Source organism: Rhizobium sp. BK251, assembly GCF_004345245.1.
Lineage (GTDB): Bacteria > Pseudomonadota > Alphaproteobacteria > Rhizobiales > Rhizobiaceae > Rhizobium.
Genome location: NZ_SLUQ01000003.1, coordinates 457,148 through 569,047, shown reverse-complemented (window position 1 = coordinate 569,047; position 111,900 = coordinate 457,148). Strand labels below are relative to the sequence as shown.

The window sequence follows — 111,900 nt, the reverse complement described above, 5'->3', positions numbered from 1 at the left end:
GGACCGGATGCTCGAGCGCGTGGCTGAACTGCGCGCTGAGGGAAGGATATCGGCGCGCCGGCGCGGCGTGCTGGTGAAACTCTGCAAGCCGCAGCAGGATATCCGCGCCGATTTGCCGTCGATCGGCGTCTCAACCGTGCTGAATGCGAAGCGGGCGGGTCTGGCGGGCATTGCCGTCGAGGCCGGTCGCGCGCTCGTGCTGGAACGCAATGCCGCCATCGAGGCGGCAGACGCCGCAGGCCTGTTCATCGTCGGACTCGACCGCGCTTTGCCGGCTGGAGGTTTCGAATGAGCGAAGCCGCCCTGAAAATCGCCGTCATCGCGGGTGAGGTGTCCGGCGATCTTCTCGGAGCCGATCTCATCGCGTCGCTGCGGCGCCTTATTCCGGGCCGTTCGCTGGAGCTTGTCGGCGTCGGCGGAGAGGGGCTGGAGGCGCAGGGCCTGAGATCGCTCTTCGACTTCTCCGAACTGTCGATCATGGGGATCACGCAGGTCCTCGCACGCCTTCCGAAGTTGGCGGCAAGGATCGGCCAGACGACAGCTGCCATCATTGAGGCACGGCCGGACATCCTGATCATCGTGGACAGCCCCGACTTTACCCATCGCGTCGCGAGCCGCGTGCGGCGCGCTCTGCCTTCGGTTCCGGTGGTCGACTATGTCTGCCCAAGTGTCTGGGCCTGGAAGGAGTACCGCGCGCAGCAAATGCTCGGCTATGTCGATCACGTGCTCGCAGTGCTTCCGTTCGAGCCTGAAATCATGAAACGCCTTGGTGGGCCGGCGACGAGCTATGTCGGGCACAGACTGGCCGCCGACCCGTCGCTCGTCGCCACGCGTGGGCAGCGGGCCGCGAGGCTGCCGACCGGGCCGGATGAGGAAAAGACGATCCTGCTGCTTCCGGGGTCCCGGTCGTCCGAGATCAATGCGCTGCTGCCGACATTCGGAGAGGCCGCCGCCTTGTTGGCCGATCGCAATCCTCACATGCGGTTCGTGCTGCCGACCATGGCTCGGCAGGAAGCAACTGTGCGCAATCTGGTCCGGGACTGGGCGATCAAGCCGGATGTCGTCGTGGGTGGCGAGGCGAAGTGGCGGGCTTTCGCAGCGGCCGATGCCGCCATGGCGGCGTCCGGGACGGTCTTGCTGGAACTGGCGCTGGCCGGCGTGCCGGTCATCTCCGCCTACAGGACCGACTGGATCATCCGCTTGCTGCATCACCGCATCAAGACCTGGAGCGCGGCCCTGCCAAACCTGATTGCCGACTACACGGTGGTGCCGGAAACAATCAACGAGATGGTGAGACCCGGCAATATCGCCCGGTGCGTCGAGCGGCTGGCAAGCGACACGATCGAGCGCCGGGCAATGCTGGAAGGTTTCGATCTCGTATGGCAGCGGGTCCAGACGCCGGTCCCACCCGGCGAGCGGGCCGCGGAGATCGTGCTCGACATCCTGGAAACAAAAAAAACCGGTCGTTTCTGACCGGTTTCTTTTTGTGTTATCGCGCCCCGCATGTCGGGACGACCGAAGCTTAACGCTTCGAAACGGGAACGTAGTCCCGGCGCGTCTCGCCGACATAAAGCTGGCGCGGGCGGCCGATGCGCTGTTCCGGGTCCTCGATCATCTCGTTCCACTGCGCGATCCAGCCCACGGTGCGGGCAAGCGCGAAGAGAACGGTGAACATCGTGGTGGGGAAGCCGAGCGCCTTCAGCGTGATGCCCGAGTAGAAGTCGATGTTCGGATAGAGCTTCTTCTCGATGAAGTACTCGTCAGTGAGCGCGATGCGCTCGAGTTCCATCGCGACCTCGAGCAGCGGATCGTCCTTGATGCCGAGCTCGCCCAAAACCTCGTGCGTCGTCTTCTGCATGATCTTGGCGCGCGGGTCGTAGTTCTTGTAGACGCGGTGACCGAAGCCCATGAGGCGGAAGGGATCATTCTTGTCCTTGGCGCGGGCGATATATTCCGGAATGCGCTCGACCGAGCCGATTTCCGTCAGCATGTTGAGGGCCGCCTCGTTCGCGCCCCCGTGAGCCGGGCCCCAGAGGCAGGCAATGCCGGCGGCGATGCATGCGAAGGGGTTCGCACCGGAAGAGCCGGCCAGGCGCACCGTCGACGTAGAGGCGTTCTGCTCGTGGTCGGCATGCAGGATGAAGATGCGGTCCATGGCGCGGGCAAGCACCGGATTGACCACATATTCCTCGCAAGGAACAGCAAAGCACATGCGCAGGAAGTTCGCGGCGTAGTCGAGATCGTTCTTCGGGTAAACGAAGGGCTGGCCGATATGGTACTTGTAGGCCATGGCGGCAAGCGTAGGCATCTTGGCGATCATGCGCAGGCTTGCGACCATGCGCTGGTGCGGATCGGTGATGTCGGTCGAGTCGTGATAGAAGGCCGACAGGGCGCCGACGCAGCCGCACATGACGGCCATCGGATGCGCGTCACGGCGGAAGCCGGTGAAGAAGCGCGACATCTGCTCGTGAACCATTGTGTGGTGGGTCACGCGGTAGTCGAAATCCTTCTTCTGGGCCGATGTCGGCAGTTCACCATACAGCAGCAGGTAGCAGACTTCGAGGAAGTCGCCGTGCTCCGCAAGCTGTTCGATCGGATATCCGCGATGCAGCAGCACGCCTTCGTCGCCGTCGATATAGGTGATCTTGGATTCGCAGGAAGCCGTCGAGGTAAAGCCGGGATCGTAGGTGAAAGCCGCGGTGTTCTTGTAGAGGGCACCAATGTCCAGGACACTCGGGCCGATGGTGCCGTCCTTGACAAGCAAGTCCACCTTCTTTTCGCCGAATGTCAGTGTAGCGCTGTGTTCCGTCATGCTGATCCTCCGAACTGGCAGGATGGCGCCATAAAAGCGCCATAAGATTTAGCGTCCTCCGTCTTGCTATATGATCCCGACGCCAATGCCAAGTTACTCTGGCGCCGAATTGTGCATTGCGAAATCAACTTTTAGGCACACCAGAACGGACGTTTCTGCATACCAGAAAACGCTTATATTGCCGGTTGTTTGGCACGGTTGCAGGTCGATTTTACTTTAGTAATTTAAGGTTGCTGTAATTCGCAAAACGTTCCATGTTTGGCCAGGTTTGTCCAACTGGAGAGCGAGATTTATGGCGCAGCTCGACACCAACGAGCGGCCGCTTGCTGGAGGCGAGACGCCTCTTGGAGCAGCCGGCGCCGAGGGTGCCGTTGCGTCTTTTCGTCGTCGCTTACCGCAGTCTCTGCGCACGCAGGCAGGCGTGCGATTGGGCCGGCGCTTGCGTGGCCTGTTCGACGATATCGGCTCCGGCATTGGTCGAATGGCCGCAGAAGAGGCGGCGCACGGGCGGGCGATCCTGTTCGTTCCGATCTGCCTCGGCCTGGGTGCCATTCTCTGGTTCGAGGCGGCGGGCGATCCGATGCTCTTGTCGCTTTTTCTCGGTCTTCTTCTGCTCGCAGGCTGCTTCCATCTTGCGCGCGGAACCACAAGCACTCTGCGACCAATCCTTGCCGCGTGCGCGCTGATCGTTGCGGGGATGCTTCTTGCTCAGCTCGAGACATTCCGCGCCGCTACTGTCGTCCTCGATTCGGCCGTCACGACGACCATCACGGGAAAGGTTGAGCGGCGTGAGGCGGATGGGGCAGGGCGCTGGCGCTATCTTCTCGCGGTCAAGAGCACCGAGGATCCGCGCCTGGGACGACCGCCGGAGAGGATCTCGCTTACCGTGCGCAGCGGTGCTGCCTTTGAAATCGGGGAGACCATGACGGGCCGTGCCCGCCTGTCTCCGCCCTCCGGACCGGCCCTGCCGCGACTCAACGACTTTGCATTCTCGGCCTATTTCGACGGCATCGGCGCTGTCGGCTACCTCTATGGCGCGCCAAAGCGCGTTCAGCCGGCAGGTGTCTCGACCGATCCCGAAGAGCAATGGGAGGAGGCCGTCGCGGACTGGCTCTATCGCCTGAGGAGCGGAATAGGCGATCGCATTCGCTCGGTCCTGCCGGGCGATACCGGCGCCTTTGCCGCCGCACTCGTCACCGACGAGAGGCGGGCGATCTCCGATGAAACCACGGAGGCACTGCGTCTCTCCGGCCTTGCGCATATCATCGCAATCTCGGGACTGAACATGGCCCTCTCCGCCGGTATCTTTTTTGTCGGCTTTCGTTCGCTTCTCAGCCTTTCTCCCTATGCGGCAGAAGCTCTTCCCGGCAAGAAGATCGCCGCCGCAGGAGCGCTTCTCGCCGTGACCGCCTATTTCCTGATCTCGGGCTTTGCCGTCTCGGCCGAGCGGGCATTCATCATGATGGCGATAATGCTGGCGGCGGTCTTCTTCGACCGTCCATCCCTCAGCCTGCGCAACGTGGCCCTTTCGGCGATCGTCATTGTCGCACTTGCCCCCTCGGAGGTCCTGGGTCCCAGCTTCCAGATGTCCTACGCCGCGACGCTTGCTCTCGTTGCCGGCTATGCCATCTGGAAAGAGCGGCCCGCGAACGAAAACGCCGTTGCGAAGATGATGGTGCTGCGCCCCTTTGTGCTGGCAATGCGATTTTTCGCCGGCATCCTGCTGACTTCGGTCATCGGCGGGCTTTCGACCGCGATCTTCTCCATCGAGCATTTTCATCGCCTGGCCGCTTATGGCCTTGCCGCCAACCTGGCGGCCATGCCCATCATCTCCTTCATCGTGATGCCAGCAGGCCTCGTGGCCATGCTGCTAATGCCTTTCGGCCTTGATAGCCTGCCGTGGCAGGTGACGGGGTTCGGCCTCGATCTCGTCATCCTTGTCGCAAAGACAGTCGCCGGCTGGGGCGGTAATGTCGGCATCGGTCGCCAGCCTGCCTGGTTCTTTTCGGTCGCGGTCGCAGGTTTCCTTGTCCTTACTCTGCTTCGCACGCGCCTGCGCTGGGCCGGAGCATTTCTCATGGCTGCGGCGGTCCTCGGCGTGGCCCTCGCACCGTCAGCGCCGCGCCCTGATATCGTGATCTCGGAAGACGGTCGCCTGGTCGCCCTAGTGCGCGACGAAGCGCTCCATTCCAACCGGGAGCGCCCGCCAAGCTTCATCTTCAGCCAATGGCAGCGCGCGCTCGCTCTCAACGAACATCGCCCGCCGAAGATAGTGGCGGCGTCATTACCCGCAGAGGACAGCGAACCCACTGCTCGCCGCGTCCTCGCACCCGAAGAAGGCGACCACGCCCGAAGCGCGCTCCGTGCGGCGCAGGCGGAGAGCAAAAACGGCGGCTTTGTCTGCGAGAAGAAGGCCTGGTGTACAGCCAGGCTGCAGGACGGCCGCAGCCTCACGGTAATCGATGACGTTGCCTATCTAGGGCCCGCCTGCGACACGGCCGACATTGTCGTGACAGCGGCACGACTGAGGCTTGATCGCTGCCGTTCGGGCGCGCTGCTGTTCACCGCGCAAACATTGCGGAGAACGGGCGCCATCGAAATTCGTTTCGTGAATGGTGAGCCCGAGATCACCACAGCTCTGGGCTCCTTGGCTCGACCTTGGCAGCGCCATCGCACCTATGACTGGCGCTCCGGGCAATTCCTCGAAGCGTCAGAGGTGGAAAACGATCTCGGTCCTAGTGATAACGACGAATGAGACCCACCAGCTTGCCCTGCACCCTGACCCGATCCGGCCCGAAGATGCGGGTCTCGTAGGCAGGGTTTGCCGCTTCGAGCGCAATCGATGCGCCCTTGCGGCGGAACCGCTTCAGCGTGGCCTCCTCGTCGTCCACGAGGGCGACGACGATATCGCCCGGGTTGGCGGTCGTCATATTGCGGATAATGACCGTGTCGCCATCGAAAATGCCGGCCTCGATCATGGAATCGCCTTTGACTTCCAGCGCGTAGTGGTCGCCATTGCCGAGCATGTCTGCGGGAACGACGATGTCGTGCGTGTTGTTCTGTATCGCCGAGATCGGAACACCGGCTGCGATGCGTCCCATGACCGGCACGGAAACGGAGCCGCCGTTGTCATCGCTCGAAGACTTCGCAGCGACGCTCGCCGCCGGCTGAGGCTTGCCCAGGCTGCCTTCAATGACGCTCGGCGAAAATCCGCGGCGCGGCTGCGCGGCCGGGTTGTAGGCCTCCGGCAGCTTGATGACCTCGAGTGCGCGGGCGCGGTTCGGTAAGCGGCGGATGAAACCCCTTTCCTCCAGCGCCGTGATAAGCCGGTGAATGCCCGACTTGGATGCTAGGTCGAGGGCGTCCTTCATCTCATCGAAGGAAGGCGGTACACCCGATTCCTTCATCCGCTCATGAATGAAGAGAAGCAGTTCCTGTTGTTTGCGCGTCAGCATTTTACGGGACACCCTCGGAGTTGAAACAAATCCAGAACGGACACTATATGTTCCATATGTGTTCCGCAAGTGCCTAAATTTTCGTGAAGGTTTTGAATTTACGGGAAATGTCACGGATTTTTGATCGCGCTCGTTCCTTTTGAGCATCGTGCGCATCGCATTACCGCCGTTTCGGCGAGAAAAGCCGGATATTTCAGGCTTGGCCTGTCCGCCGCGCGTGCGATTCGCCCTGATGCGGCGGCGACGCAATAGGTTGCGCGATGCCGGATGTGGCTTGCGGTGGTCTGGCTCAACTGAAGTTGGCCCCTATTTTGCCGGGATGGCAGATGAAGCTGCAACTACGCGAATGCTCCGCTTCAATCCGCCTTCAAGAAGTGAGGACGCCATGCGACTATTCATTGCAGCGATAGTTCTGACCTTTGCCGGCGCTGCCTGGGGCCATGATGCGCCGTCAGGTTTTGCTTACGAACCTTATTGTTGCAATGGAGACGGACACACCGGCGATTGCCAGATGATCCCGTCGAAGACCGTACGGATCGTGACGCAGGGTTTCCAGGTGACGCTGCTGCCTGGCGACCACAGGCTCGCCACGCACAAACACATCTTTTTCGTTCCCCAGAAAGAGACGATGGAATCGCCGGATGGCGCCTATCACCTCTGCCTCTTTCCCAATGAGAATACGGTGCGCTGCTTCTACGCGCCGCCCGTCGGCTTCTAGGCGCACCGCGTCTTCGATGCAGAGCCAACCTCCCGGCCGAGGCGGTTGCGGCCGGGACAGGCGATTGAGGAGGCCCGGTGTCTATGCAACATGGTCCGCCCGCCGGGCCTCCTGCCACGGCACGTGCAGGACGGCAGCGGCACACTGGTCTTCCACCCAGGCGAGCAAGCGGTCCATGCCCAAGCTGCGCCAGCGGTAACAAAGCCTTAATATCCACATACCCCCGAGCCGCACACTTGCCCCGCATCTTTGCCGAGCTTCTTCGCGACCGGCTTTCGTCAGGCGCGCTCGTACTTGTCTCTGATCTCGCTCACATAGAAGCTGCCGGGGGAGGCGGCGAGTTCCAGTCCGAGGACAACGCCCTCGGGCACATGGAGGAACTGACCCACATGGCCGTCCATGAAATAGACTGTCAGCCGCCTGCTGTCCCTGTCATAGGCGATGGCTTCTATGAGCGTAGACTTGAGCGGCTTCAGTTCCAAGCGGCGGTTCTCCCCTGCGTCGGAGGCGACCATGCATGCTTTGCCGCTTCCTCGTCAACGTCAGCATGGTGGAGAAGAGGCTTGCATTATCTACTTTTCCGCTCGCATCACCGAAAGAAGCTCCGCTTCCTCCCTGATGCCCTGCTTGTAGAGATGGATGATGGTGGCGGCGAGAAGATCGCCTTCCGGATGGCCGGCGTCAATCCTGCGCTCGACGCGGATCATGTCAAAGACGCGTTGGAGAAGTGCCATGTCTCTCGAAAATAGAGGCAAATCCAATGGATGAACGTGATGCTCGAACATGCTGCAACCCTAGCGAGCCGAATTCTTTGGTCAACCGCGATTGCCAGCGGTGCGCGTTCACACTTTAGTTATCGTTAATTGACTGCGCATCTCCGCGCAGGAGGGGGAACTAGAGTAATCCTTGTTTATTACCAGTGCCTTGGCGCAAGAAAATTCTGCGTTTTGCACATCGCGGGAATTGCCGCCTCTCGTGATCGGCGCGCAACCGCGACTCTGGGTACCCACAGGGCCGGGTTGCCGTGAGGAGCATCACGGCGACGAGGACCGGTAATTCCAGCATTACCGTTCGTTAAGCCGAAGCAGTTTACTCATGCCGGCGTCACCAGTCGAATCGCCGGAGTTGTTTGATGATTGTTGAGTTTCCCGCCGACAGGCGCCTTGCCGATGTAAGGCGTTGCGCGGCAAAGCTGATGCACCTGCACGGCGAGAGCGCAAACGAATATTGGCGGGCGGAGATGAAGGAGCTTGTCGCCCGTCTACGGAGGAGCGGGCAATCCGAGGAGGAGATAGCGCGTCAGGCTGCGGCATTCATGGCGGCTGTGCAGATGGAGCTTCAGATACTCTTCGCCGAGCTTCCCGCCGCCGACGGCGACGCCGCCTGAATTTCATTCGTGCTATCTGTTTGAACGATGCGCCTTCGATGCAACGATGGCAATCGATGGTCTTCAGTGATCCGAGCGAAGATTTCTCGCGAGTGAAGCGTGAACAAACCATCGCGCCCCGCAGCGGTCAATTCCCGGCGGAGCGCAAGTGTGGCCTAGTGAAATCGAGGCTCGGGTGATCGAGGCTTTTTGTGCGCGCCGTTTCCCGATGGCGCGAGCGTCAGGCTTCAGACGAACATGATATCGGCTTCGATCATCGCAGCCACGAAGGGTAGGCGTGAGCCATCCGGCGGTATCGCGTCGGCAAGGCTCTCCCGGCAGCGGCTCTCTGCCATCTTGTAGAACAGGCCATGCTTCTCGGGCCAGTGCCGCCTCATGAACCTGAGCGCATCGCCAGGACCACGCAAAATTTCATGCGTTCCGTGACCACCGCCCACGGCGATGGGCACTTTCCATTCCATTTTGTGCATTTTTATCTCCTCCCGAACGCGCATTAGAACCTTCTTATGTGTCAACGAGAAGTCAAAATTTTTGATCGGGGCTATTTTTTTCAGTGATCTGCCGCTTTCTTCGGCAAGCTGCATGTTTTTGGTGGGGCCTTTTGAGACGCAACTGCGGGCAGATCAGTGATCGCCGAATACGAGAAATGGAAATAAAACCAGTAAGATAGATGCCTCGTTGATAATGCCTGCGCCTCGACGGCAGGAGAGGGCGGCGCGACAAATTCGCGCGCTGCGATGCGAACGCCCGGAAATGCTGGCACATTGCTATCGTCTGTTAGGCACGACGTCCGACGACAATTCGGATGGGTTCACCGCTTCGGCTGTCGGTGTGCTCGGTCGCAGCCACGCATTCAACTCCGGCAGATCGCCGGCGCGAGTATCGGTTGGCGAGGCGCGCTCCAGCGCTTTCTTTCGGGCGCGGGCAAGCACTGTCATCAGTCGTGCGAGGTTTGCATGGGGCGTATCCTGCTGGCTGCTGAAGAGTTCGGCCTGGAAGGCGTCCAGTGCTTCCCTGCCGTCTGCGTCTCCATAGGCATCGAGCCAGTTGGAGACGCTGCGAATGCCGGCACGGCGTGCCCATCGATCAAGCGCGATTGCAGCGGCCTTGCGATCGCCGGTGCTGCAGGCTTGCCGGAGGCGCCCGAAATAGGCTGCCTCCGATTCCTGTCTCTCGACCCGCCGGCGTCGCCAGCGCGCAAGGAGGAGCGGTAGGCCGGCAGCGATGAAGCCACCGAGCAGCAGCACCGCCACAATGGCGATGGCGACGGGTAACAGCCTTCGCCAGTCGACCGGTGATCGGGCGCTCGGTTCCTCCTGTGCAGGAGGTGCGATGCCTTCCCCCGCTGCGGCCTCTTGCACGACCACTACGATCGCCGGAACCGAAGCCTCTTCGGTTGAACCGCTTTGCGGATCAAACCACGGAACATTCACAGCGGGCAGGGTGAAATGCCCCGGCCTGTCGAACCGATAGGTGACCGTGTCTGTCCGCGTGGCACCGGGTTCCACGCCGCGCGATCCTGGCCGATCCTCAAGCTTGGGATCGTGTCGGTAGATCCGCACACCTTCGGGGGCCGAAAATTCCGGCTCGGGGATCGCCATGGCCGACAATCCTTGCGCCTCGATCAGGATTGTGCGCACGAGCGTATCGCCGACCCTGACGGACTCCGCAGGACTGCCCGTGGATTGGCTGATGGTGACGCTTGCAGCTGCCATCTGCCCGCCGCTTTGCCCGCCGCCGGGGACCGGGAGGACGGTGAAGGCGACCTGGGGCATTGCCACGCTCCCTTCCGTCGCCTGGCCCGGAACTGCGGCATAGCGAAAGGTGATCGCGACCGCCGGCAGCGTGAAGTCGCCCGGCGCCTGTGCCGTAACCCTATAGGTCCGCCGAATGCCCGCGAAGGAATCGGTGCCCTGTGTCTCGGCGAGATTCAGCGCACCGGTGTCCGGGAGCAGCACGACCGCGTTCGGCAGGTTGAAGAGCGGAAACTGCGGAGACGACATGAAGAAGTTGGGCACGAAGACGTCGACGTCTATGTCTATCTGCTGGCCGACATAGAGCGTGCCTTCGGTCGCGACTTCGGCCCGGGCGAAGGGCTCTGCTGCCCGGGCGGCCCCCGATACGGCAATCAGGCAAAGGAGGACGCCTGGGAGCCGAAGAAGGAGTGCGGCGCTCTTGCTCATTGCGGCCCTCCCTGTGCCTCGACGGCAAACTTGCGCCTCAGCAGATCGGTCGGCGTCACCTGGATATTGCGCATCCACATTTCGGCGGTCTGTGCCGTCGCGGCCTCTACCAGTCCTTCCTTGCCCTTCTTGCCTTTGTCGTCGAACTGGACCTGATCTGGCTTTTCGTTCGGGTCCTGCTCCTCCTGGTCCTCGTCCTTCTGCTTCTCCGCGGCGGCAAGGCTCTGAGCGAGGGCGAGATTGTTCTTGGCGTTCTGCCAGTCGGGTTTCTTTGCCAGCGCCTGTTGATAGGCCTGTACTGCGTCGCCGGGCCGATTGAGCTGCATGAGTGCATTGCCCTGGTTGTAGTCGCCTTCGGCCGTATCGAGACGTGCAAAGGCATCCAGCGCTTCGCTGAATTTTCGGGCTCGGTAAAACGCGATCCCCTGCCAGGCGGGATCACCGAATTTCGTTGCTGCTTGCTCGTACTGCCCTCGTTCGAAGAAGAGCCGCCCCTGCTGATCCGGCGTGAGCCAGAGCGAGAGGAAGTCCCGATCGGCGGCCTGCGCGCCGTCCGGGCCGGTGAAGACGAAGAGCAGGAAGAGGGCGCCGGCCCACCGCACACGCAGACCCTTGCGGAAGCTGAAGGCTCCGAGAAGCGCAATCGGAATGGTCAGCCACCAGCCCACGTCGCGCCAGCGCGTGTTGCCCTCGGCGCTCCTCTGTTCGAAGGCGGTTTGTATATGGCGGACGATCCACGAGACGTCGCCGTCATCGAGCGTTGCCGTCGCCACCTGCACGGAGGTCTCTGCCTGGAGCGCCTTCAACGCTTCGATATCGAGCTTGCTCGAGACCCGCCGTCCGGCGGAGTCCGTCAGGTAGGTCCCCTCCGCAACCTTTACCGGGCCGCCCCCGCTCGTCCCGATACCGAGCACTATGATGTCGTTGCGCCCATGATAATCCTTGAACGCTGCAAAGGCGGGCTGCTCCACGCCGTCGGTCAGAAACAGGATCGTGCCGGGCGACTGTTCGCGCTCCAACCCGGCCTCGGCCGCGGCAAGCGCCTTCGTCGTGTCTTTTCCGGGGGTGGGCATGATGTTGGTTGCAAGAGCCGCGACGTAGGTGTTGACGAGCGCCGCATCCTCCGTCAGCGGCAGCACCATGTGCGCCGAGCCGGCATAGGCGAATATCGCCGTGCGCGCACCTTTTCGTTGCTCCAGTATATCGTGGACCTTGAGCTTTGCCCGCTCGAGACGGGAGGGCGAGACGTCGATTGCGTCCATGGTCTGTGAGAGATCGATTGCGATCACTAGCGGGGCCGTGTCCGCGACGAAGGGCGGCTGCTCGCGTTCCCATGTCGGTCCGGCGGCGGCTAGCGCGGCAAGCACGATCCATGCCGCCACAAGGTGAACCGGCCGCAGCCTCCGCCCGGCCGAGCGATCGATCAGAAGATGGTCGAGGAGATGCGGGGCGATGCTGTCACGCCACCTTGCCTTGACGTCCGTCTGGCGCGCGACTGCCCACACGAGGAGCGCTGCCGTCAGGATTGCGAAGAGCCACCATGGGCGCAAGAAGTGAAAGTCCCCGGTCATCGGCCGGTGTCCGCCTGCTCGCTCACTGGACGGCGGCGCAGCATGGCAAGGCTGCCCGCAACCAGATGATAAGCGATCAGGATTAACAGCGCCGCGCCGAGCGGATAGTGGAACAGCTCGATGCGCGGCCGCCACGAGAGCGTCTTCTGGTTTGCCGGCGTTATCGCGTCGAGCGTCGCATAGATCTGCGAAAGCTGGGTCTGGTCCTGACCGAAGAAATAGCGCCCGCCAGTGCTACTCGCGATCTGCTGGAGGGCTGCCTGGTCCAGCTTGTCCTCGCCGGTAGCCTCCGGATCGCCGATGCCGACAGTATGGATCCTGATCTTGTTGTCGCGGGCGATCTCGGCGGCCTTGTCCGGCGGCATCTTGCTCGCGGTGTCGTTGCCGTCGGTCAGCACCACCAGGACCTTCTCCGGCGCCGAACTGTCTTCGAACATCTTGATCGCAAGGCCGATCGCGTCGCCAAGCGCCGTGCGCGGACCTGCCATACCGGGCACAGTATCGGCCAGGACCGCCTGAACGGTCGTATGGTCGAGGGTGAACGGCACGAGGGGATAGGGGGCATCTCCGAATGCGATCAGCCCCACACGATCGGCGGGGCGGTGTGCGACGAAGTCGGCGACAACTTCCTTGACGGCAGCGACCCTTTCCTCGATGGCGCCAGATGGATTTGCGAAATCGCGCGTTTCCATGGACTGGGAAAAGTCGAGCGCCAGCATCAGATCGCGCTGCGGTTCGATCTTTTCGAGCGGTGGCTCGACATATTGCGGGCGGGCGAGGGCAATGACGATCAACGTCCAGCAGATGGGCGCGATGAGCTTCTGCGCCCAGTCCGATCGCGGGATGACGGATCCTTCGGTCGGTACGACGCCTGCCGCTTGCGTGATCTCGCTGAAGAAAGGCAGTCGCACCGACGCCGATGCTTCCCGGTAGGGCGGGAGCAGCCACCATATGATAACGGGCAATGGCAGCAGTACCAGCATCCATGGAAGGTCAAGCTGGTACATGGTGTCGCTCGATCCATCGACGCGCCGATGCCGCGATCGCCCGATACTCGTTCTCCGGGAGGGCCATCAGTGCGGCGCGACCGCGATATTCGATATCTTGCAAGACATCGTGGATCCCCGTTGGGCGCCCGCCGAGGTCCCCGCTATGCTCCAGGAAGGCGCACCATTCCTGACCGCTCAGCGGCGCCACGGCCTCTCGTGGCCAGGCGGCAAGGGCGGTCCGTTTCAGGAGTGCCGGTATTTCGCAGAGTGCTTCCGGCCGCGTCTGCGGATCTGCGATGGCGGCCTCGAGCCTGGCGAGCTCGGCAAGCGCTTCACGACGGTATCGGTTGGCCCGGTAGCGTTTCAGCCACCGCCACCCCGCGTAGATAGCCATGAGCACAAGGATAAGCCCGACGAAGGCCCAGCCGATCGTCTGCGGCATCCAGGAGACAGGTGACGGAAGCGCGACATCGGCGAGCTGCTGCAGGATGGCACGGGCAGAGGGATCAAGGGCGGGTGCCGTCTCGTCCATGTCTACCGCCTCCTTCCGCGCCAGGCCAGCTGACCGAGCAGGCGGCGGAGTTGCGGGGCGACTTCCTCGGCAGCGGAAATCGGCAGCATCGGCAGCCCCATGTCTTGCTGCCAGGCGAGAAGCTCGCGTCCGCGTGTCCTCGCGAACTCCGAAATGCCGCTGCGCACGGGTGCTCGCCCGAAGGCAAGTTCAGCCTGCGAACTGCCGCCGCTCGCGACGATCTCGCCGGACTGCGGCAGTTGCAGCAGAAACGGGTCATAGACGAGAATGGCGATGACGTCGTTGGTGGCAGTCAGTCGCAGCAGCATGTCACGCGTCGACGTGCTGTAGCCATCGAAATCACTGACGACGATGACGAGATGATCATGGCGGGCGATCGTGGAAGCCATTGAGAGGACGCGGTCGAGCTGGCCCACCGTCCTTTCCTGCTGTGAGGTGGCGCTGAGTTCGCCGTTTTGCGTGGCGATTGCCGCGGCAAAAGCGATGACGGCTTCGCGGCTGCGATGGGGACGCAATTCGTCGACCCGGGCATCGTTGAAAACGAAGCCCCCAACGCGGTCTCCGAGGTTCAGGATCCGCCAGGCACAGAGCGCCGCCGCCTCCGCCGCCGCCACCGACTTCATCGACCTGCGGCTGCCGAAGAACATGTTGAGCCGCTGATCGACGAGGATCAGAGCAGGGCGGTCCTTCTCCTCGTCATAGACCCGGACGAACGGCTTGCCCGTCCGCGCCGTGACGCGCCAGTCGATCGTCCGGACGTCGTCGCCGGGGAAGTATTCGCGCAACTCTTCGAACGTCAGTCCGCGTCCGCGCATCCGGGACTCGTGGCGGCCCGAAAGCTGCCGGCTTACCGGCGATTTTCGCAGGAAACTGAAATCATGCGCGATGGCTTCCAGCGCTACGAGTTCCTCGATCGATGCGTAGGCACCGCCTGCGGACCCACTCGGCCCCGGAGGCTTGACTGAATTGCGCCTGGACCGCGCGAGCGCCGAAAATGAGCGAATCACCTCATCCTCCCTCACGCCACCGCGACGCGTTCGAGGATGCGGTCGATCGCCTGATCGGCAGTAACACCTGCTGCGTGCGCTTCGTAGGAAAGCATCAGCCGATGCCGGAAGACATCGTTGGCGATCGCCTTCACGTCGTCCGGCACGACATAGTCACGCCCCTTCATCCAGGCATAGGCCCTCGACACGCGGTCCAGACCGATGATGCCGCGAGGGCTCACGCCGACCTGGATCCATTTGCCGAGGTCGTCATCCAGCTTTGCGGGCGTGCGCGTAGCGAAGACCAATGCGACCATGTATTTCTCGACCGCGTCCGAGACGGTAACCTTCCCGACTTCGGTCCGTGCCTCGAAGATGGCCGACTGGGCAAGCTTCTCCTCCTGTTTTCCACCTTCGTGCGCTCTCGCTTCGTTCTCCTCCTCCCGATTCAGCCGCATGATCGCTCCTTCGGATGCCTCATCCGGGTAGCCGACCTGGACATGCATCAGGAAGCGGTCAAGCTGCGCTTCGGGGAGAGGATATGTACCCTCCTGCTCGACCGGATTCTGCGTCGCCATTACCAGGAAGAGATCGGGCAGCGGATAGGTCTTGCCGCCAACTGTCACCTGGCGTTCCTCCATCGCCTCCAGCAGCGCCGACTGTACCTTGGCCGGCGCACGGTTGATCTCGTCGGCCAGGATGAGATTGGCGAAGATCGGTCCCTGCTGGAATTTGAATTCACCCTTGCCGCCTTCGCTGAAATACATCTCCGACCCGGTGATATCCGCCGGAAGCAGGTCCGGCGTGAACTGGACGCGTGAAAGTTCGGAGTCAAGATTCTTCGCCAGGCTCTTGATTGCTCTGGTCTTTGCAAGCCCGGGCAGGCCCTCGACCAGCAGGTGGCCATTGGCAATCAGGCCCAACAGAAGGCGCTCCACCATCGCCTCCTGACCAATGATCGATTGGCCGATGCGCTTGCCCAGTTCGGCAATATCGTCAAGTGATGACATGTTGCTTCCCGTGTGGTGCCTAATGGGGATACGCCGGTGAGCGTATCCGATGTCCTGCTGAAGCGGTGCCCCTCGCGATCCTGCGCTGATTGCAGCTAGTTTGGCGCGCCGGGCGCGTTGTCCAAGGACTTCATCAATGCATCGACCATCTGGTCCACACTGAAGCTCGCGGGCCGCTGGCTTGGCGGATAGTCCTTGAACGTCTGGAGGAACGGCGCAACACGCCAGACACCGTACTGGATCAGGTAGGCGTTCTTGGCCAACCAGTCATAATATTGATCCGAGACGATGTCGGCGCGCTCATACGGATCCATCCGCAGATTGAACACTTTCGGCGCGCGCAGGCAGGTGAAGGGGTTCGCCCACACCTGGAACCCGCCGGGCTCGCGCTGTTCGCAGAATACGATTTTCCAGTTGCCATAGCGGTAAGCAACCAGTTCGCCGTCGTCATTGAAGTAGTAGAAATCTTCACGCGCCGACTTCGGCTGCGCACCTGTCAGGTACGGCAGCTGATTGTAGCCGTCGAGGTGCACCTTGAACGGCTTGCCATCGATGTCGCCTCCCTTGAGCAGGCGGTCCTTGATATCAGGGTCGCCCGCAGCCGCAAGCAGCGTCGGGAACCAGTCCAGGCCCGACACCATGTCGTTCGAAACTTCCCCTGCCTTGATCTTGCCCGGCCAGCGGATCATCGCCGGCGTGCGGAATGCGCCCTCCCAGTTGGTATCCTTTTCGCTCCGGAAGGACGTCGTGGCCGCATCCGGCCAGGACCACTGGTTTGGACCGTTGTCGGTCGTATAGACGACGATCGTGTTGTCGGCGATCTTGAGGTCGTCGAGAGCCTTGAGGAGCTTCCCGACGTCGCCGTCATGCTCGATCATGCCATCGGCATAGTCATTGCCCGGCATGCCGCTCTGGCCCTGCATGCTGGGGCGTACATGCGTGAATGCATGCATGCGCGTCGTGTTCATCCACGTAAAGAAGGGCTTTCCGGCCTGCGCCTGCTTCTGCATGAACGCGATCGCTGCATCCGTCGTTTCGTCGTCCACTGTCTCCATGCGCTTCACATTCAGCGGGCCGGTGTCCACGACCTTGCCGTCGGCATAGCTGTGCAATACGCCTCGCGGCGAGTTATCCTTCACGAAGGTCGCATCGTTCTTCGGATAGTAGGGCCGCTCTGGCTCCTCTTCGGCATTGAGGTGGTAAAGATTGCCGAAGAACTCGTCGAAGCCGTGCGCGGTCGGCAGGAATTCGTCGCGGTCGCCGAGATGGTTCTTGCCGAACTGGCCGGTCGCGTAGCCTAGCGGCTTGAGCGCCTGGGCGATCGTTATGTCACGTGGCTGCAGGCCAACGGTCGCGCCCGGAATGCCGACCTTGCAGAGCCCGGTCCGAAGGCAGACCTGACCGGTGATGAATGTGGAGCGTCCGGCGGTGCAGCTGTTCTCGGCATAGTAGTCCGTGAACATCATGCCTTCCTTGGCGATACGGTCGATATTCGGGGTCTTGTAGCCCATCACGCCGAAGGAGTAGGCGGAGATATTGGTCTGGCCGATGTCGTCGCCGAAGATGACGAGGATGTTCGGTTTGGCCGCGTCTTGGGCGTGTGCAGTGCCTGCACCCGACAGGGCACTCGTAGTGGCGAGTAGCAATCCGCCAAGCAATCCTCGCATTCGCATTGTCTGCCTCCCCGCATATGCGCCACGATGCTGTGCGCGTCGTCATGGCGTGGCCAGATGGTGCGGGAAGGATAGGTCGGCGGTTGCTGCATGGGTAAGTACGTTACGGTAACATCCGTAACCACTTAACGCATGGAGGGGCAGTCTGCGCCGCGGTCTCGCTTGGGTTCAACCGCCCTGGGTGGCAACGCGGATTTTCTCGGCGAAAGCCTTGACCGTGAAGCCGGCAGGCAGTTCGTCGATCAGGACGATGTCGGAGATGGCGTTGCGGGTGCGCAGCGGCAGGATCGCCTGATATTCGGCGGAGTTGTACCACGCCATGGCCGCTTCGCGATTGGGAAACTCCATAAGCACCACTGCACCGGGCCACGTGCCTTCCATGACGTCGGCAGGGCCTTGCGCCAGCCATTTCCCGCCGTGGGGAGCGACGGTCGCCTCGACGTTTTCCAGATAGGTCAGGCCCTCGGCGTTTGGAATGTCGCCGGGAACTCGCAGGTGATTGATGAGGTAGGTCTTCATTAAGAGCGCTCCTTGCTGGGATGTCTGATGCGATGAGGATCGAACTCGTCTCGAGCCCTTGGCGGCCATTGTCTTCCGGAAGGGGAGGCCGCCTTCCGGGAGGGAGAAGGCGGCCTTGGCGGATTGGGGTATCCGCGCGTTCGGTGGGAGGGGAGGACACCGAACGGAGTAACGTGGCAGGGGGGCCACGGGCCTCATTGGGGGATATGAGGCAACGCTAATAAGCTACCGCATGGCGGCCTTCGATAAAAGTATACTTAGGTTTGTGGTCATACGCACTGGAAGTATACGTTCGCTGACTTACCTTCTGCCATCGTCTCCCGAATTGCTGACCGGCGGGACCCTGGCGGTCGACCGCCTTGCTGACGCACAGCCTCAAGGAGAGAAACAATGGAAAAGCGCGCCGCCGCGGATCGGAAACTGCCGCTCGCCACGCCGACCGACCTCGGATCCAACGCAACAAGAGATATCGCCGCCGCGCTGACGGCGCTTCTTGCGGATGTCTTTGCCCTTTACCTGAAGACCAAGAACTTTCATTGGCATATGTCCGGTCCGCATTTTCGCGACTACCATCTGATGCTCGATGACCAGGGCGAGCAGCTCTTCGCGATGACGGATGACATTGCCGAGCGCGCCCGCAAGATCGGCGGAACGACCCTCCGCTCCATCGGCCACATATCGCGCCTCCAGCGCCTCCTCGACAACGACGCAGACTTTGTGACGCCTGATGACATGCTTGCCGAACTTCGCAACGACAACAAGCAACTCGTCGAGATTCTTCGGGAATTGCACAGTCTGACATCCGAATATGATGACCACGCCACGACGAGCCTGATCGAGAATTGGATTGACGAAACGGAGCGGCGCCACTGGTTCCTGTTCGAGACGACGCGTCGTACCTGATAGCGCCAGGCTCTTTGATACTCTGCGATGTGACGCGTCGAGGCTGGCGGGCGGAAGCTTGACGGCCTCAAATCCTTAGTTGCGATGTCGGAGCCATCGCAGGCGCGTCTCTGTTATGCCCAAACGCCTGAAGGGAGGCATCAATGTCCGAGGATCACACCGTCAAGCTGCAAGTTGCCAATACGCGGCCGCAGGATGCGGGCGGAAGCTTCGCGCGATTGAACGAGGCGGCGATGAGCGTGCTCGGAGTGAGGGAAGGTGCGATCGTCGAGATTATCGGCAAGCGCCACACGGCCGCGATCGCCATGCGGCCCTATCCCGACGACGAAGGATTGCAGATAGTTCGCCTCGACGGCCTCCAGCGTGTCAATGTCGGTGCCTCCAGCGGCGATCATGTCGAGGTCAGGAAGGCCGAAGTACGGGCCGCCACAAAGGTCGTACTTGCTCCGGCCCAGAAGAACCTGCGTTTGCAGGGTTCCGGCGAAGCGCTGCAGCGCACGTTCCTGCACCGGCCGATGGTCGCCGGCGACGTCATCTCGACCTCGGTTCATCAGAGGGTCAACCGCCCCGATCCCCGGATGTCCAACGAATCTTTCAGCGGTCTGTTCGATATGCCGGCCTATGGTCTGCAGGAGATCCGGCTGGTGGTCGTTTCGACCCAGCCCAGGGGCATCGTCCAGATGACGGAAAGTACCGTCGTCGAGCTCCGTCCACAGTTCGAAGAGCCGAAGGAAGCCCGCCGCGCCGATGTGACCTACGACGATATCGGTGGGCTGGGCTCGTCGGTCGACCAGGTCCGCGAGATGGTGGAATTGCCGCTGCGCCATCCTGAGCTGTTCCAGAGGCTTGGCATCGATCCGCCGAAGGGCGTCCTGCTCTACGGCCCACCCGGAACGGGCAAGACGCTTCTCGCACGGGCCGTCGCCAACGAGACAGAGGCGAATTTCTATCACATTGCCGGCCCGGAAATCATGGGGAGCCGCTACGGTGAGTCCGAGGAGCGGCTAAGGCAGGTCTTCCAGGAAGCCTCTCAAAATGCCCCCTCGATCATCTTCATCGACGAGATCGATTCCATCGCGCCGAAGCGCGAGCAGGTCACGGGCGAGGTCGAGCGCCGTATTGTCGCGCAGCTGCTCACGCTGATGGACGGCCTCGAGCCGAGGCAGAACATCGTCGTGATCGGCGCCACGAACCGGCGGGACGCCATCGACGAGGCACTGAGACGGCCCGGACGCTTCGACCGGGAGATCGTTATCGGCGTTCCGGACCAGGGCGGCAGGCGCGAGGTGCTCGCCATCCATACGCGCGGCATGCCCCTCGGCGAGGATGTCGATCTCGAGGAAATCGCCCGGACGACCTACGGCTTTGTAGGCGCGGACCTCGGTGCGCTCGTTCGCGAAGCGGCGATGGATGCCCTGCGGCGGGTCCTTCCGAACATAAACCTTCGTGATGGGATTCCCGCCGAAGTTCTTGAAAAGTTGATGGTTTGCCAGAATGATTTCATGTCCGCCCTGAAGCGTATCCAGCCCTCCGCGCTGCGCGAGATCATGATACAGGCCCCGAACGTCCGCTGGGACGATGTCGGCGGTCTGGACGAGGCGCAAAGCAAGTTGCGGGAAGGCGTCGAGCTTCCGCTGCGCTCTCCCCAGTCGTTCAAGCGGATGGGCATCAGGCCGGCGAAAGGGTTTCTGCTTTTCGGTCCGCCGGGCACGGGAAAGACCCTGCTTGCCAAGGCGGTCGCGCGGGAAGCCGAAGCGAATTTCGTCGCGACGAAGTCGTCCGATCTGCTTTCGAAGTGGTATGGCGAATCCGAGCAGCAAGTCTCGCGCCTGTTCGAGCGGGCGCGCCAGGTCGCGCCGACAGTCATCTTCATAGACGAGATCGATTCCCTTGCCCCGGCCAGGGGCGGCGGTCTCGGCGAGCCGGCTGTCACCGAGCGGGTGGTCAACACTTTGCTCGCCGAGATGGACGGCCTCGAGGAGATGCAGGGCGTCGTCGTGATGGCCGCAACCAACCGGCCGAACCTGCTCGATCCCGCGCTCCTGCGTCCCGGACGCTTCGACGAGCTCGTCTACGTGCCCGTGCCTGACACGAAGGGCCGCCGCAAGATCCTCGGCATCCACACCAAGAAGATGCCGCTTGCCGAAGACATCGATCTCGACGAGTTGGCCGAGCGGACGGAAAGGTTCACGGGTGCGGATCTGGAGGACCTGACGCGGCGCGCCGGTCTCGTGGCGCTTCGTGAATCGCTCGAGGCAAACGTCGTGAACAAGGAACACTTTGACAAGGCGCTGCAGGAAGTCCGCCCCTCCGTGACACCGGAGGTCGAGCGCGAATACGAGGATATGCTTCGCACGCTGAGACAGGAAGATCCCCAGCGCAAGAAGTTCGGCTTTACCGCGCTTTAGCCAAGGGTGGAGAAAGCGGGCGCCTGCGGCGAGCCTTCGGGCGCCATTGTTGTTGTCTATGCACATCTCGGGCGAGGGCGCTTGGCGTTCATCAGTGCGAGCCCGCCTTTGTGTAGACGGTCCGGCCTGGCTCGCCCCAGGCAGATGAGGGCCGGGCGCGGGGCCGCGCAATCTGTGGCGCCATCCTTTCCCTATGGGCCGCGCAGCATCCGTCCTCCACTTTTTCTCAAGGAGAGTCTCAGAAAAATGTCGGCACGTTGAGATCGCGTTCGTCCTCGGTCAGGAAGTCCTGTAAGACGAAGACATGAGGAGAAGCGAAAATGCGCGTTATGGTGATTGTAAAGGCGACAGGCGAAAGCGAAGCGGGGGTCATGCCATCGACTGAGCTGCTCCTAGCCATGGGAAAATACAATGAGGCACTGGTGGAGGCTGGCATCATGCTGGCCGGGGAAGGCCTTCATCCCTCGTCAAAGGGCAAGCGAATAGCGTTTGACGGCCCTAGCCGGCTCGTCATGGACGGCCCCTTTGCCGAGACCAAGGAGCTCATTGCCGGTTTCTGGCTGTGGCAGGTCAAGGACATGGAGGAAGCCATCGCATGGGTGAAGCGCTGCCCCAATCCGATGCCGGGTCCGAGTGAAATCGAAATCCGCCAGGTCTTCGAAGCCGCCGATTTTGGTGAGGCTCTCACCCCCGAAATCGCCGAAAGGGAAGAAAGGCTGCGCGACAAGATCGCAGGCGATCGCGTGGGAGGCTAGCCTTTCGGACAGAGGGTTGAGGCCGGTCGGCGCGTGCCTGAGTACGGCGTGACAATGCCCATTCTCCTGTTGTCAGGGCGCATCGCCCCGACAACATGATTGGGTGCGCAAAGACTGCCGGCGGCCTTCAGACGTTCTCGAGCTTGAGCACGGCGGCGGTTGCTGCGCGGACGTTTCGGCATGCATCGGCATCGGTCTTGAGATCGATCCCGTAGCTTGGAATGATCTGCTTCAGCTTCGGCAGCCAGGCGTCGTTGCCGAGTTCGCCGGCAAAGCATTTCTCCAGCACTTCCAGTGCGATGAAGGCCGCGGTTGAGGCGCCGGGGGAAGCGCCGAGCAGGGCAACGAGCGACTTGTCCTGTGCCGCGACGAGCTCGGTGCCGAATTCGAGCACGCCGCCCCGGTCCTTGTCGGGCTTGATGATTTGCACGCGCTGGCCGGCCACCGCCTCCGTCCAGTCGTGCCGCTTGGCGTTCGGGAAGAACTGCCGCAGTGTCTCCAACATGTGGCCGGAGGTCTGCAGGACCTGGCCGATCAGGTATTCGCTGAGCTGCCAATCATCGCGGGCAACGGCGAGCAGCGGCACGAGATTGCCAGGGCGGATCGACATGATGAGGTCGGCGAGCGAACCATGCTTGAGGAACCGGCTCGAGAAGCCGGCATAGGGACCGAATAGCAGGGAGCGCTTGCCGCCGATGATGCGGGTGTCGAGATGGGGCACCGACATGGGCGGCGAGCCGTGCGCGGCCTTGCCGTAGACCTTCGCATGCTGGCGCTCGCTGACCGCGTCGACATCGCAGCGCAGCCATATGCCGCTGACCGGGAAGCCGCCATAGCCGTGGCCTTCCGGTATGCCGGACTTCTGGAGCAGGGTGATCGCTCCGCCGCCGGCGCCGATGAACACGAACTTTGCCGTGGTGATCTCTATCTCGGAGGTCTCGGCATTCTCCACCTCGATCCGCCAGTGGCCCCTCTCGTCCCGGGCCAGGTCCCTGACGCGATATTTGTAGTGGACGGCAAAGCCCGGCTGATTGCACAACTGCGCGATCAGCAGGTGGGTCAGCGCGCCGTAGTCGACATCGGCGCCCGTCACGATGCGGGTTGCGGCAATCGGATCTCCCGGCTCGCGGCCCTCGATGATGAGCGGCGCCCATTTAGCGATCTGGGCGGGGTCTTCGCTGTATTCCATGCCGTGGTAGCAATGATGGGCGGACATTTCCTTGAAGCGGCGGCCCAGGAAGTCGACATTGTCCTTGCCCCAGACGAAGCTCATATGCGGGCAGGCATGGATGAAGGCGCCTGGATCGGGGATCGCCCCCTTGCCGACGAGATAGGCCCAGAGCTGGCGGGAGAGGTCGAACTCGGTGTTGACCTCGAGCGCCTTCGAGATGTCGACGCTTCCGTCCGGCCGCTGCGGCGTGTAGTTCAACTCGCAATTGGCGGCGTGGCCGGTGCCGGCATTGTTCCAAGCGCCCGAGCTCTCCTGGGCACAGTCCGCCAGAGTTTCGAACATGACGACATTGAGCGAGGGCTCGAGCTCCTTGAGAAGCGTGCCGAGCGTGGCGCTCATGATGCCGGCGCCGATAAGCGCGATGTCGGTCGTGGTGGTGATGGTCATGCTTTCTCCTCCTTCCTTGCGGGCTTGAAGCGGAGCTCCGTTCCGTTCTTGTAGACGACGTAGGCGCGCCGCCACGGCTCCTCGCCGATGAGCTTCCACTTGTGTCCGCTACCGCTGTTGTCCTGTGCGAGCAGGATGTCGCCGGGGCGGATCGTGAAGGTTGCCCCAGACTTGGTCTCGAACTCGAGCGTGCCCGAAAGCGTGATCACGAAACGAGGGACGGGGTCCTGGTGCCATTCGTAGGATCCGCCCGAGCGTGTCTCCTGGAACGAGAGTTCGGCGACCTGGATCGGCTCGCCGACGGAATCGCCGCGCATGCCCTCGGTGAGATCGACAGACCCTTCTTCGAACAGGGAGTTACCGTCCTCGCCTGTCCACATGCGTACACAGCGTATCATTGCAAGGTTCCTTTCAGTTCGATTGTGCCGGGGTGAAGTTCTTCAGCGGCGCGGCAAGCGCAACCGATAGGCCGATTGCGATCGCCGCGGTTACGAGAATGGCGGTGACGGCGAGCCCGATCGTGTTGCCGATGAGTGCCGGCGGCGCGTCGGCGCCGGCATGCATGATCGCCAGCCCGCCAATGCCCGCCCGGAATGCATAGGAACCGGGGATCATCGCCACGACGCCGGGAAAGGCGAAGGTGGAGGGCGGAACGCCGAAGTGGCGTGCCAGAAGGCGCGCGAGGAGTGCGGCGGCGAAGGCGCCGGCAAGTGAGCTCACCGTCAGGTCCAGGCCCAGATGCTCGAACGCGGTGCGCAGGCCGTGTCCTGTCATGGCGCATACGACACATGCCCAGGCAGCACGGGCCGGGACATTGAACAGCAAGGCGTAGCCTACTCCCGCCAATGCCGAGAAGGCAAAATCCTCGCCGATCGGGAGTAGGGGAACCGATCCCTCGACCGGCAGCATGGTACCGGCAAGGTCGGCAGCCAGAAAGAGACCCAGCGCGATTGACAGAACGGTCACCGTGCCCAGCAGAAGACGCGACACGCCTGTGCCGACGTGGCTGCCGAGCGTATCGCGCACGCCGTTGAGCAAAGGCACGCCGGGCACCAGGATCATGCCGGCCGCCACAAGGCACAGGGCAGGCGAGGCATCGGGAAAGGCCTTCATGACCAGGGCGCCGACAAGGCCGCCGCCAAAGGCCGCAAGAGCGGCCCCGGCGATCGGGTTCACCGAGGATCCCCCGAGGGACTGGCGAAGGAACTGGGTTGCGATACCGACAAGGAAGGACACGCTGACAACGGCCCAAACGCCGCCGAACAGGCGCGCCAGCGAAGCAGCGGTCACGCCCATGCCGAGCATGACGAGCCAGTGCGGGTAGCGATTTCCGGACCGCTCGACCGCATCCAGCTGCCGGTCGACCGCGAGGACGTCGGCCCCGGAGACCGCATCCTGCCGCAGAATATCCGCAAGTGCGGCAAGCGCGCCCATGTTCACAGCCATGCCGGCGATCGCCGGGCCAAGCTTGGTTCGGAAGCCCTGCTTGTTCTCGAGCGTCAGCAGCAGGCCCTCGGAGCAGACCGCCAGATGCGCGCCATAGCCGCGCCGTGCCGCAAACGCGCCGACAGCTTCCTGTACGTGTCCGGTGTCAGCCCCGTTGGCCAGCATGAGCCGGCCCAGCCGCAACGCGACATGGGCCACGTCGCTGGTTGCTGGATGGTCCATGAGCATCACGCGCCCGCCAGCCCCTTGCCGATCATGTCGAGCGGCTTGACGACGCTGTCGAACTGCTGCTGCGTGACCTTGCCGGAGGCAATCGCCGCCGCCTTCAGCGTCAGTCCCTCGGCGATCGCCTTTTCGGCAATATGGGCGGCGTTCTGGTAGCCGATGACCGGCGACAGTGCCGTCACCAGCATGACGCTGCCATCGACATATTGCTGGATCTTTTCCCGGTTGAGCTCCGTGCCCTCGACGGAGAAGACGCGGAACTTCTCGCAGCCGTCCGCCAGGATGCGGGCGGAATGCAGGAAGTTGCTGATGATCACCGGGCGCATCGCGTTCAGCTCGAAGTTGCCCTGGCTGCCGGCAAAGGCGACCGCCGTGTCGTTGCCCATCACCTGGATGGTGATCATCACCATCGCCTCGCACTGGGTCGGGTTGACCTTGCCAGGCATGATCGAGGAGCCGGGCTCGTTGGCCGGCAGCTGCAGCTCGGCAAACCCGCAGCGAGGGCCGGAGGCAAGCCAGCGCATGTCGTTGGCGATCTTCATCAGCGCAACGGCGAGCCCGCGAAAGGCCGCGTGCGCGCGCACCATCGCATCGAGCGAGCCCTGGGCGGCGAACTTGTTGGGCGCCGTGACGAAGGGCTTGCCGGTCATCTCGGCGATCTTGGCAGCGACGTCACTGGAAAAGCCCTTCGGCGCATTGAGGCCGGTGCCGACGGCGGTCCCCCCGACGGCGAGCTGGTATAGGCCGGCCCTGCTTGCCTCGATCTGCGCGATGGCATCGCGCATCTGCCCGGCCCATCCGTACCATTCCTGGCCGACCGTCAGCGGTACGGCATCCTCGAGATGGGTGCGGCCGATCTTGACGACATCCATCCAGCCGCCGGCCTTGCGCTCGATCGTGTCTGCGAGCTTCTTCACCTGCGGCAGCAGCTTCTCATCGATCGCCTCGACGGCGGCGATGTGCATCGCCGTCGGGAAGGTGTCGTTCGACGACTGGCCCATGTTGACATCGTCATTCGGCCCGACCGGCTGCTGCGAACCGAGCGTGCCTCCGAGAAGCTGGATCGCGCGGTTGGAGATCACCTCGTTGACGTTCATGTTGCTCTGGGTGCCCGATCCCGTCTGCCAGACGAAAAGCGGGAAGTGCTCGTCGAGCTTGCCTTCGATCGCTTCGGTGGCGGCGCGCACGATCGCCTCCTTCTTCCAGTCCGGCAGCCGGCCTGCCGCGTTGTTCACCAGGGCGCAGGCCTTCTTGACGACGCCATAGGCGTGGTAGACCTCTTTCGGCATGAGATCTCCGCCGATCGAGAAATGCTGCAGCGAGCGCTGCGTCTGGGCGCCCCAGTAGCGGTTGGCGGGCACCGCGACACGCCCCATGCTGTCGAACTCCTCGCGCTCGCCCGGCACGTCGAGGCCGATCGGGGTGGTCATCGAAGCGAGGTTGTAATCGGGGTTGGGCATGATTTGTCTCCGGAACTTTGGCCTGTCGCTCCCTTCGAACGACAGGGGAGGTGAAAGGGCATCCAGATGGGCGTTGCCGCCGAACTGCTCGTTATCTCATTGCATTGCCGGAATCGCCCCGGCGTCGGCCGGCCGGCAGCGCTGCGGCATGAAACGGGCAGCGCGCGGCCGTTTTTACAGATCAGTGGAACGCGTCGGCACGCACCATCTGGAAGAGATTGTGGTTGTCGCGATAATCCACGTGAACGCCGATGATGACGGGACCGGGTGTATCGAAGGCCTTCTTCAGTACAGGCGTAATCTCGCTTGCCTCTCGGATCATCATGCCCGTCGCACCGAATGCCTCGGCATATTTGACCGTATCGACCGGCCCGAAATCACAGCCGCTCGGCCGCCCGTATTTCAGGGTCTCCTGGACGGCGACCATGTCGTAGGTGCCGTCAATCCAGACCATGTGAACGATATTTGCCTTGAGACGCACTGCCGTCTCGAGCTCCATCGCCGAGAAGAGGAAGCCGCCGTCGCCGGAGATGGACAGGACCTTTTCGTGCGGCCTCACCACGCTTGCCGCAATTGCCCAGGGCAGCGCGACGCCGAGCGTCTGCTGGCCGTTCGATATCAGCACCTGCCGCGCGCGGAAGCTGTAGAGATGCCTGGCAAGCCACAGATGGAACGATCCCATGTCGAGGCACAGCGTCACGTCCGGTTCCAGGAATTTCTGCAGCTCGCAGACAAGGCGCATCGGATGGACCGGCGTGCCGTTGAGCTCTGCCGCCCTCTGGCTCAGCTGTGCCCGCTGTTCGGCAATCTCCTGGAGCATGTTCCTGGCCTCCGGCGATTTGCCTGAACGGTAAACCTGCCCGTTCAATGCGGCAAGCGTCTGCGCGATGTCGCCGATGAGCTCGACGGTCGGACAATAGTTGACGTCGAGGTCGGCTGCCTGGACGTCGACATGGATGATTGTCCGGTCCTTGCCGTTGTTCCAGATCGATGGATCATATTCCACCGGATCGTAGCCGACCGTGATGACGACGTCGGCGACTTCGAGAAGCTTGTCTCCCGGCTGGTTTGCGAGCTGGCCGACGCGGCCGCCGAAATTGTCGAAGAGGTGCGTGGCGACGGCGCCTGCCGCCTGGAACGTGCCGACCACGGGCGCGTCAAGCCGGGCGATGAAGTTCCCGAGTGCGCTGGCGTTGGCGGGCTTGCTGGCGAGCATTCCGAGAAGGATGACAGGGTTCTTGGCTGCGTTCACCAGCCGCGCGGCCTCCTTCAGGGCCGCCGCGTCGGCCTGTCCGTAGCCGGAGAAGGTCGGAAAGGGCAGGACTCTCGCCTGCGCCGGGGCGGCCATGATGTCCTTCGGCAGGCTCACGAAGGCGGCGCCCGCGCGTCCAGCTTCCGCTGCACGGAAGGCGTTCGAGAGCACTTCCGTCACCGCGTGTGGCGAGGCGGCCGTCGCGGCGAACTTTGTCACCGGCTTGCAGATGGAGACCGAGTCCATCGTCTGGTGGATCTGCTTCAGTTGCTCGTCGAGGGCAACGGCGCCGCCGAGCGCGACGACCGGGTCGCCTTCCGAGTTGGCGGTCGCAAGCCCGGTCACAAGGTTCGAAACGCCGGGGCCGGAGGTGGCGATCGCCACGCCGGCCTTGCCGGTCATCCGGCCGATGCCGCCGGCGATGAAGGCGGCATTCTGTTCGTGCCGGCAGACGACGGTCTGGATCTTGCTGTCGGCAAGCGCGTTGAAGACCGCGTCGATCTTCGCGCCGGGGATGCCGAAGACGTGGGTGACCCCTTGCGCTTCGAGCGTCTGGACAACCAGCTGTGCGCCGTTGAGTTGATCTGTATCCCGCATCTTTGTCATCGCGCGTCTCCTAGTGGGCTTGTTCGGCGTAGGCGAGTTCGCCGGCGGTGTTCTTCGAAAGGTCGGCCGCCAGGAAGTTCCTGCTTTCGGGTAGGGCGAGGTGGAAATCGGTGAGCGCTTCCATGCGCAGCCGCAGGCTGCTCGCGGCACAGTCGAGCAGATGGCCCCCGTGTTTGCGGTCGTCGGACAGGAAGTGGAAATGATAGCCGGGGACGCTGAAGGCGCTAGAGAAGCCGGGCGACCAGAGGCCGACGAGAGTGCCTCCAATGTCGCTAAAGTGGAATTCGCTCTGCGCCTTTGCGGCATCGATCAGCCGTGCTCCCGGCTGCTGCGGATTGACGGCGCGTGCCCGCACGCTGCTGAAATGGCCGTCGAGGCGGAAGGCATAGAATATGTTGCCGGATTTGCGCAGGGCGTCGCAGTGCGCTTCCAGTCCCTTCATGTCGCTGACGGCCTCGATGGAAGTATCGGACGTTGGACGCAGGCGCGTGACGACTGCAAAGGGCGCGCGCGCGTCGACGCCCGCGACCTCTACCCGCCCGTCGCCATGGACCTGGTGGGCCCGGCCGTCGAGAATGACCATCTCGCCGTCGAGGTTCGCGAAGGTTCCAAGCCCGAAATCGCCGTGGTCGAGGATCGAGCCGACGCTGAGGACGCCGTCATAGACACCAGCCACCAGTGCCCCCGAGGTCGATACCTGGAACAGCGTGTGGTAGCTCGTGCCGAGATATTGGGCCAGTGCCGCCGAGATGACGGAAGAGGTGTCGGTGCCGTCTCTTTCGGCTGTTTCTGTAAGCGTTGAAAGCAAGGATGCTGGGATATCGATGGACAATGTCGGCATGTCATTTTCCCATCTCTGAAAGTCATAGATTGCATTGGCTGACCGGCCGGCAGTCTGGCGGCGAGGGCCGCGGCACTTGCATCCATGTCGCTGCTCTGCCTCCGGCTTCGCTCGCGGACGGCACGTGCATTTCTTATCGTGAACACAACGGTGAATATTGTAGATTATCTGCTCGCTGCGGTGGAGCAGTCGTCAGTGCCGCAACAGCAGTCTATCAGGAAAGGGCGGGAGTGGGGATCTTGGACGACCGGCTTCCGCTGACGCGATGGTCTTTCGCGATCGGCGGCTTGAGCCTTTGTGGTCGGAAGCGTTCGGTGGGCGCCTATCTCGCTGAGATTTGCCCGCGCCGGATGTCAACTCGCCGCGTGTCGTGCCAATATCCCGGCGCGGCGGCCGATCACTCACGCTACCCTTGCCCACGATCTATCAACCGCGTCCCTTATAGGTTCTTGAAAACAGTGCAGGGCACGCCCGCGGCGCGTATCTCATCGCAAAGCTTCGTCGCGTCCAGGCGTGTTTCCTTGCCGATCCTTGCTGCGTAGCGAGGTCGATAGCCGAAGTTTCCGCCGCGTTGTCGCACGATCAACGCGCGCTCTGCGTTCAACGGAGACGGAAGCTTTGCGACCGAAGACGAAAACAGCCGGCCGGCCACCGCCGGGTTGTAGTGAGCGGCAAGCTGGACACCCCACGGTGCCCAGTCTGCGGAGCCTGCAAGGACGGGATCGTTCAGTTGCCTCGTCTCGGCCAGCCTGATGCAAGCGTCCGTGAAGGGCTTTCCTTCCTGAAGTTCGGGCGCCGCGATCTCGGGAGGATTGTCGCGCCAGGTCTCGACGAGCTGCCCCGTTATTGCGAACACATAATCTCGTGTTTCGATCGGCAGGCTCCCGGCAGCGAGGAAACGGTCGAGACCGCTTTCGCCTGCGTTGTAAGCTGCTGCCGCAAGGCCAAGATTGCCGAAACGGAGCCGAAGCTCGTTCAGATAGGTCGATGAGGCATGAAGCGCGCTGATGACATCGAAACTGTTTGCCAACCCTCTCCGGCGAGCGGTGGCGGGCATGAATTGCGCGATACCTTCAGCGCCCTTCGGGCTCACCGCTTCCGGCCTGAACAGGCTTTCGCGCCAAATCAGCCGTGCGAAGAATGCAGAGGGGATATTGCGCGCCGTCGCGAATTGATCGATGACCTCGCAGAGGTCGGCGTTGAAGTGCTCTTTCCGGATGCAGAAGGTTCGTCCTTCATCGGCACCCTGGTAAAGGCAAGTGCTGTCGCCATCGGCCGAAGCCGCCAGCGTAGTCTTCGCGTTCGTAACGGTAGACACCAGGACGAGCAGCGCAGTGACCGTCCGAAGGCCGCGGTCTCTGATCGAAGTCCTGGATGGAAGACCGGACATCGGCTCTTGTCCTTCGCACGTCTTGGAGTCCGGAACATAACCTTTCCGTCCGGATCAGTTCAACGCCTGACGAAATCCCACCCTTATCCCGATTCCCGATGAGCAAGCATCTTGGCGGCGTCGGTCCGGCGTGTCGATGCAGTCCTTGATCGCGTCAGTAGTGCGGCAACCATTCGCATTACTGCTCCGCGTGCGGTGCGATTGCCGGTTCACGCGTCCAAAAAGACAGCACCTTTGCCGCATAGGTGGCGGCGAACTAGTGCTGCACTTTAAGGAACGCGACCAAGTCCTCGATGTCGGAATTCCACAGTCCCCAGAACCGCATTTTCGTCCCGGGTATCGCTTTGGCCGGACTGTACAGGAACTCGCCCAGCGTCTGTTCATCCCACGATTTGCCGTCGGCCCCGGCCACCTTCATCGCAGGCGAGTAGTTGTAGTCGGGTAGCGATCCGATTCGACGGCCAAAGACACCCTTCAAGTATGGCCCGAAGGTGCTCCGGTCACGATCCAGCACATGGCAGGAGGCGCATGTCTGGAATATACGGCGGCCACGATCGAGGTCTGCGGTCACCGCGTCTCGCCCCGAGATGAACAGGAGCGCTATCGCGAGGATGGCTTTCGCGCGAGCGGTCATTGCAATACTCCAATCTTCTTCAAGCACGTCGCCTGCCGGATGGCGACCAAGGCCCCGGACATGATTTTGTGTGGCACAATGGCGATGCATGAGCAACGATCATGGTCGGCGCCAAAAACAGCGGCTTCCTGAGGGAGCAGTTGACGGCGGCGTATGGCCTTCCTCGACCATGGGCTTCCGAGGGGTTCTACCGGCGACCGAACGCCGACAAAAGTTAAGGGCGCCACAGGCGACGCAGTCGCACCCAGGTCTTGAGCACGCGGGCCAGGAAAGGCGAGGGGGTCCTTCGGTGATCGCCCACCGTGCCCTTCCTCGTAACCGGCGCACACGGGTCGAGCAGGAATGCGACAATCAGGCTCGGACTCATGGCCTCGACTGTAAGTCTGTCACCGGATATCAGCAGCCCTTGCTCCCCTTCTGTGAAAGTCTGTCCGCCGACGGCAACCGAACCGTTGAAGACGTAGAAATAGAGGTCTCGCCCTTGCATGTGCGGGAATTCCGCGCGCACACCTGCCTCCAGCCGGATGTCGAACAGGTCGACAGCGTTTCGCACGTGGAAGGGCGCGCTGCCGTCATCCGGACCGACGAGGTGCCGCCACCTGTTCGGCGCCGCTCTCGGAATCGGGCCGTACTGGACCTCGGGTTCGAGATCGATCGCGCGCGGCCGCACAAGGATCTGCAGCATGCGCAGCGGCGGATCTGTCGGCAAGGTTTCCTCTGAATGCCAGAAGCCGCGCCCGGCATTCATCACCATGAGATGGCTGGCATCGATCACAAGCCGGCCCGCAGTCTTATCCTCGTGGCGCATGATGCCGTCGGGCACCCACGAGATGATCTCATCGTTCCGGTGCTCGTGCATCGCGATGAGCCGACCGGGATGAAGAATGGATTCCACGACCATGGCAAGGGGACCATGCCCATGATCGGTAGGCGTCCGCTTCAGCCATCCGGGCAGGTTGACGTGAGCGACGAAGCCTCCCATGTCCCGTATGATGAATGTTCGCTCGCCCTTGAACAGCACAGCATCCTCCTGGAGCAGGAGCATGTCTTACTTAATAGACGGCTAATGCAGCGATCTGTAGCCTTTTCTGCTTTGAAGTGGAGGTGAACATGATCTTGCGTTTGGATGTGGATGGCCGATCGCTGAACAGCCTTGAGGCAGGCCATTATTCAGCGGCAACGAAAGCAGCGGTGAAATGCGCGCTCGAAGCAGCCTCAGGGTTTGACAGCACGCAAATCGTGGTCTCGACGCTTGGCGATTTCGTTGTGCTTGAAGGGTTTGTGCGATGTCGCGGGGATGACGCGCTGGCAGTGGATATAGTCGCCTCCATCGTCGGACCGGCGCATGTTCACAATCGGCTCCTCTGCCGCGGCTTCCCGAGGGACTCCCAATAGGGATCGAGGCCAAGCCTGCGAAGCTATCCCGGTTCTGTCTTTATCGGGTATCGTGTATTCTATCGGCAGTGACGAGGGCTTCTTCTGTCATTCGCCGATAGCCAGTGCAGTCGTTTTCCGACTGTGGCTATCGTGCCTGCCATGGCTTCATGCGGTGCAGGAGCGCACCGCGTATAAACGGAGGTTTGAGATTTGAGCACTGCCTTTGTCAAAGAGGAAAGTGCCGAAACTGCTGCGGAAACAGTGCTACCTGACCGTCCGATTTCGGCGCATCCGAACCTTGTTACGGAAGCGGGATTGAAGGCCTTGGAATTGCAGCTTCAACAGGCGCGCGAGGCCCATGGTGCTGCAAGTGCCATCGAAGACGTGAACGAACGCCGCCGACAGACTGCAAATCCGTTGCGCGACATGCGCTACTATGCGGCAAGACTTCGTACCGCCCAGCTTATGCCGCAACCGACGTCATCCGACATCGTTGCCTTTGGCAGCACAGTCACCTTCAGCCGGGACGATGGGCGCGTGCAGAAATATCGCATCGTCGGAGAGGACGAAGCCGACCCCAAAGCCGGAACGATCTCCTTCGCATCGCCGGTGGCGAGGATCCTCATGGGCAAAGCCGTCGGAGAAGCCGTCAGCGTCGGCGATCAGGAAATCGAAATCATCGCCATCTCCTAGAATGCCCATCGGGGCCGCCCAGTAATGCCTGCTCCCGGACTAGATAAGTCGGATCATGCCGATTGGAGGCGGCAAAGCGTGAGCGCGCCGGGAGGCGCGAGCCTCCGCGAGCATCGGGACGACAATGTGCGTATCGGAGACGTCAGCATGCCGCCAAGGGCGGGATGTGGGATCGACTGCCTCCGTCGAGGCGTTCCGTTCCTCAGCTCTGTTCGGCTGGCCTGTGTTGCTCTTGGCGCAATGCCGCGATGGAGAGCAGCGCGATTATCGAAAGTCCACCCAAGGCAGCCGTGATCCCGAGAGATGACGGTATGCCGATGTTCTCCATCGAGAAGGCAAGCACGAATGGCGCAAGAGCTGACAGGATCAGACGCGCTGCCATCATCTTCCCCTGCAGCCTGCCATAGCCGTCGCTCCCAAAGAGATGCAGAGGCAGCGTTCCAGTCACGATGCTCAACAGGCCGTTGCCCATGCCGAAGATGATTGCGAAGGCCATGGCGCCCGGCACGGAAGGAGCGGAGAACAGAAGCACGAGGACGCCGCCGGGGATGAGCACTGCTGCGATCATCGCCAGATGGAGTGCAGGCAGGTTCTTCCCAAAGACCATGTTGATGAGGCGACTGCCGACCTGCGACGGGCCGAATAGCGTTCCGACAAGGGCGGCGGTCGCGCCAAGCCCAAGGCCGGACAGCAATGGGACCAGGTGCACCAGAACTGCCGAGCTAACGAGCGACATCAGGGAGAAGCCCGTGACCATGATCGCGAAGCCAATACGGCGTCGTGCGGGAGGAAGCATGCCCTCGACACGAGGCGCAGCGGCGGATGCCTTCACGCGGCTGGAAGTCCCTTCGTGAGATAGCCACGTATGGATCGGCATGCAGACGAATAGGTTGAGCGCTGCGAAGACCAGATAGACGTTCTGCCAGCTCAGATGCGCATGGAGCGCTGTTGTGATCGGCCAGAAGATTGTCGAGGCGAACCCGGCGATCAATGTCAGGTAGGTGATGCTCCGGGAGGCGACTTGCGGGCGGATTTGCACGAGGAGCGCGAAGGCCGCGCCGTACTGGACGAGATTGGCCGAAGCTTCGACAGCAATGAGTGCTGCGACATATGCTGCCTTGTTGGGCGCAAGGGCGCAGACAGTCAGAGCCGCAGCAGCCACGAAGGACCCGATCGTCATCACGCGGGCGGCACCGATCCTGTCGAACAGCATACCCAGCCATGGAGCAGTCAGCCCCCCGACTAGGAGCGCGATGGACAGCGCACCGAACACCCACTCGCTGGACCAAGACAACTGCGCGGCCATGTCCGGTGCAAGGATGCTGAAGGAGTAATAGAGCGTGCCGTAACCGATGATCTGCGTCAGACCGAGGGCAAGCACGGCAAGAACGGGCACCCGCTCAGACAAGACGCTTCCCATCAGCGTCGAGGACCTTTTCGCCGTCTTCCTTGCTGAAGGCTCCCTTGTGACTGTCAGGAAGGATGTCGAGAACGGCTTCCGAAGGCCGGGCAAGGCGGGTCCCCACGGGAGTGATGACGAGCGGCCTGTTGATCAGAATCGGATCCTTCATCATCGCATCCAAGAGCTGCGCGTCGGTCAGGTTGGCGTTGTCGAGACCGATCTCCACATAGGGCGTGCCCTTCTCGCGGATTGCTTCACGGACAGTCAATCCGGCGTCGGCAATCATCTTCACGAGCTGGGCGCGCGTCGGCGGGTTCTTCAGGTACTCGATGACGGTCGGCTCGATTCCGGCATTGCGAATCATGGCCAGCGTGTTGCGGGACGTGCCACAGTCCGGATTGCGGTAGATGGTGACGTTCATGATGCTGTCTCCACGATTGGGGTCGGCCGAAGAAGCCAAGTGACCAGAGGGAAGGCGCATAGCGCGCCGATGAACTCTGCCACGACGAACCCCGGAAGATCGGCAGGTCGAATTCCGGAGAAGGTGTTCGTGAACGCGCGCGCGACCGCAACGGCGGGATTGGCGAATGATGTCGAGGACGTGAACCAGTAGGCCGCCGTGATGTAGAGGCCGACCGACCAGGGAGTCGCCTTTCGATCAAAGCGGATACCGAGGAGAATGACCGACACCAGCCCAAAGGTGGCGATCCATTCCGCAAACCACTGGCTCTCTCCGGAGCGCTCTTTCATGGACCATTCGAGGATGGGGAGCGCGAGCATCGCATGAGCCGTCATCGTACCCAAGACGCCGCCAACGATCTGAACAAGAATATAGGCGGCGAGGTCACGGCTAGGCAGCGCGCGCGACATTGCGAACACCAGCGACACGGCGGGATTGAAGTGCGCTCCCGATATCGGGCCAAGCACCGTGACGAGCACCACTAGGATCGCGCCCGTCGCCAACGTATTACCAAGCAGGGCCAGCGCTGTGTCCTGGGTCAGGGAGGATGCCATGATGCCAGAACCGACGACGGTCGCGACTAGCAAGGCGGTTCCTATGGCTTCGGCAGCCAGCCGCCGATGAAGATCGAACTCTTGCATCAGTTCGCCTTCTTCGACGTCGACGTCGCCCCGTCCGTCGTTGGCGTGCAGCATGCGGCAACGGCAGCAGCCGGCGCACAGATTTCAGGATGTCCCGCGCAGCAGTCTTCCATCAGGAACCGCACGAGTCCGCCGAGGGCATCGTAGGCGGCCGAATAAATGATCGAGCGGGACTCCCGCTGCTGATTGATAAGACCTGCCCGCTCCAGCTCCTTGAGATGGAACGACACGTTCGATGGCGAGACCTCTGCCTTCTCCGCGATCGCCCCTGCGGACATACCATCGGGTCCGGCGACCACGAGCATCCGGATGATCTGCAGGCGGGTCTCCTGCGACAGAGCACCAAACGATACCAGGGCTTGACGTTGATCCATATTTCAATAATCCTTTAAGCATTGAAACAAGGATTACCGGAAATGAACGCCGTCGACAACGGCAAAATGCTGACGGACGACATCAGCCTCGGCGATCTCGTCGCGATCCTCTCCGGAGCGAAGGATTCCCCGCTGGTATTCCACTACGACGGACATCCGGTGAAGCCCGGCTATCACGTCACAGAGGTCAAGGCGGGACAGTTCTCGGCTCTCGATTGCGGAGCGAACCCGGAGGCCTGGTCGGAGATATTCATCCAGCTCTGGGACATCGACGAAGACGATCGGACGCACATGGCTGCGGGCAAGTTCCATTCGATCATCCGGAAAGTGACCGAGCACGTGCAGCTCGACGGATCGGCGAAGCTCACCTTCGAGGTCAGCGACGGCGTGCGACCGATGCAGCTCTACTGCGCCTCTTTGCCGACGCTCCGAGGTGGAGCTGTCCATGTCGAACTGTTGGCGCGTCCAGCCAGCTGCAAGCCACGTGACCGCTGGCTTGCCGAGAACACGAAGGAGGCTGCTGCCTGCTGCGGACCAGCCGCCTCCAAAAGCGGTTGCTGCGCATAGCCTCGGATAGGACGAAAATTGACATGCGTGGGGCGGATTCTGCCGCCTCTTGTCGAACTGTCCGCTGCAGCAAGAATCGGGCGCTCCTGCAACACGTATGCAGTTGCAGCATTGTTGCAGGTAATCGTTGACAATGCTGCAGATCGACGCCGATCATTTCAACGAAAATTGCCAAACACTATCATATGGTTGTGGCGGAAGAGGTGGGATTCGAACCCACGGTACGGTTTCCCGCACGCCGGTTTTCAAGACCGGTTCCTTAAACCACTCGGACACTCTTCCGCGATCAGGCCCGCGCCGGGTGCCGGTGGGGACTTCGCTGGCTTTACAGCCGTTCGCCCCCCATCGTCAACCGGAGAGCGCAGGCGCTGAAAAAATGGGGAATGGTGCGTCTCGCTTGATGGGCGATGTCATCCTGCCGAGGGCCTGAAGGATCGGGGAGCGTTCTTGCATTTGATTTGCTTGCGTTGACGCGCCATACGCCCCAGTCGAGGCAAGTCTTCAGCCTGCCTCGCCGTTCGAAAATCGGCGCGCGCAGTCTTTGTACTGCTCGCGCATTTCCGCAGGGCCGGATTCAGTACCTCTCATTGAGCAACCGGCTGGCCTGCAGAATTTGCATTCGCGGTAAATTGTTACCGCGACCAGGTTCCGAAGAACATGCCCGCGTTTTACTGCGGTGTCGTCCCAGTGGACGGCGCGGGCGTCGCGGGTGCTGCAGGCGTCGCGCTATCTGCCGGTGGCGCCGGCGTCGCTGGCGCGGGCTGCGTCATCGGAGCCGTCGAAGCCGTTGTTCCAGGATCGGTGACTCGCGATCCCCATTGCATCCAGGCAAACGCGCCGACGACAATGATTGCAGCAATTGCTACCCAAACCGTCCAGAACGACGATTGCCGCCTCGTAACCGGCGTTGGGCGCAGATTGGGCTCCTGATTCGGGTCATAGCTCATGGTGTGCCTCCTCTTGCTAACGAGACGAACACTTCAGAAGCGGATTTGTTCCAATCGGCGGCGAGACAAGGCAAGCAAGGCGCCGCGTTGAAGGGGATCAAGGGCGACTGCGAGGAGATCCTCATCGACTGGCGCGTGGTTGCTAGATCCTGCTCGAGATCATTTCGGCTTCACCGGAACCGGGAAAGGCCACGATCATCGATTTCCGCGAAGTTCGCGCCGTGCTGGCGACTCAGCTTCCCGACCCGGAGATTGCGAGCGAGGGCGACCTTGCACCGGTGAGAACCGCATGGGCCATAGCCTCGGGGGTCGCGGCCGGAAGGCTCCTTCCATCCAGAAGCGTGATCACCTGATCGACCAGCGTCAGGACTTCGGGATGATGCGTGATCACCAGCGTCGTCCTGCCACGCATCAACGGCTTCAGCGCGCGAAGGACGAGTTGCTCCGATTGGACATCCAGTCCCTCGGTCGGCTCGTCGAGAAGCAGGACCGGCGCATTCTTGAGGTAGACCCGGGCAATTGTGATGCGCCGTGCCTGTCCGCCCGAAAGCCGCGCGCCGGCCTCTCCGACGTAGGTATCGAGCCCCCGCGGAAAGGCCATGACTTCGTCAAGCACCGCCGCCTGCCGCAGTGCAGCCTTGAGATCTTCCTCGCTTGCGGACGGACGGGCGAGAAGCAGGTTTTCCCGGATGCTGGCATTGAAGAGATGACTTTGCTGGGCCACGACGGCAAAGAGGCTCCGTGCCTCATCGCCACCAAGCGCGTCAAGAGGAACGCCGCCGATGGTCGCCTTGCCGTCTTGATAGTCCCAGAAGCGCAGCAGCACGTTGAAGATGGTGCTCTTGCCGGAGCCCGACGGACCCACGATTCCGAGAGCGCTTCCTTCGGGCACTCTCAGGTTCACCCTGTCGAGCGCCCACGGCCCATGGTCGGAGTAGCGCATTCGCAACGCGTCTATGTCGATGTCGAAGCGCGTCGGCGATGGCCCCGGCTGTACCGGATCGACCACATTCGGTTCGGCATCCGCGATCTCGAAGATACGCCGCGCTGCTGCAAGCGTCTCGCCGAGCGACTGGAAGGCGGCCGGCAGGGAGGCAATCGTATCGAAACTCGACAGGACGAAGAACGCGATCAAGGCGAGATGCGCAGGCGGAAGTGCTCCGGCATGGATGACCGGAATGATCATGATGACGGCAACCAACATGCTGGCCTGGGCCGCAAGAGTCGAAAGCCCCGAAAACAGACCCTTGATGCGGACTAGCTGGCGTTGGTCCGCAATCAGCGCCTGGCCCAGTTCGTCCAGATGCGCGCCCTGGCGGCCGACGGCGCCATAGACGCGCAATTCGCCCGAGCCGCGACAGCTGTCGGTCACACCAGCCCTGAGCGCGGCACGCGCCGTCACCAGACGCTCGCCCGGTCGCCTTCCGCTTCGCTGTGCAATGAGCGGCAGGACAAGGCCGGCCAGCAGCAGTCCGATCCCGTTGATGAGCGCGACGTTTACGCTGATCATCGACATGGCGGCCAGAAGGGCGACGACGCAAATCGCGGCCGATACGACCGGAGCCAGGATACGAAGATAGAAATTGTCCAGGCTGTCGACGTCAGCGCGGATCCGGCTCAGAAGATCGCTGCCGCGGTAGGCCTGAAGGCCGGCGGGCGCCAGCGGTTCGAGCCGCCCGTAGAACCAGACGCGAAGCGCTGAAAGCAGACGCAATGTCGCCTCATGCGTGACGATGCGCTCCAGATAGCGCGCGACGGTCCGCAGGATCGCAAGTCCGCGTATGGCGGCTGCCGGTGTGAAGAAGTTGAACATCTGGTTGCCAAGGCCGCTCAGCGCCATGGATGCGATGAACCAGCCCGAAAGCGCCAGCAGGGCCACGTTCGAAAGCGCGACGACGACGCTAAGGCCGATGCCGGCGGCGATCCAGGCGCGATAGGGACGAAAGAGACGGAGGAGGCGCAGGATATCCTTCATGGCAGGCGGACCTCCCTGAGCGGCATCGCGCGGCCTGCCTCGTCGACGATCCGGCCACGCTCGATCGTGATGATCCTGTCCGCCGTTCGGGCCGCCTCAAGGTCGTGGGTGATGAAGAGAACGGCGCTTTTCGAAGTCATCTGCCTGACCGAACCCATCAAGCGGGTCGCCGTCTGCCGGTCAAGCGCGCCGGTGGCCTCGTCGAGAATGATCAGATCGGCGTCCTTCAGGAAGGCGCGGGCGAGGGCGACGCGGCGGATCTCGCCGCCCGAAAGTCCCTGGCCGCCATCCCCAAGCAATGTCTCGTAGCCTGCGGGCAGTCGCTCGATGAAGCCATCGGCCTGCGCTTGCACGGCAGCAGCGCGGACGGCTTCCACGGAAGCCTCGGGCGCGCCGAGACGGATATTGTCGCCGATGCTGCCGTAGAACAGGGTCGGCTTCTGCGGCACCCAGGAGACGCGGCTCAGCCATTCGTTCTCGTCGAGATCGTAGAGGTCGACACCGTTGACGCGGATCTGCCCGGATTGTGGCCGAAGGAAGCCCAGCAGAAGCTGACCGATCGTCGTCTTGCCGGCACCGCTCGGGCCGACGAGCGCAACGCATTCGCCCTGCGACAGTGCAAAGCTTATATTCTGCAGTCCCTGCCCATCATCGTCGTGGGAAAAACAGACGCCTTCAAAATCGATGCGCAGCTTGCGGCGAAGCGGCAAGGGTAGCGGATTTGCCGGACGCTCCAGCAAGGCGGTCTGCAGGCAGCGGATGATGCTTTCGGACGCGGCAATCGCGGCCATGCGGGCGTGGTACTGTGCGCCCATGTCCCTCAGCGGGCGATAGAATTCCGGCGCGAGCAGCAGGACGAAGAAACCCGACAGGAAGTCCAGCTCGCGATAGTAGAGCCGGAAGCCGATGAATACCGCCGCCAGCGCGATGCTGACCGTCGAGAAGAACTCCAGGACGAGGGAAGAGAGGAAGGCGACGCGCAGGACGGACATGGTGCTGCTGCGGTATTCGTCTGAAATTCTCGCGACCACTTCTGCCTCGCGCCTGCTTGCATTGAAGAGCTTCAGCGTCGTCAGCCCTTCGATCACGTCGAAGAAATGCGCGCTCATACGCGAGAGCCTGCCCCACTGACGCTGGTTGAGGCTTTCGGCGCCCTTGCCGATGATGATCATGAAAAGAGGTATGAGCGGCGCTGTCACGAGGAAGATCAGACCCGAGACCCAATCGGCGGGGAAGGCCGCAAACAGGACGGCGAGCGGCAGGAGTGCCGCCAATGCTGTTTGCGGCAGGTAGTTTGCGTAGTATTTTTCGATCTCCTCCACGCCGTCGACGAGCGTGTTGGCGACCTCGCCGCTGCGCTGGCGTTGCATCCAGGCCGGACCCAGCGCGCTGATGTGGTCATAGAGACGACGACGCAGCCCGTGCTTGACCGTTGCAGCGGCCGAGAATGCGGCGATATCGACAAAGCTGCCGACAATGGCGCGCGCCACGATGACGCCGAGGAGCGGGGTGAGCCAATGCCACACTTCAGCAAGCCCTTGGCCCTCGATCGTGACCGCGTTGACGACGCATGCCAGCAGCCAGGCCTGCGCTATCATCAGGATGCCTGAGAGCGTTCCAGCCCCGACTGCCAGCGAAAGCGGGAACCGGACGTTGCGAATATAGCTGCGCAGCCAGGTTTCTTGCTGCCGCGCAGCGGATCGGTTCAGCATCTGCCGTGGTCCAGCCATTATCCTTGCCCCCGCTTTTGTTCAGTTCTCTGCCTTTCTCGCCGCCTCAATCGTGATAGGCGACGAGTTTGCTGATGCGCGCGCGGAAGACCCAGATCTGGTACCAGTTGTACATGAGCATAACCGGGAGGAATCCGCCCATCGTCAGCGTGAAGGTGATCAGGGAGACCTGCGGGCTGGCGCCGCTGTAGATTGTCCAGGTGTTCGGCACGAGCCAGGGAAACATGGTGGCGGCCAAGGCGACCCCCACGATGGCGACCGTCAGGTTGAACCACAGGATGGCGGCCAGATCGCGGTCGGCGTGGATTGCCCGACGCATTCGCATCGTCGCGTAGATGACTGCGATGAGCACCAGCGCCCAGATCCAGAAGTTCGATCCGAACCATTTCTGGGCCGCCCAGGGAAAGATCGTGGCGCACCAGATGATCGTGATGCCGGCGCAGGCGATCGATGTAACGAAGGCGAAGTTTGTCCAGCGGGCAACATGCTGCCGCAGCGGCTCGCTCCGCTCGAAGCGTGCGCGAATGAAGAGCCCGCCTGCCAGCATGACGATGAGAACGGCCCCGAACCCGGTCCAGACGCTGAAAGCACTGATGAACCGCGTTACTCCGCCGACATAGGTCGGAACCCTGCCTGGATCATCCGTCAAGGGAAAGCCTTGAAGGACAGCGCCGATCGCCACGCCCCCGAAGAATGTCGTGGCAAGGCTCGACAGTCCGAACGCATAGTCCGAGAAGCGGCGCCATTTGGGCTCCGCGAGGTGCCGGAACTCCAGCGCAACGGCGCGCGTCATGATTCCCCAGAGTACGAGAGCCAGCGGCAGCAGGAGATAGCTGAAGGCCGAGCCGTATACGAAGGGGAACGTTCCGAACAGGATGCCGCCTGCGACGACCAGCCAGGTTTCATTGGCATCCCACGTGCCGGCCATGGCCGACATGATCGCACCGCGTTCGTGCTCGTCCGGGACGAAGAGGGAGATAATCCCAGCCCCAAGGTCGGCACCGTCGAGCATGACGTAGAGCAGGATGCTCACGCACAACGCCATCCACCACGCGAAGGCGAGAAGCTGCTGAAGTTCGGTTAGCGTATCCATTGCCTGTACTCCTTGACCTTCGTCATGTTCTCGCGCGGGTGTCAGACGGGCCGGACATATTCCGGCTCGTTGTCGGCGCTGGACGGGCTGTCGGCGAGGTGGCCCAGATATTCATGGCCTTCGCCGACCACGGGGCTTTCCATGTCGGGACCCTGGCGGACCACCTTGGCGAGGAAGTACCAGGTGCCGGCCCATACCGTCAGTTCGAAGACCATGAAGCCCACCAGCCAGAAGACGGCTGCCGTGACCGACATGTTGCTTACGCCATCCTCGGTGCGCAGCAGGCCGTAGACCACCCAGGGCTGGCGCGAGGTCTCGCGCGTCCACCAGCCGGTCCAGACGGCGAGGTAGGGCAGGAAGCCGCTGAAGATGATCGCGCGCAGGAACCAGCGGTTTTCGGTGACGCGGGCGACCGACAGGCTGCCCTTCCATGCTAACCATCCGCCCCAGAATGCGACGAGCATGAGGAAACCGCCGATCGCCGCCATGATGCGGAACGAGTAGAAGGGGATGACCACGGGCGGGCGGTCTTCCGGCGCAAACTGATCCAGTCCCGGCACCGCCTGGTCGAACGTGTGGGTCTCGAGCAAGCTCAGCATGTGCGGGATCTGGATGGACCACGCATTGCCGTCACCGGCGGCGTTAGGCCAGGCGATGACATTCCAGGAAGTGTTGGGGCTGCCGTCGGGATTGAGAGTGTGGAAGTGGCCTTCCATGGCAGCAAGCGCGGCGGGCTGCGCGTCCGCGGTGACACGGCCCAGCGCATCGCCGATATAGACCTGGAGAGGAGCAATCACCACGAGGGCAAGTACCGAATACTTCAGCGAGCGCTGGAACAGCGCAACATGCTCGTTCTTCAGGAGATACCAGGCAGAAATGGCCGCGACGAAGCAGAGCGACAGTTCGAAGCTGGCGATAAGCATGTGCGGGAAGGCGGCAATGACATCCGGATTGAAGATGGCGGCGATCCAGTCGACGATCCGGAAGACACCGTCCTTGTATTCTACTCCGGCCGGTGCCTGCATCCAGGAATTCGCATCCATGATCCAAAATGCCGAAAGCGAGGAGGCGAGTGCCACGTTGAAGGTCGCAAAAAGATGCATTCCCCGACTGATCTTGCCCCAGCCGAAGATCATCAGTCCGATGAAGCCGGCCTCATACATGAAGGCGGTGATCGTTTCGTAGCCGAGTACCTGGCCGAAGAAGGGGCCGGCGGCTTGCGAGAAAGGTCCGTAGAGAATGCCGAAGGCCATTTCCATCGTCACGCCCGTTGCCACGCCCGCGCCGAAATTGACGACGAACAGCTTTTCGAAGAAACGACAGAGCCTGTACCAAGTCTCGTCATCCGTCCGAAGCCAGCGCCATTCCGAAAAAAACAGCATGGCGGCAAGACCGATCGTCAGCGGCGGATAGATGATGTGGAAGGTTGTGATCCACGCAAAGTCGAGCCGAGAGATCAGGGTCGACAACTCAATATCGGACATATCTTTTGCCTTCACGTTGCAAGAGGCATCGCGCCTTGTTGTCATCGACCAACGACTAGACGTGGTCCCTGCACGGCACCCGGCGACAGCCGTGCCGGTGCCGCGTTCAGGCCGTCTATCTATTGCTGCCTCGCCAGCGCTCTACGGAGCGGAGGCATTCTTCCGCCCGCCGCAACCGCTGGCCGGACGAACCGCTGTAATCAATGGACAGCCCGTAAAGGCCTTGAGCGAATGGTTGCGAATGAACGGGACTGGCTGCCCGGCTCTCCGGCTGACGCCCTGCGGCTTTCACGCAACAGCATGTGGACCAGACTGCGCGCGCGGCAAGGAGCCGACGGCGCTGGCCTGCCTCATTGTGGCAGAACGTTGCAAAAACAGCAGCAGTATCCTTATGAGCTTGTCATTCCTCGGAAATCGGGAGGCTGCCGACGCACCGTTGGGCTTACTCGATCATGGCGGCCGGAAGATCTGACGTGCGCTCTTCGACTATGATCGGATCGCCATCCTCAGGCGACAAGCGCCCCTTCTCAGAGGGCAAACGCAAGGCGTAAAACGCTAAAATTCCGGCCGCGAAACAAGCACGTCATTTCGGGACGAAGCGTACCTTTGGCAGGAGGGCAGGCGTTTCATATCGCGCCGGTTTTCAACGGCTTTGCCCCGGCTTCGGCTCACGCCCGCCGCGGAGGTCGTAAACCCTTCGTTAACCATAACTGTTAGAATTGTTTCTATTGCCGCGGATTTATTCGTAAATTTGACACGTTATCCACATGATTAAAACCTCGTTAGGCGGTTGATCGTAGTCGTTTGCCGAGAGGGCGGATGTGGCGATGGTTGCTTCGACCCAAGGAAATTTGTGTAGCGGCGTGGGACAAATGAAATTTGAGATCCGTTCGGCAGCCCTTGCGACTGGTTTGCGATGGTGCGCGATATCCTTGATGTGCGCGACCGCTGCCGCGTGCGGTACAACTGGCAGTGTGAAGCAGACCAAACGCCCGAAGGAGTATTTCTCCGAGAAGGAATATGGCGTGAAGGCGAGCCCCCGTGTCGCCACCGGCAACAACATCCCGAAGGGCGGTGGCCGTTACCTGGTTGGCCAGCCCTATCAGGTTAGGGGCAAGTGGTACTATCCGCGCGAGGACTTCTCATACGACAAGGCGGGCATTGCTTCATGGTACGGCTCGGCCTTCCATGGCCGACTTACGGCCAATGGCGAGGTCTATGACCAGATGCACCTATCGGCCGCTCATCCGACTTTTCCGCTGCCGAGCTATGCGCGCGTCACCAATCTTGAAAACGGTTCCTCCGTCATCGTTCGCGTGAACGACCGCGGGCCCTATCATGAGGGTCGCATCATAGACCTTTCCAACAAGACCGCCGACATGCTCGACCTCCAGCACAGCGGCACGGGCAGGGTACGGGTGCAGTATGCCGGGCGCGCGCGCATGGACGGTCACGACATGCCATTTCTCATGGCGTCCTACGTCAAGAAGGGCGACCGCTTCCCGAGGCTCAACCCCGAGGGCCAGATCGCTACCGGCGTGATGGTGGCTTCGAACCAGTCCATGGGTGACCAGCTCCAGAGCCTTGGCGGCAGCATGGCGCCCATTCCGCAGAATGTTCCGGTTCCAGCGCCGGCGCCGATCGCCGTCAGCACGGCCTATGCGGGTAAGACGCCGAGCGCGTCCTACACGCTCGTCGCTCCTGCTCCGATTCCGGCCGGCATCCAGGCCTTCGGCGAATTCGTCGTGTTGCCTGATATTGGCCCGGTCCCCTATGAGCGACCCTACTATTCTCCCGGCGCAGTCCCGATGGCGAGCAAGATGAGCCCGCTTGTGGCCGGCTATCAGGAAGAGCCGGTGAAGACTGTCTTCGTCGATCTGGCGTTTGATGCCGTCATGGTGCGTAACGATGGACTGACGCAGGAATCGATCCTGGCTTCTGCAAAGCGTCGCCACGGGGCGGGGGCCCAATCGCGCTGAGAGGCGCATTGCGTCCCTCCGCCGCTCTCTCTACTCTCTCCCTCATCTTTCGATTGACGGGATTCGCGATGCTGAAGCATCTGCTTTGTTTCCTTGGCGTTCTTGCCTTTCTGATGCCCGGCCTTGCCATGGCCGCGGCCGCGCAGGCCGGTTTCGAGACCAAGGCGGCGCAGGCCTTCATGATCGAAGCCGAAACCGGTACCGTGCTTCTTGCCAAGGACGAGGACAAGGCCTTCTCGCCGGCCTCGCTCGCCAAGCTGATGACTTTAGAGGTCGTCTTCGACGCGCTTGAAAGGGGCGAGATCAGCCTCGATACCGAATATCCCGTATCGGAATATGCATGGCGCAGGGGCGGAGCGCCGTCGCGCACGTCGACGATGTTCGCCGCGCTGAAATCGCGCATCCGCGTCCAGGATCTCATCCAGGGCGTGGCGGTCCAGGCTGCCAACGATGGCTGCATCATCCTGGCCGAGGGACTTTCCGGTAGCGAGGCGAGTTTCGCTGAGAGGATGACGAAGAGGGCGCGGGAGATCGGCCTGCCGCGGGCGACCTTCGCAAATTCGACAGGCCTGCCTGACCCGGGCAACAAGATCTCCGCCAGGGAGCTCGTGACACTCGCCCGGCGGCTGGAGACGAGCAATCGCGACCTCTACAGAAACTTCGCGCAGCCGGATTTCGAGTGGAACAAGATATTCCAGCGCAACCGCAATCCTCTGCTCGGCATGGATATCGGCGCGGACGGACTGGCGATCGGATTTGCAGAGGGCGAGGGTTATTCCATCGTCGCCTCGGTGGAGAAGAACGGCAGGCGCCTGTTCCTTGCTCTCGGCGGCCTTGCCTCCGACAAGGAGCGCAGCGAGGAGGCGAAGCGCGTGCTCGAATGGGGTCTGACTGCCTTCGAAGATCGCCAGATCTTCGCCAACGGCGAGGTCATCGGGGCGGCGAGCGTCTATGGCGGCACGGCCTCGACGGTCGACCTCGTCGCCAAGATGCCCGTGAATGTCTATTTGCCCGTCAACAATCCCGAGAGGCTGGCGGCGCGCATCGTCTATCGCTGGCCCCTGACGGCACCGGTCGAACGGGATGTCCAGGTAGGCACACTGCGCATCTTCCTGGGAGACCGGCTGCTGCGCGAGGTCCCGCTCTATACGGTGCAGTCGGTGGGGCAGGGGTCTCTTGGCCGCCGTGCGGTCGATGCGATTTTCGAACTCGGGGAATCGGTTTTTTTCTCTTGGCTGTGGGATAAGCTCGAGGGCACCTGAGGCCGGCGATCGGCGATGCCCTGTTCGCCGCGAATTTGGCGGGGAATGCGCCTGGCCGCGGCGCTGGCATGGTTTCGCCGGCGCTTATCTTGCGCTAAACAGAGCCTGATATATGCAGGCACGGCAGATGCAGGAAATAATCATTGTCGATCGGTAAGGGATTGTTCGTCAGCTTCGAAGGTGGCGAGGGCGCCGGAAAGTCCACGCAGATCCGGCGTCTCGCCGAGGCGCTGCGCAGGCACGGCTACGATGTCCTCGTGACGCGCGAACCGGGCGGCTCGCCCGGTGCCGAGGCCGTGCGGCATGTCCTTCTCTCGGGTGCTGCCGAAATGTTCGGAACGCGCATGGAGGCGATCCTTTTTGCCGCCGCCCGCAGCGACCATGTCGAGGAGGTCATCCGTCCGGCGCTTGTGCGCGGCGCGGTGGTCCTCTGCGACCGTTTCATGGATTCCTCGCGCGTCTACCAGGGAGTAACGGGCAATCTTGAACCGGAATTTATCGAGGCGCTGCAGCGCGTCGCCGTCAATGGCGTCGTTCCGGATTGCACGCTGATCCTCGACATCCCGGCATCCCTCGGCCTGGAGCGCGCGCGCCGGCGCGGTGTTGCGGTTTCTCCCACCGCCGGGCCCGATCGTTTCGAGAAGGAGAGGATCGAGACGCACGAGAAGCGCCGTGAGGCCTATCTCGATATCGCCGCTGCCGATCCCGAGCGCTGCCGCGTCATAGACGCCCAGCAGACGGAGGACGCGATCGCAGCAGAGATTCTTTCGATCGTGGAACAGCGCCTGCCGCCCGTCACCGAAACCTCGTCCACTTATCCGGAAACGGCGCAATGAGCGAGGAAAGGCTCGGTCTGCTCGACGGCGCCATTCCGCCGTCGGAAAACACCCGTCTCTTCGGCCATGAGGCGGCCGAGCGTTTCCTGGCGCGGTCCTATGCCGGCGGCAAGGGGCATCATGCGATCCTGATCGAAGGGCCGGAAGGCATCGGCAAGGCGACGCTCGCCTTCCGCTTCGCCAATCACGTGCTTTCCAATCCTGACCCGCTGACGGCGCCGGGCGAAATACGGGACCCGGATCCAGGTTCCGGCGTCAGCCGGCAGATCGCGTCTGGTGCATCGCACAATCTCCTTCACCTCACCCGACCGGTCGATGAGAAGACGGGCAGAGTGAAGTCCGCGATCACCGTCGACGAGGTGCGCCGCGCCGGCCGTTTCTTTTCCCAGACATCGGGCACCGGAAATTGGCGGATCGTCATCATCGATCCCGCCGACGACATGAACCGCAATGCCGCCAACGCCATTTTGAAGATCCTTGAAGAGCCGCCGAAGAGGGCGCTCTTCCTCGTGCTTTCCCATGCTCCAGGCAGGCTGCTCCCGACGATCCGCTCGCGCTGCCTGCCGCTGCGCCTTTCGCCGCTCGGCGACGAGGCGATCCGCAACGCGCTCGCAAACCTCGGAACGGAGGTGGACGGACCGGAGGCGGCAGGGCTCCTCGCCGCGGCAAAGGGCAGCGTCAGCCAGGCGTTGAAACTCCTGAACTATGGCGGTGGCGAGATCGTCGCGGCCTATGATCAAGTGATGTCCAGCGAGGGACCGGCGGCCCGCAAGGCCATGCATCGCCTTGCCGATGCGCTTTCCGCAAAGGACAGCGACACGATCTTCGAATTCTTCGTCGGCCATGTCGGCGACGACATCATGTCCCGCGCACGAGCTTCGGCAGAGGCCGGCGAACTCGCTGCGGCAGAGCGCCTGGCCCGGCTCCATTCGGAGATCACCCAGCGCCTCGCTGTCTCCCAGGCCTACAATCTCGATCGCAAGCAGACGATCCTCACCGTGCTCGGCGAACTGAAGCAGGCCGGAGTCTAGGACATCGACGCGCCGGCCCGCCGGCAATTTCGGTGGCCACGGACGCATGTCGCGCAAAAGTGTGCCGCGGTTTTGTAGCCACGACATGCATGGAACGCTAGTCTGAACCCTGCCGCTTGAATCTCTCTTCGCGCGGCAGGCTTTAGTGTTTCGCTTGGCGAGAACATGCGATAAGAGCGTGCGGTGCAACTGCGAACAGGCAAAGCGGACAAGAACCTGTCATGACCGAAAGAACTCCCTTCTACATCACCACAGCGATCGCTTACCCCAACGGCAAGCCGCATATCGGCCATGCCTACGAGCTGATTGCGACGGATGCCATGGCGCGTTTCCAGCGCCTGGACGGAAAGGACGTGTTCTTCCTGACGGGAACCGACGAGCATGGCCAGAAGATGCAGCAGACTGCGCGCGCAGAAGGCCTGACGGCGCAGCGGCTGGCGGATCGCAACTCCGCCGAATTCCTGTCGATGGGGAAGCTGCTCAACGCCTCCAACGATGATTTCATCCGCACCACCGAGGCTCGCCATCACGAGGCATCGAGGGATATCTGGAACCTGATGGCCGCAAACGGTGACATCTACAAGGATTCCTATGCGGGATGGTATTCGGTCCGCGACGAGGCCTATTACCAGGAGAACGAGACGGAACTGCGCGCCGATGGCGTGCGCTACGGCCCGCAGGGCACGCCGGTCGAATGGGTGCAGGAGGAAAGCTATTTCTTCAAGCTGTCCGAATACCAGGACCGGCTCCTGAAGCACTACGAGGAAAATCCTGACTTCATCGGCCCCGCCGAGCGCCGCAACGAGGTAATCTCCTTCGTGAAATCGGGGCTCAAGGACCTGTCTATCTCCCGCACTACCTTCGACTGGGGCATCAAGGTGCCGAACGATCCGGCGCACGTGATGTATGTCTGGGTCGACGCCCTCACGAACTACATCACCGCGACCGGCTACATCGAGGACAGGAACGGCCCCCGTGCCAAGTACTGGCCGGCCGACGTGCATATCATCGGCAAGGACATCATCCGCTTTCACGCGGTCTACTGGCCGGCATTCCTGATGTCGGCAAAGCTGCCGCTGCCGAAACGCGTCTATGCCCACGGCTTCGTGCTGAACAAGGGTGAGAAGATGTCGAAGTCGCTCGGCAACGTTGTCGATCCCTTCGAACTGCTGCAGCAATTCGGCCTCGACTACGTCCGTTTCTATCTGCTGCGGGATATTTCCTTCGGCCAGGACGGCAACTGCAACGACGAACTCATCGCGACCCGCGTCAATGCCGACCTTGCGAACGGCATCGGGAACCTTGCCAGCCGGTCGCTGTCGATGATCGTCAAGAACTGCGACGGCAAGGTGCCGGAATGCGGTCCGCTGACGGAGGAGGACAAGGCGATGCTGGCCCAGGCCGACGCGCTGCTCGCCTCCACCCGCGAGGACATGGGCAAGCAGCTGATCCACCGTGCGCTTGCCTCGATCATCGCCGTCGTCTCGGAGACCGACCGCTATTTTGCGGGCCAGGCACCCTGGGCGTTGAAAAAGACGGATCCAAAGCGCATGGGCACCGTGCTCTATGTCACGGCTGAAGTCGTGCGCCAGATCGCGATCCTGCTCCAGCCCTTCGTGCCGGAATCGGCCGACAAGCTTCTCGATCTGGTCGGTGCCCCTGCCGACAAGCGTGATTTCGCTGCGCTCGGCGAGGTCGGCCGCCTCGTTTCCGGAACGACGCTGGAGGCGCCGCAGCCGGTCTTCCCGCGCTATGTGGCGCCGGAATCCCAAAAGGTCTGATCATGTTGATCGATACGCATTGCCATCTGGATTTTGCCGATTTCGCCGAGGAGCGCGATGACATTGTCGCGCGCGCCCATCAGGCAGGCGTCGGACAGATGGTGACGATCTCGACGCGCGTCAGGAAGCTCGACGAACTGCTCGCCATTACCGAGCGCTATCCGTCCGTCTTCTGCTCGGTCGGCACCCATCCGAACAATGCGGACGAGGAGCTCGACATTCAGGTCGAGGATCTCGTCAGGCTCTCGAAGCACGCGAAGGTCGTGGCGATCGGAGAAGCGGGGCTCGATTACTTCTACGACAGCGTGAAGCCGGAAGACCAGAAGACGGGCTTTATCCGGCATATCGCGGCCGCCCGCGAAACCGGCCTGCCGCTCGTCATCCATAGCCGCAGCGCCGACGAGGATATGGCCGCGATCCTGACGGAAGAGGCGGAGAAGGGGGCTTTCCCGTTCATCCTTCATTGTTTTTCCTCGGGCGCCGCCCTGGCGCAAACCGGGGTGGAGCTTGGCGGCTACGTGTCCTTCTCGGGAATACTGACGTTCCCGAAATCCGAGGACCTGCGCGAGATCGCGCGGACCATTCCGCATGACCGACTGCTGGTCGAGACGGACGCGCCATACCTCGCGCCGAAGCGGTGGCGCGGCAAGCGCAATGAACCTTCCTACGTGGTCAACACCGCCGAGGTCCTGGCCGAGGCGATTGGTGTCGGCCGTGAAGAGATCGATACACTCACGACGGAAAACGCCTTCCGCATATTCTCGAAGATGCCGAAGGTGTGAGGGCGTGAGGTACCTCCAGCGCTTCACCATCCTCGGCTGCTCGTCCTCGCCAGGCGTGCCGCGCATCACCGGGGACTGGGGCGCATGCGATCCTACCAATCCGAAGAACCGGCGCACGCGCGCTGCCTTCATGGTGCAACAGACCGCTCCGGGCGGCGGCACCACGACTGTTGTCATCGACACCGGCCCGGATTTCCGCGAACAGGTGATTGCCGCGAAGGTCGATCATGTCGATGCGGTGCTGTATACCCACGCCCACGCCGACCATATCCACGGTATCGACGACCTGCGCGGCTTCTTCCATAACTCGCACCATCGCATTCCGATCCATGCGACGCGCTTTACCATGGACCGTATCCGCGAGGCGTTCCGCTATTGCCTTGAGACGCCGCCCGGCAGCAACTATCCGCCGATTGTCGAAGCAAACCTTATCGAAGAGCTCGACCGTTCCTTCCTGATCGAAGGGCCGGGCGGACCCATCCGCTTCATGCCGCTGCTGCAGCGCCACGGCGACATCGATTCCTTGGGATTCAGGATCGGCGACGTCGCCTATTGCAGCGATATAAGCGACTTTCCCCCCGAAACGGTGGAGAAGCTCCAGGGCCTCGATGTCCTGATCATCGACGCCCTCCAGTATCGCCCGCATCCGAGCCACCTGTCGCTGGAACAGTCGCTTGGCTGGATCGAGCGGCTGCGGCCGCAGAATGCGGTGCTCACCCACATGCACACGCCGCTCGACTACGAGACGGTCATGGCCGAGACGCCGCCGCATGTCGTGCCTGCGTTCGACCAGATGAGCTTCGAACGGGAAGTCGATTTCTAAAGCGGCAATCCGGCTTGTCGCGCAGATCGCAAAAAAGACCGGACGCTGGGAACGTCCGGCCTTGAATTACCCGAGCGACGAGGGGAGGAGATCGCTCAAGGTCTGGGAAGCTCTCAAAATACGCTGTGCTCTCTCTTGAAGGCCTTCTGGTCTTCGCTTTCACGCCGCAGAGCAGAGATCGTGGAGGCGACGGACACGACGAACATTATGCTGATGAGGGCGGTAAGCATCGTTAGAATCGTGAACATCGTGAACTCCTTCTCTCGCTCGATGGGCGCTCAAATCGCTTAGTACTGGCTTGCGATAACCTGCCTTGCCGAAGCAAACGGGCCGTAGACCTTGGAATGATCGGCCTGCCTGTCGTAAAGAGCGACGGTGGCCGTCAGCATGCCCGTGATCATTGCCATCCAAATTACGTTTATTATGCTGATCTTATCGGGCATGTTCTTGTTCCTTCCTGCTTCTTCTTTGCATATTCGTGTCGTTCGAGCGATGAACGCGGCCAACCGGACAATGGTTCCGCCGGATGCTGACGATGCGTTTATCAATAGCCATCTGAAGCGCCCTTGAATGCGTCGTTCATCTGGCGTTCAGATTCGCAGCATTGGCTTGCTGCGCTGCGAAGTGGCGCAGATCACCGCAGCCGTGCCGCGATTGTTCCAGTCGATTTCATAATTGTCGGCGAAATGGTGGGCCACGATTTCGAAGAGAATCGAGGCTGCGGCGGCGGTGCAGACGAGAACGACGAGCATCTGTGTGTTTCCTGCGGACTTGCTGGGGAGCATTCGGTGCGGCTGGTGTGCAAGCAATCAAACACAACGCGTCTGAAACGGCCTTGAACGCCGTGTTCATCCGCCGTTCAACCGGCGGGCGGCGCCCCCCGGGGCTGCGGCCTCAAATGACTTGCGGCAGGATCGCATCCGTGACAAAAGGCGAAAAACCGATCGGCCCGACAGTATGACGACAGCTTTCTATCCAGGGTCATTCGACCCGATCACGAACGGCCATCTGGATGTGCTCGTCCAGACCCTCAACGTCGCTTCCACCGTGATCGTCGCGATCGGCATTCATCCCGGAAAGAAGCCGCTCTTTTCGTTCGAGGAAAGGGCAGAGCTTATAAAGCGGGCGCTCGCTGAAGCGCTGCCAGCAAAGGCCGATGCCATTTCGGTCGTTTCGTTCGACAATCTCGTGGTGGATGCGGCGCGTTCCCATGGTGCGGGCCTACTTGTGCGTGGCCTGCGCGATGGCACGGACCTCGACTACGAAATGCAGATGGCGGGTATGAACCGCCAGATGGCGCCGGACATTCAGACGATCTTTCTTCCCGCGGGCACCGCCTCGCGGCCTATAACCGCCACATTGGTCCGCCAAATCGCCGCCATGGGCGGAGACGTGAGCGCCTTCGTTCCGTCCGCAGTGCTTCAAGCCCTCAATTCAAAGTTCAAGAGCTAGGCGAGCCGATCGCCAAACGGAGCTACTATGAAGTTCTTCTATCTCGCATTTGCAGCCGTGCTTTATATCGCGTCCTTCGCCGGCGACGTCTTCGCCCAGGGTGGCGACTTTCTAACGATCCAGTTGAAGGATGGCCCCGTCGTCATCCAGCTCATGCCGGATGTCGCGCCGAAGCATGTCGCCCAGATCGAGGCGCTTGCGAAGAAGGGCGAGTACAATGGCGTGGCCTTTCACCGAGTGATCGACGGCTTCATGGCACAGACCGGCGACGTCAAGTTCGGAAACCTTGACAAGGGCTACGATGCCAGCCGTGCCGGCACCGGCAGCTCCGACCTTCCGGACCTCCCGGCTGAATTCTCCAAGGCGCCCTTCACGCGTGGCACGGTCGGCATGGCCCGGGCTCAGGACCCGAACTCGGCCAATTCGCAGTTCTTCATCATGTTCGGCGATGGCGATTTCCTCAACGGCCAGTACACGGTCGTCGGCAAGGTCGTGTCAGGCATGGAGTTCGTCGACAAGATCAAGCGCGGCGAAGGCCAGAATGGCGAAGTGACCGATCCGGACCGCATGGTCAAGGTCACCGTCGGCAAGCAGTAACAACGGGCAGGAGCCCCAAGCCAGGAGAAAGAAAATGGCCGAAATCAAGGATCCGGAAAACACCATCATCCTGGAAACCACCAAGGGCAAGGTTGTCATCCAGCTGCTGCCCGAAGTGGCTCCGGAACACGTCGCGCGCATCAAGGAACTCGCTCGCGAGAAGGCCTATGACGGCGTTGTCTTCCACCGCGTCATCAACGACTTCATGGCCCAGACGGGCGACGTGAAGTTCGGCAAGAAGGGAAGCGAAAGCTTCAACCCCGGTCGCGCCGGCATGGGCGGCTCTGAAAAGCCGGACCTGAAGGCCGAATTCTCGGCGCTTAGCCATGTTCGTGGCACGTGCTCGATGGCACGCTCGCAGAACCCGAACTCGGCAAATTCGCAGTTCTTCATCTGCTTCACGGATTCTCCTTGGCTGAACAAGCAATACTCCGTCTGGGGCCAGGTGATCGAAGGCATGGAAAACATCGACAAGATCAAGAAGGGCGAGCCGGTCGTCGATCCGGACTCGATCGTCTCCATGCGGGTTGCCGCTGACGTCTGATTGTGATTTCTGCTGAAACCCGCCCGGCGCGCGAGCGCGGGGCGGGTTTCGCTTTGCTTGAAAGTGCATCTATGCGCGTGGATCTTTTCGATTTCGAGCTCCCGGAGGAGCGGATTGCGCTTCGCCCGGCGAACCCGCGCGATGCGGCGCGCCTGCTTGTCGTCGATTCTGCGGCGGCGCAGACGCTCTCGGATCATCGTGTCTCTGATCTGCCCTCCTTCCTGAAGGCGGGCGACGCCCTGGTCTTCAACGATACGAAGGTCATTCCGGCGCAGCTGGAGGGCATCCGGCATCGCGAAGGGGCGGGCGGCCAGCAGGTATCCGCGACATTGCACATGCGCGTCGGCGCCAACCGCTGGAAGGCCTTCGCAAGACCCGGCAAGCGCATCAAGCTCGGCGACCGCATCGCCTTTGGCCATAGTGCTGAAAGCTGCCTCCTCGGCCAGCTCGATTGCACCGTCGTGGAGAAGGGCGAGGCTGGCGAGGTCACGCTTGCTTTCGATCTCTCCGGACCTGCGCTCGACGAGGCAATCGCCTCCGTTGGCCACATACCTCTGCCGCCCTACATCGCCGCCAAGCGTCCCGAGGACGAGCGCGACCGCGCGGACTACCAGACGATCTACGCCCGCGAGGAGGGTGCGGTTGCCGCGCCCACCGCTGGCCTGCATTTCACGCCGGCGCTCTTCGAGGCTCTCGATCGGGCCGGCATCGAGCGCCATTTCGTGACCCTGCATGTCGGCGCCGGGACCTTCCTTCCGGTCAAGGCCGACGATACCGACGATCACAAGATGCATCTCGAAAGCGGCTATGTGAGTGCCGAGACAGCCGCAAGGCTCAATGCCGTGAAGGCGAGGGGCGGGCGCATCGTTTGCGTCGGCACAACCTCGCTGCGGTTGATCGAGAGTTCGGCCGCCGCTGACGGCAGCATACAGCCCTGGGCCGGTGCGACGGGCATCTTCATCACGCCCGGCTACCGCTTCAAGGCCGTGGACATGCTGATGACCAATTTCCACCTGCCGCGCTCGACGCTGTTCATGCTGGTCTCGGCCTTTGCCGGCCTCGAGACCATGCGGGCCGCCTACGACCACGCGATCGAAACCGGCTACCGCTTCTATTCCTATGGCGATGCCAGCCTTCTTTTCCGGAAAGACCCATGAGCGAGAATTTTGAATTCAATCTGAAGGCGACGGATGACGGGGCACGCCTCGGCGAGATTTCGATGCCGCGCGGCACGATCCGCACGCCGGCCTTCATGCCGGTCGGCACGGTCGGCACCGTGAAGGCGATGTATCTCGACCAGGTGCGCGACACCGGCGCCGACATCATCCTCGGCAATACCTATCATCTGATGCTGCGCCCGACTGCGGAGCGCGTCGCGCGCCTCGGCGGACTGCACGATTTCATCCGCTGGCAGGGCCCGATCCTCACCGATTCCGGCGGCTTCCAGGTCATGTCTCTCTCCGGGTTGCGCAAGCTTGATGAGGAGGGTGTCACCTTCAAGTCCCATGTCGACGGCAGCCTGCATCACATGTCGCCGGAGCGCTCGATCGAGATCCAGGGACTGCTCGACAGCGATATCCAGATGCAACTCGACGAGTGTGTCGCGCTGCCGGCGGAACCCAAGGACATCGAGCGTGCGATGGAGCTTTCGCTCCGCTGGGCCGAGCGCTGCAAGGTCGCCTTCGGCAACCAGCCCGGCAAGGCGATGTTCGGCATCGTCCAGGGCGGCGATATTCCGAAGCTGCGTGTTCGTTCCGCCGAGGCGCTCGCCGGGCTCGACCTCAAGGGATATGCCGTCGGTGGCCTTGCCGTCGGCGAGCCGCAGGACGTCATGCTGCAGATGCTGGAAACGACGCTTCCCTGCCTTCCTTCCGAGAAGCCGCGCTACCTGATGGGCGTCGGCACGCCGGACGATATCCTGAAGTCCGTTGCGCGCGGCACCGACATGTTCGATTGCGTTATGCCGACGCGATCGGGTCGTCATGGGTTGGCCTTCACCCGTCGCGGCAAGGTCAACATTCGCAACGCTCGGCACGCCGAGGACAAGCGCCCGCTCGACGAGGAGTCGAACTGCCCGGCCTCACGCGACTATTCTCGTGCCTACCTGCACCACCTCGTGCGCTCCAACGAGGCCCTCGGCGGCATGCTGCTCTCCTGGCACAATCTCGCTTATTATCAGGAGCTGATGCAGGGCATCCGCAAGGCGATCGCCGAGGGGCGCTTCGCCGATTTCATGGCCGAGACGCAGGAGAACTGGGCGCGGGGCGACCTCGAGCCGGTGTGAGGCTCAGATTCCCTTGCTCTCGGTATTCGGGATCATCTGCACGCCGTTGATCTTGTAGCTGCCGTCCGGCTGGCGCACGACCTGGTAGATCGCGGTCCAGTCCTTGCCGTCGCGGCCCGTAATCAGAACCTCGTGGTAGATCATCGCGCCGTCGTCGATCGAGCGGCTGCGCCCGAAAGCGTAGTTGCCGGGGTGGTAAACCGGTTCGTAGCTCTTCTTCACCATGGCGAAGAAGCGCTCCTTGTCGGGATACATCGCCTTGATCGCCGGTGCGGCGAAGGAATAGGCCGTATCGGCATCGTCGCGCAGAAACGCGATGATCTGCTGCTCGATCATGCTGCGCGTCGCGTCCGTGGGATCCTCTGCCCCTGCGGGCAGCGGGGCGATGACGGACGCGACACACAGAAAGAGGACTGCGAAGAAGGCGCGCATGGATTTTCTCCGGGATATCCAGAGAGACTAGGGCGTTTTGCGCCGGAGAAAAGTGGTGGTCATCCCCAGCGGCGGAAAAGTGCGGTCGCATTCACTCCGCCGAAGCCGAAGCCGTTCGAGATTGCATATTCCATGGCAAGCGGACGGGCCGAGCCACCGACAATATCGATGCCCTCGGCAATTGGATCCGGGTCTTCGAGGTTGCGCGTCGGCGGCGCGATCTGGTCGCGGAGCGCCATGATCGTGAAGACCGCCTCGAGCCCGCCGGCGGCACCAAGCAGATGACCTGTTGCCGCCTTGGTGGCGCTGACGGCGATCCCGCCGTCGCGGCCGAATACGCTGGCAATCGCCGCCAGCTCACCCCTGTCGCCAACCGGCGTCGAGGTGGCATGCGCGTTCAGGTGCCGGATCTCCGAAGCTGGAATCTTTGCCTGCCTGAGGGCCGCCTCCATGGCACGCCGCGCGCCGTCGCCATCCTCGGGGCCTGCCGTCATGTGATAGGCATCCGCCGAAGTGCCATAGCCCACGAGTTCGGCCAGCGGGATGGCGCCGCGGGCGAGCGCATGCTCAAGGCTCTCGATGACGAGAATACCTGCGCCTTCACCCATGACGAAACCGTCGCGTGCCGCGTCGAAGGGGCGCGAGGCACGCTCGGGCGTGTCGCTGAAGCCGGTGGAGAGCGCGCGTGCGGCGGCGAAGCCGCCAAGGCTCACCTTGTCGATGCAGGCTTCGGCGCCGCCGCAGATCGCGATATCGGCCTCACCGGCGCGGATGAGCCGGGCCGCATCGCCGATCGCCTGGACGCTCGCGGCGCAGGCAGTGACCGGCGCCCCGAGCGGCCCCTTGAAGCCATAACGGATGCTCACCTGACCAGCCGCCAGGTTGACGAGGAAGGAGGGGATGATGAAGGGCGAGAGGCGGCGAACGCCCCGCGCCTCGGCGAGGCGCACCGAATCGGCAATCGCCGGAAATCCGCCGACACCTGAAGCGATGATCGTCGCGGTCCTGATGCGCGCGTCTTCGCTTTCGGGTCTCCATCCTGCCTGGTTGACGGCTTCCTCCGTCGCGGCCATGGCAAACTGGATGAAGCGGTCCATCTTCTTCTGGTCCTTCGGCGGAATGTATCGGTCCGGATCGAAGCCGGCTTCGGAATCCTCCGCTAGGCTCGGGGCCACGCCCGCGACCTTGGCGGCGAGGTCGCTGACCATTTCGTCCGGAAGCAGCCGAAGACCGGAGCCGGCATCGAGAAGCCTTTTCCAGGCATTCCCCACGCCGGTCCCGAGAGGTGAGACAACTCCCATTCCGGTGACGACGATCCGTTCCATTGCATCATTCCTTTCTAGGCATCGAAGCCGAGGTAGTGGGCGCGAATGCGGGCGATCCGCTCGCGCGCTGCATCATCCGCCGCCGGACCGGCAATCAGTGTGGTGTTTTCCGGTTTCAGTTCCTCGCCCGTCTCGGCATCAACGAGGATCGGCTCGCGCGGCTTGCTGGAGGCCGCATCGGCAAGCAGGAAGGCGAGATCCTCTTCGGGAGCATGCCGGCTGCCCCATGCAAATAGGGCCATCAGTACGGGAAAGAAATCCCGCCCCCTTTCCGTCAGCACGTATTCGTGGCGGGCAGGGCGCTCGCTGTAGCGGCGGCGCTCGAAAAGGCCCTGATCGGTCAGATGTTTCAGCCGGCGCGTGAGGATGTTGGGTGCGACACCGAGGCTCTTCTGGAATTCGTCGAAACGGGAAAGCCCCTGGAAGGCGTCCCGGAGGATCAGGATGCTCCACCAGTCGCCGACGCTCTCCAGAGCGCGGGCCGCGGGGCATTGGAATTTGGCGAAGCTTGTCCGTTGCATTGGCGACGCATTAACCTAGTTACTATCATGATGCAAGTAACTGCATCGCGGTGGCGCTTTCATGCGCTCAGATAAGGTCACGTTTGCGCAAGCGGCGCTTGTCCGCCCTGAAAACAGCTCTTTATACTGCAGCGGCAATGTGCCGTTGCGATAACAATCAGGAACTTATGGGAATGTCTAAGGTCAAGATCGCTATTATCATCGGAAGCACGCGCATCAGGCGCTTTGCGGAACATCCTGCAAAATGGTTTGCGGAAATCGCGCGCCAGCGCGACGACATGGAAATCGAGGTCCTCGACCTCCTGGACTATCCGATGCATTTCTTTGGCGAGCAGCGCGCCACGACAGCCGAAAGCGAAACCGCCGAGCGGTGGAAAAACAAGCTGCGCGAATTCGACGGCTACGTATTCACAGTCGCCGAATACAATCATGGGCCTACGGCGGTGCTGAAGAACGCGATCGACCTTGGCGAATTCGTCCGGAAGCCGGTTGCGTTCGTGGGCTACGGCAGCGTTGGCGGTGCACGGGCCATAGAGAACCTGCGGCTCGTCTTCGTCGAGATGGGCGCGGCATCGGTGAAAACCGGGATACACATCTCGTACCCAGAATATCTGAGTGTTGTCAAAGGCGAGAAGACGCTTTCCGACTATGCTCATCTCGGTGAAGCCGCAAAGAACCAGCTGGATCAACTTAGCTGGTGGGCGAAAGCGCTGAAGGCTGCTCGCGGCTGATTTGCGAAGGGGAGGCGGCCGGTCGCACCGGCCGCTTCACCGATAAGTGCGTGGTCCGTTGTTGCCATCGGCGCCCCTGGCTGGCAGATAGTCTCCGCCCGGCCGTTCAGCGGCCTTGCCTGCGTGCGCCGCAGGCGTCAATTTGCGCCTTCCCTCCACAGGATTCGCCCATGCCGCTTTCGCTAAGTCCCGCCGCCGTCTGGCCTGTCATCATGCTGCTTGCATCCAACGTCTTCATGACCTTTGCCTGGTACGGGCACCTGAAGCACAAGAGCAGCGCCATCTTCATCGCCATCCTCGCCAGCTGGGGCATCGCCTTCTTCGAGTATTGCCTGGCAGTGCCGGCAAACCGCATCGGCTCGGCCGTCTATACGACGGCGCAGCTGAAGACGATGCAGGAGGTCATCACCCTTCTCGTCTTTTCCGGCTTCTCCGTCTTCTTTCTGAAGGAAAGCCTCACCTGGAACCACGCCATCGGCTTCGCTCTGATCGCGGTCGGTGCGTCCTTTATTTTCCGGTCATAGGCATCTACAGTCCGCGCGACCCTTTCTGCAGACCTCGCGAGTTTCAATGAGCCTCCAGTCCGTCCGCGCCTTCTTTGCCACCCATGCTCCTGATGTCGCCGTCCTCGAGACGGAGGGGAGCTCATCGACCGTCGCACTTGCCGCCGAGGCCCATGGGGTGGAGCCGGCGCAGATCGCCAAGACGCTCTGCCTGCGGGCAGGCGACCAGGCAATGCTGATCGTCGCAAGCGGCATCGCACGGCTCGACAACCGAAAATTCCGTGACCACTTCGGCGCCAAGGCGAGGATGCTGGAGGCCGAGCAGGTGGTGGAACTCACCGGCCATCCGGTCGGCGGCGTGTGCCCGTTCGGCCTGCCGACGCCGCTTCCCGTTTATTGCGACCTCTCGCTGCGTGGCTTCGAAGAGGTCGTGCCGGCCGCCGGGGCCACCAATGCCGCCGTGCGCATATCGACCGAACGTCTCGTCAACCTCACGAACGCGGTCTGGGTGGACGTCTGCCAATAGCGGCCGCGCCGAGCGGTCCTAGGCGAGCACGTCGTAGGCGCGGAAGATAAAGCTCACCTGGTAGATCAGGCCCAGCGACACGAAGAGCGCGTGAAAGCGCCGGTTCGGCGTGTAGGCGGCAATCCCGCACAGGGCGATGTAGACGATGTTGCGCAGCGGATATTCCCAGCCGAGCGAGGCGATCCGGTCCTGGCCCTTGATGGCGGTATCGATGAGGTCGACCGCGTAGGTCAGCGCCAGGACGCCGAAGAACCACTTGCGGCGCGATATGAAGTATTCCTCGTAACCGCCGTATTCGTCGATGGAACTCGGAAACAGCAGCGCGCAAAGCAGGAAGAACAGGCAGCAGAAGCTGATGAGGAACAGATAGACGCCGAAATGGAGCGCCGGCAATGCATGCATCCAGTACTCCCACCACCAGATATGGATGATGAAGAGGAACAGCGACAGCGCCCAGCCGAGATGAACGAGATAGACTTTGCCCTTGCCGGGGTGCTGGATGATGCCGGCAATGCCGGTGAGCAGCCGGGCAAGGCTGAGGCTCAGCACCATGCCCATGACGACCTTGATATGCAGGAAGGCCTCGGCAGCGCTCGCCGGCTCCATTGCTATTCCTCGGTAGGTATCGGCTTGGGCGATCCATGCTCGTCGAGCGCGACCATGATGAAGGTTCCGGCCGTTACCTTCTCGAGCTTCTGGTAGCGGAAACGGTGCGCCCAGGCCTCGACGATCAGCGTCATCGAGGTGCGGCCCACGCGTTCGATCTCGGTATAGATGCTGAGCGTGTCGCCGATCTTGACCGGCAGCTGGAAAGCCATCTCCTTCACTGCAGCCGTGACGACACGCCCCTTGGCACGCTCAGCCGCACGGATGCCGCTCGCAAGGTCCATCTGCGCCATGACCCAGCCGCCGAAGATATCGCCTGCCGGATTGGCGTCGGAGGGCATGGCGAGCGTGCGAAGGGTCAGTTCGCCTTTCGGTTTGGCGGTGTCGTTCATCTCAGGCTCCAGCTTTTGCCGCGTCACGCGGTGTCGATTCCACCCGCTCCACCCTAAGGCAAACGTCCCCGGTTGGACAACGATTCGCAGTCTGCGAAATGGCGTCCAGGAATTCCGCATTGGGTGGGGGGAATGCACCGCCGGTAACGCGGAAAATCGTCTCTTCGCCTTTGGTATAATAACGCGTTCGAAAATTATTATAAATCAATTATATGAAGCATACTGAGGCATGCTCGCAAACATCATGACGTTACGTTATGTTAGTGCATGGTAATTGAGCTTCATGGACTGGTAACTGCTTTTCTCGACTATCGAAATGCAGTCAATTTTCCGGGGTCTCAGCCTTCCATGCAGAATGTGAAGATATCCACTCGTCTCTATTTCCTCGTCGCTCTCGCCCTTGGCATCCTTGTCGCGACGATGGTGTCTTTCCTCAACTACTCCTTTGCCGAGATAGAGGCGGAGCGCAAGGCAGGTCTTGCGCAGATGGACGCGACCGCCATCGCCATCTTCGAGAAATACCACAAGCTGGAAGAGGCGGGCACGCTAACCCGCGAGCAGGCACAGTCGGCTGCCAAGGAAGTCATCTCGGCCATGCGCTATGGAGACGCGGGCTACTTCTGGATCAACGACATGCATCCGACCATGGTGATGCATCCGATCAAGCCGGAACTGAACGGCACCGATCTTTCACAGAACAAGGATCCCAACGGCAAGTTCCTGTTCGTCGAATTCGTCAACACGGTGAAGGCGAACAAGCAGGGATTTGTCGACTATTACTGGCCGAAGCCGGGCGCCGCCCAGCCGGTGCTGAAGTATTCCCACGTCGTCGGTTTTGAGCCCTGGGGTTGGGTCGTCGGGACCGGTGTCTACGCCGACGATCTGGCCGCGCTCTATCGCCAGAACGCCATTTGGGCGGCTCTGTTCTGCCTCGCTGGTGCGGCGGTCATCATCGGTGTCGCCTGGGCAATCGTGCGCAGTGTCACGGCTCCCGTCGCGCGCCTGAGGGATGCGATGAGTGCGATCGCCGCGGAGCAGGGCTCTGTTGCGATCACCGACAGTGCGCGGCGTGATGAAATCGGCCAGATGGCCAAGGCCCTGATTGTCCTCCGTGACTCGGTGGACGAGCGGGTGCGCCTGCGTGAACGCGAGGATGAGCAGCAGCGGCTTCTGGAAGAAGAACGCCGCGGCAACGAGCGCCTCTCGCGCGCGGTTTCGGATCGGCAGGGCCATGCGATGCAGGCGCTCGGCGTCGGCCTGGAAAAGCTTGCTGCCGGCGACCTGACCGTATCGCTGGCCGATATCGGCGACGACTATGCCAAGCTGCGCAACGACTTCAACGCGGCCGTCGAAGCGCTGAACAGCGTCATCCATGCGATTGCGCTGTCGAGCCAGGTCGTCAACGACAGTGCCGCCAATATCAGCGACGCGACCGGCAACCTGTCGAAGCGCACGGAGCAACAGGCTGCAGCCCTGGAAGAAACGGCGGCGGCGCTTGACGAGATCACCGCGACCGTCAAGACCGCCTCCGAACGCGCAAACGAAGCCCGGGACATGGTGGCCGAGACAAAGGCGAGCGCCGGCAAGTCGGGAGACATCGTGCGCAACGCGGTGGCGGCGATGGGCCGGATCGAGGAATCCTCGAACCGTATCGGCCAGATCATCACGGTAATCGACGAGATTGCCTTCCAGACCAATCTGCTGGCGCTGAATGCCGGTGTCGAGGCGGCGCGCGCCGGCGAGGCGGGCAGGGGCTTTGCCGTCGTCGCCCAGGAGGTCCGCGAGCTTGCGCAGCGCTCCGCAAACGCTGCCAAGGAGATCAAGACGTTGATCAGCACGTCGGCTACCGAGGTCGATGGTGGCGTGGCACTGGTGCGCTCGACAGGCGACGCGCTGCTTGAGATCGAAAGCCTCGTGAACCGCGTCAACAGCCACGTCAATTCCATCGCTACCGCGGCGCGGGAGCAGGCGACGGGCCTTCACGAGATCAACACCTCCGTCAATCATATGGATCAGATGACCCAACAGAACGCCGCGATGGTCGAGGAGACGACCGCAGCAAGCCAGACGCTTGCCGAAGAGAGCGCACAGCTGCGCGCCCTGCTTTCCAATTTCCGTCTGGCGGCAGAGGCGAGCCGGGGCCGCGCTCCGTCGCGGGCCGCTGCCTAACGCAGCGGCAGGATAGAGCTGAAATCGAACCCGCCGACGTCATGCTCGGCGGGTTTTTCTTCTGGGGACTGACCCGCTTGATCGGGCGGGATCGCGCTTCCGGTAAGTTTTCGTTCACCGTTTTTATCTAAATTTGTCGGGAATTTCGCGACCCTTGCCGATGGCGGAAACGGATAGAAATATGGCGTTTGGTTCCTCTCTGCGGCGCTCGGCAATGCCCCTTCTCCTGTCAGTGTCGCTCGTCGCCTGCACGGCCGATGGCCTGGTTCCTCCGGTCGGAATCGACCGAGGCACGCGGGTGAGCGCCATTGCTCCGCAGCCCGCGCCGCCCCAGCCGGTGGGAATGGCGCCCGCGCAGGGCCAGCTTGCCTACCCGGCTGCGCCGGCTCCCGTCGGCAGCACGCAAGGGTCCGTCGATTACCTCGACACGCCGAACCTCGCCGGCACCGGTACTCCGCCCCAGACCCTTCGCGCGCCACCGGAAATGCAGCCCATGCCGGCCGCGACCAACGGCGCTCGCCGCCTGCCGATGATCGACAGCGACGAGGCGATGGGCGTCCAGCCGCTGACGATCCCCTCCGAAGGCGTCAACATGGACGCCGAGCTCGGGGCCGAGCCGATGCAGGGTGCTGCTGACGGCGGGCAGGGCATTGCAGAAGGCAATGCCAGCGAGCCGGTCGTCGATGGCATCGGCACCGACAATCCGATGCAGACGAACGAGCCGGCCCTGCCGCCGCCTGCTGCAGAGCGCGAGATCGCGCGCCAGTCGGTGTGGTCCGATGGCTCGCCGGTCAGGGCGCCGCAGCGCCTGCCGGAGGAGCAGGAAGTGGCGATGATCCCGCGCCCGGAGAACCCGATGGTCGACGCGCCACCGCCGGCCGCTCCGGATGTCATGCCGACCTCGGAACTTGCCTGCCGCCGCGAATTGAAGCGCATGGGCGTCATCTTCTCCGACAAGCCGCGCATCTCCAACGGCCCGTCCTGCGGCATTGACTACCCGATTTCGCTGCAGGGTCTCTCCGGCAATATCGGCGTCAGGCCCGCCGTGACGCTCAATTGCCAGGTGACGCTCGCTTTCGCGAAGTGGGTGAAGAACGAACTCGCGCCGTCCGCCCGTTACCGCTACTGGAGCGGCGTCCGCACCATCGTGCCCCTCGGCGGTTACTCCTGCCGGCGCATGAACAACAGCCGGCAGCGCTACAATCCCATGTCGGAGCACGCCCACGGCAATGCCATCGACGTCGGCAAGTTCGTGCTGAAGAACGGCCATGAGATCGACGTGCGCAAGAAGGGCCTTTTCTCCTTCCGCGAAGGCCGCCTGCTGAAGGCGGTTCGTTCGGACAGCTGCAGATATTTCAACACCGTGCTCGGCCCCGGCAGCAATCCGGAGCACTGGAATCACTTTCACTTCGACCTCCGCTCCCGCAAGTCCGGCCGGGCCTATTGTGGGTAGAGACACACCGGCGCATTCGACGCGGTTGATCTGGCCGCCTTGAATTCAAGAACGTTGTCGCCTATTTTGCGGCTCTTCGCAGTGCCAACAGGATGTGTGCATCAATGGATTTCATCTCGATCGCAAAGTCACCACGCCTTGCCAATCGGGATACCCATGTCCATGCCTGCCACCATCACTCTTTCCAGCCTTTCCTGGTCCACGCCTGACGGCCGGCCGCTTTTCTCCAACCTGGACCTGACCTTCGCTGCCGAGCGCATCGGGCTTGTTGGCCGTAACGGCGTCGGCAAGACGACCCTGCTGAAGCTTCTTTCCGGCGATCTCGCGGCTCAATCCGGCTCCATATCGCGAAGTGGCAGCGTCGGCGTCCTTCGCCAGCTCTTGCAGGTGGGGTCGGAGGAGACCATTTCCGATCTCTTCGGTGTATGCGAGGCGCTCGCCGTACTGCGACGGGCGGAAGCCGGCGAGGCGACGACCGAGGAACTTGCCTCTGCCGACTGGATGCTTGAGGCGCGCATGGCTGCCGCGCTCGATCGTGCCGGCCTCGATGCCGGCCCGGAGACGCGCCTTGCCACGCTTTCCGGCGGGCAGGGAACGCGCGCTGGCCTCGCAGCGCTCGTCTTCGCCGATCCCGATTTCCTGCTGATGGACGAGCCGACCAACAATCTCGATCGCGATGGCCGGCAGGCCGTGATCGAATTCCTCGCCGCCTGGCGGGGCGGGGCGATCATCGTCAGCCACGACCGCGAACTCCTGGAGACCGTCGACGCCATCGTCGAACTCACTTCGCTCGGCGCAACGCGCTATGGCGGCAACTGGAGCCAGTATCGCGAGCGCAAGGCCCTCGAGCTTGCCGCCGCCGAGCACGACCTTTCCGACGCGGAGCGCCGCGCCGCCGAGGCTGCCCGAAGCGCGCAGGCAAATGTCGAGCGCCAGGCGCGCCGCGATCGCGAAGGCCGCAAGAAGGCGGCGAGGGGAGACATGCCGCGTATCATCGCCGGCGGGCTCAAGGAACGCAGCGAGCTGACGAGCGGCGAGAATACGCGTCTCGCCGAGCGCCGTCGTGCGCAGGCGCTCGAGGACGTCACCGCCGCCCGGGAGAAGATCGAGGTCCTGCAGCCGCTTTCGGTCCGCCTGCCGCCGACCAGCCTGCCCGGAAGCAAGATCGTCCTGAGACTGGAAGGCGTTACCGCAGGCTATGCGCCCGGACGTGCCGTCATCCGGAACCTCTCCTTCGACATCATCGGCCCGGAGCGCATCGCCGTCACTGGCCCCAACGGCTCGGGCAAGACGACATTGCTCGCGCTGATCACCGGTGAACTGAAGCCCTGGGAGGGCAGCATCTCCGTCAGGACCGGCTTTGCCGTTCTCGACCAGCGCGTGAGCCTTCTCGACGCCTCCGCCTCGATCCGCGACAATTTCCGGCGCATCAACCCGCAATCGGATGAAAATGCCTGCCGGGCCGCGCTCGCCCGCTTCATGTTCAGGGCCGACGCGGCGCTGCAGCCGGTATCAACGCTGAGCGGCGGCCAGCTCCTGCGGGCGGGGCTTGCCTGCGCCCTCGGCGGTTCCGCCCCGCCGCCGCTGCTGATCCTCGATGAGCCGACTAATCATCTGGATATCGATTCCATCGCTACGGTGGAGGCGGGGCTGCGTGTCTATGACGGTGCACTGCTCGCCGTCAGCCATGACGAGACTTTCCTTGGGGGCATAGGCATCACGCGCAGGCTGGAAATGCTCCCGCTTCGGGCTGCGTCCGGGGGCGGCGAGGGCGGCCGCTGACGACAGCCGCCGATTATGACGTATGTCATCGAAGGCGCCGGGATTGGTAACCGTGCTGTCACCGAAAGACCTGAAATGATTGACTGATTGATCGACGCCTGACACTGCGCCGGTCGTGTTGTCGGATGCCCCGCCGAGATCGGGAAGCATCGTATGGTTTCAGGATTTGCCTCGACAGGCACGCGGCTGTGCGAGGCCCGCTGGGAGAATTATATTAATGAGCACTGGCTTTGATCGGCACGATGTGGAGACCTCGCACGGCCGCATCGCAGTAGAGGAAACACGCGGACGCGGGCTTCCCCTGCTTCTCATTCACGGCAATTCGTCCTGTCGCGAGGTCTTCCGCCACCAGCTTGATGCACCGCTTGCCGAGCGCCGGCGTGTGATCGCCTTCGACTTGCCGGGTCACGGCGAGTCGGGTGATGCACCGGATCCGATGCGCAGCTACACGCGCTCGGGTCTGGCCGACGCCGCCGTCGAGCTGCTGGAGCATCTGGGAGTCAGGGAAGCCGCCGTTTTCGGCTGGTCGCTCGGTGGCCATGTCGGCATCGACATGCTTTCCCGCTTCCCCGGCATGCGCGGCCTCATGATTTCCGGTTCGCCGCCGGTGCGCCGCAACAGGATGGCCGAAGGCTTCGTTGGCTCGCCTGGTTCGGGCCTCGCCGGAAAGGAGCACCTCACCGACGCCGAGGTCGAGGCCTTCGCGAAAGGCATGTTCGGCGAGCCCGTGGAACCGTTCCTCCGCGCTGCGATAGCGCGCACCGACGGCCGTTTCCGCAAGCGGCTCTTCGAGGTCGCCCGGACCGGCGAGGGTGAGGACCAGCGCGAGGCCGTCGAGGGCAGCCCGGTTCTTCTTGGCGTCGTGAACGGCGCGGCCGATCCAATGATCAATCTCGACTATATCGATAGCGTCGCCTACGCGCATCTGTGGGAGAGGCGTTGCCACCGCGTCGAGGGCGCCGGCCATGCCCCGCACTGGCGGGCGCCGGAGAAGTTCAACTCGCTCCTGGAGCGCTTCCTGCGCGATGTAGAGGACGGCGCATTCGGTTGATGGACATCTTGGGAACGTCAACCTGCCGTAAGATGATGCGCTTGAGGTAAATATTAGTAACGCCTTGGAAATGCGGCCCGTTCTAGCTTTGCGCGGGTAGGGCTCTTGTTGTCTGCGCGCAGCGTCAAAAAGAAAGGCCGGCTTCGCGCCGGCCGCAAGACTGGAGTGACGGATAAAGGGAAGCACCCGGCACTCCGCAGTAAAATTCCTGCAACGCAATAACAGACCGGCAATAATTCAAGGCAGCAGCAATATTCGTCAACAACGAGAGAAACCGGCGGTTGCCCAAGGGGTGGTCGCGGCGGTGAGGGCGAACCGTTGCTTGCCTCGGGTGGCATTTGAATGGAGGAAGGTCACGGTTTGATGACAGAATGACGGGCATCCTGTGGATTAGTGCTTCGGGTCGATCTTTCGGCGCTGCGGTTTTTCGGTTTTGAGCTTGGCCGAACACAGCGTTCGCCGTAGCGGGATGGCAAATCCTGCCCAACACGATATATAGCGGGCCGAATTCCAAGCGAAAGCCGAAGAACCCGCCAATGGCACCCATCATTTCCGTCCGCAATCTCACAAAGACCTATGCCAATGGCTTCCAGGCGCTGAAAGGTGTCGATCTCGACGTGGAGGAGGGGGAGATACTCGCCCTCCTCGGCCCGAATGGCGCCGGCAAGACCACGATGATCTCGATCATCTGCGGCATCGTGAACCCGAGCGGTGGCGAAGTGCTGGTCGATGGCCATGATATCGTCAAGGACTTCCGCGTGACTCGAGCGATGATCGGGCTCGTGCCGCAGGAACTGACGACCGACCAGTTCGAGACGGTCTGGAATACGGTCAGCTTCTCCCGCGGAGTACACGGAAAGAAGGCGAATCCAGCGCATATCGAGAAGGTGCTGCGCGATCTCTCATTGTGGGACAAACGCGACAACACGTTGCGCGAGCTTTCCGGTGGCATGAAACGGCGTGTCTTGATCGCCAAGGCGCTCTCGCACGAGCCGCGCATATTGTTTCTCGACGAGCCGACCGCCGGCGTCGACGTGACGCTGCGCCGGGACATGTGGAAGGTGGTCGAGAGCCTGCGGGCATCCGGCGTCACGATCATCCTGACGACGCACTACATCGAGGAAGCGGAAGAGATCGCCGACCGGGTCGGCGTGATCAACGGCGGCAGTCTGTTGCTTGTCGAGGAGAAGGACGAACTGATGGCGAAGCTCGGCCGCAAGCAGCTTATCCTCGATCTCGTCGAACCCCTCGCAAACCTGCCGCAGCGTTTCGCCGGCAATGGCCTGTCGCTGGAGCCCGACGGATTGCGTCTCGTCTATGATTTCGACAAGGACAGCGAGCAGGAAAGCATCGCGGGGCTGCTGACCCGGCTCGGGCAGGAGGGTATCCATTTCAAGGACCTCTCCACGCGCCAGACCTCGCTTGAGGATATCTTCGTTTCGCTTGTGGGAGGATCGAAATGAATTTCGAGGCGATCAGCTCGATCTACAGGTTCGAGATGGCGCGCATGCGCCGCACGCTGCTGCAGAGCGTCATTTCGCCGGTCATTTCGACCTCGCTCTACTTCATCGTCTTCGGGGCGGCCATCGGCACGCGCATCCAGGAGGTCGAGGGGGTTTCCTACGGTGCGTTCATCACACCGGGGCTGATCATGCTGACGCTGCTCGGCCAATGCATCGGCAATGGCTCCTTCGGCATCTATTTCCCGAAGTTCACCGGCACGATCTACGAGATTCTCTCTGCGCCCGTGGCGATGTCGGAAATCCTGATCGGATACGTCGGCGCGGCGGCGACGAAGGGCATCATCATCGGGCTCATCATTCTCCTGACGGCGAATTTCTTCGTCGACGTGCGCATCGAACATCCGTTCATGATGGCGTTGTTCTTCGTGCTGACGGCCGTCAGCTTCAGCCTTTTCGGCTTCATGATCGGCATTTGGGCGACCAATTTCGAACAGCTGAACCTGATCCCGATGCTCATCGTACCGCCGTTGACCTTCCTGGGCGGAAGCTTCTATTCGATCGGCATGCTGCCGCCGTTCTGGCAAGCCGTAAGTCATTTCAACCCGGTACTTTACCTGGTGAGCGGCTTCCGTTGGAGCTTCTACGGCATTGCCGACGTCGATCCGATGATAAGTCTGGCGATGATCGCATTGTTCCTGGTCGCGTGCCTTGCGACGCTCGGCTGGATATTCAAGACCGGATACCGGCTCCGCAACTGATTACACGGACGCCAGGTGCCGGCCGTGCCGACGGTCCTCGCGGCTCAGATGTCGTCCACGACATCGGCCGCGGGACGATCCTGGCCGGCGGCATGCTCGCTGTGCCATTCTCCGTCCGCTGTCTGGTATCTGATGGTCGTGTCCTGGCCCGCGAGCTGCTGGCGGCGAGCTGCGTTCCTGGCAGCGGCAAATGCTGCGTCGTGGCTGCGAAACGGCTCCGACCAGACGTCGTCCAGCCTGTAGGCGAAGCCTTCGTCATGAACACCGACGTGGTAGGTTATGTGCATCGTCACCGCTCCTCTATTTCCATGACGCCTCGCTTTCACCGGCCGCCGCCGGGTCGAGTGAGGTTTCGCCCTTGGCAGTCTGTTCTCTGTGAATGTCGGTTCCTGCCGTCATGCGCTGGTATGGAGGGAGAGCTCGGCGGGCCGCTAGCGACTGGCAACGATTGCCTCGGGCGCCGTCGGAACGAACACGCGGACCTGCTGCTTTGGCGGGTCGATCAGGCTCGCGGCCACGCCTAGGTAGACGACGATGAGAAGCATCGCGCCGCCGATGACGGTTAGCGGAAAGGCGGTCGAAAATTCGTCATTTCGGTGCTCGTCACGCTTCCGGCGCATCCTATGCTCCATCGCTTGGTATCTCGATGCGAACAGTTAAGCCGGCCGCAAGCCAGACGTATTGCGCATTCTGATCGGTCCTTGAATGTTCAGGCTCAGGACTTTTCAATCCGTCCAAAGCAGATAGCCTTGGTGATATTTTTGGCGCCGCGCGCGACATGCAATCGTACGCGCGGCGTGACGAAGATCGGGCATTGGCGGCGGATGGATGTTCGTCATCAGCTGCGCGCTCAGCAGCTTGTTTGAGCCGCGCTTCAATTGCGTATCGTTTGCAGCCCGGTATCTCGGTACCATCCCAGATGGTTCCATAATCTATCTTATGCGATATTTGTATGCCGAGGGGTGCATTCTATTTTCAAGTGCGACATGCCAATGATTTCAATGGCTTCACTTTGTCCGCCGGAACAGCCAGCCTTGTTCGCATCTTCGTCTGCAGCAAGGAAGATTATTGGTTTAGGCTCTTTAGCCGCGTCGTCGTACGCAGCACGCGACCACAGCTAGACCCGGCATCTAGTCCTCAAAAGGACCGTTGGGTGCGACCCCCGTTGTCGGATCGTAGTCGAATAACTCCAAGACCGTTCCGGACGTTGTTCCAAACTTGAATTGGTTCGAATCCACGGACCGCCTCTTTAGCTTGAGCAGTCTTTTGCCCGCCGACAAAATCCAGATGTCGCTGTACGCTGCATAGGGAAACAGATGCCACGTTGCCTTATACCGCTTTACCATTTTGCCGCGCTCTTTGAATTCGCCGAGGAACTCGCACGAACTGAATCTCGGACCGAAACGATCTAGTGTAGACCACTCAGTGCGGTCGAAGCGCCTCCATTTCGCTTTCCTCAGTTCTCGGTGGTATATCGTCTCGTCGTCAATACGCATTTCGGCAATCTGCTTGACAGAACCGTCCGACCGAAAATCGTAGAGCTTCTCGCTGTAGAACTTACTCGACCGAGTCGCGACATATGCGTAGTTGACATCGACACAGGAGGGATCCTCCTCGATGTCTAGAACAGCGAAAGCCGGCGCCGGGTTCACTAACGCAATCCACAGTCCAATGGAAATCGCAAGCTTAGGCAAATTCCCACTCCCGGCATTGCTATGGCTTTGGTTTGTTGTTTTGGCTACGTTATCGCGTATTTAAGCTAGATTCAACGAAAAGTAGAATTTTTGCCCGTGCCCGAGTCCGGAGATCTTCGAGCATTTCGTTTCCCTTTTGTACTCTTTGCCTCTTCCTTTTCGCACTGACTCTCTCCATATTCCGTCCATGGCCAGATCTCCGAAGAAATCCCCCGCCCCGAATGGCTTCGAGGAAGCCCCGCAATCGTCCTTTGAAGGCGCGCCGCTCGGCGGCTCCGTCGCCGATTGGGTGAAGCAGCTCGAGGCCGAGGCGGAAGCATCCGGCGTGGAGAGCCAGCGCGAAATCGCCTCCAAGGCGGGCCGGCATCGCAAGAAGGTGGAAAACGAGGCGCGCAAGCATACTGAGGCCGTCAGCGTCAACAAGAAGGCGACGGTCGGCAAGACCGCCCGAGGCGTTTCGATCGGCGGCTCGAGTGATCCGAAGACCCGCGCGGCGGCGGGCCTCAATCCGGTTGCCGGCCTCGACATTGCCCTGGAGGATGCCGCCAGCATTGCTCCTGGCGCCGTTACCGCCACGGTAGATGCCCTGGCGAAGCTCATCGAGAGCGGCAATCCGCTGCACAAGAACGGCAAGATCTGGACGCCGCATCGCCCTGCCCGCCCGGACAAATCCGAAGGCGGCATCGAGATCCGCATGGACAGCGAATATCAGCCGGCCGGCGACCAGCCGACGGCGATCCGCGACCTCGTCGATGGCCTGTCGAATGGCGACCGCTCGCAGGTCCTGCTCGGCGTCACCGGCTCCGGCAAGACCTTCACCATGGCGAAGGTGATAGAGGCTACCCAGCGTCCCGCGGTCATCCTCGCGCCGAACAAGACCCTGGCTGCACAGCTCTATTCCGAGTTCAAGAACTTCTTCCCGAACAACGCGGTCGAATATTTCGTTTCCTACTACGACTACTACCAGCCGGAAGCCTACGTGCCGCGCTCGGACACCTATATCGAGAAGGAATCCTCGATCAACGAGCAGATCGACCGCATGCGCCACTCCGCGACGCGCTCGCTGCTTGAGCGCGACGACTGCATCATCGTCGCCTCCGTCTCCTGCATCTACGGTATCGGCTCGGTCGAGACCTATACCGCCATGACCTTCCAGATGAATGTCGGCGACCGACTGGACCAGCGCCAGCTTTTGGCAGACCTCGTCGCCCAGCAATACAAGCGCCGCGACATGGACTTTACCCGCGGCTCCTTCCGCGTGCGCGGCGACACGATCGAGATCTTTCCGGCCCACCTTGAAGATGCCGCCTGGCGCGTCAGCATGTTCGGCGACGAGATCGACGCCATTACCGAATTCGACCCGCTCACCGGTCACAAGACTGGCGACCTGAAATCGGTGAAGATCTACGCCAACTCGCACTACGTTACCCCACGCCCGACGCTGAACGGCGCCATCAAGGCGATCAAGGAGGAGCTGAAGCTCCGCCTTGCCGAACTGGAAAAGGCCGGTCGCCTGCTGGAGGCGCAGCGCCTCGAGCAGCGCACCCGCTACGATGTCGAGATGCTGGAGGCGACCGGCTCCTGCCAGGGCATCGAGAACTATTCGCGCTATCTCACCGGCCGCGATCCCGGCGATCCGCCGCCGACGCTGTTCGAATACATCCCCGACAACGCCATCGTTTTCATCGACGAGAGCCACGTCACCGTGCCGCAGATCGGCGGCATGTACCGCGGCGACTTCCGCCGCAAGGCGACGCTTGCCGAATATGGCTTCCGCCTGCCCTCCTGCATGGACAACCGCCCACTCCGCTTCGAGGAATGGGATGCGATGCGCCCGGATACGATCGCCGTCTCCGCCACGCCCGGCAACTGGGAGATGGAGCAGTCCGGCGGCGTCTTCGCCGAACAGGTGATCCGCCCGACCGGCCTCATCGATCCGCCGGTCGAGGTCCGCTCCGCCCGCAGCCAGGTGGACGACGTCCTCGGCGAGATCCGCGAGACCGCCGCCGCCGGCTACCGCACCCTCGTCACCGTGCTCACCAAGCGCATGGCCGAGGACCTCACCGAATACCTGCATGAGCAGGGCGTGCGCGTCCGCTACATGCACAGTGACATCGACACGCTTGAACGTATCGAGATCATCCGCGACCTGCGCCTCGGCGCCTTCGACGTCCTCGTCGGCATCAACCTTTTGCGCGAAGGCCTCGACATTCCCGAATGCGGTTTCGTCGCCATCCTCGATGCCGACAAGGAAGGCTTCCTTCGCTCGGAGACCTCGCTCGTCCAGACCATCGGCCGTGCGGCGCGAAACGTCGACGGCAAGGTCATCCTCTACGCCGATACGATCACCGGCTCCATGCAGCGGGCGATGGACGAGACGAGCCGCCGCCGCGAGAAGCAGATGGCCTACAACCTGGAGAACGGGATCACGCCGGAGTCGGTCAAGGCGAAGATCTCCGACATCCTTGATTCGGTTTATGAGAAGGATCACGTAAGGGCCGATATCTCAGGCGTTTCCGGCAAGGGCTTCGCCGATGGCGGCCATCTCGTCGGCGGCAACCTGCAGGCGCATCTCAATGTGCTGGAAAAGCAGATGCGCGATGCCGCCGCCGACCTCGACTTCGAGAAGGCCGCCCGCCTGCGCGACGAGATCAAGCGCCTCAAGGCCGCCGAGCTCTCCGTCATGGACGATCCGCTGGCGCGTGAGGGTGAGAAGTGGTCTGCGGAGCAGACGAAACGATCCAGTGAATCGTTTCGAACGACGAACGCCCCGAGCCAAAGCGAAGGGCCGGTCTCGGCTGCGGCGAACGCAACCGCGGATCAATCGAAATCTCTTTTCCAACGCCCCAGTCTCGACGAAATGGGGCGCGACATCCAGGAACACGGTGGCCGTTCCCTCTTCCGCAAGAACGACCTGGACGAAATGACTGTCGGCCGCACGGAGAAGCCGGTCACGGGCAAGGTCCCGGACAAGCCGATCATCCGCGCCAAGCCCGGCGTCGGCTCCTACGAGGACCCGGTGGACGAGAAGCAGCGCAAGGGCCGCACCAAGGGCAAGACCGGCCGCCCCGGCCGCTAGCCGCCTCGACCTTTTCGGGATACCGGCGCCCCGCCTCCCCACCTCCGTCACCCCGGACCTGATCCGGGGTCCAGACACCGCGCGTCTGCGCGGTGAATGAATCGATTCCCGGCGGCTTAGGTTTTCCGCGCGATGGACATCGCGCCACTGGATGCCGGGTCAAGCCCGGCATGACGCAAAAATCCAAGCGACTGCAATCAGGAATTGCTCTGGCTCCGCATTTCCCGCATCATTCCTTCATGAAGGGCTACGTCTACATCCTTGCCTCGCAGCGCAACGGCACGCTCTATACCGGCGTGACGTCCGATTTGGCGCGCCGTCTCTACGAACATCAGAACGATCTCACTCCGGGCTTCACCAGCCGTTACGGCATCAAGACGCTCGTCTGGTTCGAGGAGCACGATCTCGTCACCGATGCGATCGCACGCGAAAAGACCATCAAGAACTGGCCGCGAAAGTGGAAGCTCGACCTCATCGAGGCGATGAACCCGGAATGGCAGGACATTGCCCATTTCCTGCACGGACTCTAACCCCGCACCTCCTCCACCTCCCCGTCACCCTTCCGCCTCTCCCGCCGTCACCGCCGCCAACCCGCGGTCTCGCCCTACCGTCCACGCTCCGCCTCTCCCTCCGTCACCCCGGACTTGATCCGGGGTCCAGTGCGCTCAAGTCCTTGAGCGCAAAAGACTCCCCTGCGCCGCGGACGCGGCGCGGCTGGATGCCGAATCAGGTCCGGCATGACGGGTGGCGGGAAGCCTCAGTCGAAGCGTTCGTCGATGTGCTGCACCTGCTCCGAAATCACGTTGTCGATCACCACATGCGACAACAGCACCGGCCCCACCGCCCATAGCTCGCGCATATGGTCGGTATCCTCGTGCCGGCGATGCGCCTCCTCGCTGGTGAATGCCTCCGCCAGCAGGATTCTGTCGGGATGGTCGGGCATCGGCACCAGTTCGATATAGAGGCAGTCCGGATCGAGCCGGCTCCTCTCCAGATGGTTCCGCGCCGCCGCGAGATATTCCTCCCGCTTCCCCGGCTTTGTCGTGAAATACCCGACGATCAGCTTCATGCATCCCTCCCCGCTGTGATCCGGGTCGAAGGTCACTCATGGTTGCGTGGAAGGCAAGAGGGCTCACATCTCTCTCCGTCACCCCGGACTTGATCCGCGGTGCAGCGCGCTCAAGTCCTTGAGCGCAAAAGACTCCCCTGCGCCGCAGACGCGGCGCCGCTGGATGCCGGATCTGGTCCGGCATGACGGGCGGCGGGAAGCCTCAGTCGAAGCTTTCGTCGATGTGCTGCACCTGCTCGGAAATTGCGTTGTCGATCACGACATGCGACGGCAGCCGCGGCCCTACCGCCCAGAGTTCACGCACATGGTCGGTATCCTCGTGCCGGCGATGCGCCTCCTCGCTGGTGAATGCCTCCGTGGCTGATTGAAGGGCAAGAGGGCTCAAGCCCGCCTCCGTCACCCCGGATTTGATCCGGGGTCCAGCGCGCTCAAGTCCTTGAGCGCCAAAGACTCCCTCGCGCCGCAGACGCGGCGCCGCTGGATGCCGGATCAGGTCCGGCATGACGGGTAGTGGGAAGCCTTCGGCAGAAGCATTCGTCGATGTGCTGCGCCTGCTTGGAGATGACGTTGTTGATCACGACATGCGACGGCAGTTGCGGCCCGACCGGGGGCGGAAAATAGCCTCCCTCCGCAGACGGCAACGCTACTCCGGCCTCTCCGCTTCCCCCTTGCCCCCCGCACCCCCTCTCCCCTAATCTCCGCCCCATGCGCCACCTCCTCCCCCTCGCCCTCCTCGCTCTCCCCACCCTCGCCCACGCCGCCGACTGGCAACCGGTCGAGCAAACCAAGACCTACCCCGTCACCGGCACCACCGGCATCGAGCTTTACCGCTCGATCGGCGAGCGCGGGCCGGCGGCGGGGACCGGCAGGGCGATCGCCCACACCACCTTCAAGCTCACCTGGACGCGTGACTACCGCCCGCAGCCGGACGGCGCCTGCGTGCTGGCCGTGGCGCGGCCGAAGCTCGTCATCACCTACACGCTGCCGAAAGCGCCGACGAACCTGCCGCCCGCCACGCGCGCCAAGTGGCAGAACTTTGTCGCCGGCATCGAGCGGCACGAGCGGGTGCATGGCGCGCACGTCATCGACATGGTGAAAGAGATCGAGGCCTTCAGCCTCGGCCTGTCGGCCCCCGCCGATCCGAAATGCCAGAAGGTCCGCGCCGTGCTGCAGGCCCGCCTCGGGGAGATCTCCAACGCAAAGGTCCGCCGCGACGCCGAGTTCGAGCGCAGCGAAATGGGCGCCGGCGGCAACGTCCAGCAACTGGTACTCGCCCTCGTCAACGGCTCCTAGCCTCCCGGCGCCGCCCGGTCGTCGCATTCCGCGCCGCTGTCCTCTGCGCCCCGCTGCGTTTCGTCATCCTCGCCCTTGAGGCGAGGTTTCAGGCGCAACCACTTGAAATCCGGATGCTCGGTGCGCAAGCATGACAGCGGGTGGAGGTGCGCGTCGCGGCATCTCCCGCACGGGGACGATCCCGCAACTCACACCCAGCAATCCCAATCGCTTGGGCGAATTCCCGTCCCCCTTCGTCCCCGCCCGGCAGACCCATGCCTACACTTGCCTCGTCCCGTCATCGGATACACCGGAAGGCGTTCCGGCGAGGCGGGGCCGGTGCCGCAGGTCGGGGACGGACGCAAGAGCCGGCCGGCGGGGTCCGCGGAACATGGTCTTCCCCTGGCGACACGGGGCGCAGGCGAAAGGGCGTCGGGCCGGCCCCTGCCTGCGGCTGCCCGTAACAGCGCGCCAGGCGCGCCTGTGTGGCGACGCAAGGTGGCAGGCCTCAAGGCTGCGTCGGATCGCATGTCCGACCGGATCTCGGGGTGCCGACGGCTATCAGCCGGACGGCCTGCCGCCGCAGAAGGACCGAAGTCGCGGGCACAAACAGCCGAAGCGGGGCACGTCAGGGTGTCACTCTTTATTCACTTGCCAGGCACTCGACGTGCTCCGGCCGAAACCTTTTCAAGCCACGGGCGGAGACGCCGCGTGAGAGCAAAGCCGTGCGTCGAGAGGAGAATCGCATGACCCAATCCGAAGACAATGAGCCCGACGAGGCGAAACACCGCCTGCTCATGGCGCGCACGGCCGACATGCTCGCGGTGCCGAGCCAAATCTGCCTGTGCCGCGCCTGCCACCGGGCCGGCAAGTGCTGCATGATCCTGGTGCGGAGCAGCGAGCCGGCCTGCCTCATTTTCCTGCTGCCGGAGGAGCGGCAGGCCTTCGACGAGTTGCTGGCGGAGGTCCGATCCGTCGAGGAGCGCATGGGGATACTGCCGCGCCAGCCGATGCCGGCCGATCCCGAGGCCTGCGCGCTGCAGGAGGCGGCGATCGAGATCATCGTCGCTGCGCTCGGCTCCCACCCGCTAAACCGCCCCCACCTCCGCCGCTGGCTTCGCCAGTTGCAGGCCCGCCCGACCGCCGGCATCGCGAAGGGCGAAGAGGTGGTCTCCGGCGATCGCATCGGACAAGGCACCGACGACCAAGGCCAGATCTCGCATCTTGCCTCGCCTCGCCCATGCCGCTAGCGTTCACCCCATGACACAGAAAACCGCGAACCCTGCCCCCGTCGTCGTCATCGACCTGCAGACGGGACTTCTTGATGGCGTCGCCGAGCCGGCGGTGCACGGCGCCGGCGGGCTCGTTGAGCGCGCCCGCGAAATCATTGGCTGGGCAAGGCAGGACGGCCGCAAGGTCGCCTTCGTTCGTCATGACGGGCCGGAGGGCGATACGCTGACGCCAGGAGCGCCAGGCTGGCCGGTTTCGCCGGCGCTCGGCCAGCGTGCCGACGAGCCAACATTTTCCAAGAGCGTCGGCGATGCCTTCAGCAACCCCGATTTCGCCGCCTGGGTGGCCGGTCAGGGCGCGGGCGAGGTCGTGCTGCTCGGCGCGCAGACGGACTTCTGCGTTGCCGCGACCGTCCGCGGCGCGATCGCTGCCGGGCTCGGCGTGACTGTTGTCTCCGATGCCCACAGCACCGTCGACGGTGAGCAGGAAACGGCGCCCGACATCATTGCCCGCCACAACGCAGAATTCGCCGCCGCCGGCGCAACGCTGAAGACGACCGGGGCGCTGACCGGAAAGTGACCGGATGCGCTCGATGGGCGCATCTAACCCTCCGGTGACGCAGCGAGCCTGCCGGAGGCAGTCTATTCCGCCGCCTCGCCTCGCGCCTCGATGAGTTCCAGCTCGTAGGAATAGCCTTCCAGCATCTTGTAGGCATGTTCGATCGCGTCGATCTGCCCCTCCGCCTTGCGGATCGCCTCGCCGATCGACTGGCTGCGGGCGCGCAGCATCGAGCCGAGCACGTCGGTCTCCGGCCGGCGGCCGAGCCGGTCGATGTGCTGGCGCACGCGGTTGCGGTGGCGCTCGAGCTCGAGGATGTGGAAGCGGTTCTTGACGATGTCGTCGGAAAGCTTGCGGCGCATGGCGGCGACGGGATCGAAGCTGCCGGGCTCCCGCTCGTCGAGGATGAACTCGTTGACGAGCGTCTCCAGCATCAGCGCCCCCTCGAGATCCTTCGGGTCGGCAAGCTGCGGGTCGTAGCCGGTGTCGTCATAGACCTTGCGGCGCACCGGATCCTGCAGCAGCTCGTAGGCGGTCTGCAGCCTTCCGAAATTCTCGGCATCCCCGCCGGAATCGGGATGGGCGGTCTTCACCGCCCTTCGCCAGGCGCGCCGGATGACTTCCCCGCCGGCGTCGCGCGCAATTCCAAGCATGACATAGGGATCGATCACACCGTCACCTGCCTTCCGCACTTCCCTCACGCTTCGACCTACCGCATTCGGCCGCGAATCGGAACTTCTTTTCGATTGGCCCACATGGCCCAGGCACCCGTCCATGGCACAATGTTTGACCGCAGTCGGGACGAAATTGTGGAGGGATCGGGTCCTCCCATGATTTCCACCGCATTGAAAACGGTCACCGCATGGTGACTTCAGGGTGCCGAAAACCCAAGATTCGCCACGAACGGCCCATCTCCGCGCCCCGATTCGAACGAATTCCGGCCTCGTAAACACATTAGTTACCATAACGCATCATCATTTGAGGGTGGTCGGCGGCGCGTCTGCGCAAGCCCACCGGTTTGCGTAGCGCGTTCAGAATGCGGGTATCATGACAGTTGCGATCGAGAGTTTGGGCGGCATCGGCCGCATGGGCCTGAATCTGCGGTTCGGGGGAACGCGCACCCTTCTCGCCGGTGCGGCGTTCATGACAGTCGCCCTGGCGGCTACCACGTGGCTGCTGGCAACCCTTGCGACGATGCAGACGGTCACCGTGCCGCTGGCACCCGGCGCGGCCGAGCTCCATGCCTTCCCGGAGCGGGAGCGCACACTGCGCCAGGTCACGCCGGCGCCGGAACGCCTCATCCACGTCTCGAAATTTTCCCGCCTTCCGCTGCCGGCGAGCATCGGCGAGCGCATGGCAGCGAAGGCGGCGCCTTCCCAAGGCAATGACAAGCTCGTCGCCATGCTTCGGGCAAAGGCAATGCCGGCTCCCGAGCCCGTTCAGGTCGCAGCCCTGCCGGCCGCGCCTCCCGGTTCCATTCATCCCGAAGCCGCCCCGGCGAAACCCGCTGCGAGCAGCCCGGTCGTTGCCATGGTCTCCCCGGCCCCGGTCGAGGCTCGCCCCTCGACTGCTGGCCCGCAGGTCGCAGCGACCGAAGCGGCCGCGCCCGCAAAGGCCGGCGACGGCGGCACGACGGCAAGCATCCCGGCCGGCAACAAGCCCGTGACGGTGGAAGTTGCCGAGGCAGTCACGAAGCCGGAGGCTTTCGACGATGCCTCACCCTTTGGCCTTGTGCTGGTCGAACCCTCCGAGGCGCCTGTCCCGACGACACGGCCGGCCATGCCGGCAAGGCCCGCCGCTACGCCGGCGTCTCGCCCGGCCGCTCCGGTGCTTGCCTATGCGCCGACGGTCGACGAGAACGATGACGACGAGGTTCCGCGCGCCGGCCGCTCGGGCGTGCCTGGCCTCGCCCGCGGCGTCGCTGTCTACGATATCGAAGCAGCAACGGTATACCTGCCGAGCGGCGAGCGGCTGGAGGCGCATTCCGGCCTTGGCAAGATGCGCGACCGGCCGAGCTATGCCAATCAGCGGATGCGCGGTCCGACACCGCCGCACACCTACGACCTCACCATGCGTGAAAGCCTGTTCCACGGCGTGGAGGCAATCAGGCTCACGCCGATCGGCGGCGAGGATGCGATCCACGGCCGCAACGGTCTGCTCGCACACACCTACATGCTCGGCAGGGGCGGCGATTCCAACGGCTGCGTCTCCTTCAGGGACTATCGCCGCTTTCTGGCCGCCTACAAGCGCGGCGAAGTACGCCGCCTGGTCGTCGTACCGCGCCTGCAAGCGACGCCTGCTTCGCGGTTCGCCTCCCTCTTTGGCCGGAGAAGCTAAGGATCGCCGCTCGGTTTCGGCACGGAATCCCGTTCCGATACAGTCTCGGCATGCCCTTGCTTACCATTTAGCAAGTCCCTGAATCTTTAAGGATTCCAGTATAGTGCCAGAATGTGCCACAATATTGTCGCTTGCCTTTTGCGCCGAAAGCTGTCACGAAGTGCGGTACTCGGGCATATGCATGCCGGTGACTGGACTGATGTGGTAATGTCTCCTTGGAGGAGACGGCGCGGGCGAATTCCGCGCGCGTAGACGTTCTTTCCCCGTACGTGACTTCTCGACTGGCCTGTCGCGCGAGCGAAGGCAAAGCCGTCCGCCTCCTCTCGAGGGTGCGGATACCTAACTGAACTAAGGGAAAAGGACTTCTCCCCATGGCCACCAAGGGCACCGTAAAATTCTTCAACCAGGACAAGGGTTTTGGTTTCATCACGCCGGACGGCGGCGCGAAGGACGTATTCGTTCACATCTCCGCGCTGCAGGCTTCGGGCATCCAGACGCTGCGCGAAGGCCAGATCGTCACGTTCGACACCGAGCCGGATCGCATGGGCAAGGGCCCGAAGGCTGTCAACATCCAGGCTGCCTGATAGAATTTCTGCGTAAGGCAGATGGACGGCGCTCCGCAAGGGGCGCCGTTTTCGTTTCAAGGCCTTGATGTCGTTGGGGTACCGGCGCCGATGGCGGACATTGGCTCGCTCAGGCGCTGACCGCCACATCGCCCTCGACGAATTCCACGGCGGCGAAGGCGGCAGCGATCACCTCTGGTCCCGCTCCGGGCCGGTTTGCGTCAGTGGACAGGATCTGTCGGTAGCGGCGGGAGCCCGGCAGGCCGGTAAACAGCCCCACCATGTGGCGGGTTACATGGCCGAGGCGACCGCCGGTGGCGATATGCTCGGCGGCATAGGCCATCATCCTGTCGCGGATATCGAACCAGTCGATCTCGATGGCCGGCGCGCCCGAGAAGCGGTGGTCGACATCGGCAAGGATGGACGCATTCTGGTAGGCCGCGCGCCCGAGCATGACGCCATCGACATGGTCGAGATGAGCTTCCGCCTCGTCCAGGGTCTTGATGCCGCCATTGATGCCGATGAAGACGTCCGGCCAGCGCTGCTTCATGCGATAGACGATCTCGTAGTCGAGCGGTGGGATCTCGCGGTTTTCCTTTGGTGACAGGCCCTTGAGCCAGGCCTTGCGCGCATGGACCCAGATCGCGTCGGCGCCACTGTCGAGCACCTGCGAAATCAGATCCGGCAGTGCCTGCTCGGGATCCTGCTCGTCGACACCGATGCGGCATTTGACCGTGACCGGCACGCGGGCGACCGCCTTCATCGCCGCGACGCTGCGCGCCACGGTCTCCGGCTCCAGCATCAGGCAGGCGCCGAACGTGCCTGATTGCACCCGGTCGGAGGGGCAGCCGACATTCAGGTTGATCTCGTCATAGCCAAAGGGTTCCGCGAGCCTGACGGCCTCGGCAAGCTTGCGCGGATCCGACCCGCCGAGCTGAAGCGCCACCGGATTCTCCGAAGCGTCGCGGGCAAGCAACCCGTCACGCGGGCCGTGGATGATCGCGTCCGCCACGACCATCTCGGTATAGAGCAGCGCCGTCCGGCTGATCTGGCGGTGAAAGAAACGGCAATGACGATCCGTCCAGTCGATCATCGGCGCGACGGCGAAAACCTTGTTTTTATGGTTATTTGGCAATTCTGCCCATCCAATCGTTCTGCTGCGGCTCTTGTTGCTCGTGAGTTCGCATTGCGCCTAGATAGTTTAGCGGCATCAAAATGAAAAGCCCGGGTGGGCGGCAACTGCGTCCCGGGCTGCTGGATCATACCTTGCCGACCTCTCTCGCGCGAGCGTCGCCTTGCGATCTACTGCCACTCGATCAACGGCGTGTCATATCCGAGCATCAGCGGATGCTTCGGATCTCCTGATCTGGTCTTGCCGAAGTGGAATAGCGGCTTGCCCGAGCGCATGAGCACCTGCAGCAGTTCGGCTGGTCGCTCGCGCTTTGACAGCGGCAGCTTTGAATTGCTGCCCCAGCAGGCAACCAGGATGTCAGCCTCGGCGATGATCTGCATGATGTGGCTCCAGTGGATGTCGTCGCAGTCCGGCACATCGCGGCCAAGCTCCCTGACATCCGTAGCCCGGTAGCTGAAGACGTTGCCGACTATGAATTTGCGCCCGCCGTTGCGGATCGTGAAGCCGCGCCATTTTCGGACAGTCGCGTCGTCCAGTTCATGGTCGGCCGTCGAAGGATTGATGCCGAAATAGGCAAACACCCTTCCCTCTCCCTGCACGTCGCGATCGAGGCGGTAACGGTATGCGCCGCAAGGCGAAAGGATTGCCTTCACCGCCTTCCCCTCGGTTGCGCATGTCTTTCGGGCCTTTCTCGAAACGAAAAGGAATGCAGCGGCAATGCTGTGCCGATCCGATCCGCATGCGTGTGGATATTAAGCTTCTGGAATGGGTGCATAGAGGTCAAGCTGGTGCGCATCGCAACGGGCTGTAGAGATTTGCCAGCCGTCTTGTGCGTGCCCTCGCGGGGGACGGCGGGAGAGATCCGGTCAGTGCCCAGCCCAGGAGGTCCGGATCTTCTCCAATTCCGATCAGGGACTCTACTTGGCCAGAGAAGGGCGGCCCGGGAAAGACATTTCCTCATGGCTCCAATTACGGCTAGGATTACTGGCGGAATCAAGACAACCGCCCAAAATCCCTAGCCTGGACAAGCCAAAAAAGATGCCCGAACCCATCGCTACCGTCATTCCCCTGCCGCAGCCAGCCCTCCTGCCCGTCGACGGCACAGCGGCGCTCTTTCCCGTGCGGCGCGTCTATTGCGTCGGCCGCAACTACGCCGACCACGCAATCGAAATGGGACATGATCCCAATCGCGAGCCGCCCTTCTTCTTCCAGAAAAACCCGGACAACCTGCTGTCGCAGGGCAATGACTTCCCCTACCCGCCGCTTTCGGCTGACGTTCACTATGAGGTCGAATGCGTGCTCGCGCTGAAGTCGGGAGGCGCCAACATACCGGCGGAAAAGGCGCTCGACTGCGTCTATGGATATGCCGTCGGCATCGATTTCACACGACGCGACCTGCAGGGCGAGGCCAAGAAGGCCGGGCGCCCCTGGGAAGTCGGCAAGGCCTTCGAATACTCGGCGCCGGTTTCGGTGATCGCGCCCGTCGAGCGCATCGGCCATGCCTCTTCCGGTGCGATCTGGCTCGATCTCAACGGCAAGCGCGTACAGGACGGCAATCTCGACCAGATGATCTGGAAAATTCCGGAGATCATAGCCGAGCTCTCGAAGCTCTTCGTCCTGGCACCGGGCGATGTCATCATGACCGGCACGCCGGCCGGCGTCGGCGCGGTCCGCAAGGGCGACAGCATTGCCTGTGGCGTGGAGGGCGTTGGCACGCTCTCGCTTTCGGTGGTCTGATCGAGGAGGACTAGGATGCCACTCTACTCATTGGGAGGCCTGCGGCCAAAGACGCCTGCGGCCGGTCTCTACTGGATCGCGCCGGATGTGCACATCATCGGCCAGGTGGTGATCGAGGAAGAGGTCGGCATCTGGTTTGGCGCGGTACTGCGTGGCGACAACGAGCCGATCACCATCGGCAGGGCCACGAACATACAGGAGGGCACGATGGTCCATACCGACCCCGGCTCCCCGGCAACGATCGGCGAAGGCTGCACGATCGGCCATCATGCGATCATCCATGGCTGCACCATCGGAGACAATTCCCTGATCGGCATGGGGGCGACGGTGCTGAACGGTGCGAGGATCGGCAACAACTGCCTTGTCGGCGCCAATGCGCTCGTTACCGAGGGCAAGGAGTTCCCGGATCGTTCGCTGATCGTAGGCTCACCGGCAAGGGTGATCCGCACGCTCGACGAGGAGGCAATCGAGGGGCTGCGCCGCTCCGCGAGGAGCTATGTCGCCAACTGGCACCGCTTCGCACGGGATTTAAGGGAGCTGTGACGCAGGGTCCCGCTCCCGCGAGTTCATCCGTCGATACGACGATATGGCCGTTCATGACAACGACGATCGCGCATGCCGAGACCGGCACCGGATCAGTTCGTTCCAAGGCAGCGGCTCACAAAAGCAAGGTGATCCCGGTGACGTTCCTGATGGCGCTCCTGAGCAACTGGAACACCGAGTTCAATATCTTCTGCGCAACTGTATAGGCCATGAAGGCGAACTCCCGTAGCGCGCTATTGAGATTGATCTCCAACAGATGAAGACTACCGTCCGCCTCTTTCCTGGTGATCTGCTTTTTGCTCAATTGCGCCATGACGGTCGCGGTCTTTTCAGCGATGAAGCTCAACTGATAGGTCATCTCGTTCCTAATCAGGTTCCATTGCCCTGCGGCGGTGTCTATCACCACCTGAAGAAGTCCGTTTCGCAGTTCGTCTACCGAAGTCGGCTTGAACGTCTCGAAGTTGATTGGCATGCATCTCCCCCTACTTGAGCATTCCTTCCATTGTTTTTGGAATTGCGCAGGTATTCCTGACGGTCGAGAGATCATCCAGCGTTCTCACCGCCTGACCACTTTCCTTGAAGGTCGTACGCGAAAACTCGATCGCCTCCCGGCAACTCTTGATATTGGCGGCACTCAAGCGAGCGGCCTCGGCGGATGGCTGGCCGCTCAGGTAGGCCGGCCTTCTGTCGGCAACATCCTGGGCCTCCCCGATTTCGGCCAATGCGTCGATGTAATAACCTTCCGCATCGGAGTAGCGGAGCTTGCCGGGCGCCTTTGTCTCGATGGCGGTTTCCAGTTTTGCCAGGCTTGAGTTTGCCGCAGAAAGCCTGTCATAGATCGTCGCGTCGAAGGTCGGCGCAAAGCTGACGCACGCAGCTATGGGCAAGGCAAGCACGAGTGCCAAGAGACTGCGAACCGCCATCGGAAGACCCTTCCCCAGGAGACAGCCAATAGTAGCATCGCAGATTGGAAATGCAATAATATAGTGTATTTATGGGATATGCGTATTAGGGGTTGTGACCGATTGCATAGCAAAAGTCCAGCGGGCCTCTGGCTTCCCGTTAATTTGACTTGCGCAATTGCTCAGGCGCAGGCGGCGCAACGGCCGCGGATCTCGATCGTTGCCTTCTCGGGCTTGAATTTCTGCCCGCGGACCCATGACATCAGGCGGTGGTCGAGTTCGTGGTCGTGAAATTCCGTAACCTGTCCGCATTTGTCGCAGATGGCGAAGGCCACCAGTCCGTGGCTGTGGCAATCCTCGCCCGGATGGGCGCAGGCCACGAAGGAGTTGATACTTTCCAGCCGGTGGACCACGCCATATTCCAGGAGCTTCTCCAGAGCCCGGTAGACCTGCAGCGGCGCGCGGAATCCGCGATCCCTCAGCCTGTCGAGTATCGTATAGGCGCTGAGCGGCCCGTCAGCGTGCGACAGGACGTCGAAGACGAGCGTCTGGTTCTTGGTCAGTTGCGGAATAGCGTTCATGGGCGTTGTCCTTGGGCCTCGGCGGCCTGCCTCGCCTGCCCTCGCGTGAAGGGCAGCAAGCTCAGAATAAAGAGGATAAGCGCGGCGACGACGATGGAGGGGCCAGACGGCGTGTCGTAGCGCAGCGAACCGAAGAGGCCGCCGGCGACGGCGATCGCGCCGATCAGCGAGGCGAGCACCGCCATCATTTCCGGGGTCGTGGAAAGGCGGCGCGCCGTGGCGGCCGGAATGATCAGCAGCGACGTGATGAGCATGATGCCGACGATCTTCATCGCGATCGCGATGACGACGGCCATCAGCAGCATGAAGAAGAGCCGCGCCCTCTCCGGCCGCAGCCCTTCGGCCTCGGCAAGCTCGGGATTGACGGTTGCAGCGAGCAGCGGCCGCCACAGATAGGCGATCGCGCCGAGGACGAGCACGCCGCCGCCCCAGATGAGGTCGATATCCGATTGCGTGACCGCAAGGATGTCGCCGAAGAGGAAGGCGATGAGATCGATGCGCACCCACGTCATGAAGGCGACCATGACAAGGCCGATCGCCAGCGTGGCATGCGAGAGAATGCCGAGCAGCGCATCCGCCGACAGTGCCTGTCGACGCTGCAGGAAGAGGAGCAGGATCGAGACGGTCGCGGCGACCACAAAGACGGCAATCGTGAGGTTGAACTGAAACAGCAGCGACAGCGCAACGCCGAGCAGCGCGGAATGGGCGATCGTATCCCCGAAATAGGCCATGCGCCGCCAGATGATGAAGCAACCAAGCGGGCCGGTGGTGAGCGCAAGGCCGACGCCGGCGATGACCGCGCGGGTGAAGAAATCGTCAAACATGGCGGTCGTCCCCGGGGCGTTCGCCCCTATCGGCTGTCACCTCCTCGATGCGGGGATGTGGCGTATGGTCATCGGCCGAAGAGGGGTCGGCGCCGTGCTGGTGGAGGGCGACCGCATGGCCATGGCTGTGATCGTGGCCGTCATGGTGATGTCCGTCGCCCGGGTGGCAATGGTCGGTTAGCGAGCCGTCCGCATGCAGTACGCGTCCGTCGGGCAGGTGGGTATGGTCATGGTGATGGCTGTAGACGGCAAGCGTCTGCGCGGCTCGCGTGCCGAAGAGCTGCACATATTCGGGGCTGCGGCTCACCGCCTGGGGCGTGCCGCGGCAGCAGACATGCCCGTTCAGGCAGATGACGGTATCGGTTTCCGCCATGACCACATGCAGGTCGTGCGAGATGAGCAGGATGCCGCAGCCGGACGAGTTGCGGATCGACTTGATGAGGTCGTAGAGCGCAATCTCGCCGCTGAAGTCGACACCCTGTACCGGCTCGTCGAGGACGAGCAGGTCCGGCTTGCGGGCGATCGCTCGGGCCAGGAGTGCGCGCTGAAACTCGCCGCCGGAAAGATTCTGAACCTCAGCGCCGGCCATATGGGCGATGCCGGCCGCATCCAGCGCGTCGGTTATCTCGCGCTCCGGCAGAGGCCTGGTAAGCGTCATCAACCGCCGCACGGTGAGTGGCAAGGTCCAATCGATGGAGAGCTTCTGCGGCACATAGCCGACCTTGAGCCCGGCAAGCCGTTCGACGCTCCCCTCGTCCGGCTTCAGCACGCCGATCGCGGCCTTGGCACTGGTGGACTTGCCCGAACCGTTGGGACCGATGAGGGTGACGATCTCGCCGCGGCGCACGGAAAAATCGACGCCGCGCACGAGCCAGCGGCCGTTGCGCCTGACGCCGACATTGGAGAGGGAAACGAGCGGCGATCCCTCGTCTCTTGCGGGAGCAAACATCAATTTTCCATTCGCGCTGTTGCGCACTGCTATCGCACACGTTATAGCGTTACGCAATCTATGTAATAACATAACATACTCAATACCAGCGGAGTTGCCGATGAACGTGTCGAAAATTGCCCTCCTTGCCGCAGTGGCAACGCTCGTTTCGACGGCGACTTCTGCGGCCGACGCGCCTGATGTCGTCGTCTCGATAAAGCCGCTGCACTCGCTCGTCGCCTCCATCATGCAGGGTGTCGGCGAGCCGGAGCTTATCGTCGACGGTGCGGCCTCTCCGCATACCTACAGCCTCAGGCCCTCGAATGCGCAGGCACTGGAGAAGGCCAAGGTGATCTTCTGGGCGGGTCCCGGCCTCGAGGCATTCCTGCAGAAGCCGCTGGAGGCGCTCGGAACCAATGCCCAGGTGGTGGAGCTCGACAACGCACCCGGTCTCGTCAAGCTTCCCTTCCGCGAGGGCGGTGCCTTCGAAGCCCATGATGACGGCGATCACGACCACGCCACTGAAGCCCACGAAGACGGTCACGATCATGACCACGGCGAATTCGATACGCATCTATGGCTCGACCCGATGAACGCCAAGGCGATGGCGCAGGAAATCACCATGACGCTCGTTGCCGCCGACCCGGCCAATGCCCTGACCTATGAGGCAAACGCCAAGGCGCTCGACGACAGGCTCGACGCGCTCGACACAAAGATTGTCGATGTCGTCAGCCCTGTCAAAGACAAGCCCTTCATCGTCTTCCACGATGCGTATCAATATTTCGAACACCGCTACGGCGTGCGGGTCGCCGGCTCGATCACCGTCAACCCTGAGACGATACCCGGCGCGGCGAGGATATCGGATATCCACGCGAAGGTCGCTGAACTCGGTGCCACCTGCGTCTTTGCCGAGCCGCAATTCGAGCCGCGGTTGATCAATGTAGTGATCGAGGGCACCCCGGCGAAGTCGGGCGTGCTCGACCCTGAGGCGGCGACCCTGAAGGCCGGGCCGGACCTCTATTTCGAGCTGATGCACGGCATCGCGCGGTCACTCAAGGACTGCCTCGCGCAGGAGAGCTGACGGATGAAGGCGGATCTGGGTGTCCGCCTTTTTCAGTACTCGACATGTAATATTATAACATTAACAAGGAGCGGTAATCGTGAAAGAAAAACTGCCTGTCACTGTGCTTTCCGGCTTCCTCGGCGCCGGTAAGACCACCCTGCTCAACCACGTTCTCGGCAATCGGCAAGGCATGCGCGTCGCCGTGATCGTCAACGACATGAGCGAGGTCAACATCGATGCCGCGCTGGTGCGCGATGGCGGCGCCAACCTCTCGCGGACGGAGGAGCAACTGGTGGAGATGACGAACGGATGCATCTGCTGCACGTTGCGCGATGACCTTCTGAAACAGGTGCGCGAACTCGCCGAACAAGAGCGCTTCGACTATCTGCTGATCGAATCGACAGGGGTCGCGGAACCCCTGCCCATCGCCACCACGTTCGAGTTCCGCGACGAGGACGGCAAGAGCCTCTCGGACGTCGCGCGGCTCGACACGATGGTGACTGTCGTCGATGCCGCCAATCTGCTCGCGGATTACGGCTCCGCCGACTTCCTCCGCGATCGCGGCGAGACGGCCGGCGATGGTGACGATCGCACGATCATCGATCTCCTCGTAGAGCAGATCGAATTCGCCGACGTGGTCGTGCTCAACAAGATCTGCACGGCAACGCCGGAGCAACGCCAAGCTGCTCGCAAGATCGTCGTTGGCCTCAATCCGGATGCACGGCTGACCGAGACCGATTTCGGCAGGGTGGAACTCGACGACGTCCTCGGAACCGGCCTCTTCGACATTGCCAGGGCCGAGACGCATCCGCTCTGGTACAAGGAACTGCACGGCTTCAAGGATCATGTGCCGGAGACGGAGGAATACGGCATCCGCTCCTTCGTCTATCGTGCGAAGCGCCCCTTCGACCCGATGAGGTTCCAGGCCTTCCTCGACCGGTCGTGGCCGGGCGTCGTGCGCGCCAAAGGCTTCTTCTGGCTGGCGACGCGGCCGGACCATGTCGGTGAGGTAAGCCAGGCGGGTGCCCTGGTCCGTACCGGCAGGATGGGCATCTGGTGGGCGGCCGTGCCGCGCGAGCAGTGGCCGCGCGATCCGGGTTTCACGAGGGCAATCGGCCCCTATCTCGATCCGGTCTGGGGCGACAGGCGCCAGGAGATCGTCTTCATCGGCGCTGATCCCATGGACGAGCGCCAAATCAGGCGCGATCTCGATGCCTGTCTCGTCGACGCAGATGCATTCACGCCGGCACGTTGGCGTAACCTTCCCGATCCCTTCGCAAGCTGGAGCAGGCAGGTCGCATGACGGAAGGTAAGCCGATCGCGTTCCGCTGCGTGTGCATAGAATGCGAGCTGGGGAGTTCCAGCCCGGCCGATGCGCCGGTCGACCTGAACCGAGAGGCCGGTCGGAGGCGACACAAGTCAGTGAGGATCAGGGTTGCTCGGGCCTCGGCTGGGGGATGGACGTGGAGAGTTGGCGCGACGGTTACGATCGCTGTCGCCACTTCTGTCGTTATTCTCGTCGTTGCCGCGCTTCGACTAAGAGGCGGATGACCAGGCTCGTTTGCGCGGCCAATCGGAGCGATATCTCGGGTCGACGGCAAGTGCGTTCGGCGGAATGCGCCATGGAGAGATTGAAACACGAAGGGAAAGAAGAAGGGCGGCCTCCGGGCCGCCCTCTTGCATTACCGGTTGGCGGCAATGAAGCTCGAAATGATGCCGCTGGTAATGCCTACCAGTAGGTAGTCGTTGTCGACGCGCACCCAGCGGTAGCCATGCGGCGGAGAGCGCAAGTGGTAGCGACGGTAGTCGTGAACGTCGGCCATGCGGCGGCGCTCGGCAGGGCTCAGACGATAGCCCTTCGACCAATGATGCCGCGTGACGACGACCTTCTTCTCAACGACGACCGGGTGATGCGGTGCAGCACTCGCCTGCGAGACCACGACCGGCGACAGCAGGAAGGAAGCGGAGAGAAGAGCGGCAAATATCTTTTTCATTGGGGTTCCTCGTGTTGACCACACGAGCAAACTAGGGCCGAAAAGATGAACCGAAACTGAAGGCAAGATTAAAGTTTCGTAATGAAGATAAGCACTTATGCCTATTATCTAATGTAGAGACATTAAAGAATCTTCGCCTAGCGGTAGATTAACGCCATGTCGACGGCATCCAGATAGCGGCCGTCGATGAAGACTGCATCGCGGGCGACGCCCTCGCGAACGAAGCCCACTCGTTCATAGAGCCGGATCGCCCGTTCGTTGTCCGAGTGGACACTGAGTTCTACGCGAATGACGCCCTTCTCCCGCGCACCCTCAAGAGTCCTGACGATCAGACGATGCCCAAGACCCTGTCGCGATGTGCCGCTGCGATACCCATTCCCAGAGTGCCACGATGCGAGTGCGTCGGCTGGAAATGCCGGCGGATATCGCACCAGCCGACCACCTCACCGTTCTTCAACGCGACGAACTGCGAATGCTTGTTCTTGATCATGTCGAGGACGAACTTGGTGGTGTCCTCGAGCGACGGGGCTTCGAGAAATGTCAGATATCGCCGTTCGCGTGCCACGGTGTCGAGAGCCCGGTGGTAGCTGTCAATATGCTGCACGCCGATCGGCTCGATGACGATATCCGATGACATCTATGAGCCCCCCGCTCAAAGCTCGTCGTAATTGAACCAGTCGAAGTCCGCGGTCTTTGCCCTGCCGGACGTATCGAAGGCGAAGACCCCCGCGAACGCGCCGGTGAAGGAGCCGTGCTCGCCGCGCCCTCCTTCATCGGAGACGACACCGGCGTCGAGCACCGGGCCGATCGGCTGCCAGGCGCCCTTGCCCTCGGTCTGCCAGAAGAACTGCAGGTCGTTGTCGCGTATCTCCATCGAAAGCTGGACGCGCCCCTCGGAGGAGATCGTGACACCGCTTTCCGCGGGGAAGCTCAAGCGGCCGTTCGGATAGTCGCCGTTGCAGGAGAGAATGGTGACGACACGGCCGAGCTTTTCATGCAGCGTCACGGCAGCGGCGTGGAACTTGTGGCGATTGTAGTAATGGGTCAGGCCGGCGACCTGCTGATAGGTATCCGGCTGGAACTCCACGACGGTCTCGGCCCTGAAGCTGTGATGCTCCTGTCGGCGCGCGACGAGCGCCTGTTCGAACCAGGAACCGATGCTCTCGCGGCCTATCAGGCGAAGATAGCCGGGGCGGTCGGTAAGATTGAAGATACGCTCCGGCTTCGGTGTGCGCAGCCATTGGAAGTCGTCGGGCAGCTTGCCTCCGTCGAAGCTGTATTCACTGCGTCGCGGCTTTGCTGTGGGCACGGCGCTGAAAAGGCCGGGCACTTCGACATCGGGAACGGTCGTGCCGTTTTCGAGATAGAGCCAGCCGTCCTCCCGCCAGACGCATTTCTGCAGCGCGGTCTCGCGCCCGAGCGTGCAGCGGCGCTTTGGTGGCAACGGCCGGCCGCAGAGATGGGTGTGGTAGAATTGGCCGTCCGGCGTTACGACATACTGCCCGTGTCCCGCCCTCTGCAGCGCCGCCTCGGGGTGATCTTTCGAAGTGATCAGATGCCGGTTCGGATGCAGCTCGTAGGGGCCGTCGATATTGCGCGAGCGCGCCATGGTGACGGCGTGGTCGTAGCCCGTGCCGCCTTCTGCAGTCGTCAGGTAATAATATCCGTTCCGCTTGAAGAGATGCGGCCCTTCGACGAGGCCGAGCGGGCTGCCGGCAAAGATGTTCTTGAGCGGTCCCTTCAGCGATTTCGTTACCGGATCCCACTCCTGCAGCAGGATGCCGTCGAAGGCCGGCGACTTCGGCGAGCCCCCGAAGCTCTCGGTGCGATGGTTCCACTGCATGTTGACGAACCACTTGCGGCCATCGTCGTCATGGAAGAGCGACGGATCGAAGCCTGAGGAATTGACGTAGACAGGCTCGGACCACTCGCCGTCGATCGTTGGCGAGGTGACGATGTAGTTATGCGCGTCCTTGAAGTTACCGTCGAAGCGCTTGACGTCGGTATAGACAAGCCAGAACTGCCCATCCGCGTAGGAAAGGCATGGCGCCCAGACGCCGCAACTATCGGGATTCCCACGCATGTCGAGCTGCGATTGGCGTTCGAGCGGACGGCGCACGAGCTTCCAGTTCACCAGGTCGCGCGAATGATGGATTTGCACGCCCGGATACCATTCGAAGGTGGACGTCGCGATATAGTAGTCGTCGCCGACGCGGCAGATGGACGGATCGGGATTGAAACCGGGAAGAATCGGGTTGCGGATCATGATAGCCACCTCCTCCAAAGGGCATGTGCGGCCTGCCGCACGTACATCAAATCATACCAGAAAAAACGCCCGGAAGTTTCCTCCCGGGCGTTTCGAACTCATTCGCGCTCTGCAGACTTTGCCCAGAGGTTGATGTCGGCTTCGCGAGCGTAGCCGTCGATTTCCTTGAGCTCTTCCGCCGTGAAATCGAGATTGTCGAGCGCCTTCACGCAATCGACGATCTGCGACGAACGGCTTGCGCCGATCAGAGCCGAGGTAACGCGACCACCTCGGAGAACCCAGGCGATTGCCATCTGTGCCAGCGTCTGGCCGCGGCGCTCGGCAATCTCGTTGAGCTTGCGGATATTGTCGATGATCGACGGGCGGATGAAGTCCTTCTTGAGGAAGTGGTTCTGCGCCGCGCGGCTGTCAGCGGGAATGCCGCCGAGATATTTCGTCGTCAGCATGCCCTGGGCGAGCGGCGAGAATACGATCGAGCCCATGCCGACCTCATCGAGCGCATCGAGGAGCTTGTCGTCCTCGACCCAGCGGTTCAGCATCGAATAGCTGGGCTGATGGATGAGGCATGGCGTACCGAGATCCTTGAGAATATTGGCCGCTTCGCGGGTGCGCTGCGAGTTGTAGGAGGAGATGCCGACATAAAGCGCCCTGCCCGAGCGAACGATATGGTCGAGCGCACCGCAGGTCTCCTCGAGCGGCGTATCGGGGTCGAAGCGATGTGAATAGAAGATATCGACGTAGTCGAGGCCCATGCGCTTCAGGCTCTGGTCGCATGAGGCGATCAGATACTTGCGGCTGCCCCACTCGCCATAGGGACCCGGCCACATGTCGTAGCCGGCCTTGGACGAGATAATCAGTTCATCGCGCAGACCCGCAAAATCCGTCTTGAGGATCTCGCCGAAAGCCGTCTCGGCGCTGCCGGGAGGCGGTCCGTAGTTGTTGGCAAGGTCGAAATGGGTGATGCCGAGATCGAACGCCGTACGACACATGTCGATCTTTCGGTCATGCGGCGTGTCGCCGCCGAAATTGTGCCACAGGCCGAGGGAGACGGCCGGGAGCTGCAGGCCGGAACGGCCCGTGCGATTGTACTTCATCTTCGAATAGCGGTCTTCAGCCGGTAGCCAGCCCATGATCCATAATCCCTTCATGCAAAAAGCGCGGGCTCGAGGCCCGCGCGGACAATAGACATTCGTACGTCTACTTCAAGAGCGCCTGGGCCTCTTCAATGCCGAGCGCCGCCGGCTGGGTACACGTCGTCGTGAGTTCGATGAAGCGACCCTCCTGGCCCGCCTTCAGGATCGACGTCATGACGTCAACGCCGTGCAGAGTGCGGTCGAGCGAGCATCGCGCGTCCCGTCCATCGATGAGCGCGGCGACCATGTCGGCGAGGCCGGCGGTGCGGTAGTTCGCACGCGGACCCTGAGGGCTCTCCTGGTTGAAGATGCCGAAGGGATGGTCCCAGGCCGCGAGCGGCTGGATGTTCTTGTCGCGGCCGCTTGCTTCAACGACGCCACCGAAGAAGTTCGGATCCGGAACGTAGAGCGATCCCTCGGTGCCGTAGAGTTCCATGTTGGCGTGGCGATGCGACCAGACATCCCAGCTTGCCGTCAGCGTCACCGTCGCGCCACTGACGAATTCCAGAAGCGCCTGGATGGTCGTCGGTGTCTTGACGGGGATAGTCTCGCCGCTGCGGGGCTGGCTGCTGATTGTGCGGGTTTCTGATGCCATGGAGGTCATGGCGCCGACGCGCTTCACCGGCCCGATCAGGTTGATGAGGTTGGCGATATAGTACGGGCCCATGTCGAGGATCGGACCGCCACCCGGCAGGAAGAAGAAGTCCGGGTTCGGATGCCACATCTCCATGCCGGGGCCCATGACGTAGCAGGCGCCGGAGGTGATGCGGCCGATGCCGCCCTCGTCCACATATTTACGGGCAAGCTGGTGCGCGCCGCCGAGGAAGGTATCAGGCGCGCAGCCGACCGAGAGCTTCTTGTCCTTGGCGATGCGCCGCAGCTCTTCGCCCTGTTCCAGGGTCAGCACGAGCGGCTTTTCGGAATAGACGTGCTTCCCGGCCTCGAGGATCGCCTTCGAGACGGGATAGTGCGCGTCCGGGATCGTCAGGTTGACGACGACGTCGATCTCGTCATTGGCGAGCAGTTCCTCGATCGTCTGCGCGACGACACCGTACTCCTCCGCGCGGGCCTTGGCGGCCTGCAGGTTGATATCGGCGCAGGCGAGTACCTTGAGGCCCTTGAAGAGCGGTGAGAGTGAAAAATAGGTGGTGGAAATATTGCCGCATCCAATGATGCCGACACCAAGTTCCTTAGTCATTCTATGCCTCTATCAGTATTTCTTGAAGGATGCGATGGAGCGCGTGATGTTCCGGTCGACGTCGTTCGGGTTGTCGTGCTCGACCACGAAGTGCTTGGCCTTCGTGCCGCGCAGGACCTTCATCAGACCTGGCCAATCGAGCGTCCCGTGGCCGACATCGGCCCAACCGCCTTCGTCCGTCGCCTGGCCGGCCGGCGCGATGTCCTTCACATGAACGGCCGTAATGCGGTTTCCGAGCTTTTCGATCCAGGCGAAGGGATCGCCGCCGCCGCGAACGACCCAGGCAATGTCCGCTTCCCAAGAAATGTCCGGCGCGCCTTCGAAGATACGCTCGATCGGCAGCGAACCGTCGGCGAGCTTCACGAATTCGAAGTCGTGGTTGTGCCAGCCGAACTCATAGCCGGCGTCCTTGTAGGGCTTGCTCATTTCGGCGAGCCGCTTGCCGAAGGCGAGCCAGCCGGCGCCGTCGGTGGGGCGCTCGTCCGCCGCAAGGTGCGGCGCATAGATGGAATCCATCCCGAGCGTCTTGGCGATAGCCAGCGACTTCTTGGCTTCCTTCTCCAGGAAGTCGGGGCTGAAATGGCCGGTCGCCATCGTCAGGCCGTTCTTGTCGAGGTCGGCACGCAGGCTCTTCAGGCTGCCATCGTCGAGGTCCGCATAGATACCGCCGAAGCCTTCGACTTCCGCATAGCCGGCCTTGCCGAGCTTCTCGAAGATCGCCGAATAAGGCTGGAAGTTGCGGGCGCTGTAGAGCTGGTAGCTGAGTTTCGTCATCATTTCCTCCTCGGGCCTCGTGCCCATTCTCATTTCGAATTCAGTCCACCGACTGGCAGGACTGCAGGTCGTAGAAGCGGAATTCCGGCAGCTTGCCGCCGGGAAGCGGGCTCGCCGGGGTGAAGGTGATGCGGCGGCTTTCGCCGGCGGCGAGATCGAAGGCGTTGTCGGAATATTTCCCGTCGGTGTCGGTCTCGATCATCACGAAGAGGGCGAGCCCCCTGGCGGTGATATTGATGTCGATGGCGCCGTTCTCCTCGACAAATTCGTGGGTGACCGCGAGTCCGGCTGGCTCGAGCTCAAGCGCCTTGTAGGTACCGTGGACATAGTGCCCCTCCCCGCCCATGCCGTTCGAGGCGGTGAAGCGCCAGGCGAGAAGCGTGCCTGCGGGGATATCGGAGACGTCGATCTCGGTCGCGGTGACGGCGGCATCCGGAGTGCACATGGCCATGATGTCCTTGAGATGCCGGCGCTCGCCCTTCATCGTCAGCACAGAGATCGAGATGTCGACGCTGACCTCCGCCGTCGTATCGTTGACCAGAGAGAAACGGATCGTCTTGCCGTCCTCCGACGGAATGGCGGCGACAGCGACCGGCTGGAAGAAGCGCTTGACCAGGTAGTGCATCGCCTTCCAGCGTCCGCCATAGTCGAGGCTCGACCAGGAGGCGACGGGCCATGTGTCGTTGAGCTGCCAGTAGATGGTGCCCATGCAATGCGGCTTCAGCGAGCGCCAGTATTCGACCGCCGTCTTGATGGCGAGACCCTGCTGGATCTGGCTGAGATAGACGAAGTTCGGAAAATCCTTCGGAAAGCGGAAATAGCGGAACATTGTGCCGGCGATGCGCTCGTTGCCGCCGGCATTCTTCTGGTGAAGCTCCATCACCGGCGAAGCGACGTTCATGTCCTTTTGATCCGCATAGGTCTTGATGACGGGAAGCGACGTATAGGACTGGAAGCCGAATTCGGAGCAGAAGCGCGGACGCACGGAGCGGTAATTGTCGAAGGACTTGTTCTCGTGCCAGACCGACCAGTAGTGCATGTCGCCGGAGCCGTCGGCGTGCCAGGCATCGCCGAAATCGAGATAACCGGAGGCCGGGCTCGAGGGCCACCAGATGGCATCGGGCGCCGCCTTCTTCATCGCCTGCTCGATCGTCCGATTCAGGCGATCGTAGGAGACGAGATAGCGGTCGCGATCCTTCTTCGACTCGTCGAACCATGTCAGCGCCCCGACAAGCTCGTTGTCGCCGCACCAGAGCGCGATCGACGGATGCGAGGACAGGCGCTTGACCTGATAGTCGACCTCGATCGCGACGTTGTCGAGGAAGTCCTCCGTCGAGGGATAGAGGTTGCAGGCGAACATGAAGTCCTGCCAGACCATGAGGCCGAGCCGGTCGCAGAGATCGTAGAAATAGTCCTGCTCGTAGAAGCCGCCGCCCCAGACGCGGATCATGTTCATGTTTGCGGCCTTGGCGGACTGCAGCAGGTCCTCGGTCTTCTCCGGGGACGAGAGCGAGAACAGGGCGTCGGCCGGAATCCAGTTCGCACCGCGGCAGAAGATCTCCCGACCGTTCACCTTGAAGGCGAAGCGGCTGCCGGCCTCGTCCTTGTCGGTGATGAGTTCGACGGTACGAAGGCCGATCTGCCTGGTGACCGAATCGGACGGCAGATCGACGGTCAGCGCATAAAGCGCCTGCTCGCCGCTGCCGGCCGGCCACCAAAGGCGAGGCTTGGCGATCTCGAAGACATGGTTGACGATCGTCTCGCCGGCATTGACGCCGACATCGAGCCGAACACGTTCGCCGTCGAGCGCAAAGTGAACCGGCACGATGCCCGGATCCTTGGAAAACAGTGTTGCGCTGACCTGCAGATCGACGGAACCGTCGACATTGTGAACCTGGCGCGTGGTGACGTGTTCGATGCGCGCCGTCTCGAGCTTGCGCAGCGCAATCGAGCCGTAAAGGCCGAGCGGCGCGATCGCGATGTTCCAGTCCCAGCCGAAATGGCACTGCGGCTTGCGCAGCATGTTGCCGTTGGCGATCGGCGAATTGCCGGGATGGTATGGAATGTAGAACGGTTGCTTGCCCTGGCGGACTTCACCGGCCGAGATGCTGGAATGCAGGACGATCCTGATCGTGTTCTCGCCCGACTTCAGCGCCTTCGAGACGTCCGGTCGATACCGCCGGAAGCAATTGTCGGCCTCCAGGACCTTTGTGCCATTCACGTAGACTGTCGCAACGGTGTCGAGATAGTCGATATCGAGGTAGAAGTTGCCCGCTATATCGATAAGGCTGAAGCTACGCTCAACCACCCAGTCGCGCTTCGCCACCCACTGGACCACCTCTTCGTTGCGCCCGAAATAAGGATCCGGGATGAGGCCTTCGGCATGGAGGGCGGAGTGGACGTCGCCCGGTATGGGCATGCTGGTCGTTACCTCTCCATCGGCGGAGGTAAGCCGCCAGGAACCGGCAAGATCGACATTGAAGGCGTTTCTGAGCGAGGACGTCATGACAATGATCCAGTAAAAGGGCGGACGACGCTTGTCCGTGCGGAAGAGGGAAATTTCCGCGCATCGTCCCGTTCAGTGGCGGCACGGCCACACAAGGCAGGCAAGCGAGCCGCTCCTGCGGCCCGCCCGTTCGGCGTTACTAGAGCCTCAGCTCCGACTTGGCGTCGAAGAGCGAGGCAAGCCCCATGTCGAAGCTGAGCTTCAGCGGCGTTCCCGGCTTGAAGCGGCGCGACCCGTTGATGCGAACCGACATCGTATGGCCCGCATGCTTCAGCCACAGCAGGTTGTCGGCGCCCATCGGCTCCTCGATATCGACGGTAGCATCGTGGACTTCAGCGCCGAGGTTCTCATTGACCTTCACATGCTCCGGACGGACGCCGAGGACGACCTGGCGGCCGGGCTTCAGCGGCTCGAGAGCCGAATAGCCGTCCAGCGAAAAGGTTACGCCGTTCGTCGCGAATGCCGGCTTGCCGTCCTTCTCGACCAGTTCGCCATGCAGGAAGTTCATCGACGGAGAGCCGATGAAGCCTGCGACGAAAAGGTTGCGCGGCTGGTTGTAGATCGTCGTCGGATCGTCGAGCTGCTGGATGATGCCGCTCTTCATGATGGCGATGCGATCGGCAAGCGTCAGCGCCTCGATCTGGTCGTGGGTGACGTAGATCATGGTGTTATTCAGCGATTGGTGCAGGCGCTTGATCTCGACGCGCAGTTCCGAGCGCAGCTTTGCATCGAGGTTGGAAAGCGGCTCGTCGAAGAGAAACACGTCGACATCGCGTACCAGTGCACGCCCGATCGCCACGCGCTGCCGCTGACCGCCCGAGAGGGCCGCCGGCTTGCGCTTCAGCAGCGACTGGATCTGCAGGATTTCAGAGGCACGCGCGATGCGCTTGTCGATCTCCGGCTGCGGCACTCCCGCCACCTTGAGGCCGAAGGACAGGTTCTTTTCGACCGACATCTGCGGATAGAGTGCGTAGGACTGGAACACCATGCCGATGCCGCGGTCCTTGGGTTCTTCCCAGGTGACGTTCTTGCCCTTGATGAATATCTGTCCGGCCGACACGTCCAGCAGGCCGGCAATGCAGTTCAGCAGCGTGGACTTGCCGCAGCCGGACGAGCCGAGCAAGACGAGGAATTCGCCGTCGTTGATCTCCAGGTTCAGGTTTTCGAGAACCGCGACCGAACCGAAATTCAGCGAGAGGTCTTTGATGGAAACACTTGAGGTCATGTATCAGCCTTTCACTGCGCCGGCGGCGATGCCGCGCACGAAGAGACGTCCGGAGATGAAGTAGACGATCAGCGGCACGAGACCCGTCAGGATCGTCGCGGCCATGTTGACGTTGTATTCCTTCACGCCCTGGACGGAATTGACGATGTTGTTGAGCTGCACGGTCATAGGATAGGTGTCGGGCCGGGTGAAGACGACGCCGAACAGGAAGTCGTTCCAGATGCCGGTCACCTGCAGGATCATCGCCACCACGAAGATCGGCAACGACATCGGCAGCATGATCTGCAGGAAGATCTGCCAGAACCCTGCTCCGTCGACGCGTGCCGCCTTAAACAATTCTTCCGGCAGCGACACGAAGTAGTTGCGGAAAAGCAGCGTCAGGATCGGCATGCCGAAGATCGAATGCACAATGACGAGACCGGTTAGCGTGCCATAGACGCCGATTTCGCGCAGCACGATGACGATCGGATAAATCATCACCTGATAGGGAATGAAGGCGCCGACGATGAGGATTGCGAAGAAGAGTTCCGATCCCTTGAAGCGCCAGTTTGCCAGCGCATAACCATTCACCGAGGCAATCGCGATCGAGATGATCACCGATGGCACGGTGATACGCACCGAATTCCAGAAGCCGCGCGACAGGCCATCGCAGTTGAGACCCGTGCAGGCCTCCGCCCAGGCCTTCACCCAGGGCTCGAAGGTGATTTCCATCGGCGGCGCGAAGATGTTGCCGAGGCGGATTTCCGGCATGCCCTTCAGCGAGGTCACGACCATAACGTAGAGGGGCAGCAGATAGTACAGCGCCGCGACGGTGAGCGCGCCGTAGAGGATGATGTTGCGCGACGACAGCATCGCGCGCGGCTTCGGGCCGCTCGGACCTTCCGCAAGTTTCGACGACACGGCGCCGATGCCGGCGGCGGTGGTGTTGGGGATTTCGATATTAGCCACGTTTGCGTTAGCCACGTTTGCGCCCTCCTCCGAATTCCAGATAGGCCCAGGGCACGATGATGATCGCGACCGTGATGAGCATCATGGTCGAAGCGGCAAAGCCCTGCCCCAGGTTCTGCGCCTGAAACATGTAGTCGTAGACGTATTTTGCTGGCACTTCCGATGAGATGCCAGGACCGCCCGACGTCTGGGCGACAACGAGATCGTAGACCTTGACAATGCCCGAAGCGATGATGACGAGCGTGGTAATGAAGACCGGCCGCATCATGGGAATGACAATAAAGAGATAGGTTTTCCACATCGGGATGCCGTCGACGCGCGCAGCCTTCCAGATGTCTTCATCGATACCGCGCAGGCCGGCAAGCATCAGGCACATGACGAGACCGGTGCCCTGCCACAGCGCAGCAATGAGGATGCCGTAGATGACGATGCTGGGCGTATAGAGCGGATTGAAGGTAAAGCTTGTCCAACCCAGCGAGCGGACGACCGCCTGGACACCGAACTCGGGGTTCAGGATCCACTGCCAGACAAGGCCCGTCACGATGAAGGACAGGGCGAAAGGATAAAGGAATATAGTACGGAACGTATTCTCGAAGCGGATCTTCTGATCCATCAGCGCCGCAAGCAGGAAGCCGATGACCAAGCTGAAGATCAGTGAAAGAATGCCGTAGACGGCAAGGTTCTCGATTGCCGTTATCCAGCGCGGTGCGGCCCAGAGGCGCTCGTATTGATCAAGGCCGACGAAGCTCAACCGCGGAAGGAGCTTCGAATTGGTGAAGGAGTAAAAGACAGTCCAGAGAGTGCCGCCGAGAAAGATCAACAGGGCTGTCAGGATCATCGGAATGGACGCAATCTTGGCATTCAGATTGCGTAGTAACTTGTTTGGCCGGCCTGCTTGCGCTTGACCCGTCATGAACACTTCTCCCTAAATCGCCATTGCGTCCCGTGACAAAACGGTAAGGCGTCTCTCGCCATCTCCAGTCCGAAAACCGCCAGGTCTGTCGGAGACACGCTGCCGGCTGCACGATCACCCGGAAGGGATCCGGCTCCCTCGGGAAGCCGGATCGCAAAGGCAGCAAATGCGCCGATCAGTCAGCTGAAGAGATGATCTCGGCAAACCGCTTCTGGGCGTCTTCTGGTGTCATCGATGCATTCGAGAAGAATTCAGAGAAGAGGTCTTCCTTCTGCTTCTGGCTGTCGGCCGAAAGCAGCTGGTCGGTCCAGTCGACGACGTTGCCCTTGGCAAGGATGTCGAGACCCTTCTTCATGCAGTCGTTGGCGGCGGCAAGATCGACATCGCCACGCACCGGCAGCGAACCCTTCTTCAGGTTGAAGGCAACCTGGGTCGTAGGATCGAGCAGCGTCTTTGCCAGAACCGCCTGCGCCTTGGACTTTTCCTCGTCCTTCAGCAGCGGGAAATAGAAGGCGTCGCCGCCTGTCGCGATCATGTCGGTAACACCAAGACCGGGAAGGCAGGTGTAATCCGTACCAGCCTTCAGCCCGGCAACCTGGAATTCGCCCTGCGCCCAGTCACCCATGATCTGGCCGCCGGCCTTGCCGTTGATGACCATGCTGGTGGCCTCGTTCCAATTCTGGACGTTGGTGCCCTTCGACATCCTGCGGGCATCGTCGGCAGCCTTGAAGACCTTGGCGATCTCGGGGCCTGCCGCGACTTCTGCGTCCTTGTCCTTGTAGACCTTGTAGAACGTATCCTTGCCGCCAAGCGCCAACAGCAGAACGTCGAATGCACCGGAGGACTGCCATGCCTGCCCGCCAACGGCGAGCGGAACGATACCGACCTTTTCCAGAGCCGGAGCGGCAGCGACAAACTCGTCCCAGTTCTTCGGAACCGCGACGCCGGCCTGCTTGAAGGCGGCGTTCGAGAGCCAGAGCCACTGCCAGGAGTGGATGTTCACGGGAGCACAATAAATCTTGCCGTCGATGGTGCAAGAGTCGAGCAGGTTCGACGGCCGGATGATGTCCTTCCAATGCTCAGCGGTGGCGACGTCGGTAAGATCGCGCATCAGACCCGCCTGAACGAGTTCCTCTGCCTGACGGCCATGGTTGAATTGGGTGGCGCCCATCGGATCGCCACCGGTGATGCGGCTGATCATGATCGGACGGGCTGTACTACCGGCGCCGGCGATGGCGCCGTCGACCCAGTGATTGCCGGTCGCATCGAATGCCTTTGCGAGCTCAGCGACGGCCGCGGCTTCGCCGCCGGATGTCCACCAATGGGTGACTTCGAGATCGGTCGCATTGGCCGCGCCGAGCGGAAGTGCCACGGACGCAGCAAGCGCTGCCGCGATAAAACGAAACTTCATGAGTTTTCCTCCCTCACTGAAACGTTGCCGGAAAAACTTAGAGCAATCGATTTTGGCACGCAACAGTCCCTCCGCAAATTTTTCCCTGGCGCTTCCTCATTTTCTACCTGAAGCATGTATTTTCGGCAGTGGTCAGAATTGCCTGCCTGCAATTTCAGCAGGTCATGCGTCAGCCGGTTTCAGGCTTAATACATTGAAAAATAAAGTCATAATCGATAATATTCACAAGCCGGAGAGTGCTGTCTTCTCGCAATCGCAAAAAACTCCGGCAACTTTCTCGACAACAATCTAAAGATGCGTCGCTTTGAAATCTAACTGAAAAAGTGCTCGACATTTGAACTGTATCGTTACAGATTATTGCGTTCAGGGGGAGCAAAACTCGGCGCAGCCGCGGCTTGCAGCTACCAAAAAAGCCAATATAAGCGGGTGAATCGCGAAGGACGGCGCAAGGGATGGACAACAAGGAAAATCGAGGCAGCGGCCTTTCGCCCTCGCCGATACGGGAGAGGCCGACGCTCAAGACGATCGCCTTCATGACGGGGCTCGGCGTCACCACTGTTTCGCGTGCGCTCAAGGATGCGCCGGATATTGGTGCTGAGACAAAAGAGCGGGTACGCATGGTCGCAAGCCAGCTCGGCTACCAACCGAACCGTGCCGGCGTGCGCCTGAGAACCGGGAAGACCAACGTCATCGCGCTCGTGTTGAGCATCGACGAAGAGATCATGGGCTTCAGCAGCCAGATGGTGTTCGGAATTTCCGAGGTGCTGACCGGCACGCCGTACCATATCGTCGTCACGCCGCATTCGCACAGCAAGGACCCCATGCTGCCGGTGCGTTATATCCTCGAGACAGGCTCGGCGGACGGCGTCATAATCTCCCGCATCGAGCCGGACGATCCGCGTGTGCGCCTTCTTACCGAAAGCAACATGCCTTTTGCCACGCACGGGCGGACGGATGCCGGCCTCACGCACCCTTTCCACGATTTCAACAACGAAGCCTTTGCCCATCAGGCCGTGGGAAAGCTCGTGGTCGAGAGGAATCGTCGGCGGATCGCGCTGTTGCAGCCGCCGAGCAAGCTCACCTACTACGCGCATACGCGCATCGGTTTCCAGACCGGTCTGCACGACTATGGCGCCGAGGAAGTGCCGCTGCGCGTCAACATCGACACTCCGCTCGAAGAGATCCGCAACGCGGTGGAGTTGATGATGCGCTCGCCGGGCGCCCCTGACGGTATCGTCTGCTCGGCCGGCAGTGCGGCGATTGCCGTCAACGCCGGTATCGAGGCTGCCGGCAAGAGGCTTGGTCGCGACCTCGACATGGTCTCGAAGGAATCTGCGCCAATCCTGAACTGGATCAGGCCGGAGATCATCACCGCCTACGAGGACGTGCGCCACGCCGGCCGCGAGATGGCCAAGGCCGTCATCGCCCGTATCGATGGTATCGATCCGCAGCTGCTTCAGAGCATCAGCCAGCCGATCTGGCCAGAAGGTCGCAGGTAGACCGATAGCCGGAGTCAAAAAAGCCCGGGCTAGACCCGGGCTTTTCTCTTTGATTGCTTCCGCAAACGTCAGAAGGTCGAAGCGCCGCTGCCCCAAGGGCCGTGGTGGAACTCCTTGCCGTCGATGCGGTCGAAGCCATGGGCGCCGAAGAAGTCGCGCTGGGCCTGGATGAGGTTTGCAGTACCCCTGCCCTGGCGATAGGCGTCGAAATAGGTCAGCGCCGAAGCGAGAGCCGGCACCGGGAGCCCTGCCGCAAGGGCAGCCGCAACGACGCGCCGGAGCGACGGGATCGATTCCTTGACCATCTCGGAGAAGGCCGGCGTGACGACGAGGTTGGCCGCATCGGGCGCCTTCGTGAATGCAGACGTGATCTCGTCCAGGAACTGGGAGCGAATGATGCAGCCGGCACGCCAGATCTTCGCGATCGTCGGCATGGGGAGCGACCAATTGTACTCCTTCGATGCCTCCGCCATCACTGCGAAGCCCTGCGCATAGGCGCCGATCTTGGCGGCGAAGAGCGCGAGCTCCAGGTCCTTGTCGAGTTCCGGGCCGTAGGCGAGCGAGAAATCGTATCTCGGCGTGCCGAAGATCTTCTCGGCAGCCTCGCGCTGCGACTTCATGGCCGAAAGGCTGCGCGCGGCAACGGCGGCCTCGATGGCGGTCGCCGGCACGCCCATGTTCTGCGCCTCGATGACGGACCACTTGCCGGTGCCCTTCTGGCCCGCCTTGTCGAGGATCATGTCGACCATCGGCCCGCCCGCTACCGGATCGGTTGCGGCGAGAACCTTCTCGGAGATTTCGATGAGATAGGAGTTCAGGCGGCCCTTGTTCCACTGCCCGAAGATGCCGCTGATGTCCTTGGCGCTCTTGCCTAGACCGTCCCGCAGGATGCCATAGATCTCGGCGATCATCTGCATGTCGGCATATTCGATGCCGTTGTGGATCGTCTTGACGAAGTGGCCGGCGCCGTCATTGCCGAGCCAGGCGACGCAGGGATCGCCCTTGTACTTGGCGGCGATTGAGGTCAGCACCTTCTCGACGCGCTTCCAGGAGTCTTCCGTGCCGCCGACCATGATCGAGGGGCCATGGCGCGCACCTTCCTCACCACCGGAAACGCCCATGCCGATGAAGGTCAGGCCGGTATCCTTGAGACGGTCGAACCGGGCGACGGTATCGCGGAAGTTCGCGTTGCCAGCGTCGATCATGATGTCGCCCTTGGAAAGGTGCGGACGCAGCGCTTCCATCTGCTGGTCGACGGCCTCGCCGGCCTTGATCATGATGATGATCGGCCGCGGCGGGCGGATCGCCTCGACGAATTCCTCTATCGTCTTGCAGGGAATGATCTGCTTCTTGAGATCACCAGCGCTTTCGTAGAATTCATCCGTTTTCTCAGGAGTACGGTTGAAAACCGCGATTCTGTTGCCTTTTTCTGCTATATTGAGCGCAAGGTTGGAGCCCATGACAGCAAGGCCGATCAATCCGATTTCTGCCTTTTCCACGACAAACCTCCGATGAGTCATTATCGACGGTGTTGTGGCACTGTATCATTCAAACGGCAAGCCTGCGCAGGGCCGAAATTGGCTTGACTCGGCGCTCGGGCCGCAATTTCGCGGCGCTCTCGTGGCGAATTAAAGCTGCAATCCGGCGCAAGCTGCCGAAGCAATTCAGTGACCACGAGACGGGAGCCGCCCCCATGCCAGCAGGATTGAAAGACGAAGGACGGCTCCTCGCGCCGCTCGCCGGGCGATATATCGAGTCGGCCCCCTCGGGCCTTCTGCAGCCACACATCCGATGCGCCTGGATCCACCAGCTACCGGATGAGATCGAGGGAGGAATCACCGTCGTTCCGGACTGCTGCAGCGATCTCATCTGGACCGGCGGGGAGCTTTGCATCGTCGGACCCGACAGGACAGCCGCTTTTCCGGATATCCCGGCCGGCAGCCGCCTGCTCGGTGTGCGGTTCGCGCCAGGCCGGGCCGGGCAATGGCTCAGGCTGCCCCTTTCCGACATCGTCGGTCGGACGGTGGCGCTCGGGGATATCGCGCCAGGCCTTGCGGCCGAGTTCGAGGACCGGATAGCCGAAGCCGGCAGCGACGATGAACGGATCGACTTGATGCTTCGTGCAGTCGACCGCGCCGGGACAGAGAAGCCAGCGGCCGCGGCTATGCAGTTCGTCCTTCGTCGCCTGGACAATGCCGTTGGCCGGCGCAGGAGCATGATCGACGACCTCACGGCCGAACTTGGCATAAGTGAGCGCAGTCTTCGCAGACGTTGTCATGAGGTTTTCGGCTATGGTGCAAGGACATTGGATCGTATCCTGCGCTTCCAGCGTTTCCTGCAGCAGGTTCGTGCCACGACGCCCTGTTCCCTCGCCTGGCTGGCCGCTGAAGCGGGCTATGCGGACCAGGCGCACATGACCCGGGAGGTCCGTGATATGTCGGGCCTGACGCCTGCCGCGGTCGTGCGCCAGTTCAAGGGCCCGCTGGCCGTTTCGTTCAATACCGGCGCTGTGCGGACGCCTTATCTTCCGCGCATGGAGGTCGAGCATGTCCACGATGACGGCAAGGATCGTTCATCTATCTGTTAGCCGCGACTGGCAGAGCGTCTATGACTTCGCAGGCGAGCCGGAAAACATGCCGCTCTGGGCATCGGGGCTTGCCTCCGGTCTCGAGCGGGACGGCGACAGTTGGATCGCGCGCGGGGTGCTCGGCACGGTGCGGGTGAGCTTCGTTCCGCGCAACGAATTCGGCGTGATAGACCATACCGTGACCATCGAATCGGGCCTCAGGGTTTACAACGCGCTGCGCGTCGTCCCGAATGGCGACGGCTGCGAGGTCATGTTCACGCTGTTCAGGATGCCTGGGATGAGTGACGAGCAGTTCAGCGCTGATGCCGACCATGTGCTCAAGGACCTCACCACATTGAAGACGTTGATGGAACGCTAGGGAGGATTCCGCGATGACGGGCGAAGGCAATGACAGCAAGATCGACTACATCGAGTTCAACGTCTCCGACATCGCCGCTGCAAAGGCCTTCTATGGCGCGGCGTTTCGATGGAGCTTCAAGGATTACGGACCCGAATATTGCGAGTTTGCCGACGGGCGACTGACCGGCGGCTTTACCACGCTCGGCCCGGTGACGCCGGGCGGTCCGCTCATTGTTCTCTACGCCGAGGATCTTGAGGCGACGGCCGCCCGCGTGGAGGCATCGGGCGGCAAGGTGGTCCGCCCGATCTACAGCTTCCCCGGGGGACGCCGTTTCCATTTCGCGGACAAGGACGGCTACGAACTCGCCGTCTGGTCTGCCCGCTAGCGGATCACGCCGCGAGCACGCCGAGCCGCACGCCGATGTCCTGCAGGACGATCAGCACGCCGATGATTTCGTTCTCGTTCGTACGCAGCGGCGTCATCCGGCAGCGCGCCGTCTTGCTCCTGCCGTCCGGAAGGTCGAGATCGTAGGTATAGTCCAGCTGCTCGCCCGCGAGGCATGCGTCCAGCTTTGCCTTGGCGCGTCGTTCGAACCGCTCTTCCCCAACGAACTCGACGACATGCCGGCCGATGAGCTCCACGGGCTTGCAGTTGAGATAGGTCGCATTGGCGGGGTTCGAATAGAGGTAGCGGTAATCCCTGGTGATCACCGCAACACGATCCGGGAGGCTGTCCAGGATGACGGCATTCAGGATGCTCGTGACGTCTGTCGATGTAGGCTTTTCCGACGCGGCCGATTGGGACAAGACGTCCTGGAACACCGTGTCCATGGCCCCTCCCTCGACGCCGAAATAGCGGTCAAGCAGGATCGACAGCGCCGCCGAATGGCGCAAGACGCAGGATCGATCATCCGCCTCGTGCCGTATCAGATGGCTGACGAACTGAAGCTGGGTATAGATCTCGACGATATTGCCCGCCTTGTGCGAAAGGATCTCGGCGATAAGCCGCTCCAGATCGCGATCCTTGGCACGCACCTGAGCGTCATCCCCGCTTTTGATCGCCCGTTGGAGATCCAAGCATTGCAGCGAAAACGCCTGAAAGAGTGACAGCAAGATGTCCTCCTAATAAATATTCTTCTTATATCTTGAAAAAGTCACCGGGCCGCCAGATACTCGACGAAATCAGCTGCCGCTGACTGCCCCCAAGCGGCAAATTCCTCTCAGTGACAGGGGCTTAACATGATTTCCCCTCACGTTCAATCTCAATCAAATTTTAGGGTAGAGCGCCGTCTACGCTGTTTGCCGTAGGTGATTATCGTGGCAGCGTGTGCTTGATGTTCCAGCGGTCGTGGTACCACAGCCACTGCTCGGGATTTTCCCTTACCCAGCTTTCGACTTTGTCGTTCAGCATCTGCGCGGTGGCGCGGACGTCGAGATTGCCGCGCTCGTCCCGCGGGAGTTCCATGCGCGGTTCAATCTCCAGCCGGTAACGATTGCCCGGGAGGCGGATGCAGCGTGCCGGGTAGACTTCGCAATTGAACTGCCGGGCAAGCTTTGCGAGCAACGGATTCGTCTTCACGTCTCGACCGAAGAATGTGGTCGTCAAACCCTTGGTGAACTTCTGGTCGACCAGGACACCGACGCCACCGCCGGACTCGAGCTGGCGGGCAAGCGCAAAAGAAGAGCCGGCATGCGACGGAACGAGATGGCCCATGCGGGCGCTGCGGAACTCAAAGACCTTTTCCGCGACATAGGGATTGTTTGGCGGACGGAAGAGGACGGTGACGTGCAGCCCGAACGCGGCGCCCGCGACGGGCAACAGCTCGAAATTGCCGGTGTGGCCGGTAAAGACGATGAAGGGCCGCGGATTGTCCTTGAGATCGATGAAGAGCGGGATTCCCGAGACCTCGATCCGTCCCTCCCCCTGCCTTTCGGGATCGAAGTCGAACAGCCGGTCGAGGAAGACATATTCGGCAGCCAGCCGACCCATATTGCCCCAGCTTGCGAGCGCAATCTCCTCGATCTCCGCATCGCTCTTCTCTGGAAAAGCGTTGCGCAGGTTGACGAGCATCAGCTTGTGGCGTCGCGTCTTCGGGCCGATGAGCCGCACGAAGCGGTCGGCGAAGTTCATTGCGCCATCGGCGGGAAAAAGCTTGAGGAAGTTCAGGAATCCGAACGCGATCTGCGCCACCAGCCACTGCTGGAAATGCCGAAGTGCGAGAACGATCCGGGTAATGAGGATCTTCAATGCTCAGTCCATCTTCAGGATGATCTTGCCGAAGATCTGGCGCGATTCCATGCGCTCCAGCGCACGGTCGATCTCACCGAAGCTGACTTCGGTGTCGATCACCGGATGGACGAGGCCGCGGCCCATCTTCTGCATGGCATTGGCCATG

General features: G+C 62.1%; 117 protein-coding genes and 1 tRNA gene (2 of these 118 only partly in view). 49 read left to right on the top strand and 69 right to left on the bottom strand.

The features are described 5' to 3' along the window. Together EV286_RS09760 and lpxB are read left to right on the top strand one after the other, a co-directional pair. Positions 1-292, top strand: the end of a protein-coding gene (locus EV286_RS09760) for an LpxI family protein (protein ID WP_245500657.1). The gene continues 590 nt to the left of window position 1, outside the view; only the last 292 of its 882 coding nucleotides appear in the window; its start codon lies off the left edge, out of view; the stop codon is at positions 290-292. Then, positions 289-1,473: a lipid-A-disaccharide synthase gene (gene lpxB / locus EV286_RS09755; RefSeq protein WP_132956818.1), complete on the top strand. Its 1,185-nt coding sequence runs from the start codon at positions 289-291 to the stop codon at positions 1,471-1,473. Before EV286_RS09760 ends, lpxB begins: the two co-directional genes overlap by 4 nt. A 49-nt stretch (positions 1,474-1,522) precedes the next feature. Here the strand turns inward: lpxB and gltA are convergent, their stop codons facing one another. Continuing rightward, complete coding sequence (gltA, locus tag EV286_RS09750) at positions 1,523-2,812, bottom strand: citrate synthase (RefSeq protein WP_132956817.1); 1,290 nt, start codon at positions 2,810-2,812, stop codon at positions 1,523-1,525. A gap of 292 nt (positions 2,813-3,104) precedes the next feature. Here gltA and EV286_RS09745 point away from each other — a divergent pair, with 292 nt between their 5' ends. Further along, a complete protein-coding gene (locus EV286_RS09745) occupies positions 3,105-5,567 on the top strand; it encodes a ComEC/Rec2 family competence protein (RefSeq protein ID WP_132956816.1) in 2,463 nt (820 codons plus the stop codon). On the opposite strand, the gene lexA is transcribed toward EV286_RS09745, so the two are convergent. Then, entirely contained in the window at positions 5,548-6,267 is a 720-nt protein-coding gene (gene lexA / locus EV286_RS09740; RefSeq protein ID WP_132956815.1) for a transcriptional repressor LexA, read from the bottom strand. The two genes, EV286_RS09745 and lexA, sit on opposite strands and share 20 nt — an antisense overlap. A 385-nt stretch (positions 6,268-6,652) precedes the next feature. Between lexA and EV286_RS09735 the strand changes: the two genes are divergently transcribed. Next, entirely contained in the window at positions 6,653-6,985 is a 333-nt protein-coding gene (locus tag EV286_RS09735) for a hypothetical protein (protein WP_132956814.1), read from the top strand. Positions 6,986-7,263: 278 nt separating this feature from the next. Here EV286_RS09735 and EV286_RS09730 read toward each other — a convergent pair whose 3' ends face one another. Together EV286_RS09730 and EV286_RS31915 are read right to left on the bottom strand one after the other, a co-directional pair. Continuing rightward, the gene (locus tag EV286_RS09730; protein WP_245500656.1) at positions 7,264-7,467 is read right to left on the bottom strand and encodes a KTSC domain-containing protein; all 204 of its coding nucleotides are present in this window, start codon (positions 7,465-7,467) and stop codon (positions 7,264-7,266) included. A gap of 90 nt (positions 7,468-7,557) precedes the next feature. Then, entirely contained in the window at positions 7,558-7,719 is a 162-nt protein-coding gene (locus EV286_RS31915) for a hypothetical protein (RefSeq protein ID WP_165932813.1), read from the bottom strand. Positions 7,720-8,117: 398 nt separating this feature from the next. On the opposite strand from EV286_RS31915, the gene EV286_RS09725 reads away from it, so the two are divergent. Further along, positions 8,118-8,372 carry a DUF6074 family protein gene (locus EV286_RS09725; protein WP_348633532.1) on the top strand — a complete coding sequence of 85 codons (255 nt, stop codon included), beginning with the start codon at positions 8,118-8,120 and terminating at the stop codon, positions 8,370-8,372. A 227-nt stretch (positions 8,373-8,599) separates the two neighbouring features. Here EV286_RS09725 and EV286_RS09720 read toward each other — a convergent pair whose 3' ends face one another. From EV286_RS09720 to EV286_RS09680, 9 genes are all read right to left on the bottom strand, one after another. Then, the gene (locus EV286_RS09720; protein ID WP_132956811.1) at positions 8,600-8,956 is read right to left on the bottom strand and encodes a DUF982 domain-containing protein; all 357 of its coding nucleotides are present in this window, start codon (positions 8,954-8,956) and stop codon (positions 8,600-8,602) included. A gap of 183 nt (positions 8,957-9,139) precedes the next feature. Then, positions 9,140-10,555: a BatD family protein gene (locus tag EV286_RS09715; RefSeq protein ID WP_132956810.1), complete on the bottom strand. Its 1,416-nt coding sequence runs from the start codon at positions 10,553-10,555 to the stop codon at positions 9,140-9,142. Further along, the gene (locus EV286_RS09710) at positions 10,552-12,126 is read right to left on the bottom strand and encodes a VWA domain-containing protein (protein WP_132956809.1); all 1,575 of its coding nucleotides are present in this window, start codon (positions 12,124-12,126) and stop codon (positions 10,552-10,554) included. Before EV286_RS09710 ends, EV286_RS09715 begins: the two co-directional genes overlap by 4 nt. Continuing rightward, positions 12,123-13,133: a VWA domain-containing protein gene (locus EV286_RS09705; RefSeq protein ID WP_132956808.1), complete on the bottom strand. Its 1,011-nt coding sequence runs from the start codon at positions 13,131-13,133 to the stop codon at positions 12,123-12,125. The genes EV286_RS09710 and EV286_RS09705 overlap by 4 nt, the downstream gene beginning before the upstream one ends. Then, positions 13,120-13,647 (bottom strand): DUF4381 domain-containing protein, encoded by a 528-nt coding sequence (locus EV286_RS09700; protein ID WP_132956807.1) that lies wholly within the window; start codon positions 13,645-13,647, stop codon positions 13,120-13,122. The genes EV286_RS09705 and EV286_RS09700 overlap by 14 nt, the downstream gene beginning before the upstream one ends. Before the next feature lie 2 nt (positions 13,648-13,649). Continuing rightward, entirely contained in the window at positions 13,650-14,561 is a 912-nt protein-coding gene (locus tag EV286_RS09695) for a DUF58 domain-containing protein (RefSeq protein ID WP_245500666.1), read from the bottom strand. 104 nt (positions 14,562-14,665) lie between these two features. After that, the gene (locus EV286_RS09690) at positions 14,666-15,643 is read right to left on the bottom strand and encodes a MoxR family ATPase (protein ID WP_132956805.1); all 978 of its coding nucleotides are present in this window, start codon (positions 15,641-15,643) and stop codon (positions 14,666-14,668) included. Positions 15,644-15,738: 95 nt separating this feature from the next. Then, entirely contained in the window at positions 15,739-17,316 is a 1,578-nt protein-coding gene (locus EV286_RS09685) for an arylsulfatase (protein WP_132956804.1), read from the bottom strand. Between the two features lie 168 nt (positions 17,317-17,484). Then, the gene (locus tag EV286_RS09680) at positions 17,485-17,835 is read right to left on the bottom strand and encodes a DUF1330 domain-containing protein (protein ID WP_132956803.1); all 351 of its coding nucleotides are present in this window, start codon (positions 17,833-17,835) and stop codon (positions 17,485-17,487) included. A gap of 390 nt (positions 17,836-18,225) precedes the next feature. Between EV286_RS09680 and EV286_RS09675 the strand changes: the two genes are divergently transcribed. The 3 genes from EV286_RS09675 to EV286_RS09665 all read left to right on the top strand — a co-directional run bounded on the left by EV286_RS09675 (position 18,226) and on the right by EV286_RS09665 (position 21,901). Next, positions 18,226-18,738 carry a DNA starvation/stationary phase protection protein gene (locus EV286_RS09675; RefSeq protein WP_132956802.1) on the top strand — a complete coding sequence of 171 codons (513 nt, stop codon included), beginning with the start codon at positions 18,226-18,228 and terminating at the stop codon, positions 18,736-18,738. Between the two features lie 143 nt (positions 18,739-18,881). Then, the gene (locus EV286_RS09670; protein ID WP_132956801.1) at positions 18,882-21,146 is read left to right on the top strand and encodes a CDC48 family AAA ATPase; all 2,265 of its coding nucleotides are present in this window, start codon (positions 18,882-18,884) and stop codon (positions 21,144-21,146) included. A gap of 320 nt (positions 21,147-21,466) precedes the next feature. Then, positions 21,467-21,901: a YciI family protein gene (locus tag EV286_RS09665; RefSeq protein WP_132956800.1), complete on the top strand. Its 435-nt coding sequence runs from the start codon at positions 21,467-21,469 to the stop codon at positions 21,899-21,901. Positions 21,902-22,028: 127 nt separating this feature from the next. On the opposite strand, the gene mqo is transcribed toward EV286_RS09665, so the two are convergent. The 9 genes from mqo to EV286_RS09620 form a co-directional block, all read right to left on the bottom strand. Next, positions 22,029-23,519: a malate dehydrogenase (quinone) gene (mqo, locus tag EV286_RS09660; RefSeq protein WP_132956799.1), complete on the bottom strand. Its 1,491-nt coding sequence runs from the start codon at positions 23,517-23,519 to the stop codon at positions 22,029-22,031. Continuing rightward, positions 23,516-23,917 carry a hypothetical protein gene (locus tag EV286_RS09655; protein ID WP_132956798.1) on the bottom strand — a complete coding sequence of 134 codons (402 nt, stop codon included), beginning with the start codon at positions 23,915-23,917 and terminating at the stop codon, positions 23,516-23,518. The genes mqo and EV286_RS09655 overlap by 4 nt, the downstream gene beginning before the upstream one ends. A 13-nt stretch (positions 23,918-23,930) precedes the next feature. Continuing rightward, positions 23,931-25,187, bottom strand: coding sequence for a threonine/serine exporter family protein (locus EV286_RS09650; protein WP_245500655.1), 1,257 nt, complete (start codon positions 25,185-25,187; stop codon positions 23,931-23,933). A 5-nt stretch (positions 25,188-25,192) separates the two neighbouring features. Beyond that, complete coding sequence (fumC, locus tag EV286_RS09645) at positions 25,193-26,650, bottom strand: class II fumarate hydratase (RefSeq protein ID WP_132956796.1); 1,458 nt, start codon at positions 26,648-26,650, stop codon at positions 25,193-25,195. Between the two features lie 181 nt (positions 26,651-26,831). Then, entirely contained in the window at positions 26,832-28,508 is a 1,677-nt protein-coding gene (gene alsS / locus EV286_RS09640; RefSeq protein WP_132956795.1) for an acetolactate synthase AlsS, read from the bottom strand. A 10-nt stretch (positions 28,509-28,518) separates the two neighbouring features. Beyond that, the gene (gene budA / locus EV286_RS09635; RefSeq protein WP_132956794.1) at positions 28,519-29,349 is read right to left on the bottom strand and encodes an acetolactate decarboxylase; all 831 of its coding nucleotides are present in this window, start codon (positions 29,347-29,349) and stop codon (positions 28,519-28,521) included. Positions 29,350-29,788: 439 nt separating this feature from the next. Further along, entirely contained in the window at positions 29,789-30,739 is a 951-nt protein-coding gene (locus tag EV286_RS09630; RefSeq protein ID WP_207909773.1) for a lytic transglycosylase domain-containing protein, read from the bottom strand. 256 nt (positions 30,740-30,995) lie between these two features. After that, positions 30,996-31,373, bottom strand: coding sequence for a cytochrome c family protein (locus tag EV286_RS09625; protein WP_132956793.1), 378 nt, complete (start codon positions 31,371-31,373; stop codon positions 30,996-30,998). 214 nt (positions 31,374-31,587) lie between these two features. Beyond that, positions 31,588-32,394 (bottom strand): pirin family protein, encoded by an 807-nt coding sequence (locus tag EV286_RS09620; protein WP_132956901.1) that lies wholly within the window; start codon positions 32,392-32,394, stop codon positions 31,588-31,590. A gap of 89 nt (positions 32,395-32,483) precedes the next feature. Between EV286_RS09620 and EV286_RS09615 the strand changes: the two genes are divergently transcribed. Both EV286_RS09615 and greA read left to right on the top strand, forming a co-directional pair. Beyond that, positions 32,484-32,768 carry a BON domain-containing protein gene (locus EV286_RS09615; RefSeq protein WP_132956792.1) on the top strand — a complete coding sequence of 95 codons (285 nt, stop codon included), beginning with the start codon at positions 32,484-32,486 and terminating at the stop codon, positions 32,766-32,768. A 192-nt stretch (positions 32,769-32,960) separates the two neighbouring features. Continuing rightward, positions 32,961-33,443 carry a transcription elongation factor GreA gene (gene greA, locus EV286_RS09610; protein WP_132956791.1) on the top strand — a complete coding sequence of 161 codons (483 nt, stop codon included), beginning with the start codon at positions 32,961-32,963 and terminating at the stop codon, positions 33,441-33,443. Between the two features lie 202 nt (positions 33,444-33,645). On the opposite strand, the gene arsK is transcribed toward greA, so the two are convergent. From arsK to EV286_RS09590, 4 genes are read right to left on the bottom strand one after another with little or no spacing between them, the layout of a single operon-like run. After that, positions 33,646-34,863 carry an arsenite efflux MFS transporter ArsK gene (arsK, locus tag EV286_RS09605; protein WP_132956790.1) on the bottom strand — a complete coding sequence of 406 codons (1,218 nt, stop codon included), beginning with the start codon at positions 34,861-34,863 and terminating at the stop codon, positions 33,646-33,648. Further along, a complete protein-coding gene (gene arsC, locus EV286_RS09600; RefSeq protein ID WP_132956789.1) occupies positions 34,844-35,266 on the bottom strand; it encodes an arsenate reductase (glutaredoxin) in 423 nt (140 codons plus the stop codon). Before arsC ends, arsK begins: the two co-directional genes overlap by 20 nt. After that, positions 35,263-35,946 carry an MIP/aquaporin family protein gene (locus EV286_RS09595; protein ID WP_132956788.1) on the bottom strand — a complete coding sequence of 228 codons (684 nt, stop codon included), beginning with the start codon at positions 35,944-35,946 and terminating at the stop codon, positions 35,263-35,265. The genes arsC and EV286_RS09595 overlap by 4 nt, the downstream gene beginning before the upstream one ends. Further along, on the bottom strand, positions 35,946-36,320 hold the full coding sequence (locus EV286_RS09590) for a metalloregulator ArsR/SmtB family transcription factor (protein ID WP_132956787.1): 375 nt from the start codon (positions 36,318-36,320) through the stop codon (positions 35,946-35,948). The genes EV286_RS09595 and EV286_RS09590 overlap by 1 nt, the downstream gene beginning before the upstream one ends. Positions 36,321-36,362: 42 nt before the next feature. Here EV286_RS09590 and EV286_RS09585 point away from each other — a divergent pair, with 42 nt between their 5' ends. Next, positions 36,363-36,887 carry a DUF6428 family protein gene (locus EV286_RS09585; protein WP_132956786.1) on the top strand — a complete coding sequence of 175 codons (525 nt, stop codon included), beginning with the start codon at positions 36,363-36,365 and terminating at the stop codon, positions 36,885-36,887. Positions 36,888-37,079: 192 nt separating this feature from the next. Here the strand turns inward: EV286_RS09585 and EV286_RS09580 are convergent. The 6 genes from EV286_RS09580 to EV286_RS09555 form a co-directional block, all read right to left on the bottom strand. Continuing rightward, positions 37,080-37,169: transfer RNA gene (locus tag EV286_RS09580), tRNA-Ser, on the bottom strand. Positions 37,170-37,555: 386 nt separating this feature from the next. Further along, complete coding sequence (locus tag EV286_RS32475) at positions 37,556-37,834, bottom strand: hypothetical protein (RefSeq protein WP_132956785.1); 279 nt, start codon at positions 37,832-37,834, stop codon at positions 37,556-37,558. Between the two features lie 232 nt (positions 37,835-38,066). Further along, complete coding sequence (cydC, locus tag EV286_RS09570) at positions 38,067-39,809, bottom strand: thiol reductant ABC exporter subunit CydC (protein ID WP_132956784.1); 1,743 nt, start codon at positions 39,807-39,809, stop codon at positions 38,067-38,069. Continuing rightward, positions 39,806-41,539 (bottom strand): thiol reductant ABC exporter subunit CydD, encoded by a 1,734-nt coding sequence (gene cydD, locus EV286_RS09565; RefSeq protein ID WP_132956783.1) that lies wholly within the window; start codon positions 41,537-41,539, stop codon positions 39,806-39,808. The genes cydC and cydD overlap by 4 nt, the downstream gene beginning before the upstream one ends. A 46-nt stretch (positions 41,540-41,585) precedes the next feature. Beyond that, positions 41,586-42,632: a cytochrome d ubiquinol oxidase subunit II gene (locus EV286_RS09560; RefSeq protein ID WP_132956782.1), complete on the bottom strand. Its 1,047-nt coding sequence runs from the start codon at positions 42,630-42,632 to the stop codon at positions 41,586-41,588. A gap of 41 nt (positions 42,633-42,673) precedes the next feature. After that, positions 42,674-44,116: a cytochrome ubiquinol oxidase subunit I gene (locus EV286_RS09555; RefSeq protein ID WP_132956781.1), complete on the bottom strand. Its 1,443-nt coding sequence runs from the start codon at positions 44,114-44,116 to the stop codon at positions 42,674-42,676. A gap of 872 nt (positions 44,117-44,988) precedes the next feature. Between EV286_RS09555 and EV286_RS09550 the strand changes: the two genes are divergently transcribed. The 7 genes from EV286_RS09550 to EV286_RS09520 all read left to right on the top strand — a co-directional run bounded on the left by EV286_RS09550 (position 44,989) and on the right by EV286_RS09520 (position 52,610). Continuing rightward, positions 44,989-46,095 carry a septal ring lytic transglycosylase RlpA family protein gene (locus EV286_RS09550; protein ID WP_132956780.1) on the top strand — a complete coding sequence of 369 codons (1,107 nt, stop codon included), beginning with the start codon at positions 44,989-44,991 and terminating at the stop codon, positions 46,093-46,095. A gap of 113 nt (positions 46,096-46,208) precedes the next feature. Beyond that, positions 46,209-47,357, top strand: coding sequence for a D-alanyl-D-alanine carboxypeptidase family protein (locus EV286_RS09545; protein ID WP_245500665.1), 1,149 nt, complete (start codon positions 46,209-46,211; stop codon positions 47,355-47,357). 143 nt (positions 47,358-47,500) lie between these two features. After that, positions 47,501-48,193 (top strand): dTMP kinase, encoded by a 693-nt coding sequence (gene tmk / locus EV286_RS09540; protein ID WP_132956778.1) that lies wholly within the window; start codon positions 47,501-47,503, stop codon positions 48,191-48,193. Next, entirely contained in the window at positions 48,190-49,224 is a 1,035-nt protein-coding gene (locus tag EV286_RS09535) for a DNA polymerase III subunit delta' (protein WP_132956777.1), read from the top strand. The genes tmk and EV286_RS09535 overlap by 4 nt, the downstream gene beginning before the upstream one ends. 221 nt (positions 49,225-49,445) lie before the next feature. Then, positions 49,446-51,005 carry a methionine--tRNA ligase gene (gene metG, locus EV286_RS09530; RefSeq protein WP_132956776.1) on the top strand — a complete coding sequence of 520 codons (1,560 nt, stop codon included), beginning with the start codon at positions 49,446-49,448 and terminating at the stop codon, positions 51,003-51,005. A gap of 2 nt (positions 51,006-51,007) precedes the next feature. After that, entirely contained in the window at positions 51,008-51,787 is a 780-nt protein-coding gene (locus EV286_RS09525; RefSeq protein ID WP_132956775.1) for a TatD family hydrolase, read from the top strand. A gap of 4 nt (positions 51,788-51,791) precedes the next feature. Next, the gene (locus EV286_RS09520) at positions 51,792-52,610 is read left to right on the top strand and encodes an MBL fold metallo-hydrolase (RefSeq protein WP_132956774.1); all 819 of its coding nucleotides are present in this window, start codon (positions 51,792-51,794) and stop codon (positions 52,608-52,610) included. Positions 52,611-52,723: 113 nt separating this feature from the next. Here the strand turns inward: EV286_RS09520 and EV286_RS32755 are convergent, their stop codons facing one another. Beyond that, entirely contained in the window at positions 52,724-52,858 is a 135-nt protein-coding gene (locus tag EV286_RS32755) for a hypothetical protein (RefSeq protein ID WP_281041081.1), read from the bottom strand. 139 nt (positions 52,859-52,997) lie between these two features. On the opposite strand from EV286_RS32755, the gene EV286_RS31910 reads away from it, so the two are divergent. After that, complete coding sequence (locus EV286_RS31910) at positions 52,998-53,180, top strand: hypothetical protein (RefSeq protein WP_165932800.1); 183 nt, start codon at positions 52,998-53,000, stop codon at positions 53,178-53,180. A 20-nt stretch (positions 53,181-53,200) separates the two neighbouring features. Here EV286_RS31910 and EV286_RS31905 read toward each other — a convergent pair whose 3' ends face one another. Beyond that, positions 53,201-53,362, bottom strand: a complete 162-nt coding sequence (locus EV286_RS31905) for a hypothetical protein (RefSeq protein ID WP_165932812.1) — start codon at positions 53,360-53,362, stop codon at positions 53,201-53,203. A 205-nt stretch (positions 53,363-53,567) separates the two neighbouring features. On the opposite strand from EV286_RS31905, the gene coaD reads away from it, so the two are divergent. The 5 genes from coaD (at position 53,568) to tgt (ending at position 57,487) form a co-directional block, all read left to right on the top strand. Continuing rightward, complete coding sequence (gene coaD, locus EV286_RS09515) at positions 53,568-54,062, top strand: pantetheine-phosphate adenylyltransferase (protein ID WP_132956773.1); 495 nt, start codon at positions 53,568-53,570, stop codon at positions 54,060-54,062. Positions 54,063-54,089: 27 nt separating this feature from the next. Continuing rightward, positions 54,090-54,659 carry a peptidylprolyl isomerase gene (locus EV286_RS09510; protein WP_132956772.1) on the top strand — a complete coding sequence of 190 codons (570 nt, stop codon included), beginning with the start codon at positions 54,090-54,092 and terminating at the stop codon, positions 54,657-54,659. Between the two features lie 34 nt (positions 54,660-54,693). Next, entirely contained in the window at positions 54,694-55,203 is a 510-nt protein-coding gene (locus tag EV286_RS09505) for a peptidylprolyl isomerase (RefSeq protein WP_132956771.1), read from the top strand. A gap of 71 nt (positions 55,204-55,274) precedes the next feature. Next, a complete protein-coding gene (gene queA / locus EV286_RS09500) occupies positions 55,275-56,360 on the top strand; it encodes a tRNA preQ1(34) S-adenosylmethionine ribosyltransferase-isomerase QueA (RefSeq protein WP_132956770.1) in 1,086 nt (361 codons plus the stop codon). Next, on the top strand, positions 56,357-57,487 hold the full coding sequence (tgt, locus tag EV286_RS09495; RefSeq protein WP_132956769.1) for a tRNA guanosine(34) transglycosylase Tgt: 1,131 nt from the start codon (positions 56,357-56,359) through the stop codon (positions 57,485-57,487). Before queA ends, tgt begins: the two co-directional genes overlap by 4 nt. A gap of 3 nt (positions 57,488-57,490) precedes the next feature. Here the strand turns inward: tgt and EV286_RS09490 are convergent, their stop codons facing one another. The 3 genes from EV286_RS09490 to EV286_RS09480 are packed head-to-tail and all read right to left on the bottom strand — an operon-like array spanning position 57,491 to position 59,765. Further along, positions 57,491-57,919, bottom strand: coding sequence for a DUF4864 domain-containing protein (locus tag EV286_RS09490; protein WP_132956768.1), 429 nt, complete (start codon positions 57,917-57,919; stop codon positions 57,491-57,493). A 59-nt stretch (positions 57,920-57,978) separates the two neighbouring features. After that, complete coding sequence (gene fabF, locus EV286_RS09485) at positions 57,979-59,244, bottom strand: beta-ketoacyl-ACP synthase II (protein WP_132956767.1); 1,266 nt, start codon at positions 59,242-59,244, stop codon at positions 57,979-57,981. Between the two features lie 14 nt (positions 59,245-59,258). Continuing rightward, on the bottom strand, positions 59,259-59,765 hold the full coding sequence (locus tag EV286_RS09480) for a helix-turn-helix domain-containing protein (protein WP_132956766.1): 507 nt from the start codon (positions 59,763-59,765) through the stop codon (positions 59,259-59,261). A 173-nt stretch (positions 59,766-59,938) separates the two neighbouring features. Here EV286_RS09480 and EV286_RS09475 point away from each other — a divergent pair, with 173 nt between their 5' ends. The 3 genes from EV286_RS09475 to EV286_RS09465 all read left to right on the top strand — a co-directional run bounded on the left by EV286_RS09475 (position 59,939) and on the right by EV286_RS09465 (position 61,525). Beyond that, positions 59,939-60,496, top strand: coding sequence for an NAD(P)H-dependent oxidoreductase (locus tag EV286_RS09475; protein WP_132956900.1), 558 nt, complete (start codon positions 59,939-59,941; stop codon positions 60,494-60,496). Between the two features lie 170 nt (positions 60,497-60,666). Beyond that, the gene (locus tag EV286_RS09470) at positions 60,667-61,020 is read left to right on the top strand and encodes a DMT family protein (protein WP_132956765.1); all 354 of its coding nucleotides are present in this window, start codon (positions 60,667-60,669) and stop codon (positions 61,018-61,020) included. A gap of 46 nt (positions 61,021-61,066) precedes the next feature. Continuing rightward, complete coding sequence (locus EV286_RS09465; protein ID WP_132956764.1) at positions 61,067-61,525, top strand: YbaK/EbsC family protein; 459 nt, start codon at positions 61,067-61,069, stop codon at positions 61,523-61,525. A gap of 18 nt (positions 61,526-61,543) precedes the next feature. On the opposite strand, the gene EV286_RS09460 is transcribed toward EV286_RS09465, so the two are convergent. Continuing rightward, complete coding sequence (locus EV286_RS09460; RefSeq protein ID WP_132956763.1) at positions 61,544-62,131, bottom strand: hypothetical protein; 588 nt, start codon at positions 62,129-62,131, stop codon at positions 61,544-61,546. A 2-nt stretch (positions 62,132-62,133) separates the two neighbouring features. Next, positions 62,134-62,523 carry an acyl-CoA thioesterase gene (locus tag EV286_RS09455; protein ID WP_132956762.1) on the bottom strand — a complete coding sequence of 130 codons (390 nt, stop codon included), beginning with the start codon at positions 62,521-62,523 and terminating at the stop codon, positions 62,134-62,136. Positions 62,524-62,871: 348 nt separating this feature from the next. Between EV286_RS09455 and EV286_RS09450 the strand changes: the two genes are divergently transcribed. The 6 genes from EV286_RS09450 (at position 62,872) to EV286_RS09425 (ending at position 71,199) form a co-directional block, all read left to right on the top strand. Next, complete coding sequence (locus tag EV286_RS09450; protein WP_132956761.1) at positions 62,872-64,692, top strand: methyl-accepting chemotaxis protein; 1,821 nt, start codon at positions 62,872-62,874, stop codon at positions 64,690-64,692. A 181-nt stretch (positions 64,693-64,873) separates the two neighbouring features. Then, positions 64,874-66,145 carry an extensin family protein gene (locus EV286_RS09445; protein WP_132956760.1) on the top strand — a complete coding sequence of 424 codons (1,272 nt, stop codon included), beginning with the start codon at positions 64,874-64,876 and terminating at the stop codon, positions 66,143-66,145. A 162-nt stretch (positions 66,146-66,307) separates the two neighbouring features. Then, entirely contained in the window at positions 66,308-67,927 is a 1,620-nt protein-coding gene (locus EV286_RS09440) for an ABC-F family ATP-binding cassette domain-containing protein (protein WP_132956759.1), read from the top strand. A gap of 217 nt (positions 67,928-68,144) precedes the next feature. After that, positions 68,145-68,978, top strand: a complete 834-nt coding sequence (locus tag EV286_RS09435) for an alpha/beta hydrolase (RefSeq protein WP_132956758.1) — start codon at positions 68,145-68,147, stop codon at positions 68,976-68,978. 536 nt (positions 68,979-69,514) lie between these two features. Further along, entirely contained in the window at positions 69,515-70,441 is a 927-nt protein-coding gene (locus EV286_RS09430; RefSeq protein ID WP_132956757.1) for an ABC transporter ATP-binding protein, read from the top strand. After that, positions 70,438-71,199, top strand: a complete 762-nt coding sequence (locus EV286_RS09425; RefSeq protein ID WP_132956756.1) for an ABC transporter permease — start codon at positions 70,438-70,440, stop codon at positions 71,197-71,199. The genes EV286_RS09430 and EV286_RS09425 overlap by 4 nt, the downstream gene beginning before the upstream one ends. A gap of 44 nt (positions 71,200-71,243) precedes the next feature. Here the strand turns inward: EV286_RS09425 and EV286_RS09420 are convergent, their stop codons facing one another. The 3 genes from EV286_RS09420 to EV286_RS09410 form a co-directional block, all read right to left on the bottom strand. Continuing rightward, the gene (locus tag EV286_RS09420) at positions 71,244-71,486 is read right to left on the bottom strand and encodes a DUF2188 domain-containing protein (RefSeq protein WP_132956755.1); all 243 of its coding nucleotides are present in this window, start codon (positions 71,484-71,486) and stop codon (positions 71,244-71,246) included. A 144-nt stretch (positions 71,487-71,630) separates the two neighbouring features. Continuing rightward, complete coding sequence (locus EV286_RS09415) at positions 71,631-71,819, bottom strand: hypothetical protein (RefSeq protein WP_132956754.1); 189 nt, start codon at positions 71,817-71,819, stop codon at positions 71,631-71,633. A 510-nt stretch (positions 71,820-72,329) separates the two neighbouring features. Continuing rightward, entirely contained in the window at positions 72,330-72,893 is a 564-nt protein-coding gene (locus EV286_RS09410; protein ID WP_132956753.1) for a hypothetical protein, read from the bottom strand. Between the two features lie 187 nt (positions 72,894-73,080). Between EV286_RS09410 and uvrB the strand changes: the two genes are divergently transcribed. Further along, the gene (gene uvrB, locus EV286_RS09405; protein ID WP_132956752.1) at positions 73,081-75,972 is read left to right on the top strand and encodes an excinuclease ABC subunit UvrB; all 2,892 of its coding nucleotides are present in this window, start codon (positions 73,081-73,083) and stop codon (positions 75,970-75,972) included. 239 nt (positions 75,973-76,211) lie between these two features. Then, on the top strand, positions 76,212-76,502 hold the full coding sequence (locus EV286_RS09400) for a GIY-YIG nuclease family protein (RefSeq protein ID WP_132956899.1): 291 nt from the start codon (positions 76,212-76,214) through the stop codon (positions 76,500-76,502). Between the two features lie 227 nt (positions 76,503-76,729). On the opposite strand, the gene EV286_RS09395 is transcribed toward EV286_RS09400, so the two are convergent. Both EV286_RS09395 and EV286_RS09390 read right to left on the bottom strand, forming a co-directional pair. Continuing rightward, positions 76,730-77,041 carry an antibiotic biosynthesis monooxygenase family protein gene (locus EV286_RS09395; protein ID WP_132956751.1) on the bottom strand — a complete coding sequence of 104 codons (312 nt, stop codon included), beginning with the start codon at positions 77,039-77,041 and terminating at the stop codon, positions 76,730-76,732. A gap of 202 nt (positions 77,042-77,243) precedes the next feature. Then, the gene (locus EV286_RS09390; protein ID WP_245500654.1) at positions 77,244-77,426 is read right to left on the bottom strand and encodes a hypothetical protein; all 183 of its coding nucleotides are present in this window, start codon (positions 77,424-77,426) and stop codon (positions 77,244-77,246) included. 320 nt (positions 77,427-77,746) lie between these two features. Here EV286_RS09390 and EV286_RS09385 point away from each other — a divergent pair, with 320 nt between their 5' ends. The 3 genes from EV286_RS09385 (at position 77,747) to EV286_RS09375 (ending at position 80,122) form a co-directional block, all read left to right on the top strand. Further along, complete coding sequence (locus EV286_RS09385) at positions 77,747-78,334, top strand: DUF922 domain-containing protein (RefSeq protein WP_132956750.1); 588 nt, start codon at positions 77,747-77,749, stop codon at positions 78,332-78,334. Positions 78,335-79,059: 725 nt separating this feature from the next. After that, a complete protein-coding gene (locus tag EV286_RS09380; protein ID WP_132956749.1) occupies positions 79,060-79,563 on the top strand; it encodes a hypothetical protein in 504 nt (167 codons plus the stop codon). Between the two features lie 10 nt (positions 79,564-79,573). Next, positions 79,574-80,122, top strand: a complete 549-nt coding sequence (locus EV286_RS09375; RefSeq protein WP_132956748.1) for an isochorismatase family protein — start codon at positions 79,574-79,576, stop codon at positions 80,120-80,122. Positions 80,123-80,184: 62 nt separating this feature from the next. Here the strand turns inward: EV286_RS09375 and EV286_RS09370 are convergent, their stop codons facing one another. Beyond that, positions 80,185-80,754, bottom strand: coding sequence for a J domain-containing protein (locus EV286_RS09370; protein ID WP_207909788.1), 570 nt, complete (start codon positions 80,752-80,754; stop codon positions 80,185-80,187). A gap of 394 nt (positions 80,755-81,148) precedes the next feature. On the opposite strand from EV286_RS09370, the gene EV286_RS32860 reads away from it, so the two are divergent. Continuing rightward, a complete protein-coding gene (locus tag EV286_RS32860) occupies positions 81,149-82,438 on the top strand; it encodes a tlde1 domain-containing protein (protein ID WP_132956746.1) in 1,290 nt (429 codons plus the stop codon). A gap of 371 nt (positions 82,439-82,809) precedes the next feature. Then, positions 82,810-83,022: a cold-shock protein gene (locus tag EV286_RS09360; RefSeq protein WP_132956745.1), complete on the top strand. Its 213-nt coding sequence runs from the start codon at positions 82,810-82,812 to the stop codon at positions 83,020-83,022. Between the two features lie 109 nt (positions 83,023-83,131). Here EV286_RS09360 and dusA read toward each other — a convergent pair whose 3' ends face one another. After that, positions 83,132-84,136 carry a tRNA dihydrouridine(20/20a) synthase DusA gene (dusA, locus tag EV286_RS09355; protein ID WP_132956744.1) on the bottom strand — a complete coding sequence of 335 codons (1,005 nt, stop codon included), beginning with the start codon at positions 84,134-84,136 and terminating at the stop codon, positions 83,132-83,134. 167 nt (positions 84,137-84,303) lie between these two features. Then, positions 84,304-84,786: a DUF1643 domain-containing protein gene (locus EV286_RS09350; protein WP_132956743.1), complete on the bottom strand. Its 483-nt coding sequence runs from the start codon at positions 84,784-84,786 to the stop codon at positions 84,304-84,306. 385 nt (positions 84,787-85,171) lie between these two features. On the opposite strand from EV286_RS09350, the gene EV286_RS09345 reads away from it, so the two are divergent. Beyond that, entirely contained in the window at positions 85,172-85,870 is a 699-nt protein-coding gene (locus EV286_RS09345) for a fumarylacetoacetate hydrolase family protein (RefSeq protein WP_132956742.1), read from the top strand. A gap of 15 nt (positions 85,871-85,885) precedes the next feature. Continuing rightward, positions 85,886-86,413: a gamma carbonic anhydrase family protein gene (locus tag EV286_RS09340; protein WP_132956741.1), complete on the top strand. Its 528-nt coding sequence runs from the start codon at positions 85,886-85,888 to the stop codon at positions 86,411-86,413. Positions 86,414-86,528: 115 nt separating this feature from the next. Here the strand turns inward: EV286_RS09340 and EV286_RS09335 are convergent, their stop codons facing one another. The 5 genes from EV286_RS09335 to EV286_RS09315 form a co-directional block, all read right to left on the bottom strand. Beyond that, positions 86,529-86,885 carry a hypothetical protein gene (locus EV286_RS09335; protein WP_132956740.1) on the bottom strand — a complete coding sequence of 119 codons (357 nt, stop codon included), beginning with the start codon at positions 86,883-86,885 and terminating at the stop codon, positions 86,529-86,531. A 10-nt stretch (positions 86,886-86,895) separates the two neighbouring features. Further along, the gene (locus EV286_RS09330; protein ID WP_132956739.1) at positions 86,896-87,336 is read right to left on the bottom strand and encodes a hypothetical protein; all 441 of its coding nucleotides are present in this window, start codon (positions 87,334-87,336) and stop codon (positions 86,896-86,898) included. 161 nt (positions 87,337-87,497) lie between these two features. Further along, positions 87,498-87,896: a Fur family transcriptional regulator gene (locus EV286_RS09325; protein WP_132956738.1), complete on the bottom strand. Its 399-nt coding sequence runs from the start codon at positions 87,894-87,896 to the stop codon at positions 87,498-87,500. After that, on the bottom strand, positions 87,893-88,720 hold the full coding sequence (gene znuB / locus EV286_RS09320; RefSeq protein ID WP_132956737.1) for a zinc ABC transporter permease subunit ZnuB: 828 nt from the start codon (positions 88,718-88,720) through the stop codon (positions 87,893-87,895). The genes EV286_RS09325 and znuB overlap by 4 nt, the downstream gene beginning before the upstream one ends. Next, positions 88,713-89,669 (bottom strand): metal ABC transporter ATP-binding protein, encoded by a 957-nt coding sequence (locus EV286_RS09315; RefSeq protein WP_245500653.1) that lies wholly within the window; start codon positions 89,667-89,669, stop codon positions 88,713-88,715. The genes znuB and EV286_RS09315 overlap by 8 nt, the downstream gene beginning before the upstream one ends. A 100-nt stretch (positions 89,670-89,769) precedes the next feature. Between EV286_RS09315 and znuA the strand changes: the two genes are divergently transcribed. Together znuA and EV286_RS09305 are read left to right on the top strand one after the other, a co-directional pair. Next, on the top strand, positions 89,770-90,729 hold the full coding sequence (znuA, locus tag EV286_RS09310) for a zinc ABC transporter substrate-binding protein ZnuA (RefSeq protein ID WP_132956736.1): 960 nt from the start codon (positions 89,770-89,772) through the stop codon (positions 90,727-90,729). Between the two features lie 79 nt (positions 90,730-90,808). Beyond that, positions 90,809-92,014: a GTP-binding protein gene (locus EV286_RS09305; RefSeq protein ID WP_132956735.1), complete on the top strand. Its 1,206-nt coding sequence runs from the start codon at positions 90,809-90,811 to the stop codon at positions 92,012-92,014. A gap of 379 nt (positions 92,015-92,393) precedes the next feature. On the opposite strand, the gene EV286_RS09300 is transcribed toward EV286_RS09305, so the two are convergent. The 12 genes from EV286_RS09300 to EV286_RS09250 all read right to left on the bottom strand — a co-directional run bounded on the left by EV286_RS09300 (position 92,394) and on the right by EV286_RS09250 (position 105,079). Next, positions 92,394-92,705 carry an RcnB family protein gene (locus EV286_RS09300; protein WP_132956734.1) on the bottom strand — a complete coding sequence of 104 codons (312 nt, stop codon included), beginning with the start codon at positions 92,703-92,705 and terminating at the stop codon, positions 92,394-92,396. Positions 92,706-92,842: 137 nt separating this feature from the next. After that, complete coding sequence (locus EV286_RS32855; protein WP_348633530.1) at positions 92,843-93,136, bottom strand: GNAT family protein; 294 nt, start codon at positions 93,134-93,136, stop codon at positions 92,843-92,845. Next, a complete protein-coding gene (locus EV286_RS32850; protein ID WP_348633535.1) occupies positions 93,034-93,342 on the bottom strand; it encodes a hypothetical protein in 309 nt (102 codons plus the stop codon). The genes EV286_RS32855 and EV286_RS32850 overlap by 103 nt, the downstream gene beginning before the upstream one ends. A 15-nt stretch (positions 93,343-93,357) precedes the next feature. Next, positions 93,358-94,971 carry a glycoside hydrolase family 43 protein gene (locus tag EV286_RS09290; RefSeq protein ID WP_132956733.1) on the bottom strand — a complete coding sequence of 538 codons (1,614 nt, stop codon included), beginning with the start codon at positions 94,969-94,971 and terminating at the stop codon, positions 93,358-93,360. 98 nt (positions 94,972-95,069) lie between these two features. Further along, on the bottom strand, positions 95,070-96,101 hold the full coding sequence (mgrA, locus tag EV286_RS09285; protein ID WP_132956732.1) for an L-glyceraldehyde 3-phosphate reductase: 1,032 nt from the start codon (positions 96,099-96,101) through the stop codon (positions 95,070-95,072). 67 nt (positions 96,102-96,168) lie between these two features. Then, complete coding sequence (locus EV286_RS09280; RefSeq protein WP_132956731.1) at positions 96,169-97,302, bottom strand: Gfo/Idh/MocA family oxidoreductase; 1,134 nt, start codon at positions 97,300-97,302, stop codon at positions 96,169-96,171. A gap of 12 nt (positions 97,303-97,314) precedes the next feature. Then, positions 97,315-98,076, bottom strand: a complete 762-nt coding sequence (locus tag EV286_RS09275; RefSeq protein ID WP_132956898.1) for a sugar phosphate isomerase/epimerase — start codon at positions 98,074-98,076, stop codon at positions 97,315-97,317. Between the two features lie 40 nt (positions 98,077-98,116). Beyond that, positions 98,117-100,582 (bottom strand): glycoside hydrolase family 2 protein, encoded by a 2,466-nt coding sequence (locus EV286_RS09270; RefSeq protein ID WP_132956730.1) that lies wholly within the window; start codon positions 100,580-100,582, stop codon positions 98,117-98,119. A 139-nt stretch (positions 100,583-100,721) separates the two neighbouring features. Continuing rightward, positions 100,722-101,807, bottom strand: a complete 1,086-nt coding sequence (locus tag EV286_RS09265; protein WP_132956729.1) for an ABC transporter ATP-binding protein — start codon at positions 101,805-101,807, stop codon at positions 100,722-100,724. A gap of 3 nt (positions 101,808-101,810) precedes the next feature. Further along, positions 101,811-102,755, bottom strand: coding sequence for a carbohydrate ABC transporter permease (locus tag EV286_RS09260; protein WP_132956897.1), 945 nt, complete (start codon positions 102,753-102,755; stop codon positions 101,811-101,813). A 7-nt stretch (positions 102,756-102,762) separates the two neighbouring features. After that, a complete protein-coding gene (locus tag EV286_RS09255) occupies positions 102,763-103,668 on the bottom strand; it encodes a sugar ABC transporter permease (RefSeq protein WP_132956728.1) in 906 nt (301 codons plus the stop codon). A 175-nt stretch (positions 103,669-103,843) separates the two neighbouring features. Continuing rightward, the gene (locus EV286_RS09250) at positions 103,844-105,079 is read right to left on the bottom strand and encodes an ABC transporter substrate-binding protein (protein WP_132956727.1); all 1,236 of its coding nucleotides are present in this window, start codon (positions 105,077-105,079) and stop codon (positions 103,844-103,846) included. Here EV286_RS09250 and EV286_RS09245 point away from each other — a divergent pair. Then, positions 105,078-105,371 carry a hypothetical protein gene (locus tag EV286_RS09245; protein ID WP_132956726.1) on the top strand — a complete coding sequence of 98 codons (294 nt, stop codon included), beginning with the start codon at positions 105,078-105,080 and terminating at the stop codon, positions 105,369-105,371. The genes EV286_RS09250 and EV286_RS09245 overlap by 2 nt on opposite strands. 160 nt (positions 105,372-105,531) lie before the next feature. After that, positions 105,532-106,578: a LacI family transcriptional regulator gene (locus EV286_RS09240; protein ID WP_132956725.1), complete on the top strand. Its 1,047-nt coding sequence runs from the start codon at positions 105,532-105,534 to the stop codon at positions 106,576-106,578. Between the two features lie 68 nt (positions 106,579-106,646). On the opposite strand, the gene gndA is transcribed toward EV286_RS09240, so the two are convergent. Together gndA and EV286_RS32465 are read right to left on the bottom strand one after the other, a co-directional pair. Further along, positions 106,647-108,098, bottom strand: coding sequence for an NADP-dependent phosphogluconate dehydrogenase (gene gndA, locus EV286_RS09235; RefSeq protein ID WP_207909771.1), 1,452 nt, complete (start codon positions 108,096-108,098; stop codon positions 106,647-106,649). Between the two features lie 290 nt (positions 108,099-108,388). Continuing rightward, entirely contained in the window at positions 108,389-108,856 is a 468-nt protein-coding gene (locus EV286_RS32465) for a hypothetical protein (RefSeq protein WP_245500668.1), read from the bottom strand. Between EV286_RS32465 and EV286_RS32460 the strand changes: the two genes are divergently transcribed. The 3 genes from EV286_RS32460 to EV286_RS09220 are packed head-to-tail and all read left to right on the top strand — an operon-like array spanning position 108,743 to position 109,890. Then, complete coding sequence (locus EV286_RS32460) at positions 108,743-109,165, top strand: helix-turn-helix domain-containing protein (RefSeq protein ID WP_348633534.1); 423 nt, start codon at positions 108,743-108,745, stop codon at positions 109,163-109,165. The genes EV286_RS32465 and EV286_RS32460 overlap by 114 nt on opposite strands. After that, entirely contained in the window at positions 109,125-109,523 is a 399-nt protein-coding gene (locus tag EV286_RS09225; RefSeq protein ID WP_132956722.1) for an SRPBCC family protein, read from the top strand. Before EV286_RS32460 ends, EV286_RS09225 begins: the two co-directional genes overlap by 41 nt. Positions 109,524-109,536: 13 nt before the next feature. After that, positions 109,537-109,890 carry a VOC family protein gene (locus EV286_RS09220; RefSeq protein ID WP_132956721.1) on the top strand — a complete coding sequence of 118 codons (354 nt, stop codon included), beginning with the start codon at positions 109,537-109,539 and terminating at the stop codon, positions 109,888-109,890. A gap of 4 nt (positions 109,891-109,894) precedes the next feature. Here EV286_RS09220 and EV286_RS09215 read toward each other — a convergent pair whose 3' ends face one another. From EV286_RS09215 to EV286_RS09205, 3 genes are all read right to left on the bottom strand, one after another. Continuing rightward, positions 109,895-110,617 (bottom strand): PAS domain-containing protein, encoded by a 723-nt coding sequence (locus tag EV286_RS09215; RefSeq protein WP_132956720.1) that lies wholly within the window; start codon positions 110,615-110,617, stop codon positions 109,895-109,897. Positions 110,618-110,816: 199 nt separating this feature from the next. Beyond that, a complete protein-coding gene (locus EV286_RS09210) occupies positions 110,817-111,752 on the bottom strand; it encodes a lipid A biosynthesis lauroyl acyltransferase (protein WP_132956719.1) in 936 nt (311 codons plus the stop codon). A 3-nt stretch (positions 111,753-111,755) separates the two neighbouring features. Further along, positions 111,756-111,900 carry the 3' end of a zinc-binding dehydrogenase gene (locus tag EV286_RS09205; protein WP_132956718.1) on the bottom strand. Its footprint extends 884 nt past the window's final position, so the window shows 145 of its 1,029 coding nt (coding positions 885-1,029); its start codon lies off the right edge, out of view; it ends in the stop codon at positions 111,756-111,758.

Coding starts and splice junctions, on each gene's coding strand:
- znuB (WP_132956737.1), bottom strand. CDS start 88,720: ATGTTTGACGATTTCTTCACCCGCGCGGTCATCGCCGGCGTCGGCCTT.
- gltA (WP_132956817.1), bottom strand. CDS start 2,812: ATGACGGAACACAGCGCTACACTGACATTCGGCGAAAAGAAGGTGGAC.
- EV286_RS09255 (WP_132956728.1), bottom strand. CDS start 103,668: ATGACGGGTCAAGCGCAAGCAGGCCGGCCAAACAAGTTACTACGCAAT.
- EV286_RS09385 (WP_132956750.1), top strand. CDS start 77,747: ATGCGCCACCTCCTCCCCCTCGCCCTCCTCGCTCTCCCCACCCTCGCC.
- lpxB (WP_132956818.1), top strand. CDS start 289: ATGAGCGAAGCCGCCCTGAAAATCGCCGTCATCGCGGGTGAGGTGTCC.
- EV286_RS09650 (WP_245500655.1), bottom strand. CDS start 25,187: ATGGACCATCCAGCAACCAGCGACGTGGCCCATGTCGCGTTGCGGCTG.
- EV286_RS09245 (WP_132956726.1), top strand. CDS start 105,078: ATGAGTTTTCCTCCCTCACTGAAACGTTGCCGGAAAAACTTAGAGCAA.
- EV286_RS31915 (WP_165932813.1), bottom strand. CDS start 7,719: ATGGCACTTCTCCAACGCGTCTTTGACATGATCCGCGTCGAGCGCAGG.
- EV286_RS09545 (WP_245500665.1), top strand. CDS start 46,209: ATGCCCGGCCTTGCCATGGCCGCGGCCGCGCAGGCCGGTTTCGAGACC.
- EV286_RS09465 (WP_132956764.1), top strand. CDS start 61,067: ATGAGCCTCCAGTCCGTCCGCGCCTTCTTTGCCACCCATGCTCCTGAT.
- EV286_RS09725 (WP_348633532.1), top strand. CDS start 8,118: ATGATTGTTGAGTTTCCCGCCGACAGGCGCCTTGCCGATGTAAGGCGT.
- EV286_RS09265 (WP_132956729.1), bottom strand. CDS start 101,807: ATGACCTCAAGTGTTTCCATCAAAGACCTCTCGCTGAATTTCGGTTCG.
- EV286_RS09345 (WP_132956742.1), top strand. CDS start 85,172: ATGCCCGAACCCATCGCTACCGTCATTCCCCTGCCGCAGCCAGCCCTC.
- EV286_RS09400 (WP_132956899.1), top strand. CDS start 76,212: ATGAAGGGCTACGTCTACATCCTTGCCTCGCAGCGCAACGGCACGCTC.
- EV286_RS09300 (WP_132956734.1), bottom strand. CDS start 92,705: ATGAAAAAGATATTTGCCGCTCTTCTCTCCGCTTCCTTCCTGCTGTCG.
- EV286_RS09315 (WP_245500653.1), bottom strand. CDS start 89,669: ATGTTTGCTCCCGCAAGAGACGAGGGATCGCCGCTCGTTTCCCTCTCC.
- EV286_RS09630 (WP_207909773.1), bottom strand. CDS start 30,739: ATGTCCGGTCTTCCATCCAGGACTTCGATCAGAGACCGCGGCCTTCGG.
- EV286_RS09490 (WP_132956768.1), bottom strand. CDS start 57,919: ATGCGCGCCTTCTTCGCAGTCCTCTTTCTGTGTGTCGCGTCCGTCATC.
- fabF (WP_132956767.1), bottom strand. CDS start 59,244: ATGGAACGGATCGTCGTCACCGGAATGGGAGTTGTCTCACCTCTCGGG.
- EV286_RS09360 (WP_132956745.1), top strand. CDS start 82,810: ATGGCCACCAAGGGCACCGTAAAATTCTTCAACCAGGACAAGGGTTTT.
- cydD (WP_132956783.1), bottom strand. CDS start 41,539: ATGGCTGGACCACGGCAGATGCTGAACCGATCCGCTGCGCGGCAGCAA.
- EV286_RS09220 (WP_132956721.1), top strand. CDS start 109,537: ATGACGGGCGAAGGCAATGACAGCAAGATCGACTACATCGAGTTCAAC.
- EV286_RS09340 (WP_132956741.1), top strand. CDS start 85,886: ATGCCACTCTACTCATTGGGAGGCCTGCGGCCAAAGACGCCTGCGGCC.
- EV286_RS09395 (WP_132956751.1), bottom strand. CDS start 77,041: ATGAAGCTGATCGTCGGGTATTTCACGACAAAGCCGGGGAAGCGGGAG.
- EV286_RS09415 (WP_132956754.1), bottom strand. CDS start 71,819: ATGCGCCGGAAGCGTGACGAGCACCGAAATGACGAATTTTCGACCGCC.
- EV286_RS09450 (WP_132956761.1), top strand. CDS start 62,872: ATGCAGAATGTGAAGATATCCACTCGTCTCTATTTCCTCGTCGCTCTC.
- EV286_RS09380 (WP_132956749.1), top strand. CDS start 79,060: ATGACCCAATCCGAAGACAATGAGCCCGACGAGGCGAAACACCGCCTG.
- EV286_RS09625 (WP_132956793.1), bottom strand. CDS start 31,373: ATGACCGCTCGCGCGAAAGCCATCCTCGCGATAGCGCTCCTGTTCATC.
- fumC (WP_132956796.1), bottom strand. CDS start 26,650: ATGCCCAACCCCGATTACAACCTCGCTTCGATGACCACCCCGATCGGC.
- tgt (WP_132956769.1), top strand. CDS start 56,357: ATGAGCGAGAATTTTGAATTCAATCTGAAGGCGACGGATGACGGGGCA.
- EV286_RS09675 (WP_132956802.1), top strand. CDS start 18,226: ATGGAAAAGCGCGCCGCCGCGGATCGGAAACTGCCGCTCGCCACGCCG.
- alsS (WP_132956795.1), bottom strand. CDS start 28,508: ATGACAAAGATGCGGGATACAGATCAACTCAACGGCGCACAGCTGGTT.
- uvrB (WP_132956752.1), top strand. CDS start 73,081: ATGGCCAGATCTCCGAAGAAATCCCCCGCCCCGAATGGCTTCGAGGAA.
- EV286_RS09290 (WP_132956733.1), bottom strand. CDS start 94,971: ATGATCCGCAACCCGATTCTTCCCGGTTTCAATCCCGATCCGTCCATC.
- EV286_RS09735 (WP_132956814.1), top strand. CDS start 6,653: ATGCGACTATTCATTGCAGCGATAGTTCTGACCTTTGCCGGCGCTGCC.
- EV286_RS32860 (WP_132956746.1), top strand. CDS start 81,149: ATGACAGTTGCGATCGAGAGTTTGGGCGGCATCGGCCGCATGGGCCTG.
- EV286_RS09460 (WP_132956763.1), bottom strand. CDS start 62,131: ATGGAGCCGGCGAGCGCTGCCGAGGCCTTCCTGCATATCAAGGTCGTC.
- gndA (WP_207909771.1), bottom strand. CDS start 108,098: ATGACTCATCGGAGGTTTGTCGTGGAAAAGGCAGAAATCGGATTGATC.
- EV286_RS09325 (WP_132956738.1), bottom strand. CDS start 87,896: ATGAACGCTATTCCGCAACTGACCAAGAACCAGACGCTCGTCTTCGAC.
- EV286_RS09330 (WP_132956739.1), bottom strand. CDS start 87,336: ATGGCGGTTCGCAGTCTCTTGGCACTCGTGCTTGCCTTGCCCATAGCT.
- EV286_RS09595 (WP_132956788.1), bottom strand. CDS start 35,946: ATGCAAGAGTTCGATCTTCATCGGCGGCTGGCTGCCGAAGCCATAGGA.
- EV286_RS09375 (WP_132956748.1), top strand. CDS start 79,574: ATGACACAGAAAACCGCGAACCCTGCCCCCGTCGTCGTCATCGACCTG.
- znuA (WP_132956736.1), top strand. CDS start 89,770: ATGAACGTGTCGAAAATTGCCCTCCTTGCCGCAGTGGCAACGCTCGTT.
- EV286_RS09505 (WP_132956771.1), top strand. CDS start 54,694: ATGGCCGAAATCAAGGATCCGGAAAACACCATCATCCTGGAAACCACC.
- EV286_RS32460 (WP_348633534.1), top strand. CDS start 108,743: ATGCAGTTCGTCCTTCGTCGCCTGGACAATGCCGTTGGCCGGCGCAGG.
- EV286_RS09420 (WP_132956755.1), bottom strand. CDS start 71,486: ATGCACATAACCTACCACGTCGGTGTTCATGACGAAGGCTTCGCCTAC.
- lexA (WP_132956815.1), bottom strand. CDS start 6,267: ATGCTGACGCGCAAACAACAGGAACTGCTTCTCTTCATTCATGAGCGG.
- EV286_RS09550 (WP_132956780.1), top strand. CDS start 44,989: ATGAAATTTGAGATCCGTTCGGCAGCCCTTGCGACTGGTTTGCGATGG.
- EV286_RS09455 (WP_132956762.1), bottom strand. CDS start 62,523: ATGAACGACACCGCCAAACCGAAAGGCGAACTGACCCTTCGCACGCTC.
- EV286_RS09685 (WP_132956804.1), bottom strand. CDS start 17,316: ATGCGAATGCGAGGATTGCTTGGCGGATTGCTACTCGCCACTACGAGT.
- EV286_RS09370 (WP_207909788.1), bottom strand. CDS start 80,754: ATGCTTGGAATTGCGCGCGACGCCGGCGGGGAAGTCATCCGGCGCGCC.
- EV286_RS09435 (WP_132956758.1), top strand. CDS start 68,145: ATGAGCACTGGCTTTGATCGGCACGATGTGGAGACCTCGCACGGCCGC.
- EV286_RS32475 (WP_132956785.1), bottom strand. CDS start 37,834: ATGAGCTATGACCCGAATCAGGAGCCCAATCTGCGCCCAACGCCGGTT.
- budA (WP_132956794.1), bottom strand. CDS start 29,349: ATGCCGACATTGTCCATCGATATCCCAGCATCCTTGCTTTCAACGCTT.
- EV286_RS09445 (WP_132956760.1), top strand. CDS start 64,874: ATGGCGTTTGGTTCCTCTCTGCGGCGCTCGGCAATGCCCCTTCTCCTG.
- EV286_RS09670 (WP_132956801.1), top strand. CDS start 18,882: ATGTCCGAGGATCACACCGTCAAGCTGCAAGTTGCCAATACGCGGCCG.
- EV286_RS09225 (WP_132956722.1), top strand. CDS start 109,125: ATGTCCACGATGACGGCAAGGATCGTTCATCTATCTGTTAGCCGCGAC.
- EV286_RS09555 (WP_132956781.1), bottom strand. CDS start 44,116: ATGTCCGATATTGAGTTGTCGACCCTGATCTCTCGGCTCGACTTTGCG.
- EV286_RS09275 (WP_132956898.1), bottom strand. CDS start 98,076: ATGACGAAACTCAGCTACCAGCTCTACAGCGCCCGCAACTTCCAGCCT.
- EV286_RS31905 (WP_165932812.1), bottom strand. CDS start 53,362: ATGCTCGTCGTTCTCGTCTGCACCGCCGCCGCAGCCTCGATTCTCTTC.
- cydC (WP_132956784.1), bottom strand. CDS start 39,809: ATGAAGGATATCCTGCGCCTCCTCCGTCTCTTTCGTCCCTATCGCGCC.
- EV286_RS09430 (WP_132956757.1), top strand. CDS start 69,515: ATGGCACCCATCATTTCCGTCCGCAATCTCACAAAGACCTATGCCAAT.
- EV286_RS09680 (WP_132956803.1), bottom strand. CDS start 17,835: ATGAAGACCTACCTCATCAATCACCTGCGAGTTCCCGGCGACATTCCA.
- EV286_RS09560 (WP_132956782.1), bottom strand. CDS start 42,632: ATGGATACGCTAACCGAACTTCAGCAGCTTCTCGCCTTCGCGTGGTGG.
- EV286_RS09715 (WP_132956810.1), bottom strand. CDS start 10,555: ATGAGCAAGAGCGCCGCACTCCTTCTTCGGCTCCCAGGCGTCCTCCTT.
- EV286_RS32850 (WP_348633535.1), bottom strand. CDS start 93,342: ATGTCATCGGATATCGTCATCGAGCCGATCGGCGTGCAGCATATTGAC.
- EV286_RS09710 (WP_132956809.1), bottom strand. CDS start 12,126: ATGACCGGGGACTTTCACTTCTTGCGCCCATGGTGGCTCTTCGCAATC.
- mqo (WP_132956799.1), bottom strand. CDS start 23,519: ATGACCATCACCACCACGACCGACATCGCGCTTATCGGCGCCGGCATC.
- arsC (WP_132956789.1), bottom strand. CDS start 35,266: ATGAACGTCACCATCTACCGCAATCCGGACTGTGGCACGTCCCGCAAC.
- EV286_RS09665 (WP_132956800.1), top strand. CDS start 21,467: ATGCGCGTTATGGTGATTGTAAAGGCGACAGGCGAAAGCGAAGCGGGG.
- EV286_RS09270 (WP_132956730.1), bottom strand. CDS start 100,582: ATGACGTCCTCGCTCAGAAACGCCTTCAATGTCGATCTTGCCGGTTCC.
- EV286_RS32755 (WP_281041081.1), bottom strand. CDS start 52,858: ATGTTCACGATTCTAACGATGCTTACCGCCCTCATCAGCATAATGTTC.
- EV286_RS32465 (WP_245500668.1), bottom strand. CDS start 108,856: ATGACAACGTCTGCGAAGACTGCGCTCACTTATGCCAAGTTCGGCCGT.
- metG (WP_132956776.1), top strand. CDS start 49,446: ATGACCGAAAGAACTCCCTTCTACATCACCACAGCGATCGCTTACCCC.
- EV286_RS09690 (WP_132956805.1), bottom strand. CDS start 15,643: ATGTCATCACTTGACGATATTGCCGAACTGGGCAAGCGCATCGGCCAA.
- EV286_RS09705 (WP_132956808.1), bottom strand. CDS start 13,133: ATGTACCAGCTTGACCTTCCATGGATGCTGGTACTGCTGCCATTGCCC.
- mgrA (WP_132956732.1), bottom strand. CDS start 96,101: ATGGGCTGGCTACCGGCTGAAGACCGCTATTCGAAGATGAAGTACAAT.
- EV286_RS09335 (WP_132956740.1), bottom strand. CDS start 86,885: ATGCCAATCAACTTCGAGACGTTCAAGCCGACTTCGGTAGACGAACTG.
- EV286_RS09475 (WP_132956900.1), top strand. CDS start 59,939: ATGTCTAAGGTCAAGATCGCTATTATCATCGGAAGCACGCGCATCAGG.
- EV286_RS09535 (WP_132956777.1), top strand. CDS start 48,190: ATGAGCGAGGAAAGGCTCGGTCTGCTCGACGGCGCCATTCCGCCGTCG.
- EV286_RS09655 (WP_132956798.1), bottom strand. CDS start 23,917: ATGATACGCTGTGTACGCATGTGGACAGGCGAGGACGGTAACTCCCTG.
- EV286_RS09615 (WP_132956792.1), top strand. CDS start 32,484: ATGATCTTGCGTTTGGATGTGGATGGCCGATCGCTGAACAGCCTTGAG.
- EV286_RS09440 (WP_132956759.1), top strand. CDS start 66,308: ATGCCTGCCACCATCACTCTTTCCAGCCTTTCCTGGTCCACGCCTGAC.
- arsK (WP_132956790.1), bottom strand. CDS start 34,863: ATGGGAAGCGTCTTGTCTGAGCGGGTGCCCGTTCTTGCCGTGCTTGCC.
- EV286_RS09525 (WP_132956775.1), top strand. CDS start 51,008: ATGTTGATCGATACGCATTGCCATCTGGATTTTGCCGATTTCGCCGAG.
- EV286_RS09250 (WP_132956727.1), bottom strand. CDS start 105,079: ATGAAGTTTCGTTTTATCGCGGCAGCGCTTGCTGCGTCCGTGGCACTT.
- EV286_RS09280 (WP_132956731.1), bottom strand. CDS start 97,302: ATGACTAAGGAACTTGGTGTCGGCATCATTGGATGCGGCAATATTTCC.
- EV286_RS09240 (WP_132956725.1), top strand. CDS start 105,532: ATGGACAACAAGGAAAATCGAGGCAGCGGCCTTTCGCCCTCGCCGATA.
- coaD (WP_132956773.1), top strand. CDS start 53,568: ATGACGACAGCTTTCTATCCAGGGTCATTCGACCCGATCACGAACGGC.
- EV286_RS09470 (WP_132956765.1), top strand. CDS start 60,667: ATGCCGCTTTCGCTAAGTCCCGCCGCCGTCTGGCCTGTCATCATGCTG.
- EV286_RS09480 (WP_132956766.1), bottom strand. CDS start 59,765: ATGCAACGGACAAGCTTCGCCAAATTCCAATGCCCCGCGGCCCGCGCT.
- EV286_RS09510 (WP_132956772.1), top strand. CDS start 54,090: ATGAAGTTCTTCTATCTCGCATTTGCAGCCGTGCTTTATATCGCGTCC.
- EV286_RS09745 (WP_132956816.1), top strand. CDS start 3,105: ATGGCGCAGCTCGACACCAACGAGCGGCCGCTTGCTGGAGGCGAGACG.
- EV286_RS09700 (WP_132956807.1), bottom strand. CDS start 13,647: ATGGACGAGACGGCACCCGCCCTTGATCCCTCTGCCCGTGCCATCCTG.
- EV286_RS09720 (WP_132956811.1), bottom strand. CDS start 8,956: ATGCAGCTTGCCGAAGAAAGCGGCAGATCACTGAAAAAAATAGCCCCG.
- EV286_RS31910 (WP_165932800.1), top strand. CDS start 52,998: ATGCCCGTGATCATTGCCATCCAAATTACGTTTATTATGCTGATCTTA.
- EV286_RS09590 (WP_132956787.1), bottom strand. CDS start 36,320: ATGGATCAACGTCAAGCCCTGGTATCGTTTGGTGCTCTGTCGCAGGAG.
- queA (WP_132956770.1), top strand. CDS start 55,275: ATGCGCGTGGATCTTTTCGATTTCGAGCTCCCGGAGGAGCGGATTGCG.
- EV286_RS09585 (WP_132956786.1), top strand. CDS start 36,363: ATGAACGCCGTCGACAACGGCAAAATGCTGACGGACGACATCAGCCTC.
- EV286_RS09425 (WP_132956756.1), top strand. CDS start 70,438: ATGAATTTCGAGGCGATCAGCTCGATCTACAGGTTCGAGATGGCGCGC.